Below are 115,343 nucleotides of genomic sequence, written 5' to 3'. Positions count from 1 at the left end.
CACAACCCATTGCTATTAGAAATGTCATTCAATACTTAATGGGTGTAATCCTACATGAAAAATGCTACGACAAATCTTTTGATATTGCTGGTCCAAATGTATTGACTTACAAACAAATGCTCCAATTGTATGCCAAAACAAGAGGTTTTAAAAATTGGATTTTTACGGTTCCTGTAATGACACCTAAACTTTCCTCTTATTGGTTGTATTTTGTCACTTCTACTTCCTATAAACTAGCAATGAATCTAGTAGACAGTATGAAAATTGAAGTCATAGCCAAAGACAATAATTTACAAAAAACACTAAACATCACACCTATTTCTTATGAAGAAGCAATACAACTAGCTTTTTTAAAAATCGAGCAAAACTTAGTCATTTCTAGTTGGAAAGACAGTCTGGTAAGTGGTCGTTTTCGTAAAAACCTAAACGAATTCATTCAAATTCCAAAATTTGGATGTTTAACAGATAGTAAAACAATACCTGTAACTGACGTAAAAAAAACTTTAGACAACATTTGGTCTATAGGAGGAGAAAAAGGTTGGTATTACGGTAATTGGATGTGGAAAATTAGAGGTTTTATGGATAAACTTTTTGGCGGTGTTGGTTTACGCAGAGGAAGAACTCATCCTACTCATATCGATAACGGTGATGCGCTCGATTTTTGGAGAGTTTTATTAGCAGATAGAGACAAGAAGCGTTTATTACTCTTTGCCGAAATGCGATTACCTGGAGAAGCTTGGCTAGAATTCAGAATAGATGAAAACAATGTCTTACATCAAATTGCTACTTTTAGACCCAGAGGTTTATGGGGCCGATTGTATTGGTATTCCCTAGTACCTTTTCACTTTTTTATATTTGGAGGCATGATTCGAAATATTGCCAAAACCGACTGATTTTATCTTAAAATTTCGGAGCGTTTAAAAAAAAAAATTACTTATTTATGGTAATGTAAAATATTTTTGTTCTCTTTTACTCTCCTGCTTTTTGCAACTATTCTTTTGTAATTTGCCAAATCTTTACTGTCTTATCTTTACTAGGTGTTGCAATAAATTTTCCATCTGAACTTATATCCATACCTAAACCAATATCATCTGTATGTTCAGTTATTGTCTGTAAAATTGTTTCATTATTAATATCCCAAAGTGTTGCTATAATAGGTGTTGTAAAGCCTGTGAAATCAAAATGATATTCTAATAACTCTCCCACCATTTTTTTGTCAGTTCCTCCAGCTAAGACTTTATCATTCCCAATAAACACAACAGAGTGAATGGCTTCATTTTCTCCTTCCAATGTATGCAATAATTCCCATTTACTTGTATCCCAAATTTTAATGGTTTTATCATCTCCTGCACTTGCTAATAATTTTCCGTTTGGACTAAAATCCATTGCTAATGGAACCATTGAATGGCCTAGAATTGTTTTTGTCAACTTACCCGTTTTCACATCATAAATTCTTATGGCATTATCACTGCCTGATGCCGCTAAACAATCCCCTGCTGGATTAAAAACAATCTCCCAAATATTATGAGACGCTTCTTTAAATTCATATTTAATCATCCCTGTATTTACATCCCAAACAGTTACTTTGTCAGCATCACCTCCTGCTGCAATTAAATCGCCTTTCGGACTAAAATCCACAGACCAAACCACATCGTTATTCCCTTCCAAAACTTTCAAAAGTTTTCCAGAATTCAAATCCCAAAGTCTTACCTTACCATCATAAGCTCCTGTCGCAACAAGTTTTCCGTTTGGATTAAAATCTACTGCTGGTGATCCTATTTCATGAGGTAAATTATATAAGATTTCACCCGTAAATCTATTCCAAATTTTAGTGTTTTGGTCTATACCACCACTTATCATTAATGTATCATTTGGTGCAAACTTTACCTCCCAAACATCCCCAGAATGAAGATTAAATGTTTCTTTTAATTTTATATAATTGCCTTCAACTAACTTTGATTGTTTAAATAATTGTGAATACAAAAAATATACAATTACTAATAGAAGTAAGAATAATATACTAGTTCTTTTCCTCATTCTATTGGAAGTTTTCTAATTTCTGAATCATTTTTTTTGCAGATTCTAAATTAGGATCTAACTCTAATGCTTTTTGATATGCTTTTAAGGCATTTCCTTTATCACGCAGATGAAAGTAAGCTTCTCCCAGACTATCCCAAGAATTGACCTCTTCTGGAAATAATTTAGCATTTTCTTTAAATACAATAATAGCTTCATCAATCGATTTTTTTTGTAAGAATTCATAACCAATAGTATTCAATACATGGTTCCTTTTTCTAGTAACGGTTTTATTAATGGCATCTATGTAAGCTACTACAAAAGCCTCATTTTCATTGGTCTCAATGTCTGGCTGCACACCTTTACCTTCCCAGTTTGATAGGGTTACTGGATGTATTGCTTTAATATATGGAACAGATATTGAGAAGTTTCTATTTAAATTTATTGTTTTCGTTCTATTCGCTCCTCCTTTAGTAACTTCACCCACAACAACTGCTTTATCTAAATGTTTTAATGTATAGGTAAAAGCTTCTGCTGCCGAAAAAGTGTTTTTGCTTGTTAAAATATATAAAGGTTTATTCTTCATTCTTTTTCCATCAACACTTTCAAAAGCAACTAGTTGAGTTGTTTCATTTGTTTTGCGTTCATAAAAATTACTTAACAATATAGGTGCTGCTTCTGTAAAATAACTAGACAATAATTGCATCATACTTGGCACACCTCCACTATTTTTCCTTAAATCTATAATAATAGCATTGGTATTGTATAGAAAGTTCATTGCTGCTGTTGCTGCTTCTTTTGCATAATCAATATCCGCAAACATACGTAAATTTAAATAGCCAATATTTCCATGTAAAACCTTAACTTCTGTAAAACCATAGTTGATTTCTGCCATTTTCATTTCCATCAATTCTTTTCTTTTGATTTTCAATTCTTCTGACATAACTTGACTGTTTTGTGCTATTTTATGGGGTTCATAATTTAACTTTAAATGCAAATCATTACTTATTTTTTGTAAATCCTCAGTAATTATTTTAGAAAACACATCAGGATTTGTGATCGCATCATACTTATTTGACTTTGTATTTAATGTTATAGCCAAAGTCATTTCTTTAGCAACAGCTAAATCAATATAATTTTCTAATAAATTTTTAGAAATCATTGCTACAATTTCTCCTTTTTCATCTTTAGTAATTTTTTCATTTTGAGCAGTTAAGCTTGCTAATAAAAAAAATACTAATACTAACGTCATAATTTGTTTTTTCATTTCGGTTGATTTTTTAATTGGATACAAACCTATGCTAAAGGATTAATCCTTAAAATATAATTTCTTAATCAAGTTCCTTTTACTCACACAGATATCTATTTTAATCATCAATTGAAGTTATGTCTAAAAGCCATACGTTTGTGTCATTTATTAGTAAGTTGACGCAAATCATTCTAAGAATAACACTAATAGTAGTAGCTTTGTACTATGATTACATTCTTAAAAAAATATAAAGCTTTTATATATGGATTACTACTCTTTAGAATAGTAGTTCTAGTATTAACCTATTTTGATTTAATACATATTGATAATTCAGAATACTTGTCTAATACATTAAGTTTTATGTTTTATTGGTTACTATTCTCATTGCCCATACATTTCTTTTCTTTTTTAAAGAAGTATAAAACAAAAACAATCAGACATTTAGTCCTTATAATCCTTTTTATTCTTGTAATAATTAATGATGCCAATTCTAAGGTAATTGACAACCCAATTACTATCATTGGAATCATTAGCATTGGTTTGCTTTTTTTTTCAAGTATTGCTCCAAAATTTTTTAAAAAACATGTTCTATTTATTCTTGTGTTTTACACCTTTAGTTTAGGATATTTCATCTACATAAGGATTTATATTGGTAATATAAATCTCTATTTACAACAAGAAAAAGAAATCAAGATTATTTTGACAACTCCATTTCTTATCCTTCTTTTTGGTTGGCTTTTTCAGCAATGGAAATGGTTAAAAACATTAGAGTCTCAAAAAACAAAAGCAGAATTAGCTCTTTTAAAAAGCCAAATAAACCCACACTTCTTTTTCAATACTTTAAATAATTTATATGGATTAACAGTAGAGAAATCTGACGATGCTCCAAATGTTGTTTTAAAATTATCAGACATGATGCGTTATACCATTCATATGGGAAAAAAAGATTTAGTTCCATTAAAAGATGAAATTGAATATTTAAATAATTATATTGAATTGCATAAAATTAGATATCAAAAAAAAGTAAATATTCAATTTACGCATTCTAATGTCTTAAATTATCAAATTGCACCACTATTATATATTATTGCAGTTGAAAATGCATTTAAACATGGAGTTGAAAAATTAACAGAAAATGCATATATTCATATTAAAATTTATACCGATAATAGAAACGTTTTTTTTGAGATAGAAAATAATTTTGAAAAACCAAATACAGAAAAAAAATCAGGAATTGGATTAGATAATTTAAAACAACGATTACAATTAGTATATCCAAAAAAGCATCAACTTACTATTGAAAGTCACGATTCTGTATTTAAATTAGCTCTTAAACTAGATACTATATGATACATTATTTAATTGTTGATGATGAACCAATTGCACATCGCATTATTGAAAAATATTGTGCTCATTTACCTTATTTAGAAAAAAAAGGAAACTGTTACAATGCCTTTGAAGCTATGCAGTTTTTAAATGAAAATGAGATTAATTTATTGTTTTTAGATATAAACATGCCTAAATTATCTGGTTTTGATTTTTTAAAGACAATCTCAAATCCACCAAAAATAATTGTAACTACTGCATACCAAGAGTTTGCTTTAGAAGGTTATGAACTTAACATTTCTGATTATTTATTAAAACCTTTTAATTTTGAACGCTTTGTAAAAGCTATTAACAAAACAATTCTTCCTATAAAAGAAAAAGGTAATTCATTGGTACTAACAAAATCTGAAACAGAATTAGTAGCTTCGAGTTTTTTTCTTAAAGGAGATAAAAAACATTCTCAAGTTCATTTTAAAGATCTTTTATTTATTGAAGCTTACGGTCATTATACCAAAGTCTATTTAAAAAATGAGATTATTATTAGTCATGAAAAAATCTCTTCTTTTGAAAAACTTCTTCCAGAATCACAATTTATTAGAACACATAAATCGTTTATCGTTGCCAAAAATGAAATCAATCATATTGAAGGCAATCGAATTAGTATTCAAAATCATAAAATACCAATTGGACAAACCTACAAAGGAAACGTAAACAAACTACTCTTATAATAAATGTTCTATAGATTTGTTTTTTAGATAAAATAGTTTAGATTTTAATACTCCAAAGAAGTTTTCAATAATGGTATTATCTAAACAATTTCCCTTTCAAGACCTACTTTGTGTAATCCTTTTTTGAGTCCTAATAAATATTAAATGTACCCTATTTTAATAATATTGAATTATAAATTTAGAAACAAAAAAAGCAATAACCAAAATAGTTTTGATTATTGCTTTTTAATTATAATTAAAAAACAGATATTTTGAACATCTATTTTATAAAGTTAAATGTATTCCTTTTTCAAACTTTAGAAGACATACTACTATTAGAGTAACATACAACTAAATTAATTAGCAAATTAAAATACTTTTTAACTATAAAAAGACTTATCATTACCATTTTGTATTCATAAGTCTTACTTCATTTATATTAATAAGGATGCTTTACCCAACGTCCGTTCTCACAAATATAAATACAAGTGGGCTGCTGAGTAGAATTATCAGGCGGTTGCACTGCACACCCTTCAATAAGTGCACTATAATTATTATAAGCGCAATGTTGAACTTGAAAAATGGGATCACCCCCTACTATATTTATTTGTTTATTTTTATCTAGGATTTTTACTCCCGATAACTCAGAAATTTTTTTTAACATGATATTTATTTTTTTATTATTATTCTCAAAATAGTAAAGTCTGTTGAGATTCAGACTGCTCCTGTACAGGGATTTTACAGTACTAAAAATAATAAAATTAAATCAATATTATCATTAACTTTATGACATTTAACACAATAGGAACTTTTACTATCAAAAATGTTAACACCTCTAGTAATCACTATTTTTAAAAGTCATCATACCCTTCTGACTTTGCAGAACAACTGCTTTTAGTTACACGTTTCTAAGAACTGGTTTTCTTACTAAATTAGTTGAGAACAAATAATTAATTGAAACATTGTTGTATCAAATTAATTGCAATTTGGATTTCCAAAACCAATCCATGCTACAAAAAATCTACATTTTCCTTTTTCGTTGTATCCTCTTCCAAAGAATCTACGTCCGTGCCATTTTCTAGGTTTTCTATCTGCCATAGTGTTTACATTATAAAATATACCTACTCTATTCAGTTTTCGGTTTCCCTGTTTACTATGAAGTAAAATTAAGGGAAACTTAGTTTTTGAGTCGCAGTTATATAACCTTTATTGATAGGGTGATTCTCTCCTTTATTTTGGGGGTTATACTTTAGGATAGAGAAAATCGAATAATAGTTGCAAAGCTATTGCGAACCTCTTACTAGTGACCGTTTCTATTTGTAATAGTACAAAAAACTATAGCTTTACAAAATGACTTATAAACCTATAGTAGCATTAAGTATAAATAGGTAAACTTATTAGGACGAGAAACTTGTAAAATTACTAAATTTAAGATTTTGGAGATTTATGGCAAGAAACTCCCGTTAGCGAGAATAAATAAATCACATATGAAAAAAATAATTACAAACAGAATAAAAAAAGTTGCTCCGTATTCAATATTTTTTTTAGGATTCAGTATCTTTTTTTACTTTAAGAAAGAATATGATTTAGCCTTTTATTTGTTCCTCGCTGGAATAACTCTAGCAATATCTTATTTACTAATCAAAAAAAATAACACCTAACCACAAAATCTCAATTAATGTTTGATTTACAAATTAGATTATGTAAACTTATTAAATGCTTCAATTAAAACCATCACTGAGCAAAGTCCGAAATGCCGTACTTTACGGGACAACCACTTTCATTAGCGTTCTTTGTAAATCTTATTTTTTTAATTTTTTTTTAACCATTTAGCTTTGTTTTACATAAAAATAATTAAGCTATTTACACAATAAAGAAAAAAATTATTTGTTTGTAATTTTAAGTGCACGTAGAGTTCGTTCAAATAATACATTAGTAACAATTTAATTTACAAATTATGAAACTAGAAAGTTAAAAAAAAAACAAGTTTGAATCTTTTAAACAAAATGAAATTCAAGATGCTATGAAAATTGTAGGAGGTGTTCCACAAGATACTTCATATAGAAATGCTAGATATGAAGGCTCCGATGTTCTAGATATGGAAACTGGAGGAGATAATAATCCTCATACACCGCATTTTACTGTTGAAGGTCACTTAGGTGAAGTTGATTATAAACATACTTCTCAAACACCAAGAAAATTAACTGTAAATCCATCTTAATCAATTTTTTTGGTCTTTATTGATAAAATCCTTTAAAAATAAAGGATTTTATCAATTTATCTACAAAACTATATAATGATTTATGCAGAAAATAATAATAATAATAATAATAAGTAATTTTTTGTTTTCTTATTCTCAAAAGAATAATAATTATTTTGAATATCACAAATTAATTAATAAAGCTGAATATTGTTTTTTAGTAAGTAAAAATAAAGATTCTTCTTTATTTTATTATGACAAATGTTTTAATGAGTTTGATTTTATTTTTGTTAAAGACGCTGTTAACGCTGCTCAAATAGCTTATTTTACAAAAAAAGATTACAAAAAATATTTGATTAAAGGATTTGAACATGGATTAAAAATAGAGCATCTTAAATTAATTAAACTCTTTGATAAAGAAATAAAAAAAATCTCTGACGACAGTTTTTTAAATGAAGAATATCTAAATAAAAGAAAAATCTATTTAAAAACGATTGATCTAGATTATTTAAATATTATTTATGAGTATGGAGTTCAGGATCAAATTGATAAAAGTTTGTATGAAAGAAAAGAGTATGAAAGAAAGAGAAAAATTGCTTTTTCTAAAATTGAAAAAACGATAAGAAAAAGAGGTTTTCCTGGTGATAAATTATTAGGCATTGCTGATTCAACAGTTTATAAAGATTCAAAATCTAAATTAAAAGATTTTTATAAAAGAATAGAAGATTATGATTTTTTAAAAAAATATTTTGTTTGTGGAGATGAACTACTATCACAAAAAATGATTTATTTATTATTAATTCATAATTTTTGTAGTTATAACAATTTAGATAATATTTGGTTAAGCGAGATTAAAAATGGGAATATTCACCCAAGAGATGTAGCACTTATATATGATAATTTATATCGTTCATATTCTTGCGAAAAACCAACTATTCCATTTAAAAATAATCTTTATGTTAACTATGATAAGTATTCTACTATTAGTGATAAAATTAATAAAAAGAGAAAAGAACTATTTATGAATAGTTTAGAAATAGATGATTTAAAAAAAACATTTGAAAAAGAGTATGGGTTTAAATTTTTCTGGGGATTTTGGGGCTGTAGATGATAAAAAAATTGTAATACAATCTGAAAGTAATGATAGAAGTACCGATGAAGTAATTCAATGGATTAAATATTTAAAGCCTAAAATTTTAATTGAGCAGATATTTGATTTCTATGAAATTAATGAAGTTAAAATTGAATTATCAAATACAAAATTTAACTTGAAATTAAATGATAAGTGTTTCAATTCTACTGATAGTTTTTGGTACAGAAGAGGTGTTTTTGAATATACCAAACACCAATTCTTTTATATCAGAAAGCATTGATGAAAACAACTCTAAACCTATTGTTGATTTCTTAAATTTAAAATTAAACAAACCACAAATTAATAAATTTAGTGATAATAATATTGGTAAATTACATCAATTAGAGCTTTGCAAATTAATTAATTTGAAATTCCCTGAAACATTAATAACGACAAGTCTTGCTGATTTAAAAAAATTCGTAACCGTTCATAAAATAGTTATTACAAAACCTATTGAGAATCCTTTTTCAAAACATATTGTTAATGGTAAAGATTTACATTTTTTTACTTCAAGTAAACTTATTACTTCAAATATTTTAAAAAAGTATACTTCTGATAGATTCCAAGCTTCCTTATTTCAAAAATATACAGAAAAAAAATTTGAAATTAGAAGTTTCTATTTAAATGAAACTTTTAAATCAATGGCAATTTTCAGTCAACAAAATGAAAAAACTAAAATTGATTACAGAAACTATGACCGAGAAAGACCTAATAGAATAGTTCCTTTTTTGTTGCCAAAAAGTATTGAAAAAAAATTAATAAAATTAATGAAGTTGTTAGGTTTGAATTGTGGGTCTTTTGATTTAATATATTCTGTAAATGATGAATATGTTTTTTTAGAAGTTAATCCTATAGGACAATTTCAATGGTTAAGTAGAAATTGTAATCATAATATTGAAAGATTAATAGCAGAAACACTTACAAATGGAGAATAATGAGATATTAAAAAAAAAGATCAGTGAAATTTTAAAAAAAGACTCGGATAAATTTCCTTTTATTGCTCAACTATGGGAAATGGAAATTTATGAAAAAAACTTAAATCATGAGAAAATTGAAAAAGATTTAAATTATGGTCATTTCAATACTAAATCATATAAGTCGACATATTTTTACAAACCAATTTCTAAGATAATAGATTTTTCAAAGCTAAATGAATAAAACGTATTTTAAACTTTTTGCTAATTGTATTATAGTAAAAGGAGCCAGTAGAGCTACAATTTGTGATTTACAACGCAACAAATTTCAATTAATTCCTTTAAGTTTAATAGATTTCTTTGATGACAAAAACTTAATAGATTTAGAAAAAATAAAAAAACAAATTACTGAAGATAGTATTCATATCCTTAACGAATATATGGATTTACTTATTGAAAATGAATTTATTTTTGAATGTAATTTAAAAGAATCAAAATTATTTCCTAGCCTATCTATGGATTTTGATTATCCATCAACTATTTCTAATGCAATCATAGATTATGATAAAAATTCAAATCATAATTTTCAAAAAATTATAGATGAATATCTTATACCAACAAATTGTAGACATATTCAATTTCGTTTTTATGACGGAATTGAACTAAATTACCTAAATGATATAATTAAAATTGTTAATGAATCTTTTATTAAATCTATTGAAATAATTGTCAAATACAACAAAACTATTCCATTAGAGAGATTAAAAGAATGGGTTTCTGAAAATAAAAAAATAAAAAGTGTTACCCTACATTCTTATTCTAAAAATCAAATAGTTCAAGAAGAAAATTTTGGTTTCGGAATAATTGTAGCTGTAAAACAAGAAATAAATGACGAGTCTCATTGTGGCATTGTACATCATAATTATTTTAATGTTTTAATTGAATCTTTTACAGAATCACAAAATCACAATACTTGTTTAAATCGTAAACTTTCTATAGATAAAAACGGTAATATTAAAAATTGCCCATCTATGTCTCAAAGCTTTGGTAATATAAAAGACACAACATTAGAGGTAGCTTTAAATCATAAAGAATTTAAAAAGTATTGGAACATTACGAAAGACCAAATTGAAGTTTGTAAAGATTGTGAGTTTAGACACATTTGCACAGATTGTCGCGCTTACATTGAAGAACCTGAAAATCAATATTCTAAACCTTTAAAATGCGGGTACAATCCTTATACAAATAAATGGGAAGAATGGAGCGTAAATCCACTAAAACAAAAAGCTATAAAACACTATGTTATGCAGGATTTGGTTAAAAAATAATTCTGAAAAAGTTTATTTTAGTTTCCCTCACTGGAATAGCTCTAGCAATATCTTATTTACTAATCAAAAAAATAACACCTAACCACAAAATCTCAATTAATGTTTGATTTACAAAGATAAATGGGAAAGTAGTTATTAGTTTATGTAAACTTATTTTAGGACGAGATACCGTTTCTATTTGTAAATATAAAACTATAGCTTTACAAAATGAGTTGTAAAGCTATAGTAGGATTAAGGATAAATAGGTAAACTTATTAGGACGAGACATATAAGAGTTACACATTGATAATCACATTTCATATTATTGAAAGTATAAACAATAACCTTCCATTTTTATTACAAACAGCCTTTCTCCTTTCACAATAGTTAAAGTAAAATCTAGTAGTCCCATCAGTCTTTTGAATGTCTATTAATTCTTTTAATGCAATAGTTAATTTGCCAAAATTTCCTTTTGTTATTGCTCCTGGTTCTTTACGTTTAAAGTCGGCAGAAACAACCAATGCATAATAACAATCTGAGCAAGGATGGTCCGTTCCATATCTCACAATGATGCTATCAGTACTTTTAATTTTCGATTTTTTAATCTTAATTATCAAGTCCTGTGAACCTTCATTAAATTTTGCAATAAGTTTATGATTGACATATACATGCCAATAGTCAAGCGTATCGCAAAATCCACTTAAAGAAATCATTAAAAACACTAATAATAAGAATAACTTATTCATTGATTTGTATTTTTTAAAATGTAAAATCACCTGTTTTCCAATTAATTATAACCTTTAGAAAGCAATCTAATTCAAAAACAAGTATACTAAAAATAACTAAAACAACTTTATTTTTAATACCGTAACCACAAAAAACGAGTCCGAAGCTTCAGATAGGTGACTTTACACTAAAATAGAAAGAATCTTTAATTTAAATAGTACAGTAGAAATTTATTTTTTAGAGCAACCTTTCCAATAATACTTTACAAAACAATAAAAAAACACCATCATTTAAAAAGGGCTTTAAAAGCCCTCTTCTTTAATTCTATTCCTTATCTTTTGTTCTATTCCCTTTACTTCTTCGCATTCTAGAAGTTATTTTGGTAACAGTGTACTCATCTTTTTTACTCAAACCATTATACATGATTTTACCCGCTTTGGCAATTACACTTATAAAAGTATAAAGCGCATCATACTCCTCTTTGTTATCCTTATGCAATTGCTTTTTATCATTCATCACCTCATTTTGTAATTCATTTTTCAATTTCAAATCTGCTTGTACTGCGTTCAGCTCATCTGGAAAAGTAGCACTCATTCCTTTTTCTTCTAACAAGGCTTTTTTACTTATCACATATTGAATTATGCCTTTCATTTTTAAGATGGCTCCTTCAATATTTTTTACATTTAAATCTCTTTTTACTGCCGAAATAATTGTTGGATCTAAAGTCGCACGTTCAAAATAAAAAGACAAGAAATTCAACTCTTTGTTCAAAGCATCCGAGGCACGATACAAACTGGCTGTAATACCTTTTTGCTCTTCTGTTAAAACTAAGGTTTGTTCTAAATCAGAAACTTTAGTCAACTGTAGTTCAAAAGCATTCAAATACTCAGTTGAAAATTCACTAAAACGCGTAGCAAGTTCTACTCTATCGCGTACAAAACTTGCTTTTAAAAAAGTACCTGCTGGCACGTACTCTTCCATTCTTAAGTTGATTCCTTTACTCATTTGTTTAAATATTTAACGTTATAGTTCAGGAAAAACAACAATCAAGCCAAAAAGAAAAAATATTCGCACCTAAAATCACAAAATAATCATAATTTTTTATTACAAAAGGATATGCAAATAAGAATGAGTTGTAAATCTATATTAGGATTAAGTAGTAATAGGTAAACTTATTTTAGGAAGAGACAGTTTTGACTTTGTTTGTGAGCACGAGCAAGATGCTTGCGTAGCGGGGATGAAATTTTATTCAGTTAACCATTCCGCTTTATCAGTGTTTAAATCCATTTTTAATAGTCCATTTCTCATTCCAAAAAAAACAACATCATTTAGTATGATACTCGAATTTGGATAAAGACTAGACCAAAAACCATCAGAAATTAACTCTGTCATTTTTTTATCGAGTCCTATTTTTAATAATTGTTTTGAAGTCAACACTATTAGTTCATTTTTTGAATTTAATTTTGCAGCATAAGGAACTTGTTTTAAATTCAAAAATTCTTTTGAAACCCATTTCCCATTATTTAATTCCAACTCTAATATTTTTCCATTATTTGAACCTAAATGAGACAAACCTTCCATTACAAAAATGGTATCCTCATTTAAAATAATGTCTTTTATTCTTCCATTACAAATTTTGTAATTATCAATTCCATTATTACCAAACCAATAAAGTGACCCTCCAAATTCTCCTCCATCAAAACCTGCTAGATATCCATTTTCTAATTTAACATTTTGTTGTCTTCCTGGAAAGTCTCTATAATTGTCAGTATTAATAGCAATCTTTAATTTTATTTTAGGTCCTTTAGTCATTTTATGATTAAAACTTCTATAATAACCTTTCCCTTTTTTCTCATAAACTTCGTATTCTGTTTTACTACCAAACTTAAACTTCATAGCTTCTTCATAGGTTGGAAGTTTATTTGAAACCATGTCGTTTATTCTATTCGATGACTGAAATAAAAAGCTTACAATTATGACAAAAAACAGGTATTTCATGATTTTTAATTTTTATATAAATAAGTTTACAAGTCACCGCTATCGCAAGCATCTTCCTCCTACCCATTTCTACTTGTAAAGATTACATAAAAATAATTGATTTACAAAAGAAGCATAAAAACTCCAATAGGATTATGAATAAATAAGTAAACTTATTTTAGAAAGAGACAGTTTTGATTTTGTTTGTGGGCACGAGCAAGATGCTTGCGTAGCGGGTTTTTTAGTAAGAATTACCCGCTGTTGCCAGTAGTATTTTTTTTATTTACACACATTCTTTCTTCCGATTTTTACAATTTCCTCTATTCCAAATTTATCGAAGCGTTCAAGTAAGGCACTCGCCCCATTCTCTTTCTTAAATTCTAGTTCTTCTTTGTATAGTGGAATTAGCGTGTAAATGTCAACCTTTTTTTCATTTTCTAATTCTATTTGAGTAAAATCGTCGGACAATTCCATTGAATAGGCCAACATAATTGAATTAAATCCAATTCCTTCTGCAAATTCCTCGCCTTCTTCGTGTCCGAAAGTGTGTCCATATCCAAACCAAGTATTATTCTCGTGAGGCGACATCATTATTTCTTTCATAATTCTAATTGGCCAATAATTTTTTTCATCGCTGAAAGATTCATATTCCAAGTTCCACTCTTTTGGAAGTAAAATCATAATCTCAACATATTCTGATGATTCAATATCTTCTGGAATTGTCATCGGTAAAGCACTCATTCCACAACTCAATAATATATGATATGGTCTGTCGTCTGTAGCTTTTATGAAGTAAATATCTCGATGAATTGTTTCAGATTCTATTTCGTCAAACACTTTGATGTCGGCATCTTTATCAAAAAATTGGTCTAAATGATTATCAATTATATCAACACTATTTGGGACATTTTTATTCATTTTTTTTTCGATATTTTGGGAATTAGCGAAAGTTGAAATTAAAATCAGAAATATTGTTTTACAGTTGATAATTTTCATTCGAATACGGTTTTTCAATATTACTGGCAACTTATTTATATATGACAAAATCATACAAATCCGATAGCGCGGATTTGCAATCCGTGCTCATTATATAAATCAAAACAAATTTAATTATTAAAATAATAAATCATTTACTAGAGAAACAAAAAAATCCTTGTATCTATAAATAAAACTTCTCATTTCCTGATGCCTTTGTTGTTCATTATAAACAATTAAAAAACACTCATTGGAGTGCTTTTATTTTTGACTTTGTTTGTGAGCACGGATTACAAATCCGCGCTATCGGGTGTTTTTATATTTTACTTAACCATTCAATCCACTTATTTTGTAATTCAGTCAGTTCTTTTTGAGATGTATTCATCATTACATTTCCGAAATCTTCTCCAGTGATGTTTTTCAATAAATGATTTGCTCTTCCAGAAATCTTAAATAAATCATCAAAAGCAACTCCACCGTGACCATAAAATTTCAAATCTCCACTTTCAATTCGTTCCCAAATAATTAAATCCGCTGTGTTTATTAATCCGATTTCTCTATTATTTGTTATCCGCTTTATTAATTCGGGAATCATTTTTTTGTAATTAAAAGCAAGCCAATATTCAGATTCAAAAATATATTGATACTCTTTGCTGTTATCAATTTTGTCTAAAATAAATTCGGTAGAATAACTTTTAATTCTCGTTGTATCTTTTCTAAATATTCTATAAAACTCGTTTTTCTGTTCTTTAATTTGCTCAGAGAAAGTGCCGGATAGAACTATGTTTTCAGGGAAAACCAAATTATTATTTTCAGTTTCAGATTGACTTTTGCAACTTAAACTCAAAAATAAAATTGAAATTATTATTCGGTTTCTCATAGGTTTCTCAAATTACTGGCAACGGTAGGTGGTGGATAGAGCAGTGCCTTTAGCTATTAGTTCACTAAAATAGTAATTATTTTCAGATAATTACTGCCGATTAAAAAATAAACTAAAGCAGGCATTGCTACTAATCAAATAGCGAGAATTTGCAATCCGTGCTCATTATATAATGCAAAACAAATTTAATTCTTAAAATCGTAAATCTGTAATAAGAGAATTAAAAAAATCGTTGCATTTATAAATAAGTTTCTCCGTTTTTAATCTTCTTATGTTTCATTAAAAAAAATTCATTAAAGTGGTTGATTTTTGACTACGTTTGTGGGCACGGATTACAAATCCGCTCTATCGGTTTTTTTTTATTTTAGTTTCAAAAACTTCCAAAGATTAAACTTTGCTTTTTTTTCAACTTCTAGTTTTTTTTCTAGTTTTTCTAATGGATCTGTAAATAGAATCACTTCAACTTTGTCAGGCCTATTTTTTACTACAATTCCATAATGATTTGGCCAGTTTGAATTAATTTTCTCATACTTTCCAAGTGAAAGCATTTTCTCAATTATTGTTACACCGTCTTCGTAGAAGTTATTTATTTCTACTGGAAGTGGTGAATATGCAGAACTTGATTTTATATACTGTGTGAAGAAATAGGGATCTAAATCCCCAAACTCTAATCCAAATACAATTGGAACTTCTATATATTGATCTGTTTCAACATTTTCAAAGCAACAATGAAAACCATGGAAAAAGAACTTCCAAGCACGCATTTTTCCACTTTGTCCGTTTTTTTGCCAATATTTGACAAATGCTAAATAAGGTAATTCATTTGTAATATCAATCTTCAAAAAATCAACTAATTCTAGGATTAATTTTGTTGCAAGTTCCCGATGTTCTAAAGCACATTTTTCAAAGAAAATTTGATTCGTTTCAACTTCCTCAGGTGTTAATAACTTTTTACTTGAATTGTTCAATTTATTTCTTGGTAAGTAATTTTGTATAAATATTGCCTAAAAATGTGAGATTTACAAAAGGAATATACTTTCCTAAGTCTTTTTATTCTTTTGAGATTGTTTGCGGGCACGGATTACAAATCTTCGCTATCGGGAATTGGTTCTACTGCCAATTTATTTCTCTCTTTGTCGAGATAAGTAACTGTCATTTCAATCATATGAGTAGTCCATTTTTCAACTCCTGCGTCTGCCGCTTGTTGACAAAACGTTGGATAGTCCGTTTGTCCTTGTTGATGGATTGTAATTGCTTGTTTCAGTTTATCTGACGAACTTTTGTTATTTACATCCATTTTCGGATATTTTGATTCTCCGTCAAGAGAAAAGTCATTTATTCCATAATATTTTGTTCTTCCGTCTGATACAAAGTTGTCATATTGAGTTACTCCAACTACTTTCAAATCTTGGATAAATTGTGGAAAGTCCGCTCCACTTTTAACTTTTCCAAATGCTTGGTGTATTTGTTCTATTGTAAACATATTTAATAATCTCTTTTATTTCAAATTGCGATTTTCACACTTGCCACTAACGGCAGTTTGTCTAATAACCTCCGTTTATATTTTTTCTATTTGTACCCACGTCTATAAAAAAACTCAAATATGCAATTCTCAGCGACTTGAATTAAGTTTTTAGACAGTTTGACGGTGAGCAGCTTGCCGAAGGCGGGGCTTTCGGAGCACCAACCTGTCAAGCTACCACTAATTTTTATTCGGATCCGAAAAGTTTCTTTAACCACGACTGCCCCGCTTTTGGCAAGGTGCTGTTATGGAGCGTAATTTTCAGCTCTACGTTTTTCCTTTTTGCAAAGTCCTCAAGTCTACCAAGCCATTCTTTATTTACAGTCGGCTCAGATTCTGTTCTAATTATTTCGCCATTCTTGGTATGAATCTCGCTTACGTTTGGCTTTGGTGTCAATGCTTTATTATATAGTTTATTCCAAAATATTTCCGCTTTGTCACGTTGTCCATATCGTTCTAAAATTAAAAACTTTCCTATGGGACTTGTAAGCGGTTCAAACTTCCATTCAAAAAATTCAAGCCACTTCTTAGGGTCTGAATACTTTTCATAAAAAGGAACTGCAAAAGTTTTAAGGTCTTTATAAATTTGTTCTTTGAGTTTAGAAAAGTCAGTTCGTTGGTTCAAGTCATACCATTTGTCGCCTTTGTTCATTAAGTGTCCAAGTCGTAACCTGATTTCACAGTCGTATTCTTTCGGAAACTTTGGAAGTTCTTTTTTGTAGATTTCAGAATATGTTTCTTTGTCAATAAGGCCAAGATTAAAAACAAAAGTCTTGTCGTCTTTAGAGTTCCACTGGCTTTGCTGAACATTGAAAGCTTGTCCGATACCGTTTATTTCTCTGTAAAAATTATTTCCGTTTTTCTTAAAGTCAAGTCCTTGGAAAATAGGTGCGACTACTTCCTTTACTAAAGTTTCAAATTCTATTTTAAAGTCTCTGTCTGTCATTCCTTATTATGCCCCATAACGTTTATGTATAAGGAAAGTTGCGTGTTTGTGTGCGAGGATTTTCCGAAGGAAAATCAGAAGCTAGCAAACAAGCAACTAACTTTGGTTTAGCTAAAACTAGCAATTTTTTTTATACGGTGTTGTACACCGTTTTTATTTTATTTACAGTTCTTTATTATATTCCAATCAACTACAATGGTTTTAGTGGTTGGATTATATTCAAATTCCGTGATTTTTTCTTCACAATTTAAAGTCAGATATTTATTCTCAAGTTTATCAGTGCGTAAATATCCTAATAGTTGCCCCCAACAGTATGTTGGTTGACAGTTTTTCTTTTCTAATTCCGAAAGTTGCTCAAATTCCGTTATTGAAATATCTTTAAAATATGGCATTTCAAATTCTCCAATATTCAATTTTCCGTTACTCAATTCAACATTTTTAATTTCTATCGATAACTCAGCATATGATATTATTAAATTGTCATTTCCAGTTTTAGATTCAATAGGTAAAGAGAAATTTCCATCAAAGTCTGCTGAAACAACTTTGTCAGATTGTTTAAATTTAATTTCAGCTCCAGGTAAGGATAAAGAATCCATTAATATCGTTCCGCTAACTTGACTAAATGCAATATCTGTCAAGGCAAAAAACACAATTGGCAATATGTAATTAAGTTTTCTCAAATGGTGTACAACTTATTTATATGTATGACAAAATCATACAAAGCCAACCTGTTTTGGGTAGATAGGTATAATAAAGCCTACATTAATTTTATTTCTTCCTCACAAATCTAATCCAATAGCGCGGATTTGCAATCCGTGCTCATTATATAATGCAAAACAAATTTAATTCTTAAAATAATAAATCATTTACTAGAGAAACAAAAAAATCGTTGCATCTATAAATAAAACTTCTCATTTCCTGATGCCTTTGTTGTTCATTATAAACAATTAAAAAAACACTCATTGGAGAGGTTGATTTTTAACTTTGTTTGTGGGCATGGATTACAAATCCGCGCTATCGGGTTTTGGTAACTATTTTTACATTTCGATTGTTCCATATTGTATGCCGCACTCTTTAAAAAATGCTTTTAATAATTCAAACTTTTGTGTGCATGTTTCTCCCAGATTCATTTTATTATCATTTGTTCTATAGTTAGAACATTGGAAACATATTTCAATAAATCCAATTATTTTATTGTCATTATCGTAAAACAAAATAGCATTTCTTGGCATATAACAAGCTTCGGCAACTTCAATAGTTGGCTCACTTTCATATCCATAATTAAAGATTATATCTGTAAGTTTCTCAATTTGTTCCAAATTGAGTACTTTCATTTCATCAAATTTATTTTCAATTATTGTGTCTTTTTTTGTCACAAGTAAGTCTAGATATTTTTGAAAATCATCACCAACTCCTCCTTCCTCTTTATTTTTATAGGAAACAATTTTAATTTGAGCAGTTAAATTGTATGGAAAGTTAACAAGTCTTTCTTCTAATCTTATGTTTGAGTTTTTTGTGCAATTTAGTTTTTCAATTTCTTTCTCAGAGTTCTTTTGCTTGACTTGTGAAAAAGAAGTATTACATGATAAAAAAACAAATACTATTACTACTATTCTGCTCCAATATTTCATATTCTTCAATTTCATTTTTTCTAAAATTCCTCACCGCTAACGAGACTTATTACACCCAAGGCTTTAGCCAAACAGTCATTGTAAATGCGAACTATCGGGTTTCTTTTATTTTCAATATGGTTAACGGCTTAAATTTATTGTTATTCGACACTATTAACTTTTCGTTATTTACAATATAATAGTTCTGTGTAAAAAGACTATCTGTTAATTCAACAATAGCATCTTCTTTTAAAAATATTTCATTGCCTTTTCTCTCATAATTCCCTTTTTTGTAATCCGCTCCGTGTTGGTATTGCACTTTTATTTCAAAAGTATTATTATCAAATAGCGTTAGTAAAGAACCTTTTGATTCTTCCATAATTGCATGTAAATAAATATTTTTATGAAAATTTTGTTGCCATAAATAGGATACAATGGTAAAAATCAAAGGAAGTAATAAAAAGGGAAAGTACTTCTTTTTAAATTGTTCTTTTGTCCAATTAATAAAAATTAAAGAAAAAATGAAGTAAATTATAAACAAAAAAGGATTTAAAAGCAGATCATAAGCACTATCAGAATAATTCCCAAAAGTTGAATTAAGAAGAATTATTAAAATTCCAATAAAACTTATACAGATAAAAAGTACTGCTTTTATTATATTTATAAATGTCTTCAAAGTTTACTTTTCTTTTAGAGTTATGATTGCCCCATCGCAATCGCAAGCATCTTCCTCCTGCCCATTTCTATTTGTAAAGATTACATAAAATAATAGATTTACAAAATGAGTTGTACATCTATTTTAAGATTACAAATATGCACTTATTGAGTAAATACTATTAAATTTCTTTTTTTACTATTTGTAATTCTTTTCGCGTTTGACATTTCCACATAGAAACCATATAAAAATCATCTCCTTCTAATCCGTTTTCATTTAATGAATCAAGGTTACCATAACAAATTCTGACACGATAAATACCGTTTTCAAGAGGTATTCTTAATGCATCAGGAAAATAATCTGTACAACCAGCGATTACAATAATGCCTGAACTTACTACTAAATCACATTCATTCACTTTGTCATATTTTTTAAAATCATTATCTGTATTTTCTGATTCTAAAATTCGCAAAGTAACTGCAACATCCATATTTCTTACTGTTCCGATTCCTACAATTCCATCATTTATTGCAATCATATTATCTACTGCAAAATCAGTCCATGAATCAACTAGATTACTTTCTGATTTTTCATCTTGAATGTAAAACTGGTAGTAATCTGCAAAAAGTTCTAAATTAAATTCTTTCATTTATATCTAGTTTGATTTCCGCATCGCTATCGCAAGCATCTTCCTCCTGCCCATTTCTACTTGTAAAGATTACATAAAAATAATAGATTTACAAAATGAGTAGGGAAACTCCAGTAGGATTAGTGGTAATAAGTAAACTTATTTTAGAAAGAGACAGTTTTGACTTTGTTTGTGGGCACGAGCAAGATGCTCGCGCTAGTGGCGTTTCATTCTAGAACAATTTTCGTCAACAACTACCTGCTTTCTTCTTTTATTTGGAAAAAACACTCTATAGAAATAAACAATTTCTACAACCAACTTATAGAATTTATTGTATCGGTGATCGTTATTCTCATAAATTTTCAAATATTGAGCTCCTAATTTATTAAATTCAAGGTAATAATTACAAAAAAAATCAATTTCAGGCTTTAAGTCTATAGAGCTAAAATACAAATTTTTAAACACACCCTTAGATTCAAATATATCTTTAATCTCTGAAACATTAAAATCGCAATTTACAATAACTACTTCATACAAATATTCTCTCCCACAACGAGTATTTGTAAAATGCAATTCAGCTATTCTTTTGTCTTCAAAAAAAACTTCCCAACCATAATAAACTCCATTGTAAGAATCAATTAATTGTATAAAATAAAAAATATTTTTTATAATTTTCATCATAATATATAATTAATTTTCATCCATTTGATCTGTAATAAAATCCAATAGCGCGGATTTGCAATCCGTGCTCATTATATAAATCAAAACAAATTTAATTATTAAAATAATAAATCATTTACTAGAGAAACAAAAAAATCCTTGCATCTATAAATAAAACTTCTCATTTCCTGATGACTTTGTAGTCCATTATAAACAATTAAAAAAACACTCATTGGAGTGCTTTTATTTTTGACTTCGTTTGTGGGCACGGATTACAAATCCGCGCTATCGGGTTATTCTGTTTTTTCGAATATTAGCATTTCATCAAAACCACTTCTCAATGCTAAGTCTTTCAATGTAACTATAAACCTTTCAAGTTCTCTACTCAAAATAGATTCATAATCTTCGCTCATTGCGTTAAAATCATTTGGTAATAGGTTTTGGATTGCATAGTTCACTCCTGCTAAAATTGTTGGAAAATCTATAAAAATAAGTTTGTCGTCTTTAATTTCAGTCTCGAGATTTATAAAACGTGGGCGACCTGCATAATGAAATGAGACACTTTTGGTTGGTCTTCCATTTTTTATTTTTTCAAACTGTAAATTTAAATCTGTATTTAATTTCTTGGGAATAATAATTTTGATTAAACAGTTTTGGTACTTAGTTCCTTCATCCTCAAAACCACCTTGTTCTATAAGATACCTACAAGTTGGTGATATGAGATTTTCGAAATATACAGATGCAAGAGTAGAAGAAGGGAAAAAGTTCACAGAAGAATCTCTTTGATTTCTGAATAAGTGTGCAACTGTTGAAATAGCATCTACAAAACTTCCATCTTCTTTTTTAGAAAATCTAGCAAGAGATATACCTTTTATATCAGATAAAATTTTTAATTCTTTCTCAACCACAAACGCACACTTTGACAAACCAAGTCTTCCCATAAATAAACCTAATTCAAAAAGAACATTATCACGAGATTGTAGCATTTCTTGTTCTCGAACTACTACTTTGTCATCAGTTGTGCCTAATAAAATACCAAAATCAAATTGCAAAGTTGCTTTTAATAAATCGTGTAAGAAGTTGTTATTTATTTTAAATACAGCAGTATCCCAAACTGTATCATTCCAAATCGTAACTTCAAATTCAGGTTCTAAAATCTTTTTTGCACTTTCAGCTAACCTCAATTCCTCTGAAGATGAACCGATAAAAATTCTTTTTTTTCTCATATTACAACTGCTTTTTTTAGGTCAATTAGTATCGAATCAATTTCAGTCATTAAATTTTTTAAGCTGTTTAGTTTTGTACTATCATTTCTGAAAATGTATTCGTTCCCATCCACAGAATTTAAATTATTGGAATGCTCATAATTGTCTGCTAAACTTTTTAATTGTAAATACAGAATTGGTACTAACTCGTAGAAATTTTTGTTGATGTATTTATAAGTTTCAATATCATAACAAATTGCGTTGAAGTCGAAACTCGAAAGTTTAATTTCTAAATCTGAATCAGCCTTTAGGTTTTTTAAAAAACGAATCATTTTTTTTAGTCTTCCATTTGTTTCAGAACTTCTTTCGTTAATTCGTTTTATGCTTAAAAAAGGGTAATCAGCATTACCTTTTGAATTTGTTTCTTTATTATAAACTTGAATTCCACGATAGTCAGAATCTTTATCTCTTAAAACTGACGTTACGCCATCATACCAATTAGCAATAACAATATCTACATCTCTATTTAGACTTTTATTTGTTATTTTAATTGCTTTAGGGTGTGTTATATCACATATATCATAAATTGGAATTAAGGTGTTTTCAGAGTCAATTCTGTTTTTTCTCAAGTCGCTTAGTGCATTAGAATATCCACCACCTTTCAGTTCATTCTGAAGTTTTGATAATTGAATTGAGTTAAGTTGAGATTTCAAGCTTTCTGTTGTAATTACAGTATTTATAGATTTACGGTCAAAAGTGTAAAAAGTGTCTGTGATTACTAATAAGTCAATATCACTGGTTCCTTTTATGTGAGTGTTAGTCATTACTGAACCTTGATACTTATAAACTACTTCTGTTAGATTTTCTTTTAGATGGTTTTGAACTCTTTCGCCTGCTAATCTACTTTTTTGAGTGTATTCAGGTTCTACACCTTTCATTGCGTAACGAACATACTTCAATATGTTGCTATAAGAAATAGAAGATAATTCGTCAGAAAAGGCTTTGTTGATTGCAATATTTTCTGGATTTGTTCTTGCTTGTATATTTTCAATTAGTCTTCTATAATCTTTCATTTCTTTTTCTGTTCATTGGTTGGTTTACCTTGTAGCTAACGTCTCGTATATGAAAAGTAGCACTGAAAATAAGCGTTTACTTTTCGGATTATACACAAGCCGAATTTTTAAATTTTACTATTTGTTTTATTTTTGGGAAATCGTCAAATTTAAAATTTGGCGACTTCCTAAAAATGCCCAAACCTTTGTGATAGCAATGACTTGCGCTATTTTTTATATACATTGTTATGTACAGTGCTTATCTATCCTTTGATTAGTGGCTTACTTGGTTTTTCTGTTGGCAAAAGTGGTTTCTTTGGTTCAGTTATGATTGGTTTTTTTGGCTCCGTTATTAAAGGTTTTTTTGGTTTGATTTGTGATTTCATAAATTTATTTCCAATTAAGTTTAACTTCTATTTGCTTCCGTAAAGTAGTGTTGATTTGTTCAGGCGTATTTTTAATGTATTCGCGTGCAAGTTCTTTTCTTTCCTTATCTAACGATTCTAAATATTCAAGTCTATTTTGCGTTTTGTCTTTCCAATTTTCATTTAGATTAGTCCAAATAACTGCATCAATATCATTTTCGCTAATCCAATCTAAAACATTCTGCTTAAACTCAAAATCTGATGGAAAAAACTGCTCACTACTTTTAATATAATAACCAATATTCTTGAGCGTAGTACCTTCTCTTTTTTTTAAGTTTTTTAATGCGCTATCTATGTTTTTTTCAGCTGAAAAAGAATATAAAGTTTGAACGTCACTTCCATCTTTACAGATTACTAAAGTCAATCTACCATTTCTTGATATTCTCGAAAATTCAATCGGCAAAATAGGTCCTGTTCCTATCCAACCTAGTTCTCTGTCAAAATTTAATATTTCAGGATTCCATATTAACGAACCCCAACCTAAAATTGCAATTTTCATAAGTTCTTAATTATTTGGCTTGCTCGATGGTTTTTCCGCATTGCCCATAACGTCTCGGCTATGAGTAGTTACGTGGTTTAGCACTTAACTTTGCAAGTACACACCAAACTGAAAATCCGCGAGGATTTTCATAAGTACGCGAGAACAAGCAATTACTTATAGCCATTGTTAGAGCCAGTTTTTTCTAATTCATTTTTTAATATCTCAACTATTTTTGTTCTACTATCTTCGTAAACAAAAGGTGATATTTTTCCTTTTTTATATGATAAATCAAAAAATAAGAGTCTACCAAAAATCTTTTCAATTCTATCTCTTTTATCAAACTTGATATTGGATTGGATATTCATTATTAATTGAGAAATAAAGTAATCGTTATACAGAGATTCTGGATTTAATTCAAGTTTTTCCAGTATTTGATTATGATTCAAAATTGTACTCAGTTCTTTTTCAAGCCTTTTTTCGTCATCTCTTAATTTGGCCGCTTCTTCATATCGTTGCTTTTTAATAATCTCATTTTTTAATTTTCTAACTTCTATAGTTTCTTCATACTTTTCTATATATTCTTGTGGTAGAGGACTGTCTCCAATTTTTGTTTTTTGAGCAACATTTACTCTTTGAACTTCTAATTCTTTAACTAGTTCTTTGTTTAATAGATTGTTTAGGCTTTCTTTTTCTTTATTGAGTCTTCTTATTGTACCTGTTTTATTTTCATTCTCTGCTTCTTCTATCTTATCTTCTAATTCATAATTGGATTCTATAAGTTTTATTAATTCTAAACTTTCTGAATTATCTTTTTCTTTTTTAGCTTTATTCTTTTTAGTTCCTGTTCTACGAGTAAAAATAAATTCACCACCTTTATGTCCATAAGATTGTAAAGGTTCACCACGAGGGATTTGTTCAACATTTTCGGCAACGTCAGATACTATTTTATTCGATAATTCAGATATACTTAGTGAACTTGTATTTTTATCAAGTATATTTATCAATGCTTCAGCAAAAGGACTGTTTTTTCCAGGTTCCCCGTCAGATACAGGCTCAAGTCTTCCAGAAGTGATTGCCCATTTAGATGGTATTTTATCTAGTTTTTCTTTTGAAGTTTCCATTTTTCTGTAAGGTGTAAAAATACTTCCTGAAAAACAAGAATCAGATATTAACAATATATGGTGCGATTTTAGTGCTTTTATATAGCTAAATAGCGTAGAATAAGCAAAATAAGTTGATTTAGAATACGGTAATGCTTCTTGAGGGATTAAATATCCCATTTGTAACAAATCATCAAACTCACCGTGTCCTGAAAACAGTATTATTAGATTTTGGCTTTCGTCTTGTGAAGTTAAGTAATTTTCAAGTTCATTTATAATGTTCTCAAGTGTAGCTTCCTCGTTTAATAGTTTAGTTACGTTTGATTTGTCAAAATCATATTTATCCGTCAAAATATCAACAATGTTTTCAATGTCTCTAACTGCATTATTCAATTTAGTACAGCTTTTATAATTATCGATTCCTATTGCAAATATGTGATTACTCATTGTTGTTTTAAATTGGCTCTAACGTGATTGTATATGGTTTGTTGCGTCGGTTAGCACGTAATTTAGCAAATAAAAACCGAATAGAAAATCCGCGAGGATTTTCGTAAGTAGGCTAGAACTAGCAATAAATTATATACGGTGTTAGGCAACGTTTTTTTTTATTGTTTTTTCAAATTGTTCGGATGAAAATCAATTCTGGAATTTTCTAAATTTTCGTATTTGAATTTTGCGTAGCTATTTAAGAATACATATCCATCCTTTGTAGTTGGAAAACCAGATGATTTATCTTTAAATAAGACCTTTCTTTCATTATCAACTATGATGTTTAAAGTCTCAAATTTTTCGCCCACTTTTGTTCTGAAAATATATTGTCCCCAAGAAGTGTTATCTCCTTGATAAAACAACATTATACAGTGTTCATTTTTGATTGTTGGTATTGTAATAATATTTGTTTTGTTGCTTCCATTTATTAATCTGTCAATTTTAAGGTTAGGTTTCGGATTAATGGCATTTAAAGTAAAAGGCCTAACATCAATTGGATATTTAGATTCCGAGTAATTTTCAATCATTTCTCCCCAAACCTCAATATTTAATAATGGATTCGCGCCAAGTAATTGAATATTCAAATTGGTCTTTTCCATATCTTTAGAATAATTCCAAACTCTTGCCAAGGGAAAACTACCTTGGCCAGTTAGAACACCCAGCTTGTCGTTATTCAATTCAGAAACTTTGATGTTTCTATCTAATTTCTGTTCAACTTTTCTACCCGAAAATTCGGACGCTTTAAAGGAAAAAAATGCTCCCAATGTCATACATAAGATTGATAGCCATAACCAATAATTAAATTCCTCCATCTTTAGTGTTTTTATTTTATCCTAATTTTGTCAAATGTTGCCTAACTTATTTATATATATGACAAAATCATACAAAGCCAACCTATTTTGGATAGATAGGTATGATAAAGCCTACATTAATTTAATTTCTTCCTCACAAATCTAACCCATCCCATCCACACCCACAATACGTATTTATACGTATATTTCACTGTTTTTTGTACGTATAAATACGTACATGAGGGTATTTTAGTAAGAAACGTACTCCAATTTAAAAAAATAAAACGCTCGTAAAATAAAAAAGCAGTTGTTTTCGATAACAACCACATAAAATCGTTCACTAACCTACTTGAGTAGTTTAAATAAGTACTTGAATGGCATTTTTCATACTTGAATGACGTAGCTTACTACTTGAATGGCATTTTTCATACTTGAATGGTGTAGCTTACTACTTGGATTGCGTTTTTCATACTTGAACGGCTTAGCTTACTACTTGAATTGTGTTTTTCATACTTGAATGGCGTAGCTAATACTTGAATTGTATTTTTCATACTTGAATGGCGTAGCTTACTACTTGAATTGCATTTTTCATACTTGAATAGCTTAGCTAACTACTTGAATTGTGTTTTTTATACTTGAATGACTTACTTTGGTACTTGTATGTAGCAATTAGTAGTCTTTTTGCCATAAAAAAATCCCTAAAACGCTACTCACGTCTTAGGGACTTCCATTATAAAGGTATTTTTCTTGTAGTTATTCCACAAAACCAACCGCTACGGTGTTGTTACTCTGACTGTCAATCAATATAAAAGCACCATTGGATTTATTAGTAGCAAAAGCATCTAAATAAATAGGGTTTGCCAATTTTAATTGTACCAAAGCAATATCATTTAAAGCCAATTCCTGAGAAGGGATGTTCTCCAATGGGTTTTCTGGTCGTATCAAATGCTGTATTTCTTGAATCTTACAAATAGCAGTGCGTGAACCTGATTGTATGTGGTATTTGGTGGCCAAATTCGCTTGTTTTTCATCCAACCAAACGATTTTTGCTCGCACTTCTTTGTCAAAAAGTGACGCTTTCGTTTCTTTTACAAACAACATCCCACGACTAATGTCAATATCATCTTGCAAACGCAGTTGTATCGAATCACCAGAATGGGCTTCTGCTAAAGTATCGGTAAATTTTCTTATTTCTACTACCTCAGCAGCTTTACCAGAAGGCAAAATTGTCAACACCTCACCCACTTTCACACTACCCGATTGCACACGACCGGCATACGCTCTATAATCGACAAAAGCTTCATTCTGTACATGATACACTTGTTGCACATCCATTCTAAAAGGCTTCGTGTCTTCTATTTTCTTGGCAAAACCATGTAAAACAGTAGACAAGGTTTGTCCGTTGTACCAAGGCATATTGGAAGAAACATGCACTACATTATCACCTTTTAAAGAACTAATAGGAATAATGGCAATATCTTGTTCCAAAAGATCCAATTGCTTGATCATCTTATCAATATCCGCTGCAATGTTTAAAAATACATCTTCACTATAGTCAACCAAATCCATTTTGTTAATACAAAACACCACTTGTTGCAAGCGTAACATACGACTGATAAAATAATGACGATGGGTTTGTTCCAATAAGCCTTTACGAGCATCAATTAAGATAATCGACAAATCCGAATTGGAAGCACCCGTCACCATGTTACGAGTATATTCCACATGTCCTGGACTATCAGCAATGATAAACTTTCTTGTATCAGACGAAAAATAGATATGTGCCACATCAATGGTAATCCCTTGTTCGCGTTCTGCAATTAACCCATCGGTAATCACAGAAAAATCTAAATCTCCTAATCCTTTTTCTTTGGTTTTTTTACGAACTAATTCCTCTTGTTCGATAGTCAGCGCGTTGTTATCATATAGAAAACGACCTATTAAGGTACTTTTTCCGTCATCCACACTTCCTGCTGTATTTATTTTAAGTAATTCCATTTTTTTATTCATTTAAGGATTGAAAGATTTAAGGATTGAAGGATTTAAGAATTATAACTACCCTAAAACTAATCTTTCAATTTTTTAAATCTTTTAATCTTGCAATTTAGAAGTATCCTCCCTTTTTTCTTTGTTCCAAAGCCGCTTCGGAACGTTTATCGTCAATTCGTGCTCCTCTTTCTGACGATTTAGACGCTTTGTTTTCATACATGACATCTTCAATTGTAGCTGCGTTTGAAAGTAAAGCGGCTGTACAAGTCATATCTCCTACAGTACGAAAACGAACAATATCCGTAACAATCTCATCGGTTTCTACCAAGTTCAAATACTCGGAATGAGCCAAAACCGCACCGTCTCTTTTTACCAACTTTCTTTCGTGAGCGAAATAAATAGAAGGCAATTCTAATTCTTCTTGTTTGATATAACTCCACACATCTTCTTCCGTCCAGTTACTAATAGGAAAAGCCCTTACGTTTTCACCAAAGTTAATTTTCCCATTCAAAATGGTAAACATTTCCGGACGTTGTTTTTTAGCATCCCATTGTCCAAAATCATCTCGTACCGAAAAAATGCGTTCTTTAGCTCTTGATTTTTCTTCATCTCTTCTGGCACCACCAATACACGCATCAAAACCAAATTCTTCAATGGCATCTAAAAGCGTTACGGTTTGCAGCGAGTTTCTACTAGCATATTTACCCGTTTCTTCTTGCGCCTTATTAGAATTAATACTATCCTGTACATAACGAACGATTAATTCCACTCCTAATTCTGCTATTAATTTATCACGAAAAGCAATCGTTTCTGGAAAATTATGTCCGGTGTCAATATGCATAAACGTAAAAGGAATCTTAGCAGGATAAAAGGCTTTTTGAGCCAATCGTGCTACAGTAATGGAATCCTTTCCACCAGAAAACAACAACACGGGTTTTTGAAACTGTGCCGCTACTTCTCTTAAGATATATATACTTTCGTTTTCTAATTCTTCTAAATAATTTGGCATTATAAGTAACTTTAAATTAATTATTCTTTTCCATGTGAATGTGTAAACCACACTCTTTTTTTCCATTTTCCCACCACCATCTTCCAGCTCTGAAGTCTTCTCCTTCAGCTAAAGCCCTTGTACAAGGAGCACAACCAATACTCAAATACCCTTTTTTATACAAACTATTAATAGGAATGTTGTTCTCATTAACTACAGCTTCTAACTCCGAAAGCGAATACTGCATCAATGGATTAAACTTGACTAATTGGTTATCCTCGTCCCATTCTAAAAAAGCCATAGTCTCTCTATTTTGCGATTGTTCGGCTCTTAAACCGGTTACCCAAACAGAAACCCCTTCTAAAGCTCTTTTTAAAGGCACTACCTTTCGTACAAAGCAACATCGTTTTCTACTTTCTACACTGTCATAAAAACCATTTATCCCATCCGAGTCAATGTAATTTTGTATTTCTTTTTCTTCAGGCAAATACGTTTTAATTTGCAATCCTTTGTATTTGGTTTGCGTCTTTTGAAACACTTCATAGGTTTCAGAAAACAATCTTCCTGTATCTAAAGTGAAAAAGTAAAAATCATTGGCTTCAGGATATAAATAGTGTGTTAAAACTTGATCCTCTATTCCAAAAGAAGTTGAAAATACTTTCTTACCTTCAAAGTTTTCCTTTACGAATGCGATGCTTTCCTCTAAACTTAATCCTTCTAATTGTTGATTAAATCCTGCTAGTTTGTCTTTTATTTTGTCCATTTTGCCCAAGCTCTTTCATGAAAGAAATACAATACCATCTTCGTAAACACTTCAAAACCACCTATAGAAAAAGCCATTTTAAAACTGCCTGTCATAAAATAAGAAACCACCATAGTATCAATTGTACCCACAATTCGCCATGTAATCGCCTTATAAGCAGACACTTTTACTTCTTTTCCTAATTCGTAAGATTTTTTTTGTCTAATTAAATCCAATATCATACCCTCATTTTTATTTCATTTGTCAAATATACTATTAGTCTATCGAATTACTAGACTAATTTTGAAAAAAATTTTTATTTTTTTTTTAAAAGCTAGCTAAATCGTGTAAAGTTTTCTTCTCTAACACGCTTAAAGCATTGTCTCTCACCTGAATCATTAGCTTATTCAAACCGCAGGTTTCTTCGCTAGGACAATCGACACATTTTTCATAAAAATTAAGACTTACACAAGGTAATAAAGCAATGGGTCCATCTAAAAAACGAATAATTGTGGCTACAGAAATCTCTTTTGGGTTCTTTAATAAATAATAACCACCACCTTTTCCTTTTTTAGAACCTACTAAACCTATTTTTTTAAGATCTAACAATATAGCTTCTAAAAATTTCTTTGATATGTTCTCTTTTTCTGAAATCTCAGAGATAAGAACTGGCATTAAATTATCTTGCTTAGCAATATAAATTAATGCCTTTATTCCATATTTTGTTTTTCTTGATAACATCTATATTATGTTTTTGGTAAAAAAACTTCTGCCATCATACAGCGTGCACTTCCACCACCACAAGCTTCAATAATATCCAAACTAGCATGTACAATTTTACAATGCTTTTGAATTTTATCAATTTGTGATTGTGTTAAGGCTTCGTAAGCAGCATTACTCATAATAATAAAACGCTCATCATTAGCACCTCTTACTTGAAGCATATTTCCAGCAAAGTTATTTACTTGTTCTTCCGTAATTAAAATAATTTCTTTTCCAGATTCTTTCAATTTATACAATACGGACTTTCGTTCTGCTTTATCATCGATACAATCGGCACAAATAACAGCAAAGGTTTCAGCTACGCACATAATAACATTCGTATGATAGATTGCTTTACGTTGCCCATTAACGGTTTGAAATGCTTCAAAAATAACTGGAGTGTATTCGAAATCCTCGCAAAATTCGATAAACAATTCTTCATCTGCTCTTGGAGACAAAGCGCAATAAGCGATTTCGTTTTCTCTATCTAAAACGATACTTCCTGTACCTTCTAAATAAAAACCATCTTCTTCTGCTGAAGTATAATCCATGATTTCGTTAATCACGAAACCATTTTCTTCAATAGTATCTAAAATATCATCTCTTCTTTCTTTTCTTCTGTTTTCTGCAAACATGGGATACAAAGCCACGTCTCCATTCTCATGAAAAGATACCCAATTGTTTGGAAAAATACTATCTGGTGTATCTGGTTTTAGGGTATCATCAATGACAATTACATTAATTCCTACTGCTCTTAGTTTTTCAACGTAAGCATCAAACTCAGCTTGCGCTTTTGCATTAACCGTTGCAGGCAATAAATCATCAATTACTTTTTGATAATAATTGTTAACGGCTGTTTGTTCGTTCATTCGGAAAGCTACCGGACGAATCATTACTATTGTATTTGTGGTTTGGTTCATTCTTTTTTGTTATTATTTGTTGTAGGTTATATGTTGTGGGTTGTAAGTTAAATGCTGTGTGTTGAGATTATGTTTTCCAATTTTCTTCTACGTATTTAATAAAATTATAAATTTTTGAGCTTAATTCATTATACCTGTTGATTAATTCTAAGTCATTTGGCATTACATCTGGATATAGTCTATTTATCTTTTCAATGTGAAATACCGTTTCTAAACAACTCGACCATGAGTAAGTTAAGAATTTTATAAAATCGGCTTTGTATCGTTTTCTCCCATAACCTTCTACAATATTTGTTGGTACTGAATCAGCAGACCTTCTTAATTGACTACCTAATTCATACATTTCATATTTCGGTAACTTTAACGAGCATGAATGAGACAAATAAAAAAGTTCTAATCCTAAATTATATACATCTAAATCTTTGTAACTCTTCATAAACCTCAAACTTAAAACCTACTACGCAAAACAATTAACTTACAACTTATAACCTACAACATAGAACAAGCTTACTCTCTAATCAAAGGCAGTGTCGAACATCTTAAAAGTCCTTCTTGTTTTGAAATTTCTGCGTATGGTATTTCTTCAACAGTAATTCCTTTGTTTCTCATCCAAGCATTTAATCTTGTGAAATTTTGTTCAGAAACTACTACATCTGGTGCTATTGAAAAAATATTGGAATTCATATGGTACATTTCTTCCCTTTCAATATGAAATAAATTTTCTTTACCAAAAAGATTCACAAGATACATATAGTCTGCTTCTTCTCTAAAACCACTTTTATAAATAATTCCTAAGTTTGTTCCTAATGGTTGGAAGCAACAATCTAAATGCAAAGCGTTATCTCTTGGTTCTATTTTAGATTTTACCAAATCAAATTCTTTTACAATTTTGTGAGGAAATAATTCTTTGATATAATTTACACCATGCATATTGGTTCGTGCAGTAATGTAATCTTTGTAATCAGAACCTTTATATGTTCCAATGAAAATGTAATCATTCCAAAGCATCACATCTCCACCTTCAATATGTACTTCTTCCGGTGGACGTACAATTTTATTAGGATCTATTTGATCTAAAACATATTGAATGGCATCTAATTCTCTTTCTCTATCTGGAAGGATATTGGCCTTTATAAAAATATCATCAATAACAAAACCAATATCTCTTGAAAAAATCTGATTATAATCTGGAATAATTTCTGGACGAAAAACTTGTACATCATATTTTTGAAATACCTTGTTAAAAGCTTCCATTTCTTTGACCATATCGTCTTCAACAGGATAAGTACCCGCTAAAAGATGTTCGAGAGATTTTGGATCGTAGGCTTCTTCGATTTTTGGATTTGGTCCATTACTTATTGCTGTTCCTAAAACAACAGCCCTTAATCTTGAAGATTCATTCTTTACATTTAATTGTAACATATAGTTTTGCATTGCTTATGTGGGCAAAGATAGAAAAAGGAATGCAATTGTATAATTCTAAAAATATAAAAAATTTATTAGCAGATAATTTATACATTTGATAAAAACTAAAACATTATGGGACTTTCAAATTTTTTAAATTCGTTATTTGGCAAAGCCAAAGTAACTGCAGACGAAACAATTGATAAAGCTGCTGAATTTGCTGCAGAAGCTAAAGTATCCTTAGAAGATTTAGCAGAATCCGCTTCTAAAAAAATTGATGAATTACATCTTTCAGAAAAAACAGAAGATTTTATTAAATCCGCTAAAGAAAAATTAGATGAAGCCAGTGAGTGGGCAGATGAAAAATCGCAACAAGCAAGAGAAGCTTTTGAAGATATTATAGAGAAGGTTGAAGAAAAAATAGAAGAATTAAAAAAAGATAAAAAGAATACTTCTTCTGATGCAACTTCAAGTGAGGAAAATCAAAATCCAGTATAGATTTTGATTTTATAACAATAAAAAATCCGAGCGTTGCTCGGATTTTTAGTTTTTATCTTTGGTTCACCTCTTTAAAAGGTCTTAAAGTACTACCAGTGTACACTTGTCTAGGACGACCGATAGGTTCTTTATTCAAACGCATTTCTTTCCATTGTGCAATCCAACCTGGCAAACGTCCAATAGCGAATAACACTGTAAACATTTCTACAGGTATTCCCATCGCACGATAAATAATACCAGAATAGAAATCTACATTTGGATATAAATTTCTAGATTTGAAATACTCATCTTCTAAAGCTACTTTTTCCAATTGTTTTGCGATATCTAATAAAGGATCATCAACACCTAAAGCTTCTAACACATCATCAGCTGCTTTCTTAATGATTGTTGCTCTAGGATCAAAGTTTTTATATACTCTATGACCGAAGCCCATTAAGCGGAAAGGATCTTCTTTGTCTTTTGCTTTTAAAACAAACTTAGCTACATCACCTCCATTGTTATGAATCTCTTCTAACATTTCCAATACAGCTTGATTTGCACCTCCGTGTAAAGGTCCCCATAAAGCAGAAACACCCGCAGAGATTGAAGCAAATAAACCAGCGTGAGAAGAACCAACAATTCTTACTGTTGAAGTAGAACAATTTTGTTCGTGATCTGCATGTAGAATAAATAATTTATCTAAAGCATCCACAATTCTTTTGTCCATTTTGTATGGTTCCGTTGGAATTTCAAACATCAAACGCATAAAATTCTCCACATATCCTTTTGTATTATCGTAATAATTTAAAGGGAAGCCCATTCTTCTTCTGTATGTCCAAGTTGCGATTACAAGGAATTTACCCATTGTTTTACAAATGGCTTCATACAATTCTTTTTCATTTTCAACATTAACCGATTTTGGGTTAAAAGCTGTCAATGCACTAGTAAGAGAAGACAAAACACCCATTGGATGAGCAGTTTTTGGAAACCCTTCCAAAATCGTTTTCATCTCTTCATTTACTAAAGTGTGTTTTCTAATATCAGTCTCAAATTTATCTAATTGAGCTTTATTTGGTAATTCACCAAAAATTAAAAGGTAAGCCACTTCAAGAAAATCAGCTTTATCCGCTAAATCTTCTATTGAATAACCTCTGTAACGTAAAATTCCTTCTTCACCATCTAAAAAAGTAATTTCACTTTTGCAAGAACCAGAATTTTTATAACCTGGATCTAAAGTAATAGCACCAGTTGCACCACGCAACTTCTCTATATCGATAGCAACCTCATTTTCTGTTCCTACTATAATAGGAAACTCATACTTTTTGCCATCAATTTCTAATATTGCAGTTTTCGACATATATATTATGTGTTTTTTGAAAATTTGTAAAGTATTCTGCGAATTTAACGAATTCCAATGAAATTTTAAAGTAATTAACAATAATATATCGTTATAATTCAATAGACAAATCTTCACTTAATAAGTTTATTGAATAACAAAACCCTTTTAAGATACAAAACACCAAAACAATTAAAATCAGCACTAATTCCATTGATCAAAAATTATTAGGAGTACAATTTTTTAAAAAAACATAATTTATTTTACAGTAAAAACATTCTTAATTTAAAAAAGCACCTATTAGTTCTTAAACTTAATAGATGCTCACTTAACAAATTATAAATCAAATATTATTTCTTTATAATTTTCTCTATATTTTCTCCTTTTTCACTTTTAATTTTCATAAAGTAAATCCCATTTGAAAAACTAGAAATATCAACAAAAGTACTTTTTTCATTACTCTTTTTTGTTTGAACTATTCTACCTTGTACATCATATATCTCAATAGATTCAATTGTACTATTTGTATTTATAGTAAACAATCCTTTTGATGGGTTTGGATAAACACTTACTGAACTATCTATTGTGACAATTGAATTACTCAACGTTTCAAAAGTTGTATTTGCAAGATTAGTGGTTACAGGTGCATTATAATCAAAATAAATATCTGCTTTATTAGTGACTATATCACTTGGAATCAAATTATCTTTGGTTTTCATTTTTAACAATATATTTCCATGTCCGCCTGTATCTAAATAAATGGCTTGAAAAATAAACTCTATGATATTATTGTTTACTCTAATTCCTACATTATGTGAAGCGTTAAGAAGTTGCATGGTATTAATATCATAATCTGCTGGATTTACTTCTACTCGAATAACAATATTTTCTGCTTGATCCGTTCCTGTATTTTCAAAATTAACTACATAGTGTAAATAATCCCCAATGGATGCAGGTGAAACCACATCTCCTTCTATACAAGTGATATCATTTGGATCAAAAGAACCAATAACATCTTGATTAAAAACAAAAATATTATCTCCAGCCATACCATCACCAACAATTGGATTAATCGTTGCAGTAAAATCTAATACATCTCCTAAATTAACAGCTGGTATTTCAGTTGGGCTATTTACATTTAAAGTTACGTAAAGACTCCTATTCTCAAAAGGTTGCAAATTTGCATAATTAAATGTTAATAAACCAGTAGCTATTGCATCTGGAGTAACAGATGAAGAGACAAAATCTAGCAAAGTATCATCAAAGGCAAATGTTACCTCACCAGAAAGCATTTGATTTCCTTTATTCTTATATACTATTTGATAAACTGCATCAAAACCAGGTCTTGCAGGAATAATTGGAGCAATAACCACTTCTAAATCTGGAAATATTCCATTTGCTGAAATACAAAAATTTTGAGTTGTTACACTATTATCTATTACAGGAATTGTAAATACTCCAGGCAAAGGCGTAATAGTATAAATTGATGAGTTTTCAAAATTTGGAGCTAATGTATATGTTCCTATTTGACTAGCAAACAAACTATAATTTCCTATAGTATTTGAATACACATATGAATTTGTTGAAACTGCATCATAACTTACCTCAAATCCTAGATATGGAACAACAGGATCACTTACATCACAACCATTATTATCCATATCAAACTGTACTACACCATTAACCGTATTAAAATCTCCATTTGGATCGAAAGAACAATACGTATTCATAATGGGATTAAGTGTTGTACTAAAATAAGTAAATGTATCATTATCATCTACACATATATATTGTTGAGTATCGTCTAGATTATCCGACATTAAATCAACACTTGAATTAGTAAATCCATTTTTAAGGTTAATAAAATTCAAATTGACATTATTATTAACTGAGACATCCAATATATTTGTAGAAGGTAAATTATTAGGTTCTATTTGAAAGGCAACTGTTGAAAAATCAACTTCCGTTAAATCATTGTTTTGTGCTTGGATTCTATATAATATTGGCAAGTTAACTAGCTGTAAATCTGCCAATTGATTAAAACCGATTCTCAAGGTTCTCATAAAAATTTTATTCTGTAGTGTAAAACTGGTCAAATTATTATAAAAAGCATCAATAGAAGTTATTTTTTCATTAGTACTTAAATCCAAACTAACAAATGAATTATTTCTAACAACTAAATCTGTTAAATTAGGACATTGACTTAAATCTAAAGTAGTTAACAGATTGTATCCAACATTTAAAACTTCTAATTTATCACAATTTGTTAAGTCTAAACTTGTAATAAGACCATTTGTACTATGGAAGTACTTCAAATTAGGATAAACACTTAAGTCTATTGCTGTTAATTGATTATAGTTACAATTAAAATAGCTTAAATTATAAAAATATTCCAAACCTTGTAAATCTTGTATTTCAGTATTAGTAATAGAACCACCTGAAACATTTAGATGGATAATTGCTGCTGCTTCTGAAAATTGAATTTCTCCGTCATTATTAGTATCAATCTTCGTATAGATATTCCATGTAGCACTACTGTTTGGATTTACATTAGAAGCAATTGAATTAGTTGCATCTGCTTCTAATAATTTTGCTTTTAAATTTGCATCAGTAATATTTACTATTCCTTCAAGGCTAACAATTAATTCAAAATTTGCAACATCAAAACAACCTGTATCAGGACTTTCTAATCTGGCATAAATTACTTGATGATTGGTTGTATTAGTGTAAGAAGTTGTGTTGGTTATTGGATTTGTATTCGTATTTGCTTCGATTTCAGACAAATGAAAAGTTACATTCAATGTAGTTTGATTTCCAACTAATAATGGAATTTGTTGGCTTAAGTCAAAATCAGCTATATAATCTATAGGGTACTCAAAAACAGTCATATTGGATGACTGAAAAATGGTTGGAGCATAATGAGTTATTAACTGTAAATAAGTTATGGCAAAATTTGAAGTATTTGCATTTTCGAAGACCCTCACACTTACTGTTTTATATACATTAGTAGCAATATATTGAGTAGGATTTGTTATTGGATTCACTCCGTTTTGCGCATCTGTGGAATATTCATAATAAGTAACAGTATAAAGACTAGGATCAAGTGAACCTAATATTTCTGTAGTTTTAGAAGTAAGATCAAATAGTCCAAATCCAGAAGTATCATATTCACAAATCACATAACTTGAAGGAGTTGTAATAGGTGGTTGTGCATATAAAGTTCCAGTTATAAAAAGTAATAAGAGTATAATTTTTTTCATGACTTATATATTTTATATAAATTTAGTTGTATTGTTTTATTTCTGTTTTAGCAATTGAGTAAATGATTGTTTTAAATTAGAATTCGCTAAATGGTTTTTAAAATTTCTTGCAAACGCTCTTTTTTTCTTTGTGAAATAGGAAGATTACTATTATCTGCCATAACTACGTAGCCTCCATCTTTTTTAATATATGACTTCAAATATGCCAAGTTAATTAAATGAGATTGATGAATTCTTTCAAATCCATGTTCTGTTAACAACTCTTCATATTCTTTTAACGTTTTTGATATTAAAACAGTTTTATTATTTTTAATATAAAACTTAGTATAATTATCTTCACTTTCACATCTAATAATGTCGTTTATTTCAAAAAGATGTATTCCATCAGAAGTAGAAAGAGCAATTCTTTTAAAATTATCTACTTTTTTACGAATATTTTCTAAAAGCAAATCAATATGTGCATAATCATTTGTCTTTTCTAAAACAGTTTCAATTTTTTTGATAACTTTTTGTAATTCATCTGGGTCAACAGGTTTTAACAAAAAATCCAAAGCACTAAATCTAAAAGCTTTAATTGCATATTGCTCATGAGCAGTTATGAAAACAATATTTGATTTAATAGTTCCATTTTTTAACGCTAATTGCTCCAAAATATCAAAACCAGTTCCATCATTTAATTGAATATCTAAAAAAACCACCTGTGGATTTAACTTATCTATTGCATCGATTCCTGTTTGCAAGCTATCTGCTTCACCTATAATTTTTATATTTGGTGCAAAACGGTCTAACAAACCTTTCATTCCGTCTCTTAAATTCTTATCGTCATCTATAAGTATCGCTGTAATCATAATTCAGTCTTTAATAAAATCTTTTAAATTTAATTTTATTATTTTGCTATTTAACATATTGTAAAGGTAAATTCAAAATTACTTTTGTTCCTTTAACATTATCATTATTACTAACCTCTTCTACTAACATAGTTGCTTTTTTACCAGTTGAAGAGGTTATCATTTCTAAACGTTTCTTTATAATATCCAAAGCCATTGATTTATGAGCTAAAACTAAATTTACTTTATTTTGTTTAGACTTATTTATTCCTACTCCATTATCTAGAATAGTACAAATTAAAGATTCATTTTCAACAGAAAAATCAATCTCTATAATTCCTATTTCTTTTTTGGGAATAACTCCATGTATGATTGCATTTTCTATAAAAGGCTGAATCAATAAAGGTGGTAACGCTACATCATCTTCAATATCAAAACTTTTATTTATTTTGAAATTAAATTTATGATTAAAACGAAGCTGTTCTAGTTCTAGATAATTTTGCAGACTTTCAATTTCTTTATCAATAGGAATCAATGATTCTTTTGAATATTCGAGGGTTAATCGCATTAATTTTGAAAACTTTGATAAATATTTTATGGCTGAATCTGTTCCGTTTTGAACAATAAAGCTAGAAATTGACCCTAAACAATTAAAAACAAAATGAGGATTCATTTGTAAATGAAGCGCTTTTTGTTCATATTCAGCCAATTCTTTTTGTAATGTTAGTGTTTTCTTTAATTGCATTCTGTTGTAAATTAGAAAACCAATTCCAAATAGTAATAAAACAATCAATCCTACATATACCAACTTCATTTTAAATTGTTTTGCCTCTTCTTTTAGCAACAATTCTCTTTTCTCATTTTCTTCTTTTTGAAACAATTCTCTTTTCTCAAACTCATAGTTCATAGAAGCTTCAACAGATTTTCTTATATTTTCTTCATTCGTCAAACTATCTTTAATTATACTATATTTTTTATAATGACTTAATGCTAAAACCGAACTATTTCTCTTTTGATAAATATCACTCAATAATTTTTCAGAAATAGCTTGCTGTTCTAGTACATTGATTTCATTTGCTAAATCCAATGCTCTATTTGCATTTAATAGTGCTTTATCTAAATCATTCTTTTTTAAAAAAAATTGTCCTAAAAAAATATAAGTATCTATCAAACCAAACTTATCATTTATACTTTGAAATGTTACAATTGAATTTTCCCAATTTTCAATTGCTTTATCTGATTGATTATTGACACTATGAAACAATCCCATGTTGTTGTACCATTCACCTAAAGCTCTTAAATTTTGGTTTTTATCTAAACTTTGCTTAGCTAGATTATAGTACTCTGATGCTTTATCAAAATTTTTCTGATTTAAATAAATATTAGCTATATTAGTTAATGTAATTCCAGCATTTGGATCTTTGAATTTTGTTTGTATTTTATTAGCTTTTATAAAATACTCCAACGCTTTAAAATCAGAATGTTGTGATTTATAAACAACTCCTATATTATTGTATAATTTCCCACAATAAACTTCGTCTTTTAAGTTTTCATAAATTTTTACTGACTTTAAATAGTACTGTAATGCTTTTGCATAATTACTTTGCTCAGAAAAAACAATCCCCAAACTACCATAAGCCTTTGCTAAACCTAATTCTATTCCTTTTTGATTTACAGATTGAATTTCATCTTCATAAATTTCTTTTGCCTGTGTAAAATATTCAAATGCTTTTTTATAATTACCCAATATAATATTAGAAGTACCTATGTTTAGTAACGCATTACCTTCTTCTTCTCTATATTTAATTTTTTGAGCTAACTTCAATGCATCATTAGCATATAGAGCCATCTCATTTGGATCTGAGTATTTAAAATGGTTTGCAATAGCATTTAAAGTCTTTGCTTTATCAATATCATTTTTGGCATTTTTTAAATTATTCTTCAAGCTATCTATGGTATTGTCTTGGGCCTGAACAAAAACTGAAACCAATAAAAAAAGATATAAGATTATTTTTTTCTTCATTCTATACTTCTTGATAAACAAATTTAACATTTAGATTTTAGGAAATAACTACAAATGAGAATTTGATTACTTTGAATGAGAATTTAACTATATAAGAAAACCCTATTAGATTTTAAAATCTAACAGGGTTTATTAAAGATGTTTTTAAATTCTATTTTTGTTTAAAAGCTCTTTCACCAGGAAAATAAGCTACATCAGCTAATTCTTCTTCAATACGTAATAATTGATTATACTTTGCCATTCTATCTGAACGAGAAGCTGAACCTGTTTTTATTTGCCCGCAATTTAAAGCAACTGCTAGATCAGCAATCGTATTGTCTTCGGTTTCTCCAGAACGATGAGACATTACTGAAGTATAACCCGCATTATGAGCCATATTAACTGCAGCAATTGTTTCAGAAAGTGTTCCTATTTGGTTTACTTTGATTAAAATTGAATTGGCAATACCCTGAGAAATACCTCTTGATAATCTTTCCACATTGGTAACAAATAAATCATCACCAACTAATTGTACCTTATCACCAATTTTTTCGGTTAGTAATTTCCAACCATCCCAATCATTTTCATCCATACCATCTTCAATTGAAACGATAGGGTATTTAGCTGCTAATTCAGCTAAATAATCTACTTGTTCAGCGGAAGTTCTTACTTTTCCAGTAGCTCCTTCAAATTTTGAATAATCGTATTTTCCATCTACATAAAACTCAGCTGAAGCACAATCTAAAGCAACCATTACATCACCTCCAAAAGTATAGCCTGCATTTTCTACAGCCAATTTAATAGAATCCAAAGCATCTTCAGTTCCACCAGCTAAATTTGGTGCAAAACCTCCTTCATCACCTACTGCGGTAGAAAGGTTTCTATCGTGTAACACCTTTTTTAGGTTATGAAAAATTTCTGTTCCCATTTGCATTGCATGAGTAAAAGAAGTTGCTTTTACTGGCATAATCATAAATTCTTGAAACGCAATCGGAGCATCTGAATGCGAACCTCCATTTATAATATTCATCATTGGAACTGGCAGAGTATTCGCTGAAACACCACCAATATATCTGTATAAAGGTAATCCTAACTCATTTGCAGCTGCTTTGGCTACAGCTAAAGAAACACCAAGTATTGCATTAGCACCTAATTTTGATTTATTAGCTGTTCCATCAAGTTCTATCATTGTTTTATCGATAGCATTTTGTTCAAAAACAGACATCCCTACGATTTCTGCAGCAATTGTAGTATTTACATTTTCAACTGCCTTTAAAACACCTTTACCCATAAAAGCTTTACCACCATCACGTAATTCAACTGCTTCATGTTCTCCTGTAGAGGCTCCACTTGGTACAGCTGCTCTTCCTAAAATTCCATTTTCTGTAATTACATCTACTTCAACTGTTGGATTTCCCCGAGAATCTAATATTTGTCTTGCGTGAACCTTAATAATTATGCTCATTTTTAATGTTTTTTTTAAATTATTATAACAAATTTAAACATTCTATATTTTAAACGCCAAAAAACTTATAAACGATAACGTTTTAGTACTTCATCTATTTTTTTGAAATTTTAAAGAAGCGAAAGACTTTGCATTTATTAATTCTTAACTGAATTTATAAACTGCTGCTCACTCTCTTTCAAAGGATATATATTATTCATGTTCCAGAAATTCTCCGTAAAGTTTGTTCCTGCCTCAAAAATAGTTTTTCCTTTATAGCCTTCTTTAGGTATATCTACATCATTTTTGTAATCATAAACAAATAAATCACAAGTTGAACTAACATTATCATGTACTTTCTTACCCATTTGAATATAAATATCAAAACTATTTTTATAGTAAACTAACTCATACTGATCGTTAGTATATTTAAGTTTACACCAAACGGAATGATCAATAATTTTAAATTTAGCAATTATTATATTTTTAAGTTTAGAATTCTTCTTGTGAGACTTAGCAAGCTCAACTTTAAATTCAATTATTTTATTGGTTTTACTATCTACAATAACATATCCCTCATACAAAAGCTTATCACTATCTGGATTAGGAATTACTTTTATATATTCATATTCAAAACCTGATTCATCCCTTCTCAAATACCTATCAAAAGTATAGTCATTACTTTTAACCAATCTTTCAATACCATCAAAGTTATAAGCATTTTTAACATAATCTCTTACATCATAGGCTGAATCCATAGAATTTAAGACTGAACTCGTTGAATCTATTAAATCTGCTTTAAAGGCTCTACTTTGTTTTATCTGTAAAACTGACTTCCCATTGCCTTTTTTTATAAAATAATCAATTTTTGCATCTGCAAACTTAGTGTATTGATTATTTATTTTGACAATTTCTCTACCGTAAGTACTTAATTTTGTATTCTTAACAGCTCTAATTTTTGCATCTTTAATCAACGATTTTAGATGGTCTTTTCCAGAAATATTAGACATGATTATTTCATCCAAAATATAAACCTTAGGCATCAAGTAAATTTCATTCAATGATTCCTTTAATTCAACGTTTTGGCTCTCATAATTTAAATGACTAAACTCAACTATTTTTGTTTTATCTATTGAAAACTCACCATTTTCGTTAGACATTGAACCTGATGAAAAATCGTCTTTACTGTCTTTGAAAATAATATTTACAAAAGGAATTACTTCATTAGTTTCAGCATCTTTAATAATTCCTTTTATAGTGTTCTCTTGTGAAAAACCAATACAACAGAACAATAAAAAGAATAATATTTTCTTTTTCATAAATATTATGCTTCTTGTATTTTTTGCTTCTTCATGTTTTCTATAAATTGGTCGAACAAATAAGTTGAATCGTGTGGTCCAGGGCTTGCTTCAGGATGATATTGCACAGAAAAACAATTTTTATTTTTCATTTTCATGCCTGCAACAGTACCATCATTTAAATGTTCGTGAGTCAACTCAAATTCTGGGTGATTTTCTAATTCTTCTTTAACTACTGCAAAACCATGATTTTGCGAAGTAATCTCACCTTTTCCAGTAACTAAATTTTTAACTGGATGATTAATTCCCCTATGACCATTAAACATTTTATAAGTAGAAATTCCATTTGCTAAAGCTATTACCTGATGCCCAAGACATATTCCAAACAATGGTCTATCTTCTAACAGAATATCTTTTGCAACTTGCTGTGCATTGAGTAAAGGTTCAGGATCACCAGGTCCATTTGAAAGAAAATAACCATCAGGATTAAATGATTTTAGTTCCTCAAAACTAGCATTAAAAGGAAAAACTTTTATATAACAATTTCTATTCGCTAAATTCCTCAAAATATTAGTTTTAATTCCTAAATCTAAAGCTGCTATTTTATATATAGCTGTATCATTACCAAAAAAATAAGGCTCTTTTGTTGAAACTTTTGAAGCTAACTCCAAACCATTCATTTCAGGTGCATTTTTAAGCTTCTCTTTTAAAACTTCTACTGACGTACCATCTGTAGAAATTATTGCATTCATTGCTCCATTATCTCTTATATAACTAACAAGAGCTCTTGTATCAACATCTGAAATAACTATTAGCTTTTGCTTTTCCAAATATTCGAAAAGACTTTCTGAGGCATTATCTCTAGAGTAGTTAAAACTAAAGTTTTTACATACCAAACCAGAAATTTTAACACTATTAGATTCTACATCTTCATTATTAACCCCATAATTACCAATATGTGCATTTGTGGTAACCATTATTTGTCCAAAATAAGAAGGATCAGTAAAGATTTCCTGATAACCAGTTGTACCAGTATTAAAAGCAACCTCTCCAAAAGTTGTTCCCTCTATACCTATAGATTTACCATAAAAAATTGTACCATCTTTAAGTAGCAAGATAGCTTGTGGTCTATTATTATATTTCATTTGTTGTGTTGTTTTTGCAAATTTAGTGTAAAAAAATGGTTTCAAAAAAGATATAAAAAAAGGATAAACTATTGAAAGTTTATCCTTTTTAATATTATTAATCATTTCTCCATGATTATTCAGTAGCTTCAGTGTTTTCAGAAGAATCTGTGGCAGGTGCTTCAGTAGCAGGTACCTCAGTTTTTTTAGCTCTACTACGACGAGTTGTAGCTTTTTTCTCTTCTTTCTTACCTCCGTTGTATAATTCATTAAAATCTACAAGTTCGATCATTGCCATATCAGCATTATCTCCTAAACGATTACCCATTTTAATGATACGAGTATACCCTCCTGGACGATCTCCAACTTTAGCTGAAACTTCTCTGAACAATTCAGTTACTGCATATTTATTTCTCAAATAAGAAAATACAATACGTCTATTATGAGTAGTATCTTCCTTAGATTTTGTAACTAAAGGCTCAACAAATTGTTTTAAAGCTTTTGCTTTTGCAACAGTTGTATTAATACGCTTATGTTCAATTAAAGAACATGCCATATTAGCCAACATAGCAGCTCTATGACCTTTTTGTCTGCTTAAGTGATTGAATTTTTTTCCGTGTCTCATGACCTTACTATTTAACCTTCATCTTGCTACAATCCGCTATGGAGAGCAAAATATGAAGTAATTTATTCTTTATCTAATTTATATTTACCTAAATCCATACCGAAATTAAGACCTTTAGCAGCAACTAATTCATCAAGTTCTGTCAAAGATTTTTTACCAAAATTACGGAATTTCATCAAATCATTTTTGTTGAAAGAAACTAAGTCTCCAAGTGTATCTACTTCAGCCGCTTTTAAACAATTTAAAGCTCTAACAGATAAATCCATATCTACAAGTTTAGTTTTTAATAACTGTCTCATATGTAAAGATTCTTCATCATAAGATTCTGTTTGAGCGATTTCATCAGCCTCAAGTGTAATTCTCTCATCTGAAAACAACATAAAGTGGTGAATCAACGTTTTTGCTGCTTCAGTTAATGCATCTTTTGGATTGATAGAACCATCTGTAATGATTTCAAAAACTAATTTTTCATAATCAGTTTTTTGCTCAACACGAAAATTCTCAATACTATATTTTACATTTTTTACAGGTGTATAAATAGAATCTGTAAAAATAGTTCCAATTGGTGCGTTTGCTTTTTTGTTTTCTTCAGCAGGAACATAACCTCTACCTTTTTCAATAGATAGCTCCATATTGATAGTGGTTTTACTATCAAGATTACAAATTACAAAATCAGGGTTTAAAACTTGAAAACCTGAAATGAATTTTTGGAAATCACCTGCAGTTATTTGTTCTTTCCCAGAGATAGAAATAGAAACAGATTCATTATCTACATCTTCAATTTGACGTTTAAAACGTACTTGTTTTAAGTTTAAGATAATTTCTGTAACATCTTCCACTACACCTGAAATAGTTGAAAACTCATGTTCAACACCTTCAATTCTTACAGATGTAATAGCGTATCCTTCTAGAGAAGAAAGTAAAACTCTTCTTAATGCATTACCAACAGTCAATCCATAACCAGGTTCTAAAGGTCTAAATTCAAATTTACCTTCAAAATCGGTTGAATCGATCATGATAACTTTATCGGGCTTTTGAAAATTAAATAATGCCATATTTCGACTAAAGTCAGTTTTTATTTGTTATACAACTCAACGATTAGTTGCTCTTTAATATTTTCTGGAATCTGAAGTCTTTGAGGAACAGAAACAAAAGTACCTTCTTTTGTATCATTATTCCAAGTAATCCACTCATAAACTTGAGAAGAATTAGATAAAGATCTTTCAATAGCTTCAAGAGATTTAGACTTTTCACGTACTGCTACTTTGTCTCCAGCTTTTAAATGGTAAGATGGTACGTTTACCAATTCACCATTAACAGTAACGTGTCTGTGTGATACAATTTGACGAGCTGCTCTACGAGAAGGAGCGATACCCATTCTATAAACAACATTATCTAAACGAGCTTCACATAATTGTAATAAGATTTCACCTGTTACACCAGAAGCAGCAGAAGCTTTTTCGAATAAATTTCTGAATTGACGCTCTAAAATACCATAAGTATATTTAGCTTTTTGTTTTTCCATTAATTGAACAGCGTATTCAGATTTTTTACCTCTTTTCTTTGCTAAACCATGTTGCCCTGGAGGGTAATTTCTTTTTTCGAAGGCTTTATCTTCTCCGAATATTGCTTCGCCAAATTTACGAGCAATTTTAGTTTTTGGACCAGTATATCTTGCCATTTTTAAAATTAATTAAGATAGTGATTATGAATTCAGGTCAAATAATCCTTCGATAATCGTTATTCTATCTTGGTTATACACTTATAAATATTATACTCTTCTTCTCTTTGGAGGTCTACATCCATTGTGAGGCATTGGAGTAACGTCGATAATTTCAGATACTTCAATTCCACCATTGTGTATTGAGCGTATAGCAGATTCTCTACCGTTTCCAGGACCTTTAACATAAACTTTCACTTTCTTAAGACCAGCTTCAAGTGCTACTTTAGCACAATCTTCTGCTGCCATTTGAGCTGCGTATGGAGTATTCTTTTTAGAACCTCTAAAGCCCATTTTACCAGCTGAAGACCAAGAAATAACTTCACCTTTCTTATTAGTTAAAGAAATAATGATATTATTAAAAGTAGCATTAATATGCGCTTCTCCTGTAGATTCAACGATAACTTTACGTTTTTTTGTTGTTGCCTTAGCCATATTACTTACTTATTATTTAGTTGCTTTTTTCTTGTTAGCAACAGTTTTTCTTTTACCTTTTCTAGTTCTAGAGTTATTTTTAGTTCTTTGACCTCTTAATGGAAGTCCAGCTCTATGACGAATACCTCTTTGACATCCAATATCCATTAAACGCTTAATGTTTAATTGAATTTCTGAACGTAATTCACCTTCAATTTTGAAATAAGATACAGCATCACGAATAGCACTGATTTCATCATCATTCCATTCTTGAACTTTTTTATCTTCACTAACTTGAGCTTTGGCTAAAATATCTTTAGCTCTGCTACTGCCAATACCAAATATGTATGTTAAAGCAATAACTCCTCTTTTCTGTTTAGGTATATCTACCCCTGCAATTCTTGCCATAATTATCCTTGTCTTTGTTTAAATCTAGGATTCTTTTTGTTAATCACGTATAATCTTCCTTTTCTACGTACTATAATGCACTCGGCACTTCTCTTTTTTACTGATGCTCTTACTTTCATTTTACTAGCTTTAGTATCTATATGTAATTCTTGCTTTTGTTAAATCGTAAGGACTCATTTCAAGTTTTACCTTATCTCCTGGTAACAATTTAATGTAATGCATACGCATCTTACCAGAAATATGAGCAATTACAACATGTCCATTTTCTAATTCTACACGAAACATAGCATTAGATAATGCCTCTACTATTGTTCCGTCTTGTTCTATTGCTGATTGTTTTGCCATAAAAAATAATTTAAGCTACTGCTTTTCTATTTTTACCTGTTTTCATCAATCCATCATAGTGTTTATTCAATAAATAAGAATTTATTTGTTGAATAGTATCAATTGCAACTCCTACCATAATTAATAAAGAAGTACCTCCATAAAAATAACCCCAAGCACCTTGCACTTTCAATAAACTAACTGCAATAGCTGGAAATACAGCTATTAGAGCTAAGAATAAAGATCCTGGAAAAGTAATTAAAGACATAATTTTATCAAGATAGTCTCCAGTTTCAACACCTGGTCTAATACCCGGTATAAAACCTCCACTTCTTTTTAAATCATCAGCCATTTTATTAGTTGGGACAGTAATTGCGGTGTAAAAATACGTAAAAATTATAATTAACAAAGCAAATACTATATTATATACTAATCCAAAAGGATTATTAAACATTCCAGCTAACGATTGTGCTGCATCAGATTTAGATAAACCAGAAACCGCAGCAGGAATAAACATTATCGCTTGAGCAAAAATAATTGGCATTACACCAGATGCATTAAGCTTAAGTGGAATAAACTGTCTAGACCCCATCATATCTTGTTCAAAATCTCCAGAAACTGTTCTTCTAGCATATTGAACAGGGATTTTTCTTACAGCCATTACTAGTAATATACAAGCTATAATAATAACAAACCAAAGAACAACCTCTAGTACTATCATCATGATACCTCCATTAGCCTGAACTGTTCGAGAACTAATTTCTTGTATAAATGCTTGTGGCATTCTTGCAATAATACCAACCATAATTAATAGCGATATTCCGTTTCCAATACCTTTATCTGTAATTTTCTCTCCCAACCACATGGCAAAAATTGTACCCGTAACTAAAATTAATACAGAAGAAAACAAAAATGAAAACGACGAAAACCCTAATAAAAAAGCATCTGGAGGTAAGGTTGAATATAAATTATATATGTAGCCTGGTCCTTGTACTAATGTTATTAAGATTGTCAACCATCTAGTGATTTGATTGATTTTCTTTCTTCCACTTTCACCATCTTTTTGTAGTTTTTGTAAATAAGGTATAGCAATACCCATTAACTGAACCACAATAGACGCTGAAATATAAGGCATGATACCTAATGCAAATACAGAGGCTTGTGAAAACGCGCCTCCTGTAAATACATTGATTAACCATCCAATACCTTGCTCTGTTTGATTAGTAAGATTTCCTAATTTAGTAGCGTCAATACCAGGAAGAGTCACTTGAGCACCAAAACGGTACACTAATAACAATCCAAGAGTCAATAAAATTCTATTTTTTAACTCTTCTATTTTCCAAGCATTAACTAATGAATCTATAAATTTCTTCATTTTACTAAAAGGATTATAAAGTTACAGCTTCTCCACCAGCAGCTTCTATAGCAGCCTTTGCAGTAGCAGTAAATTTGTGAGCACTTACTTTAAGTTTAGCCTTTAGCTCACCTCTTCCTAAAATCTTTACTAAGCTATTTTTTGTAGCCAAACGACTATCGATGATTACTGATAAATCTAAAACATCAGTAATAACACCATTATCAACTAGAGCTTGAATAGTATCAAGGTTAATTCCTTGATATTCTACTCTATTAATATTTTTAAAACCAAACTTAGGTACACGTCTTTGAAGTGGCATTTGACCACCTTCAAAACCAATTTTCTTTGAATAACCAGAACGAGATTTAGCTCCTTTGTGTCCTCTAGCAGCAGTACCACCTTTACCAGAACCTTCTCCTCTACCTAATCTTTTATTTTGGTTGTGAACTGAACCTTCAGCTGGTTGTAAGTTACTTAAATTCATAACGAATATTATTATTTAGCTTCTTCAACAGAAACTAAGTGTTTAACTTTATTTACCATTCCAAGGACAGCAGGACTTGCGTCATGCTCAACAACTTGTCCCAATTTTCTTAACCCTAAAGATTCCAATGTTCTCTTTTGAGTTTCAGGACAATTGATTTTACTTCTAACTTGCTTTACTAAAATTTTTGTCATCTTCCTTGAATTTTAACTTTTAAATACTTTATCTAGAGAAACTCCTCTTTGCTTAGCAACAGTTAAAGCACTTCTCATTTGTAATAAAGCATCAAAAGTAGCTTTAACAACGTTATGAGGATTTGATGAACCCTGAGATTTTGATAATACATCATGCACTCCAACCGATTCTAATACCGCACGCACAGCACCACCAGCAATAACTCCAGTACCATGAGAAGCAGGCATTAAAAACACTCTTGCTCCACCAAACTTACCTTTTTGCTCATGAGGAACAGTAGCACTATTCAAAGGAATTCTTACAAGATTTTTCTTAGCATCTTCAACTGCTTTTGCAATTGCTTCAGAAACATCTTTAGACTTTCCTAACCCATGACCAACTACACCATTCTCGTCTCCTACTACAACAATAGCAGAAAATCCGAATGCTCTACCTCCTTTAGTAACTTTCGTTACACGGTTCACACTTACCAAACGATCTTTTAACTCAAGACCACTTGGCTTTACTAGCTCTACATTTTTATATTTTTGATACATACTTTCTTAGAATTTAAGTCCAGCTTCTCTCGCTCCTTCAGCTAATGATTTTACACGACCATGATATAAATACCCACCTCTATCAAAAGTGATATTAGTTATACCTGCTTTAAGAGCTCTTTCAGCCACTAATTTTCCAACTGCATTAGCAGTTTCAATATTTGTACCTTTAGTTACTTCTTTATCACGAGAAGATGCAGCAACCATTGTAACACCGTTAACGTCATCTATGACTTGTGCATAGATTTCTTTATTAGATCTAAAAACAGCTAATCTAGGTTGAGCAGTAGTACCGCTAACAACCTTTCTTATTCTGAATTTTATTCTTTGTCTTCTTTCAGTTTTTGTTAATGACATAGTCTTAATTTTTAAGCTGATTTACCTGCTTTTCTTCTTAATACTTCACCTACAAACTTAATTCCTTTTCCTTTATAAGGTTCTGGCTTACGGAAAGCTCTGATTTTAGCAGATACTTGACCTAATAATTGTTTGTCAAATGATGATAATTTTACTATTGGATTTTTACCTTTTTCAGAAATAGTTTCTACTGTAACTTCTGGTACAACTTCTAAAACAATGTTATGAGAAAAACCAACAGCTAAATCAAGTTTTTGACCTTGATTAGAAGCTCTGTATCCAACTCCAACTAGTTCTAATTGTTTTGTAAAACCTTCTGAAACCCCTATAATCATATTGTTTATAAGAGAACGATAAAGTCCATGTTTCGCTCTTTCATTCTTATGATCTGATGAACGCTCAACGACAACTTGGTTGTCTTCAACTTTCACTGTAACATCAGAAAATTCCTGAGAAAGCTCGCCTAATTTTCCTTTTACTGTAATAACTGCATCTTTCACCTCTACGGTTACTCCTGCAGGTATTGCAACTGGATTTTTACCTATTCTTGACATTCTTTCGTCTTTATTATTAATATACGTAACAAATTACTTCCCCACCAACATTAAGCTGTTTAGCTTGTTTACCAGTCATAACACCCTTAGAAGTTGACACAATAGCAACACCTAAACCGTTTAAAATTCTAGGTAATTTAGTAGAGCCAGCATATTTACGCAAACCTGGTTTACTAATTCTTTGGATATCTTTAATAACAGACTCTTTAGTCTCTTTATCATACTTAAGAGCAATTTTGATTGTTCCTTGTACAGAACTGTCATCAAATTTGTAACTTAAAATATATCCTTGATCAAATAAAATTTTTGTGATTTCTTTTTTCAAGTTAGAAGCAGGAATCTCAACAATTTTATGATTCGCTCTAACAGCGTTTCTAACTCTCGTAAGAAAATCTGCAATTGGATCTGTATACATATGTATAAATTTGCGATTACGGTTTTCAAAGGGTACTCACCAAATGAACCTTTAATCAATTAAAATTATTTTTTGGTTTGCAAAAATATAAAAAATTTGCGTAATTACCAAGATGCTTTTTTAACACCTGGAATTAAACCTTGATTAGCCATTTCACGGAAAGTTACACGAGAAAGTCCAAACTGACGCATATATCCTCTTGGTCTTCCAGTTAACTTACAACGATTATGTAAACGAACCGGAGAAGCATTTTTAGGCAATTTTTGCAATGCTTCGTAATCTCCAGCTTCCTTCAAAGCTTTTCTTTTATCAGCATATTTAGCCACTAATGCTTCTCTTTTCGCCTCACGGGCTTTCATTGATTCTTTAGCCATGTCTTAATTCTTTTTAAAAGGTAAACCTAATTCTGACAATAATGATTTTGCTTCTTTGTCTGTATCAGCAGAAGTAACAAAAGTAATATCAAAACCAGAAATTTTATTTACTTTATCAATATCAATTTCAGGGAAAATAATTTGTTCCAAAACCCCTAAGTTATAATTACCTCTTCCGTCAAAACCAGTTGATTTAATACCACCAAAATCTCTTACACGAGGTAAAGAAGATGTAATCAGTCTATCTAAGAATTCATACATTCTTTCTCCACGTAAAGTTACTTTAGCACCAATTGGCATACCTTTTCTCAATTTAAAAGACGCAACGTCTTTCTTAGAAATGGTAGCAACTGCTTTTTGCCCAGTAATTTTTGTTATTTCTTCGACAGCATAATCAACTAATTTTTTATCAGATACTGCTGCACCAACTCCACGGCTTACAATGATTTTTTCCAATTTTGGAACTTGCATCACATTTTTGTAACCGAACTCTTCAGTAAGAGCAGAGATTACTCTACTCTTATATTCTTCTTTTAATCTAGGTATATAAGCCATTACTATAATACTTGATTAGATTTTTTTGAAATCCTTACTTTCTTATCTCCTTCAACTTTGTAACCTACTTTAGTAATTGATTTCGATTTTGGATCAATTAAAGATAAGTTAGAAATATGTATTGGAGCTTCTTTCTTAACGATACCTCCTTGAGGGCTTTTTGCACTTGGTTTTGTATGTTTTGAAACCATGTTCACACCTTCAACTATCGCTTTGTTTTTTTCACGGATAACTCGCAAAACAGTACCTTCTGAACCTTTATGATCACCAGCAATTACTTTTACTACGTCTCCTGATTTAATTTTTAGCTTTGTCATCATTTTTAGAATTAAAGCACCTCTGGTGCTAATGATACAATTTTCATGAATTGTTTTTCACGAAGTTCTCTTGCAACTGGACCAAAAACACGAGTACCTCTCATTTCACCTGCAGCGTTTAACAATACGCATGCGTTATCGTCAAAACGAATATAAGATCCATCAGCTCTTCTCACTTCTTTTTTAGTACGTACAACAACTGCAGTTGATACAGCACCCTTCTTAACGTTTCCGTTAGGTGTTGCATCTTTAATTGAAACTACAATCTTATCTCCAACAGAGGCATAACGACGTTTCGTTCCTCCTAAAACACGAATAGTTAAAACTTCTTTAGCTCCCGTGTTATCTGCTACTTTTAATCTTGATTCTTGTTGTACCATGGTTACTTAGCTCTTTCAATGATTTCAACTAATCTCCAACATTTAGATTTACTTAAAGGTCTTGTTTCCATGATCTTTACAGTATCACCAATGTTACAGTCATTTGTTTCGTCGTGTGCAACATATTTTTTTGTTTTTAACACGAACTTACCGTATAAAGGGTGCTTTACTCTTCTTGTTTCAGAAACAACAATAGATTTCTCCATTTTGTTGCTAGTAACTACACCAACTCTCTCTTTTCTTAAATTTCTTTTTTCCATCTTTCAGCAGAATACAATTATTGTAACTCTCTTTTAGTTATTTCTGTTGCAACTCTAGCAACAGCTCTTCTAATAGTTCTTATTTGAAGAGGATTCTCTATTGGAGAAATAGTATGAGCTGTTTTTAATTCAGCATACGTTCTCTTTAACTCACTAAGTTTTTGTTGTAACTCAGCTGCAGATAGATTATTTATTTCTGATTGTTTCATAATATTTTTTGATTATGCTTCGAAATCTCTAGCAACGACAAACTTAGTTTTTACTGGAAGTTTTTGTGCAGCAAGACGCAAAGCTTCTTTCGCTACTGATAGAGGAACTCCACCAACTTCAAACATGATTCTTCCAGGTTTCACGACTGCAGCCCAATACTCAACTGCACCTTTACCTTTACCCATACGTACTTCAAGAGGCTTCTTTGTTATAGGCTTGTCTGGAAATATCTTAATCCATAACTGCCCCTCTCTTTTCATAAAACGAGTTGCAGCAATACGAGCTGCTTCAATTTGACGAGAAGTTATAAAGGTTGATTCTAAAGATTTTATTCCAAACATACCATTAGAAAGCTCGTGTCCTCTTTGAGAAACACCTTTCATTCTACCTTTCTGTACCTTTCGGTATTTTGTTCTTTTAGGCTGTAACATTTTTTCTTAAGTTTAAAAAATTACTTTCTTTTGCTTCTGTTTGGCTTACCATCTCTTTTTTGAGATCCTGATGATTTAGACTTTTGTTTGTCCATACCAACTAACGGAGAAAGATCTCTTTTACCATAAACCTCACCTTTCATTATCCATACTTTAATCCCCATTCTACCATAAGTAGTATGAGCTTCAGCTAATGCATAATCAATATCAGCTCTGAAAGTTGACAAAGGAATTCTACCATCTTTAAAGCCTTCAGATCGTGCCATTTCTGCACCATTTAAACGACCAGAAATCAAAACCTTAATACCTTCAGCATTCATTCTCATTGCAGCCGCAATAGCCATTTTAATAGCTCTTCTGTATGAAATTCTGCTTTCAATTTGACGTGCTATACTATTTGCAACTAAGTAAGCATCAATCTCTGGTCTTTTGATTTCAAATATATTGATTTGAATTTCTTTGTCGGTAATTTTCTTAAGTTCCTCTTTCAACTTGTCTACCTCTTGACCACCTTTACCGATAATAATACCAGGTCTAGCAGTAGTGATAGTAACGGTTACAAGCTTTAAAGTTCTTTCGATAATTACTTTTGATACACTAGCTTTTGATAAACGCGCATGGATGTACTTTCTGATTTTAAAATCTTCTGCGATTTTATCACCATAATCATTTCCTCCATACCAGTTTGAGTCCCATCCTCTGATGATACCAAGTCTATTTCCAATTGGATTTGTCTTTTGTCCCATACTGTTTATTAATTACTTTGTGTGTTATTATTTGATCCTAATACGATTGTAACGTGATTAGAACGTTTTCTAATTCTATGAGCACGACCTTGAGGAGCTGGACGAAGTCTTTTCAACATCATACCTCCATCTACTCTAATCTCTTTTACAAATAAGCCTGCTTCTTCAACACTAGAATCTGCATTTTTCTGTTGATAATTATTTATCGCAGAAAGCAACAATTTTTCTAATTTTCTAGAAGCTTCTTTACTATTAAACCTTAATATATTAAGAGCTAACTCTACTTTCTTACCTCTAACTAAATCTGCCACTAAGCGCATTTTTCTAGGTGAAGTAGGGCAATTATTTAGTTTAGCAAAAGCAATTTGCGTTTTTGCTTCTTTAATTTGCTCTGCTCTTTCTCTTTTACGAACTCCCATAGCTTCTTATTATTTTTTACCTTTATTTTTTGCACCAGCGTGACCTCTAAATGATCTTGTTGGTGAAAATTCCCCTAATTTATGTCCTACCATGTTTTCTGTTACGTAAACTGGTACAAATTGACGACCATTATGCACTGCAATAGTTTGACCAACAAAATCTGGAGTAATCATAGAAGCTCTTGACCAAGTCTTAATAACAGCTTTATTATCTTTCTCTATATTTTCTTGAACTTTTTTCTCTAATTTATAGTGAACATAAGGTCCTTTTTTTAATGAACGTGCCATGTTTATCTAATTATTTCTTTCTACGTTCTACAATATACTTATTACTTGGGTTAACCTTAGAACGAGTTCTATAACCCTTAGCAGGTAAACCTTTTCTTGAACGTGGATGACCTCCAGAAGAACGTCCTTCTCCACCACCCATTGGGTGATCAACAGGATTCATTGCAACAGGTCTTGTTCTAGGTCTTCTTCCTAACCATCTTGATCTACCAGCTTTACCAGAAACAACTAATTGGTGATCAGAGTTTGATACCGCCCCAATAGTAGCCGAACAAGTTAACAAAATCAATCTTGTTTCACCAGAAGGCATTTTAATAGTTGCATACTTACCATCTCTTGCCATTAATTGAGCAAAAGTACCTGCAGAACGAGCAATAACAGCCCCTTGACCAGGTCTTAATTCGATACAAGAAATAACTGTACCTAAAGGAATTTTACTTAAAGGCAATGTATTTCCAATTTCTGGAGACGCATCTTCACCAGAAACTACGGTTTGTCCAACTTGCAAACCATTTTGAGCAATGATATACGTTTTTTCACCATCAGCATAAGCTAATAAAGAGATAAAAGCTGAACGATTTGGATCATATTCGATAGTCTTAACTGTAGCAGGAACACCCACTTTAGTTCTTTTAAAATCTACAATACGATACTTTTGTTTATGACCACCACCAATATAACGCATGGTCATTTTTCCTTGACTATTTCTACCTCCAGAGTTTTTTTTCGGTGCAATCAAAGAACGCTCCGGCTTATCAGTTGTAATAGTGTCAAAGCTATTTACAACTCTAAAACGCTGACCTGGGGTAATAGGTTTTAATTTTCTAACTGACATTTTCTATTAGATATTATTATAAAAATCAATTGTCTCTCCTTCTTGAACTTGAACAATTGCTTTCTTATATGCATTTGTTTTCCCACTGATTAAACCACTTTTAGTGTACTTAACCGATCTATCAGCTCTGTAATTCATTGTATTTACACTAACAACACTCACACCATAAACAGCTTCAACAGCATTTTTGATTTGAATTTTATTTGCTTTTTTATCAACTACAAAACCAAAACGGTTAAAAATCTCACCATCTTTAGTTATTTTTTCAGTTATAATAGGCTTAATAATGATACTCATAACCTTATTTATTTACTTAAATTATCTTCTATTCCGCTTAAAGCACCTTCCAAAACCACTAAACTATTAGCGTTTAATATTCCATAAGTACTTAATTCTGAAGAAGTTACCACTGAAGACGCCTTTAAATTTCGTGACGACAAATATACATTTTTATTTGAATCACCCAATACAAATAAAGATTTTTTATTATCTAAACCTAAAGCATTCAATACATTAATGAAATTTTTAGTGTTTGGTGTTTCAAATGTAAAGTCTTCTAAAACTATCAAACTTGACTCTTTTACTTTTAAAGAAAGAGCAGATTTTCTAGCCAATCTCTTTAAATTTTTATTTAATTTAAAAGAATAACTTCTAGGTCTAGGTCCAAAAACTGTACCTCCACCTTTAAACAAAGGGTTTTTCGCACTACCTGCACGGGCAGTACCTGTTCCTTTTTGTTTTTTAATCTTACGTGTACTTCCTGCAACTTCAGCTCTTTCCTTAGCTTTGTGGGTACCTTGTCTTTGATTTGCTAAATATTGTTTAACATCAAGATATACAGCGTGATTATTTGGCTCTATTGCGAATACTGAATCAGAAAGTTGAACTTTTCTCCCAGTATCTTTTCCGTTGAAATCTAATACTTTTACTTCCATTATTTCTGAATGATTACATAAGAGTTTTTATGTCCTGGAACACATCCTTTAACAACTAAAAGATTTTTATCAGCAACAACTTTTAAAACTTTAAGGTTTTGAATAGTTACATTCTCTCCACCCATTCTTCCGGCCATTCTCATACCTTTGAATACTCTTGATGGATATGAAGACGCACCAACAGAACCAGGAGCTCTTAATCGGTTGTGCTGACCATGAGTTGCTTGACCCACACCACCGAAACCGTGACGCTTAACAACCCCTTGAAAACCTTTACCTTTAGAAACACCTTGAACATCTACAAATTCTCCTTCAGCAAATAAATCCACTGTAAGAACTTCACCTAATTTGTGTTCTTCTTCAAAATACTTGAATTCAATAACTTTCTTCTTAGCAACTGCTCCAGCCTTCTTGAAGTGTCCTTCTTCTGCTTTTACTGTATGCTTTTCAGTTTTGTCATCGAAACCAAGCTGAAGAGCACTATACCCGTCAACCTCTTTGGTTCTGACTTGGGTAATAACACATGGACCTGCTTCAATAACAGTACAAGGAATATTTTTCCCGTTCTCGTCAAAGATACTAGTCATGCCAATTTTTCTTCCGATTAACCCAGACATATAAAACTAATTAATTAATTAAACTATTTTTAATACTATACATATATACATGTACACAATCCTCATTTTGAGGGTGCAAATATATAATTATTTTTTAATTCTCGCAAAAATAATTAGTTACCTCATTTTTTATTTAAAAAAAGGCTATTTTCACTTCATTAAAAAAACCGTAGCGCTTTCACACTAACGGTTTTATATTTATACTGCTTTAGCAGTGATTACCTAAACTTTTATTTCAACTTCAACTCCACTAGGTAATTCTAACTTCATTAAAGCATCAATTGTTTTAGAAGACGAACTATAAATATCCAATAATCTCTTATATGAACTTAGCTCAAACTGCTCTCTTGACTTTTTATTCACGTGAGGTGAACGTAAAACAGTAAAGATTTTTTTATTTGTAGGCAATGGAATAGGTCCAGTAACTACAGCACCTGTACTTTTTACAGTCTTTACGATTTTTTCAGCTGATTTATCAACTAAATTGTGATCGTATGATTTTAATTTTATTCTGATTTTTTGACTCATTTTCTTAAAAATTAAGCGTTACCTTTTGCTTTTTTGATTACCTCTTCCGAAATATTAGATGGTGTTTCAGCATAATGAGAAAACTCCATTGTAGAGGTAGCTCTACCAGAAGATAATGTTCTCAATGTTGTGACATAACCAAACATCTCAGATAATGGAACATCTGCTTTAATGGTTTTAGCACCACTTCTATCACCCATATCATTAACTTGACCTCTACGACGATTTAAATCACCTACAATATCACCCATATTTTCCTCAGGAGTAATAACTTCGATTTTCATGATTGGCTCAAGAATAACAGCTCCAGCAGCCTTTGCTACTTCTTTGTATCCTAATTTTGCTGCTAATTCAAAAGAAAGAGCATCAGAATCCACAGGATGAAAAGACCCATCAGTAAGGGTAACTTTCAAACTATCTACTGCATATCCAGCTAAAGGACCAGTTTTCATAGCTTCACGGAAACCTTTTTCAACAGCAGGAATATATTCCTTAGGTACATTTCCTCCTTTTACAGCATTAACAAATTGCAATCCAAAAGCTGGCTTACCATCTACATCATCAGCTGGCTCTAAAGTAAATACAATATCTCCAAATTTACCACGACCTCCAGATTGTTTTTTATAAACCTCTCTATGAGTTGCTGTTTTAGTAAACGCTTCTTTATACTCTACTTGAGGCTCACCTTGATTCACCTCTACTTTAAACTCACGCTTCATACGATCCACAAGTATATCTAAGTGAAGCTCACCCATTCCAGATATGATTGTTTGACCAGAAGCCTCATCAGTTCTAACTGTAAATGTAGGATCTTCTTCAGCTAATTTAGCCAAAGCCATACCCATCTTATCAACATCAGCCTTTGTTTTAGGCTCAATAGCTATACCAATTACAGGATCAGGGAATTTCATTGACTCAAGAATAATAGGATGTTTTTCATCACACATAGTATCTCCTGTCTTGATATCTTTAAATCCTACAGCAGCACCAATATCTCCTGCTTCAATATATTCAATTGGATTTTGTTTATTAGCATGCATTTGATAAATACGAGAGATACGCTCCTTATTTCCTGAACGAGTGTTCAAAATATAAGATCCAGCATCTAAACGCCCTGAATAAGCACGAAAGAAAGCTAAACGACCCACATAAGGATCAGTAGCAATTTTAAATGCAAGAGCAGCAAATGGCTCTTTTGGATCAGGACGACGTAATATTTTCTTTTGATCTTCTTCTAATAAATCAATATCATCAGGATGAATTCCCTCAATACCTTCTTTATCCATAGGTGAAGGCAAATACTTACAAACCGCATCTAACATAAACTGTACTCCCTTATTTTTGAATGCAGAACCTGCAATCATAGGAATAATAGCCATATCAATAGTAGCTGCACGTAAAGCTGCATTTATTTCATCTTCGGTAATAGAATTCTCATCTTCCATATACTTATCTAAAAGATTCTCGTCATAAGTAGCGATTTCTTCAATAAGAATTGAACGATATTCTTTTACATCATCAACCATATCAGCAGGAATATCAATAATATCAAAAGTAGCACCTTGTGTTTCATCATGCCATACTATAGCTTGATTTTTAACCAAATCCACCACTCCTCTGAAATCATTCTCTTCTCCAATTGGCAAAGTAATAGCTACTGCATTTGATTTCAACATATCTTTCACTTGTTGACATACTGCTAAAAAATTAGACCCTTGACGATCCATTTTATTAACAAATCCCATACGTGGCACTCTATATTGATCAGCAAGTCTCCAGTTAGTTTCTGATTGTGGCTCAACACCATCAACAGCACTAAACAAGAAAACCAACCCATCAAGTACACGCAATGAACGATTCACCTCTACTGTAAAATCAACGTGACCTGGTGTATCGATAATATTAAAATGATAAGGTATAGATTCCGGTAAAATTTTTCCTTGTTGAGTTGGAAAATTCCATTCACAAGTTGTAGCAGCAGAAGTAATAGTAATACCTCTTTCCTGTTCTTGCGCCATCCAGTCCATTGTTGCAGCACCATCATGCACTTCTCCAATTTTGTGTGATTTTCCAGTGTAGAACAATACACGCTCAGTAGTTGTTGTTTTACCAGCATCAATATGAGCTGCAATTCCTATATTTCTTGTATATTTTAAATCTCTAGCCATTTCTAATATTTTATGAATTAAAATCTAAAGTGAGAGAAAGCTTTGTTTGCTTCTGCCATTTTATGAGTATCCATTCTTTTCTTAACAGCAGCACCTTCTTCTTTAGCAGCAGCTAAAATTTCAGAAGCCAACTTGTTAGCCATTGATTTTTCATTTCTTCTTCTTGCATAAAGAATCATCCATTTCATTGAATAAGAAATTTTTCTATCTGGACGAATTTGCATTGGAATTTGAAAAGTAGCTCCACCTACTCTACGCGAACGAACTTCTACGTGAGGCATCACATTAGTCAATGCATCTTTCCAAATTTCTAAAGCAGTCTTTTCTGCATCTTGCTTTTTCGTTTCTACAATGTCTAATGCATCATAAAAAACTTTAAAAGCTGTTGATTTTTTACCATCCCACATTAAGTTGTTTACAAAACGTGTTACTAACTGATCGTTAAATTTTGGATCTGGTAAAAGAGGTCTTTTTTTGGCCTGTCTTTTTCTCATGTCTTTACTTTAAAAAGATTTTAAATTACTTTTTCTTTCCAGCTGCAGCTGCTTGTCCTGGTTTTGGACGTTTTGCACCATACTTAGATCTACGTTGTGTTCTTCCTGCAACACCTGCTGTATCTAATGCACCACGAACGATGTGGTAACGTACACCTGGTAAATCTTTTACTCTCCCACCTCTAACTAATACTATCGAGTGCTCTTGTAGATTATGTCCTTCTCCAGGGATGTAAGCATTTACTTCATTACCATTTGTTAAACGAACACGTGCAACTTTACGCATTGCCGAGTTTGGTTTTTTTGGCGTTGTAGTATAAACACGCGTACAAACCCCTCTTCTTTGAGGACAAGAATCTAAAGCAGCCGATTTACTCTTCTTAGTTATTTTGGCTCTTCCAGTTCTTACTAATTGTTGAATTGTTGGCATAATTGTTTATAATAATTACTTATAAATTAACTCCCTAACACTATTTAGGGGGTGCAAATGTAATTATTATTTTTTACAAAACAAATCTAATTTATTTATTTTCAAGTTGATTAGAATTTTATTAACACCACTCCAAACTCAAAAAAAACAACAAAACACATTATACCCCTAATAAGAACTACATCTCAGTATAGCAGGAAGCTGGAATATAGATCACAAAAAAACAACTAATGAATCGTTCTAACTTAAAATTTATTTTACAATTTTACGTTACTTTACAACAATGAAAAAAAACTACATTATATTATGTCTAATAAGTTGTCTTTTCTCACAAGGCCAACAATTCAATCTTATTATAGATGGAATTTCAGCAAAAGACAAAGAAACAATTGACAGTATTACTTATATCAAAAAACATAAGAATGTTGCTTCTATAATAAATCAGATTAAAAAATTTGACTCCATTTTAAATAAAGCTGGCTTTTTAGAATCAATTCTAAAAGACCAAAAAAAGACAAACGACAGCTCTTTTAACTACACCTATAACATAGGAAATAAAACAACAAAGACCAGAATAATCACTAATAATCTCACCGCAGAAAAGAAAACAATATTAGCCATAAACACAGACACCCTAACAATTCCTTTTGAAGAAACTGAAAAATGGATATTAAACAAATTACAGACACTGGAAAAAAAAGGCTACTCGTTAGCAAAATTAAAATTAACAAATCAAGAGAAAAAGAAAAATACACTCTACTCTAACTTAGACATACAATTAAATTCTCAAAGAAAAACAGATGCCCTTATATTACTAGGCTACGATAAATTTCCAAAAAACATAAAACATCAACTTGAACAGAAAATTAAAAATAGAGTTTTTAATCAAAATTTTGTTTCAAAAATCTATAATGACCTAAACAGTCTAACATTTATAACACAATTAAAATATCCAGAAATATTATTCACAGAAAATAAAACAAATATTTTTGCATACATAAACAAGTCTAAACCCAATAAATTTGATGGATACATTGGCTTTTCAAATGATAAAAATCAAAAACTAGTTTTTAATGGATACCTTGACTTATTATTAATCAACATCTTTAACTCTGGGGAAAAATTCAAAATCTTCTGGAAGAATGACGGAAATCAACAAACCCTATTCAATTTAAACACAGAACAACCCTATATCTTCAAAACACCGTTAGGTATAAAATCTGAATTAAATATTTTCAAACAAGACAGCACTTTTCAAAACACACAAATAAGTTTAAATCTAGGTTATTATTTTTCTTTTAACCAAAAAACTTACATAGGCTTTCAAAACACAACCTCAGTTGATATCCAAAACACAAATAACCAGAACCTAACAAATTTCAAAAATCAATTTTACACAATTACTCACGAGTATAAAAAAAACAACAACACAAACTACCTATTTCCAGACAAAACAAATTTACAAATCACTATTGGAGCCGGAACAAGAAACAGCAACCTAAAAAAAAACAACCAGTTTTTCAGTAAACTAGAATTAAGTCATTTGATTACTTTAAACAACAAAAACAACATCTTATTAAAAAATCAAACTTTTTATCTTAATAGTAAAAATTACCTAACAAACGAATTATATAGATTTGGCGGCATAAACTCAATAAGAGGTTTCAGAGAAAACTCACTACAAACAAATTTACTTACATCATTAATAACAGAATATCGATATATTATTACACCAAACCTTTCCATACACTCTATATTAGATTATGCATATTATGAAGACAAAACTACAGAGTCAAAAAACAAATTACTAGGTTTAGGAATAGGGTTTGAATTATTAACCAACAATGGCCTTTTACACTTTGTCTACTCAAATGGATCAACTGAAAAACAAAACATTAAATTATCAAACTCAATTATACAAATTAGTTTTAAAACAAAGTTTTAAGACTTTCAGTGTTAAATGTTAAAAAAATATTAAATAATATTAGGATAACAAACTTTTTTTTGTGAATTTTGGTCAACTAATTCAAACAAACAAATATGAGATCTAAATTTAACCTACTACTAACGGTGTTAGTGGTAATGTTAGGGCAAATGACTTTTGCTCAAGTAAAAACTGTTTCTGGAACAGTTGTAGATCAAAACGGACTTCCGTTACCAAGTGTAGCTATTCAAGAGAAAAGCACAAGTAACGGCACACAAACCGATTTTGATGGTAATTTTAAAATTGAAGTAAAACAAGGCTCAATACTTGTTTTCAGTTATGTCAGCATGAAGACTCAAGAAGTTATTGTTAATTCAACAACTTTAAAAGTTACAATGCAAGAAGATGTAACTACTCTAGAAGGAGTAGTTGTAACCGCACAAGGCATTAAAAGAGAAAAAAAATCTCTTGGATATGCAACTCAACAAATAAATGGTGATGATTTAAATGGAGGATCAGCAACAGGAAACGTAACCAATCTATTATCTGGAAAAGCCGCAGGTGTAGAAATCAGGAGAAACAACAACATGGGAGGTTCTACAAATGTTGTTATTCGTGGAAACAAATCCCTAACAGGAAACAATCAAGCGCTTTGGGTTATAGATGGTGTTCCAGTAGACAATTCTAATTCAAACACAACTGGTCAACAACAAGCTGGTAGCGGATATGACTACGGAAATACTGCTTCTGACATTAATCAAGAAGACATTGAATCCATTAATATATTGAAAGGAGCTGCCGCGACTGCTTTATATGGTTCTAGAGCTGCAAATGGAGTAGTAATGGTTACTACAAAAAAAGGGAAATCAGGAAAAGGATTTGGAGTAACAGTTTCTTCAAGTCTAAATGTAGGAACTGTTGACAAATCAACATTCCCAACATACCAGGATAAATATGGAGCTGGGTATGGCCCATATTACGGAGATCCAACTGGGTATTTTGATTATTTTGATGTAAATGGAGACTCCACAGATGATTTAGTCGTGCCAACTTATGAAGATGCTTCATATGGAGCTGCATTTGACAATCAGTTAGTTTATCAATGGAATGCTTTCACTCCATACTCTGATAATTTCAACCAAGCTACTCCATGGCAAAGTGCAAAAAATGGTCCAGTATCTTTTTTTAATAAATCTGTAACTACAAATAACAGTATAAGTATTCAAAATTCGACAGATAAATCAAATTTATTGTTTTCATTAACAAATTTTGACCAAACTGGGATTTTACCTAATAGTAAGTTGAAAAAAAATCAATTAAGTACTAAATTCAGTCAAAAAATCACAGACAAGCTAACTTTCAATTCATATGCTGCTGTCACATTACAAAACACTACTGGTAGAAACTCTACAGGTTACAATGACAACGTCATGACAAATTTCAGACAATGGTGGCAAACTAATGTTGACGTTAAAGAACTAGAACAAGTTTATAACAATTCTGGTGGTCAAAACATAACTTGGAATTGGTCAGATGTATCAGACCCAAGTGGTCTAAAACCAATCTTTTGGGACAATCCATACTTTACAAGATACAAAAACTACTCTTCTGATAGCAGAAACAGATTATTAGGATATGCTTCATTGAATTATGAGATTAATAGTTGGTTATCAGCTATGGGTAGAATCTCCATGGACACATACAAAGAATTACAAGAAGAAAGAAGAGCTATTGGCTCTATAGCCTCGACGTTTGGTTTATCCCCAGTAGACGAAGGTTCAGGGTACCAAAGATACGATAGAAGTTTCAAAGAGTTAAATTATGACATGATGTTAAATTTTAACAAAAAATTTGATTCAGAAATAAGTTTAACTGGAGTTATAGGATCAAATGTAAGAAGACAATATGTAGACAATGTTTTAGCTTCTACAATTGGTGGTCTTGTTGTACCAGAACTTTATGCTCTTTCTAATTCACGATTTGAATTACCTTTCCCTGTACAAACAAAATATACATGGGGAGTAAATGGCCTTTATGCACAAGGATCTATAGGATTTAAAGACACCTACTTCGTTGATGCCTCAATCAGAAGAGATGCTTCATCAACACTACCTAAAGGTGACAATTCATACTATTACCCTGCTGTATCTGGATCTTTAGTATTCTCAAATTTAGCAAACCAAGAATGGCTTAACTTTGGAAAGATAAGAGCTAATTATGCTGAAGTAGGAAATGATGCACCTCCATTAAGCTTAATCAACACATTCCAAAGAAACACAAACTTTCATGGACAACCGTCATTCACTCTACCAAATGTTAACAAAAACCCTAACTTAAAACCCGAAAGAACAAAATCTTTCGAAATAGGTATTGAAGCGAGTATGTTTAATAGACGTTTTGGAATTGATGCAAGTTATTATGTAACAAACTCGATTGATCAAATTGTTTCTGGTGCAGTTTCATCTGCTTCTAGCGTTACTAATGCAGTTGTAAATGGTGGAGAAATTCAAAACAAAGGTATTGAATTACAGTTAACCGGAACACCTATAAAGACTGAAGATTTTCAATGGGATATAATTGTAAACTGGTCAAAAAACAAAAGTGAAGTTATTTCTTTACCTGGTGGCTTAGAAAACCTACAATTAGGTTCTTTCCAGCAAGGTATTACAATAAATGCAACTCCTGGTGAACCATATGGGACCATAAAAGGTACAGATTATATTTATGTTAATGGACAACCAGTTATTGACCAAAGTACAGGAAGGTATTTAGCGACAACTACATCTGATAATACAATTGGAAATATAACTCCAGATTGGATAGGTGGATTAAGAAACAAAATCACCTATAAAAACATTTCTCTTGGATTTTTGATTGATATGCAAAAAGGTGGAGATATTTTCTCTTTAGACATGGCATATGGTTTAGCTACAGGATTGTATGCAGAAACAGCTGAAGGAGACATAAGAACTACTGGAGTTATTCATCAAGGTGTTGCACCTGACGGAAGCCCAAACACAGTTGCTACAATTTCTCCTGAGTTCTATGGGAATAATTATGGATACAGAAGAGAACCTAATAAATCATTCATTTATGATGCATCATTTGTAAAATTACGTGAAGCTTCAATTTCATATAGTTTTCCAAAAAAATATTTTGAAAACACATTCATTAAAGATTTGAAATGTAGTTTAGTAGGTACTAATCTATGGATTATTCACAAAAACCTACCGTATGCGGATCCAGAAAGTGGCTTATCATCTGGTAATTTATCAAGAGGTTACTCAGTAGGTTCATTACCTACAACAAGAGATATAGGCCTAAACATAACTTTTAAATTCTAATCAACTATGAAAAAAATATTTTATATAATAGGAATTTCATTGGTTTTATTTTCATGCTCAGATGATTTATCATCCCTTAACATAGATGAAAAAAACCCGTCAATAGTTCCTGCTAGCTCCCTTTTTACAACGGCAGAAAGAAGCTTAACAGATCAAATGACCAATACAAATGTAAATCGAAATGTATTTAGATTGATAACTCAATATTGGACAGAAACAACCTATACTGATGAATCTAACTATGATTTTGTAACTAGAAAAATTTCAGACAATCACTGGAATGCTTTATATGCAGGAGCTTTAGCTGACTTAAATAAGGCTAAAATTTATACAGAGTCAGAAATTATAGCAAATGGAGATTTATCTTTTACAGAAAAAACTGCAATTAAAAAAAATAAATTAGCCCAAATAGATATACTAATGTCATATATCTATCAAGTATTAGTTGATACTTATGGAAATATCCCATACACAGAAGCTTTAAAAGGTGATGCTAATTATTTACCAAAATATGATAGCGGTGTAGAGGTCTACCGTAGCTTAATTACAAAAATAAATGATGCTATAGCAAATATTGATTCAAATTACGAATCATTTGGTGATGCAGATGTATTATTCCCACAAGCAGATGGTGATTCTGCAGCAAAATTAGAGTTATGGAAAAAATTTGCCAATAGTATAAAACTTAAAATAGGCATCAACTTATTGGCCTCGAATTTAGACAATACTTTAGCTACACAAACAATTGATTCAGCAATCATTGATGGTGTTATAAGTTCTAATTCTGAAAACTGTAAATTACCTTATCAAGCTAATCTACCTAACACAAATCAATTATATGTTGATTTAATTAATTCAGGAAGACATGATTTTGTCGTTACTAAACCTTTTGTGGATAAATTAATAGCCCTGAATGACCCTAGAAGACCAATTTACACAGATAACAATGTAAATGGTGGTATTGTAGGAAACTCAAATAGTTTTTCATCAAAAACCCATATAGGAGATGTTATTCAAGAACCAGACTTTAGTGGTACGTTATTAGACTATGCTGAGATTGAATTTTTATTAGCCGAAGCTGCAGAAAGTGGAATTGCATCTGCAGGTACAGCATCTGTGCACTATACAAACGCCATAACTGCCTCTATGGAAGATTGGGGTGTTGATTCTGCAGATATAGCAACGTATTTAGCTCAACCATCAGTTGATTATGCAACTGCAACTGGAACTTGGCAACAAAAAATTGGAGAACAAGCATGGATTGGACTTTACAATAGAGGCTTTGAAGCATGGACTTCATACAGAAGACTTGATTATCCAACACTTACAGCACCTGCTAATGCTGCTGCTGCTGCAAATGGGTTAGTTCCTGTTAGAATGGCTTTCCCTATTAGAGAACAAACTTTAAATCCAACAAACTATAATGCAGCTTCTGCCGCAATAGGTGGTGATTTATTGACAACTAAACTTTTTTGGGATGTCAACTAATTAATTTTTGAAAGTTATAATATAACCATCTCAAACTGGAAATGCCCCAAAAAGTTATACACTATTTGGGGCATTTTTTTAAGAAAAAAATTAAATAGAATTATATATTTAAGTATAATATACAATTAATATTAAAAGAAACCTTTTTTAATTAAATCTATTCTAAGTTAAAGAGATTAAACAAATCTGACATTCCCTATCTTTATTAGCTTAATTAAAAAGCTTCTTTTGAAAAATTATAATAAATTCAAAAATAGATACATTAAATAATTATTATAAAAAAAACAAAAGGAATTATCCTCATAAATATAAGAACTATTTTATAAATATCACCTTATTTATCATAAATAAATAAACATAAACTAATCAAAAGTCATAAAATATTGTTTTTTATTAGGAAAAATCTATTTTTATTACCATTTTTGAAAAACTAATTCAAATTAAGAAATATGAGATGTAAATTTAAATGGATTTTAACACTAATTGTTGCGTTATTATTTCAATTATCATTCGCCCAAGAAAAAACTATAACTGGTGTAGTTACTGATATCATAGGACCTTTATCTGGAGCTAATGTAATTATAAAAGGTACTAATAGAGGTGTCACTACAAATTTTGATGGTGGATATTCTATTAAAGCTAACGTAGGAGATGTTTTAGTTTTCTCTTATGTAGGCACAAAAGATACTAGTATCGTTATAGGTGAAGCTAACACTTACAATGTAACACTTAAAGCTGAAGAATTATCAGAAGTTGTAGTAACTGGTGCACTTGGTATTCAAAGAAAACCTGACGAACTTACAACTTCAAGCCAAGTAATAAAATCAGATGAAATTAATCAAGCAAAAAACCCTAATGCAATTCAATCTTTAACGGGAAAAGTAACAGGTTTACAAATCAATACAATTTCAACAGGTGTTAATCCTGCTACTGAAATTGTTTTAAGAGGTAATAAATCAATAACAGGGTCCAATCAGGCATTAATTGTTATTGACAACGTTATCACAAATGCTAACGCTTTATCAAATTTAGACCCAAATTTAATTGAATCTATCAATGTACTTAAAGGAGCTTCTGGATCAGCACTTTACGGATCCGTAGGTGGAAATGGAGCTATAATTGTTACTACAAAAAAAGGAAATAAACAAAAAGGAAAAGTAACAGTAGACATTACCTCTTCTGTAACTTTCGAAGAAATAGCTTTTTTACCACAAAAACAAGATCGATATGGTAAAGGTTATTGGGGAGAAATAGATGCCTTTGATCAAGGATCTTGGGGGCCAGAATATGATGGATCTATTCAACCTGTTGGTTTACCTTATCCTACATTTAACGACTTTAGATATAATACTTATGATTTTAGAAAAGATAATGTCAAAGACTTTTTTCAAACTGGAACAACTTTACAAAACTCATTAATTATTTCTGGAGGCGACAATGAAGGTTATTTTACTCTTGGCTACAACAAACGTAATACTGAAGGCATTATACCAAATGATGAATTCACTAGAGACGTAGTTAGTCTTAATACTGGTAAAACTTTTGGAAAATTAAAATTAAGTGGTATAGCTAGGTATAGTATTGACAAATCCAACGTTGTTTCATCATATGATAGTGATGCTAACAACACCAATGATAGGAATCTTTATCAACAACTAACACAAGTGCCAAGTGATGTTGATGTCACACAATTTAATTCTGGAAGTAATCAAGATCACTGGACAGCATTTGGAGATAGTCCATATTGGATTATGAATAATTCTCGAGCTGCAACTAGAGGTAAAAGGTTTGAAATAAATCTAGAGGGTCAATACAAATTCAATAAAAATATTAATTTGACTTATAGAACATCTATTAATGATCGTACTTATAGATTTGTTGACTATTTAAATGATTTTAACGCAACTTATACTATCACAGGCGACTCAAGGGATATTTCATCCACATTACAGGTTCAAACAGGAAATTCAAGAATTTACACTAATGATTTATTGGCCAATTTTATTTATGACTTAACAGAAGACATAAATTTAAATGCAATAGTTGGTGCTAGTACATGGGAAAATAATACTTATTTCCATGATTCTTTTGGTAGAGATTTAACGATACCTGGTTTTTATGACCTTAGCAACATTTCTAGCAGTATTGCAATTGATGAAGACAAATTCACTAGTAGAAACCTAGGTGTATTTGCAAACTTAGATCTAGGCTATAAAGATTACTTGTTCTTAAACTTAACCGCTAGAAAAGACTATAATTCAGCTTTAAATTTAGAAGGAAAAAAAGTAAAAGATTTAGGTTTTTTCTATCCTTCAGCTGGTGTTTCTTTTATACCTACAAAAGCATTTCCTGAATTAAAAGGTAAAATTTTACATAAAGCAAAAGTTTCTGCTTCATATGTTAAAGTTGGAAATGTAACAGGTTTAGCTCCTCACTCAATTATTGATACTGGTATTCAACCAGCTGCCTTCCCATATACTTCTTCTGGTTTAAATTCATTTATTTTACCTAATAGAACTACTGATAAAGAAATTGAGCCTGAATTCGTAACTTCGTTAGAAGGAAATATTAATTTAGAATTGCTAAACATTAGAGGTACACCAAGATTGACTTTTGACGCATCTTATTCTGAAACAAAAAACTCAAACCAAATCTTAACTACATCTGTATCATCATCAACAGGAGTATCTGCAGCAACAATTAATGTAGGTCAAACAACATCATCCGCTTTAGAACTAGATTTAGGATTCACTCCAATTAAAAATGAAAATTTTGAATGGTCAGCTAATATTGGTTACTTTACATTTGAAACAAATGTTGATAAAGTAACAAATGAATCTACGAGCGTGGCAACATCAAATGGGACTCCTGCTACTTATGCAATTGTAGGTAATCAATTTCCTGTAATTCAAGGAACATATTACGAGAGAGACGAATTAGGGAGAGTAGTCTTAGATAGTAATGGCGCACCAAAATTAGGATCAGGTATTAAAGTTCTAGGCAAAACTACTCCTGATTATATACTGAATTTTGGCACACAAATAAGATACAAAGGTTTTACTCTAAAGGCTACTGCTGATTATAGGACAGGACATCAATTTTATTCAGGAATATATCAAGATTTAACTACACAAGGTAGATCATATGTTACTGCTGAAAATGGACGCGGTTACTTTATATTTCCAAACTCAACTATTGAAGGGTCAGGAGTAACAAATACTACTGTATTAACTGGTCCAAGCTTCTCAGGTCCTTCACCATATGCAAAATATCAAGACTATATCCAATCTAACTATACAACAGTTGACGAAAATTTTATAGTAGACGCAACTGCATTTAAAGTAAGAGAAGTTTCATTAAGCTACTCTCTACCTTCTAAATTTCTAAAAGACGGTTTCATTAATGCTTGTACATTTGGCATAAGTGGTAGAAACTTATTAGTTATATTACCAAAAGAGAACAGAGGATACAATGACCCAGAGTTAGCTGGAGCAATAGGAGGTTATGGACAAACACCACCTACAAAATTCTATACCATGAGTATTAATTTAATATTCTAAAAGCAAAGTAAAATGAAAAAAATTAATTTAAAAAATATAAGCTTTACATTACTAGCAACTTTTGTCTTAGTATCATGTGATAATTATTTAGATATAAATGAAAGTCCAAATGGACCTAGTGGGCAAAAATTAGTGCCAGAAATTGTGATGCCAGGTGCTCAAACAACAACGAGTGCTACATTATTAACTACAATGAATATTTTAGGGAACACAATGGTTTCCACATGGTCTGGTAATGCTCAACAAATTCAAACTCCATATTCAAACGAATTTCAATACTTAGTGACCCCAGAATTTTATGGCAATATTTGGGAAAATCTTTATGAAAGAACTAGTAACTTTACTCATATAATCGAATTTGAAGATGAAAAAAATTATGACTATCATAAAGCTTCTTCTTTAATATTAAGAGCTTATTACTTTCAATACTTAGTTGATTTATATGGTGATATTCCTTACAGTGAAGCACATGGGAGAGGTAATAAATTATTCCCATCATATGATGATGCAGAAACTGTTTACTTTTCTTTAATTTCTGACATAAACAAAGCTATTTTACTAATTGACAACACAAATGTTGCTACGGTTGTCTCCATGGGCGCAAGTGATCCAATGTTAGGTGGAGATATGGATATGTGGAAAAAATTTGGAAACACTGTAAAGCTTCGTTTGTTAGTTAGAATGATGGATAAAGCCCAAACTGATTCTTCACTAGATACTTTTATAACAAATGAAATAGCAGATATAAATACAACGGGGATGTTATTAACATCAGGTGAAAATATAACTATTAATCCTGGCTATTCTGATGAAGCTAATAGAATGAATCCTTTCGCTGCAACATTTGGTTACACACCTGGTAACTTTGGCACAACAAGTCAACAAACAACTAGTAATACTGCTACAGGACCAACTACTTTTTTAGTAGATTTCTTAAATGGAACAACAACAGGAGTGATTGATCCTAGATTAGATGAATTGTATACTTTACGAGGTTCACAATCAGTAATAACTGGTAACATTCAAGGCGGAAACGATAATTTACCATCAAGACTTGGACCAGGTTTATTAAATTCCGCAACTCAAGATGGGTATATTATGACTGCATCAGAAGCACTTTTCTTACAAGCAGAAGCTAATCATAGAGGTTATTTAACAATAGGAAATGCAAAATCATATTATGATGCTGCAGTTCAAGCTTCATTTGACATGCTTAATTCTGGGAATGCAAATAATATAATTAATTCTGGTATAAATCTACTAGATTGGAATGCAAGTACTGGAAATGAAATAGAAACTATTATTACTCAAAAGTGGATTGCATTAGGAGGTACAAATGGAATTGAAACATGGATTGAATTTAATCGAACTGGATTCCCAAGTAATATGCCTTTACCCGTATCAACTTCAAGAACTCAAAGACCATATAGATTATTATATCCAAGTTCAGAATATGTTGGCAACTCATCAAATGTCACTCCTTATAATCAAACGACACAAACTGCGTTTACTGAAAAAATCTTTTGGGATGTAAACTAAAATTAAAAAATATGAAAAATATAAAAATTTTATTAATTACTCTAGTAGCTTCAGCATTATCAATTTCTTGCTTAGTTGACGATGAAATACCTTTATTAGAAAGTACAAACGCGACAACACTCTATACCGTAGGGTTTCAACAAACAAATAAAACGGCTAATGTTTTAATCGATGGTACTGGAAGCGTAGAATCTTACAGTCTTCCTGTAGACCTACTTAGTGGTCAAGAATTTACTCAAACACCTTCCATTACTGTTACATATGAAGTTGATCCTTCAAGTACTGCTGTTTTAGGAACACATTATAATATAACTAGTGGTAATTCAGTGAATATACCGGCTGATAGAGATTTTGGCACTATCGATTTTAGTTTTGATACCAATAATTTAGATGTCAATGACCCTCGAACTGTAGTTATCAATTTATTAACTAGTAGTAACGGCTCTGTTGCTGAACAATTCAAAAAAGTTACCCTCACAATTCAAGGTGTATGTCCTTCTGATTATGCTGGTGTATATACTTGCCCTCAAAACATATCAAGTACAGCTCCTATAGTAAATATAACTGAAATTGCACCTAATGTTTATAATATGGATGCAATGCCATACATAGCTCTTGGTGGATCTGGTGGATCTCCTGCTTTTATTGAGTTCTCTGAAGTTTGTGGAGTTGTTCAATGGGGAAGTTGGCAAGGAGACACTCTTGCTGAAGGAGATGGTACCATTGACCCTATTACTGGAGTAATTACATTTAACTACTTAAGAATTTATAATGGTAATGTTGCAGATCCTAATGATATTTGGTTCGATTTAGGACCATCTACATTTACACCTAATTAAGTCTAATTGAAATATTAAAAAAAATGAAATATTTATCTAAAAATATAAAAGCTATCCTAGTATCTGTTATAGTACTATCTTTTCTTGCCTCTTGTCAAGAAGATGACAGTTTAACTAGAAGAGGAAAACCAGGAATTAGTATTACAGAAAAGACTATTACTGTTATAGAAGGAGAAACAGCAACTTTTAATTTAAGCTTAGATTATGCTGTACAGAATAAACTAGATATTAGAATTGAACCATTAGATGAAAATGACAATCCAATACCCGTAACTGAACCTGATGGTGACCCAAATTCTGGAAATGGTTATATAAGATTAGATTTTGAAGATTTTAATGTCCCTTATGGAACTTGGTTTGAAGGAGGATATTTTAACTATGGCTATCAAGGAGGAACTGGTTATATAGTTACTTATCCAGCATATACAAAGGATTTTCAAATTGATATTGAAACAATTAGAGATATATTTCCAGAAAACACTAAAACATTTAAGTTTAGATTATCAGCAACTTCACTAATTGAAGCTGTTCTAGATGAAGTTATTACTTTGAATATCGAAAACTATGTAGGTACTGAATTAATAACAACTTTCTCTTGGGATGGTGACTATGTTAATGATGCTTGTGGTGATTTAGATTTAGATTTGGAACTATATTTAAACGGTGTTTTTACCAACTTTAGTTATTCTAATTGTCCTGAATCGTTAACTATTTCAGGTTCAGATACTGATGGAACATACACTCTTGATGCAAGTCTTTGGACTACTAATGGTGTTACTAACCCTGATAACATTAATATTCCTGCAACTATAAACTTTGCTAAACCAGGTGTTTTTAATGAGACTGTAGATTTATCCTCATTATTTCCTTTAAATGATGGTGGATTGGATGATGGCAATCCAAATGCAATTACAACTTTTACTATTGTTAAATCTGGAACTACATATTTAATAACAAACAGTAGTAATTCAACAATAGCTACAGGTAGAGAATCAAATTACAGAATTTCTTTAAATGAGAAAAGAGAATTGAAAAAATAAGCAAATTATAATTAAATTAAAACCACCTCATTAAAGGTGGTTTTTTTATACATTTGCATCATGGAAAAAGAGAATCAAATATTTGGAATTAGAGCTATAATTGAGGCCATCCAAGCAGGAAAAGAAATTGATAAAGTTTTTATTCAAAAAGAAAATCAAGGAGAGCTAATGCAGGAATTGATGAAAGCTATGAAAAAAAACAATATTAATTTTTCATATGTACCTGTTGAAAAATTAAATCGATTGACTTCAAAAAATCATCAAGGAGCCGTTGCTACAATTTCACCAGTTTCTTTTCATGATTTGGAAACTATGATTACAAATGTAGTAGAATCTGGAAAGAATCCTCTTTTTCTAATACTCGATCAACTATCTGATGCTCGTAATTTTGGAGCAATCATTAGAACTGCAGAATGTACAGGTGTAAATGGAATCATAGTTCAAAAACAAGGTTCTGCACCTGTAAATGGCGACACTGTTAAAACTAGTGCTGGTGCTGTTTTCAATGTTCCGATTTGTAAAGTAGAACATATTAAAGATGCTATTTACTATTTACAAGCTAGTGGAATACAAACCATTGCCGCAACAGAAAAAACAGAAAACACTATTTATGACATTAACTTTACTGAACCGATCGCAATTATAATGGGTAGTGAAGATCGTGGTGTTAATCCTTCTGTTTTAAAAATTGTAGATCAAAAAGCAAAACTACCAATGTTTGGAACTATTGAATCATTAAATGTTTCTGTAGCATGCGGTGCTTTTCTATATGAAGTAGTAAGACAAAGACTTTAAAATTTAAAAAAGTAATTTTTTACTTAATATATTAAGAACAATTCATTCTTTTTTAATTCCAATAAAATCATAGATTACTTTCAATGAAGAGGAAAAATATTCTTTTATTATTTCTTCTGGCTTTGGAGGTGGATTAAAATTCCCTTTTTCATCAAAATTCTTTATAAAAACATCGTTTTCAGGATTAAAATCTGGTTTTTCCCATTCGTAAACAGCTGGCTTTGCAAATTGTGATGTTTTCATAACTAAAGCCATAGCCAAACCTGTTAGAAAACCACTCAAGTGGCCTTCCCATGAAATCCCCTTTTCTACATCTGGAAACATATACCAAACCATTCCTCCATATAAAAGAATTATCAAAAAAGAAACAGCCATTAGTCTATAGTATTTTGTAAAAATTCCTTTAAAAAAAATAAAACTCACTAATACGTATATTAAACCGCTAGCACCTATATGATAACTTGGCCTTCCTAACAACCAAGTTCCCAAACCTGAAAACAAAATTCCAAATATAACAACCCTACCTGCTTGTTCTCTATAAAAAAAACGAAGTATTCCTAATAATACAAAAAGAGCTAAAGAATTATTAATTAAATGTTGTAAACTTCCATGCAAAAAAGCACTAAAAAAAATTCCTTTTAAACCGAAAGTCTCTCTTGGATAAATACCATAATGTGAAAAACTTATTTTAAAGTGTACTTCTACCCAAAAAACCATCCATAAAAACAGTATAAAAAGCATAGGTAAAAGAACAACTGAATAGCTGAAGTAAAAAGGATTATCTAAAGTAGCTTTTTTCATTCCATATAAATGTCAAAGATAAGACCAAAAAAACAAACATGCTTTTTTGTCATAGAATTAACTAATTTTGTCATAATAAAAACATTTCCTTAATTATACATTTTTGTACCATAAACAAAAAAGAATTATATTTAGCGAGTGGAAAGATTAAGAAAAACATTAAGTGAAAAAGTCAATATTTCTGATAGTGATTGGCAGTTCATCTTGTCTAAACTACATGTAAAAGAACACAAAAAAAAAGACTTACTTATCTCTACAAATACAGTTGAAAACAAGATTTACTTCATTTTAGAAGGAATCTTTAGATTATTCATAGAACTTCCTGAAAAAGACGTAACCATTGATTTTGGATTTCCAAGTAAATTTTTAAGTAGTTATTCTTCTTTTTTAACTCAAACACCTAGTGTCGCTTGCATTCAAAGTTTAACTAAATCAAAAGTAATTTATATTACTCGTGAAGATTTACATGAAATTTACAAATACACAAATGCTGGTGAGTCTATAGGAAGAGTATTCGCAGAAGATTTTTTTCTATATAAATCCAAAAGAGAATTGAGCTTTATGAAAGACTCATCTACAGATCGTTATTTAAATTTAGTAAAAGAACAGCAACAATTAATTCAAGAAATTCCACAAAAATATCTTGCCTCCTATATAGGAATTACTCCACAAGCATTAAGTAGAATACGAGCAAAAATTTAATTAAACTCAATTTATTAACCCAAGTTCATTGTTTCCAATACTCCAAGTCGTTTACTTTGCTTTAGAAATTTAAATCAAAAAAACATGGAAGCAAGTAATTTTAGTAACTCTGAAAACATGAGTCACAAAGTAAAAAACAATCACTTTGAAACAATCACTTCAAATAAACCTACAAGTGCGTTCATTGGAGCATCATGGATTGCTCTTTTAACTGGCATGGTCTCTTATTGTATTGGTCTTTGGAATGCAGAAATGGAGCTTAATGAAAAAGGGTATTATTTTTCCATCTTATTATTTGGACTCTTTTCTGTAATCTCTGTACAAAAATCAGTAAGAGATAGACTTGAAGGAATACCAGTTACAGATATGTATTATGGAATTAGCTGGTTTACAACATTAATCTCAATTCTACTATTAATAATTGGTCTTTGGAATGCTAATTTGCAGTTAAGTGAAAAAGGATTTTATGGTATGGCATTTTTATTAAGTCTATTTTCAGCCATAACTGTTCAAAAAAACACCCGCGATTTACTACTATCCAATCAATCAGAAAAAAGTAGCGAATAAAATCATCTAATTTGAAAGTAAAAAGGTTTGAAACGTAAATTTTCAAACCTTTTTACTTTAGTTCAAAATAAAAAAAAATGTACTTTTACATCATGGAAGCACCATTAGCAGAACGTATTCGTCCGCAACATTTATCAGAATATATTAGTCAATTACATTTAGTAGGAGAACAAGGTTCGTTAACACATCAAATTAGCAAAGGAATTATTCCAAGTCTAATTCTGTGGGGACCACCTGGAACAGGTAAAACAACTCTTGCGCAAATTATGGCTCAAGAAAGCAAACGCCCTTTTTATCAATTAAGCGCCATACATTCAGGTGTTAAAGATATTAGAGAAGTAATTGAAAAAGCAAAACAAAGTGGAGGTTTATTTACAGCAAAAAATCCAATTTTATTTATTGATGAAATTCATCGTTTTAGCAAATCACAACAAGATTCTTTACTAGCAGCTGTTGAGAAAGGTTGGGTTACATTAATTGGTGCTACAACCGAAAATCCAAGTTTTGAAGTAATCCCTGCATTATTGTCTAGATGTCAAGTTTATGTTTTGAATGCGTTTACCAGAGATGACTTAGAAGCGCTTTTAAAAAGAGCAATTACTACAGATGAAATTTTAAAAACAAAAAATATTGATTTAAAAGAAAGTGAAGCACTGTTAAGACTTTCTGGAGGTGATGGCCGAAAATTATTGAATATTTTTGAACTTATAGTAAATGCATCTGATGACGATTTTATTGAAATAACAAATGATAGAGTTACACATTTAGTCCAAAAAAGCACAGTTCTTTACGATAAAACAGGCGAGCAACATTACGATATTGTTTCAGCTTTTATAAAATCAATTCGTGGTAGTGATCCAAATGGTGCTGTTTATTGGTTGGCCCGAATGATTGAAGGTGGAGAAGATGTGAAATTTATTGCGAGACGCATGCTCATTTTAGCTAGTGAGGATATTGGAAATGCTAATCCTACCGCTTTAATAATGGCGAATAATACTTTTCAAGCCGTTACAACTATTGGTTATCCAGAAAGCAGAATCCTTTTAAGTCAATGTGCAATCTATTTGGCATCGTCTGCAAAAAGTAATGCTAGTTATATGGCAATTAACAAAGCTCAACAATTGGTAAAACAAACTGGTGATTTATCGGTTCCAATTCACTTACGAAATGCTCCAACTAAACTAATGAAAGAATTAGGTTATGGTGAAGACTATAAATATTCACATGATTTTCCCAATAATTTTGCAGAACAAGAATTTTTACCAAAAGAGCTAAGTAAAACTAAGCTTTTTGATCCTGGAGATAATGCTCGAGAAAGAGAATTAAGAACTTTCTTAAAAAATAGATGGAAAGATAAATATGGGTATTAAAGTTAGAAGTTACAACACAAAAACAGTAGACTACCTAAATAATTCACTATCATCTTATTAGTTATTCTAATTTTTATTAAAACTTAACATCTACTTTTTCTATAATTAGTTTGTCTTTTTTATAATATTCATAAAACCAAGACTCATCTTTTTTATAAAATATACCATTATCCATCATCCCTCTCTCTCCAAGAAACAAATTATCAATAGATGTTTTTTGCAATTCGAAAATGACATTTGGAATAGCATTTACAAGTTTAAAACCCGTCTCAGTAGGCAGAGCATATAATGCACTTTTATTACCTATCTCTTTACTAACAGGTATTAAATCTTCTAACGCTCCTTTTTTTTCTGGGACAATCTGTTGATCAACTAATCCTGTAAGATTTTCAGAAGTTTTAAAATTTAATTTCCCTTTAAGAGAAGTTAATGCAGTTCTTAAAGTTTGATTATAAGCCTTATCATAATCTTTCTCTCTACTTGATCCTTCTTCACTAATTACTAAAACTTCATTCTTACAATCTTTCACATTAACAGTTATCTTTGTCATGAACATTGAGTTATTCTCTAACACATTAACGTACAAAGCCAAACATCTATTTTTCAACAACTCATTTGGTAAATTTTCAGTATCATAAAAAACAACAAAACCTTCTGTCTCGAAAAAAGATTTGGTTAAACTATTTAAATTATATTTATTCGGCTCTTTAAAAAAAGAAAATTGCCCAGGAACAACAACATATTTATATTTCTCCTGTGCTTGTGAAAATAAAGAAAATACAATTATTAAAATAAGTACTATTTTTCTCATATTATAAAAAGTTTTTAAGTTCTATTAGTTGATTAATTTGATTTATTTCTTTTTCAATTTTGATTTTCTTCTCATTAAAAAAAATAGCATCAATTCCAAAACCTAACGCTCCCTCAATATCTGCTTCAAGGCTATCTCCTATCATTATACTATCTTCTTTCTTAGCTTTCGCCAAAGATAGTGCAAATTCAAATATGCTTGGATGTGGTTTTTTTACTCCTGCTAATTCTGAATTAGTTATTGTACTAAAGTAATGAAAAATGTTCGCATTTTTCATTTTTTTATCTTGTACTTGATTAAAACCGTTTGTAACAATATGTAAATTATATTTTGGTTGCAAATATTCCAAAATTTCTATAGTTCCTTCAAACAAATGATTGCTATTAGGCAAATGTTCAATATAATCGTCTGAAATTTGATCAACCAATTCTCTTGAAACAGAAACATCTAAAATCTCAAAAACATCATTTAAACGCCTAAAACGTAGCTCTTCCTGCGAAATTTCATTTACTTGATAAAGCGACCAATAATATTGGTTTTTAGGAATATAATGTTCTAAAAAATCGGCAATAGAAAAGTTAAAATCATATTGTTTGAAAATAATACCAAATGCTACTTCTGAATTCTTATCAAAATCCCAAAGCGTGTGATCTAAATCGAAAAAAAGGTGCTTTTTGTTTTTAAAAATCATTTATAAAATTCCTATAGTTTTAAAAATATATCTAAGGTTCTGAAAGCAGAACAATATTTAAAAAAAGCCCAAAAAATGGGCTTCAAATTAATTTCCTGCTGTAATAACTGCATTTTCTATATGATAAATCCAATCTTCCACATCATTATCATTATACCTAAATTTCCCTTTTAATGTAACAAATTGATCTGTTTTTAATTTAGGTAAATCTCCTTTAAATTTAATTCCCATTAAGGTTTCTGGCCCTGATTTTCCACAAAAAAAACAAGCTGCAAATACATTTTTACTTACTGCATAATTTTTATTATCAATAGGAATAATAAAACCACTTATAGTCACTTCTTTACTTTGTAAAGACTTTAATTTTGGATTAATAACAGGAAACATTATTTCACCATAAACTTTATCTGGCTTTTTTAAATATTCTATTTTACCTAACAAACTCCATGTCAGAGTATCTGTTAAAATGATTTCTTTATCCTTTTTAAATGTACTATTTTGTTCTTTTTTATTAAAACTAAATAGAGAAACTAGAACTAATAGTGCTATTGAAAATTTAATATAATTACGCATTGGCTAATGTTTTTGAAATATTTAATTGGTATGCTTTTATCGCTGGGAGTAAGGCTGCAAAAAAACCTACAAAGAGCGTTAATAAAAATAACACTCCTTCTTTTTTCCAAATAAATTCATACGGATTGAAACTAAACTTAAAATCTTTTTCTGCTGATGACGAAATGAGCATTAATGCTATTCTTCCCAAAATCGTACCAAAAATAAAACCTACCACACAGAGCAATAGACTTTCTATCATAACTAAAATCAAAAGTTGGTGTCTTTTAGCTCCATTTACTCTCAATAATGCAAATTCATTTTTACGTTCTTTCAATGTATTGAACAAAGCAATAAAAATTGAAATTCCAGAAATCAACATGATACCATAAGCTAAATATCGCAATGCATCAATCCCTATTCCAAACATAGAAACCAAACGATTAACTTCAATTGCTGGAGAAGCTACTTGCATTTTAGTGTTTTGAGCTATAATTCTTGGCCAAGTTACAATGCCCATCTTATTTCTAAACTGCAATAAAACAGCCGTTATTTCCATTCCTTTTTCATCAAGTGTCATTTCTTTATCATCATGATGTGAATGTTCGTCATGATCATGTTCGTGTTGCAAATGTTCATCACCTTCTTCATGTCTATGACCTTCTTCTCCATGTATTGGATTATGCAATTCTTCTTCTTCATGACTACCATGCATCTCCCAAACACTTGGTATTGTACATAAAATAAGATTATCAACTACTCTTCCAGTCATTTCTGCAATTCCAACTACTTTATAAGAAAAATGATCATGAACTTCTCCTTCTGCTGCGTCACCATGAGAACCAAAAAACTCGTCACCTATTTTTAAATTTAGTTTTTTGGCTATTTCTCCACCAATTACTACCTCAAAATTCTTTTCAAATACTTTTCCTTTTGAAATTTTAGCTTCATATTTTTCCAAATAATCTGTTGTAGTTCCCAAAATTTTATAGCCTCTATAATTATCTCCAAAAGCCAAAGGAATAGCTTTTTTAACAAAAGGATGTTGCATCCAAACTTTTGCTGAATCGTAACTAATATTTCCTGTAGGAGCATCTACTTGGTAAACAGAAGATAGTATTAATTGCAATGGACTTCCTTGCGCTCCAAGAACCAAGTCTACTCCATCAATATTACTATTAAACTTTTCTTCAAATTGTTTTTCCAATAATACTAAAACCGTAATTATAGCAACACTTGACGTTAACAAGATAATACTTAAAATAGTATTTAAAGGTTTAAACCAAATATTTCTCCAAGCTAGTTTTGCTATCATTTTACACTAAAGTTATTCGGTTACTAAATTTTTCTTTTATTCTACTGTCGTGAGTGACTATAATTAAAGCGGCTTTATTTTCTTTAGATAAAGAAGTTAGTAACTCAATTACTTTTTCAGCATTTTTATCATCCAAACTAGAAGTAGGCTCATCTGCTAATAATACTTTTGGCTCATTCATTAAAGCACGAGCGATTGAGACACGTTGTTGCTGTCCAATACTTAATTGATTAGGCAACTTATCACTTTGATTAGTTATACTTAATTGTTCCAAAAGTTTTTTAGCTCTATTTGAATTTTTCTTACCACTTGCTAACCAACTTGCCATTTCTAAATTTTCCAAAACTGTTAAGGCACTAACAAAATGTGATTTTTGAAATACAATTCCAATATTTTGACCTCTAAATTTATCATTTTTACTTTCTGACAAGGTAACAATATCTGTATCATCAATTGTTATTGCACCTGTTGTAGGGTGAAGTAAACCAGCTAATATATGCAAATATGTCGTTTTCCCTTTCCCAGAATCACCTGTTATAAGAATAGTACTTCCTGCATCGCAATGCAAATCGGGTAAAATAAAAGATTGTTCTTTATTATAAGAAAACGTAATGTTTTTTGTGCTTATCATTTTTGATATGCTTAATTTTTAATGAGCTGCAATATAACAAATTGAAAAGAAAAAAATCTTAATGTTTATTTAAAAATTCTCTTATCGAAAGGGAAATCTTCTTGTTGTATAATTTTAATTTTCTTAAAATCGTCATGAAAAGGATTTAATAGATAATTATAATCTCCTTGAACCACAGCAGAAGGCACTTTTAACACAGCACTTTTCTTACTTCTAAGAAACTCATCTCCAATTTTTTGCGTATCAACTAACTCTGGAAAACTATTCCAACCTAATGGTATTTTTTTTACATCTAGCATTTCTACAACCACATCATCTGGTATAAAAATAGTTAACATAACATAACCACTAGGTAAAGTTGCTAAAGTAACATGCACTACAACCTCAGCCATGGCTAAAGCCCTACTTTGCGCAGTATAAACCACTTCAATACCTTTAGAATTCCATCTTGCACCAGTTATAGATGCACCAACACCAGAAAGTTCAATCGGATATTTTTTATTAGCTAACCGAAATACTTCCATTACACAAATATTCCGTATTGAATTTTATTCAATTCATTCATAACCATTTCTTTTCCATAAGAATCTTTTAACAGTTCAAAGGGCTGCAGGTTTCCCAAAGCAAAATTTGGAGTATTTAACCAAAGATAAAATTGTTCTTTTGAATCAAACACTTCTTTCCCTAACGATGTCACTTCTGCTAATTCTAAGATTTTTTCTGTAGGAATAGGATCGAAAACAAAATCTTTTTTGGATTTATTACGTTGTAATGTTCGTAAAGAAACACCTAAAAATTGCGCCCAGTCTTCCTCATTAAAAGGAGTACGTTCTTTTATTAAATCATATATCTCGTATGGCAACCCTCTTCTAATGGAATGCACAATCAACATCCGGTTTGACAAGAATTTTTTATAAGTAATATTTTTATCAACCACTGTTAAATCTGACTCTTTCCCTACCTTAGAGACATACATTCTAACAGCTTTATCTATTTTTAGATCTGAATTAGCAACTAACTTTGTCATAATGGCGTCATTTGTCTGTAAATTTACGACAATTGTCTCTTAAAAACAAATTATTTATATCATTTAATCCAGTTTACCTGTTTCTAACCAGTTTACAGTATCTCTAAAAACGGTATCCCAATTATAACTATCTTCTACTAGATTTCCGTCTTCATCAAACTCTTTTTTAAAGAAATTATGGTCATAATCAGGATAGGCTTTTACAAAAAAATCTCTTTTATCTTTTAATAAAAACAGAAGCAAATCATTATGAAAAGCAGTTAAGTCATTAGTTCCATAAATCACCAATATTGGATTATTAAATTTTTTGAAGCTATTAAAAGTTAACTCAGAATTATAACTTGACCAATTATACAAATCAGCATCTTTTTTATATTCTTCAATTTTTCCAATACTAAGAAAATTTTTAGTAATATCATTGATGGCGTTTTGAGAAATCGAATCATTACTTTGAGTGTAACTATCTAATCTGTATTTTAATATTTCTTCTGTGGATCTATTAAATGGATCAGCAGACATACAAACAAGCTTAGTGATTTTTTTATTATTTTCCGATAATTTAGCCGCAACACGATATCCTTCAGAATGACCTACAACATAAATAGCTTTTTTATCAACCCATTTTTGTTTATATAAGAAATTCAGTACTTCTCTTGTTTGTAGCACTCTATAAGTAAGGTTATCATATTTAATATACTCTAAAGGAACGTATCCATTTGCATCTTTATAACCATTTGCGTCTCTTTGAAATTCACCTAATAATGGTATGCCTTTTCTAGCGATTAATATTAAATTATATTTATCTAAATATTCTGCTGTTTTGAAAGGAAATAAAGTAAAAAATTCTTCTTTATCTTTAAAGACAATTGGCAAAGGCAACGAACCCTGTAGAAAGATTATTGTAGGTTTTGTTGTATTATCTCTATTAATTGACCTTATAAAAACAATTGTATCTGATTTTGTTTTTAATTCAACTTTATCAAAACCTATCTCTTTTAATTCATTAATTTGTCCAAAAGATTTAAGAAAGAATAAGAAAAAAATTAAAAACAGCATTTTGACATTCAAACTTACCTTACATAATTTTATCATAACTACCACTTATTTATTAAAAGTTCATCTCTACCCTACATCATTCCTTCATCTGCAAAACTAAAATACCCTTTTTCAGTGATAATAATATGATCTAATACATGTATTTCTAAAGTTTTTCCAGCTTGTTGTAAATTTTTCGTTAATTGAATATCTGCTTGACTAGCTGTTAATTTACCCGACGGATGATTATGAGATAGAATAACAGCTGTAGCATTATGTTCAAAGGCTAATTTAAAAACCACTCTAGAATCAACAATTGTTCCAGTTATTCCTCCTTTACTTATTTGAGTTTTATAAATCACTTTATTAGCATTATTCAAATATAACACCCAGAATTCCTCATGAGCCAATTCACCTATTAAAGGTTGCATAATTTCAAAAACAGCTTTACTTGATGAGACTTTTGATAGCTCAATTGTTTCTTCTGCCCTTCTTCTTCTACCAAGTTCTAAAGCTGCTACTATTGAGATAGCTTTAGCCTCACCTATGCCTTTAAATTGAATTAATTGTTGAACGGATAGCTTACCTAATAAATTGAGGTTGTTATTGGCTGAAGCTAAAATGCGCTGACAAAGCTGAACAGCACTTTCATTTCTAGAACCTGAACCTATGAGTATGGCTAAAAGTTCTGAATCTGATAAAGTGGATTTCCCTTTAAGAAGAAATTTTTCACGAGGACGATCGTCTTCTGCCCATTGATTAATTGGCGTGTACATATAATATTTATTTTGGCATTTATAAGAAACAAATTAAATTCATTTTTTATTACTTTCAAAATATTTAATTTACAATTTACTGATTACTTTAGCGTTATTTTAAAAACAGAAAATGAAATTTATTCTACTTTTGGCTTTATTTATTAATTTATCAGGTTGCCAAGAAAAAAAAGAAACATTAAAACCTATAGTTTCAGTTAAAGAAAAAAAGAAAAATAGTACTCCTGAACTAATTCAAGCCAAAACTTTCGCGGAAAAACTTTCAAATGCTGCCATCTCAATTATTGATCCCGAAGTTATTTATACACCAACTTATGTTGGTATAAAATATCCAAATGGAGACGTTCCGAAAAAAACTGGTGTTTGTACTGATGTTGTGATTCGTACTTATCGCAAATTGAACATTGATTTACAAAAAGAAGTTCATGAAGACATGAAGTCTAATTTTTCTAAATATCCCAAAACTTGGGGATTAAAATCTACCGATAAAAATATTGATCATCGAAGAGTACCTAATTTGGAAGTTTTTTTTGAAAGGAAGGGAGAAAAATTGATTGTTAGCCAAAATCCAAATGATTACAAAACAGGTCATTTAGTAACTTGGATGATTGGCAACAAATTACCACATATAGGAATTATCACACATTTAAAATCAAAAGATGGAAAACGACCTATGATTGTTCATAATGTTGGTGGTGGACAAGTTTTACAAGATTGTTTGTTTAACTATAGTATTGTGGGACATTTTAGGTATGGAAAATAATGTATTAATTTGTTAATTAAACAATTTGTCACATTAACTAATCAAGCCCTTTACCTCATCAAAATTCAAACCTCCATAATTACCTGAACTCATTAGTAACAAAGTGCTATCAGTAAAGTTTTGAGTAAAAATAAACTCTTTAAATTCTTTAGGATTTGTATAAATAATCAAATCATTCCTTTTAAAAGATTGAGCAATTTGATTATAAGTAACCTCTTCTAGTTGTTTAATTTTTATAGCATCAGGAGAATAAAAAACTACTGCTACATCTGCACTATCTAAAGCTCCTTCATATTCTTTTAAGAATTCTGCATTTAAACTACTGTATGTATGTAATTCTAAACAAGCTACTAATTTTCTATCTGGATATTGATTTTTAACTGCTTTAGTTGTGGCAGATACTTTACTTGGTGAATGTGCAAAATCTTTATAGGCAACTTTATTGCTGCTTTCTGCAATTTTTTCTAATCGCTTGCTTGCTCCTTTAAAACTCCCAATCGCTTCGTAAAATTCAGCTTCATCCACACCCATACATTGACAAACCCATTTAGCTCCAGCTAAATTATTTAGATTATGAGATCCAAAAACTTCAATTGGCATTGGTCCTTCTGGTGTATCTAATAAAGTTACTCCGTTTTCTACAACATGATTAGGTGTATAATAGGCAATTTTACGGATTGGGTTTTCCGTTTCTTCTGCTACTTGCTTAACAGTTTTATCTTCTTCATTATAAACTAAAATACCACCTTTAGTAATTTGATTAGTAAAAATCCTAAATTGGTCTATGTAATTATCAAATGTTGGAAACACATTAATATGATCCCATGCAATTCCTGACAGTAAAGCTATATTAGGTTGGTACAAATGGAATTTTGGACGTAAGTCTATCGGTGAAGACAAATATTCATCTCCTTCTAATACAATAAAATCATTTTCTTCAGTAAGGTGAACCATCGTATCAAAACCCTCTAACTGTGCTCCTACCATATAATCTACTTCGATAGCATGAAAATGCATTACATGAAGTATCATAGAAGTAATAGTAGTTTTACCATGAGAACCACCAATTACAACTCTCGTTTTATTTTTAGATTGTTCATAAAGAAATTCTGGATAGGAATAAATCTTCAATCCCAATTCCTTCGCTTTTAACAATTCAGGATTATCTCCTTTCGCATGCATACCAAGAATAATCGCATCTAAATCAGAAGTGATTTTTTCAGGAAACCAACCTAACTCTTTTGGTAACAATCCTTTCTTATCTAATCTAGATTTTGAAGGCTCAAAAATGGCATCATCACTACCTGTTACTTTATATCCTTTATTATGAAGGGCTAGTGCCAAATTATGCATAGCAGCACCACCAATAGCTATAAAATGTGTATTCATTTAAAATTTGAAATTTGAAGTTGGAAATTCTAAGGAAAACCTTGAAACTTCTAACATAAATTATTTATTGTATTTTTCAGATTCATCTACAAGAACTTCTGCTTTTTGCGGAAGTTTCATTTTTCTATATAAACTAATCAAACGTTGATAAGCCATTTTTGAATGTGTTAAAGCTACGCCTTTCATAAAATATTTTTCAGCTGAATTGTAACGTTCAAAATATTCATCTATATGACCTTTTGCTAGTAAACCATCGATTTTAGAAATACTCATTAGTTCATCAGCATATCTTTGAGACTTTTTCTCACTACCTCCTATTATTGCTGGTAATTCTAAATATAAAATCACCAAAGCCCAGCGGGTATCTGTATGTTTAGAATCTAACTTAGCAGCAGTTTTGAACGATTCTTCAATTTCATCAATCATTCCTAATGCTTTAAATTTATTACATTCTTTCGCTTTCATTCCCATAGCACCACCATATTTATAATGGTAATTTGCATTCTGTGGAAATTTATCTTTTAAGATTTTATATTTCTCAATCACTTCATCCCATTTCTCATAGTAACCTGCAATATCACCAATGTATTCTATTGCTTTATAATCATTAGGATTTATTTTCAAATGAGCTTCAAAATAAACTTTAGCTTCATCATATTTTTTTTGATTATACAATTTCTCTCCTTTGTCAAAATTATTCTGTGAGAAAACAAAAAATGGTAAAAAAAACAAAATGAATTTGTACATAGCAGCAAATTTTTATTCAAAATTAAGAAAATACAATGATTTATCCTTAAGTAAAAAAACATTTATCTTAGTTGAAGATTTTTTTTACAAAACAATCCAACCTTTTCACTCTTTTTATACTCTATACTAGAAAACATATTCCATGAAAAATTATACCATCCTCTTATTCTCCCTAATTTGTGCTTCATTATTTTCTCAATCAAATTATGATAAAGAATGGCAAGAAGTTTACCAACACGAACTCGATGGAAAAACTCGTTCTGCATTTGAAGTTGTGGAAAATATCTATAAAAAAGCAAAACGTAAAAAAGATAAAATTCAAATTATAAAAACATTTTTCTATACTTCAAAATTCACACAAGCACTTGAAGAAGACGCCCAATCTAAAATAATAGTAAATCTAAATAATGAAATTAGAGAAGCTGATGAAACCACAAAGGCTATCTTAAATTGTATCTACGCCTCAATATTGGAGAATTATTATAAGCAAAATAGTTACACTAAAATTAGAAACAGAACCAAAATAGAAAATGAAAACGAAACTAATTTTCTTCTTTGGACTTCAACGAAATTTGAAAGCGAAATTGAAAAAGCCTATGAAAACACTCTACAAAACAGAATCATTTTACAACAACAAAATATAATACAATTTAAAGACATTTTTACTATTTCTCCAGACATTAATGCCAAAAATTATACTTTATATGACTATTTATGGAACGAATTATTTACTTACAGAAAAAACAATAAAAACAACTGGGAAATAAGTAGAACAAATAAAAACAATACTTTTATTGAAAAGCTATACGCTAATCCTTCAACATTCATAAGTACTTCAACTGACATCATTTATAATATAAACTTCAAAAAAACTATTACTTTACTTCAACAATACGAAGCTTATTATAGTAAAAAAGATACAGACAAATTAGACAAAGCCTATTCAAACAGACTTAATTATATACATTCTATTTTCAAAAACAATACACTTTACATAAAAGAATTAAAATCGCTCGAAGAAACTACAAAAAACAAACATCTACAACAACAATTAAAAGTTGATAAAGCCAAATATTTTAATTCTATTACCAATAAAAATTCAGAAAAAAATTACTATAATGAAGTATTAGTAATTTGTGATTCCGTTTTAAATTCTAGAGTAAATAATAATGCTTTGGCTGAAGCCGAAATCTTAAAAAACAACATATTAAGAAAAGTATTAAATATTCAAATAAAAAATACACTTTACGAAAATGAAAATACTAGAGCTCATATTACATATAAAAACATAGACACATTAACCATTCATTATTTTAAAATTCCGAAAAACTTTAATGCATTCAAGAATACAAAAAAACCAGATTCAATTTTTCGAGATTTTGTTGATAAAAATAAAGCTGTAAAAACTTACACACGAATACTTTCAAATAAAAAAGATTACTTTACATATACTACCGAAATACTTTTGGAACAAATTCCATTAGGTGATTATATATTAGTCTTCCAACCTAACAGTCAAAAACTAGTTAAAGACAATTATGAATACCAAACTATAACGGTTTCAAATATTGCTTATATAAAAGACAGTGATGACAAATACGATTATTTCTATGTTTCGGATAGAAAAACAGGAAAACCACTTCAAAACATAATCGTTAGAAATAACGAAGAAACTAAACTAACTGATGCTCTAGGAAAAGTAGACTTTAAGAAAAAGAAATATGTAAAAAAAACCTCTAAAAATCCTAATTCTGATATTTACTTTATTCATAAAAAAGATACATTAGTTAGCAATTACAACAAAGGTTGGTTTTATAAAAAAGATAAAGAAGATTTTAAATACGAAGATTTTGAAGCTAAAGCCAAAGTCTATTTTGACAGAGCTATATATCGACCAGGTCAAAAAGTCTATTACAAAGGAATTATCATTCAAAATATAAATGGAGAAAAAAGTATTGTTCCCCATTTAACTGTCTCAGTACTGATTGAAGATGCCAATTCAAACACCTTGAAAGAATATGAAGTACAAACCAACGATTTTGGCTCTTTCGCTGGAGAATTTGATCTTCCAAAAAATATTTTAACAGGTCAATTTTCAGTTACAATTGATGAACCCGATAACTATGACAATGATAAAAAATATTATGATGAAAAAGAAGACGAACATCAATTTTGGGATAATGTAGATTTTGATTATGACAATGAATTCAATTTCCAAGTAGAAGAATATAAACGTCCAACATTTGAAGTCTCTTTTGAAAGTATAAAGGAAAATTACACTTTAAGTGACACTTTAAAAATAGTTGGAAATACCAAAACTTTAGCTGGAAGTAATCTTACCAATGCTACAGTAAATTATACAATTTCTAAAAGGATTTATACCAATAAATACATCGAAAACCTAGAAAGAGAAGACATAACAAATACCATTGAAACGGATTCAAAAGGAAATTTCACTATTAGTATAACCGCAAATGATAGTTTAGTTGAAAATAAAGATATTAGAGAAATTAATTACACTATTGAAGCAGAAGTTATCGATTTAAATGGAGAAACTAGAACCGCTTCTAAATATGTAAAAGTTGAAAATCGAACTCTAAAATTAAGTATTTCTACAAACCCAACCTTATATAAAGAAGAAGAAAACCATCTTACTATCACAGCTACTACATTAAATGATTATCCTATTGATGCAAAAGGTAAAATAGAAATTTATTATATAGAGAAAAAACAATTTCTAAAACCAAGATTATTTTCAATTCCAGAAATTCAAAGCATAGTTGAAAAAGATTTTAGAAAGTTATTTCCAAATGAGCCTTTTGATGTAAACGACACTAAAATAAATGAAATACTCATAAAAACAATTTCTTTCGACACAAAAAACAAAAAAACAGTTCTGTTAGATTCTTTAAAAAAATTAAAAAAGGGAAATTATAAATTAATTGCCAAAGCATTCGACAGTAAAAACAATCAAATTGAAGGTACACATTCATTTGAGCTAAAATCAAGAAAAGAAATTTTTAACGAATCAGTTTTATTTACTTTCAAAGATGTTACAGAGGCAAAAAGTGATTATTTTGAATTCGAATTTCAATCAGTTATTCCAGATTTAAATATTTTTTCAAGGTTTTACATTGGTAAAGAACTGGATAAAGAATTTGTTGTACAACTTACAAATGGAATTGGAAAGCTTAAAATTAAAAAACAAGCTTCATCAAAAGAGAACTTATTCTTTCATTTTTCAACTCGTTACGACAATGAAACTTTTAATAAAACTTATAGCGTTTCAAAAGAAGAAATAGCCAAAAAATTAGAATTTGAAATTATTAGTCTTCGCAACAAAATAGAACCAGGAAGTAAAGAAAATTGGTCTTTTAAAATACTCAATCAAAAATTAGAAACAGAAGTTTTAGCTAGTATGTATGATAGTTCGCTAGACCAATTTACTCAAAAAGAATGGGATACAAAATTGAATTTTAACGAGAATTATTCCAGTCCAGATTATCCACGTTTTTATGAAGATAAATCCAAATACGTTTATTTTAATAAATTTGACCAAAGCATAAAATATTATCAGTATTACATAAAAAACCCACAACTCAATTGGTTTGGATTCAACTTTAATGGGTCCTACAGCAAATATGCGCAAGAAAAATACCTGGAAACGATTGAATCATTAACAGAAATTCCGAAAGACGCAAAAATAATAACAGGAACAATTTTAGATAAGTTTGGTCCTTTAGCTGGTGCCAATATAACTGTTCAAGGAACAAAAAGAGGAACTACTAGTGATTTTGATGGCAATTTTAGTATTCAAGCAGAGGCAAATGAAATTTTGACAATTTCTTATATAGGAACGATTGACACTTATTACACAGTAAAAGGTAAAAACAACACTATCTATATTACATTACAAGAAGATACAAATGCTTTACAAGAAGTTGTTGTTGTTGGTTATGGTATGGAAACAAAAAGGAATCTGACCGGTAATGTTTCTAAAATAAAAGATACAGTTGCAGATGATACTCTTTTGTTTAGCATATTAAATGGAGCCGTTGATGGCGTATATGTTTCCTCTGGATCCGGACAAGTTGGAAATGCAAGTTCTGTTAGAATACGAGGCACAAGTTCTGTTAATAAAGAAATTAACCCATTGTATATTGTAGATGGCATTCCTGTAGACTCTTCATATTTTGCAAAATTAAAAGTTGAAAATATTGAAAGTGTTTCCGTCTTAAAAGACGCTTCCGCTGTTGCTTTATATGGTTCTAGAGCCTCAAATGGAGTAATCATTATCACTACAAAACAAGCTTTAAAAGAAATCACCCAAGTAAAAACAAGAACTAACTTTAACGAAACTGCTTTCTTTTTTCCGCAATTACAAACAGATAAAGAAGGTAAAATAATCCTTTCTTTCACTTCTCCTGAATCTTTAACAAGATGGAAATTGCGTTTGTTAGGTCATAATAAAAACTTTGAAACGGGTTATTTTCAAAACGAGATTATTTCGCAAAAAAACATTATGGTCATGCCAAATTTACCTCGTTTTGTAAGAGAAAAAGATACACTTACTATTACTACAAAAGTGGTAAATATGACTAATGAAACCAAAGCTGGTCTTGCCATGCTTCTTTTATTTGATGCTACCAACGGAAAAGCAATTGATAGTATCTCTTTAAATTTAAACAATAGAAAAGATTTTATTTGTAAACCAAAAGAAAGTATTTCTGTTTCATGGACGATTACCATTCCTGAAAACTTACAAGGATTACAATATAAAATTGTAGCAAAATCGGGTACTTTTTCAGATGGTGAAGAAAATATTTTACCTGTCTTAAGTAATAAAATTTTGGTAACTGAAAGCATTCCGCTTTGGGTAAGGGAAAACAGTAAGAAAGAATATGTATTCGAAAATCTAAAAAACAACACTTCAACTACTTTACAAAATCATAATTTCACGTTAGAATACACTACAAACCCTATTTGGTTTGCAATTCAGTCTTTACCTTATTTAATGGAATTTGAACATGAATGTGCAGAACAAACTTTTGCACGTTATTATGCAAATACAATTGCTAGTGAAATTGTTACCAAAAATCCAAAAATTGCGAGTTTATTTGAATCCTATAGAAACAAAAAAAGTCCAAAAAGTAAACTTATAATCAATGAAGAATTAAAATCTATTCTTTTAGCAGAAACACCCTGGTTTTTCGATTCTGAAGACAAAACTGAAAAGAACAAGCAACTGGCTTATTTATTTGATTTGGCAACGTTAAAAAACAAAGAAGAGCAAACTTTAGAAAAACTAGAAGCCAAATTATTACCTTCTGGAGGATTTCCTTGGTTTGATGGTGGCAATGAAAATCCATTTATTACCCAACATATTTTAGCAGGAATTGGTCATTTAAATGTTTTATTTCCAAATGATAAAGCTAAATATAAAAAAATAGTTACCAAAGGTATTCCATTTTTAGACCAAAAATTCATTTCGCAATATGAAGATAACAAAACAATATTCAGAAACTATTCTTACAATAACATCCACTATTTATACATGAGAAGTTTCTTTGTAAAAGAATACCCAATTGCTACAAAATTAGATTCACTTCTTCAAATGCAATTAAAAGAAGTCAAAAAAAATTGGCTAAACTATTCTTTGTACCAAAAAGGACAATTAGCTTTAATTCTCAATCGTTTTGGTGAAGTTGAAATGGCAAAAAAAATGATAACCCATTTAAAAGAAACAGCTTCTTTGAATGAAGATTTAGGCATGTATTGGATTGAAAATACTAAAAGTTGGTATTGGTACCAATCTCCGATAGAAACACAAGCTGTATTGATTGAAGCATTTAACGAAGTTATCCAAGACACAAAATCAGTTGATTTAATGAAGGTTTGGTTGCTAAAAAACAAACAAAATAAAAATTGGTCAACTACAAAAGCAACTACTGAAGCTATTTATGCAATTTTATTACACGGAAACGATTGGACTTCAGTAAAAGATAAAACCAAATTTAAAATTGGGAATGAAAAAATATTGAGTGATAAATTGGCTACCAACGAAAAAGAAGTAGAAACAGGTTACATCAAAATCAATTGGAAAACTGATGAAATTTCACAAGAAATGGCAACTATTAGTATTGAAAATAAATCAGATGTTCCTAGTTATGGAGGAGTTTATTGGCAATATTTTGAGAATTTGGAAAACATAAAAGAAAGTACAAACTCCATTTTAAACATTAAAAAAGAGTTATATAAAAAAGAAAAAACTGGAAATGGAACTATTTTAAAAGAAATTCAAAAAGAAAACTTAAAAATAGGTGATATTATAACTATTCGTTTAATTTTAAAAGCAATCGAAGACATCGAGTTTGCTCATTTAAAAGATCTAAGAGCTTCTTGTTTTGAACCACTTGATGTTATTTCAAAACATGAAAGAAAGGATAATTTATATTATTACAAAAGTACAAAAGATATTGCTACTCATTTTTTCTTTGATAAAATAAATAAAGGTACCTATATTTTAGAATATGATGTTCGCGCCAATAACTCAGGAAGCTTCAACGATGGTATTTCTACTTTACAAAGTATGTACGCTCCTGAATTTTCAGCAAATTCTAAGAATAGTACTATAAAGGTTACAAAATAATAATTTTAGAAATCAAAAATTAGTCTAAATTTTCTTATATTTGAGTATTAACATATAAACTACTAGAATTATGGGATTATTTTCATTTGTAAAAAATGCAGGTGCTAAACTATTTGGCAAAAAAGAAGAAGAAGCTCCAGTGGAAGAAAAAGCAGTTTTAAAAGCGAGCGCTCTGTTAGAACATGTGAAAGCATTGGGTTTAAAATACAAAACCATTAAAATTAGTCTTAAAGGTGACGATGTAGTAGTGGAAGGTGATGTGGACGAACAAGAAGATGCAGAAAGAATTGTATTAGCAATTGGTAATGTTGAAGGTGTTGATACAGTTGATAATCAAATGATTGTTATTGCTCCTGAACCAAAACCAGAAGCACAATTTCATACGGTGGAAAAAGGAGAATGGTTATCTAAAATTGCTAAAAAATATTATGGAGATGCTAATAAATTCAATATTATATTTGAAGCCAATCAGCCTATGCTAGACCATCCTGATAAAATTTATCCAGGACAAGTTTTAAGAATCCCTAATATTGACTAAGTGTCTTAATAAAAAAGAACGACTTAATAAGTCGTTCTTTTTTTTATCTTCTTCTTCTACCAAAGTAGCTAGTTCCTAAATTAGATATATTCATTGCTGATTTTCGTTCTGATGAATTTCTACTTTCCACTTTTAATTCTTCTACATTTTCATCAACTAAAACCAATTCTTTTTCTAAGTCATCTACTACCTCTTTTTCATCATTAATCACAGGATAATCTTCAGAGGCTTTATTAACATCTTTAAAGTTGAATTCTTCTTTTACAGTATCATATCCATATCTAATTTTATTAAACAACTCTAATTTTAAAGCTAAAGATGACTTTAAAATTTCAATATCTTTTTGATTTTCCATTCACAAATAAATTTAATACAAAACTACATAAACTTTAGCATAAATTACAGAAAAACTATAATTCTTTTAACATTTTTAAAAAAAACAATCTATCTTTGCCGTAATAATTCTATGAAATATAATATGTTACAAAAATTAATTGAAGAAACAGCAATAGAATCAGCTTTAATCTTTGACAAAAACGGAAATCTTATTGACTCTATAAATATTGACAAACCACAAACAATAAGTGCAATGTCAAGTACTATTTTAGAAATGTGTGAAGGGCTAGTTGATGAGCTAAATGAAACAAAATTGAATCAAATTATCCTAAAAGGAGAATCTCTTTTATTAATTGGAAGTAAATTGAAACAAGACCAATATTTAATTTCAATAAGTAATGATATTGCAAAACTAGGACTTTTACTTAAAGTCATTGATAACTTAGAAAAATAATTTAATACAAATAATTGATTATGTCAGATTTTTTAAACAAGTTCGGAGAGGATTTACAAACTAACGTTTCTGGTTTTATTGCTGTTAGTGTAACAGAAGTAAAATCAGGTATTTCTTATTACTCTTTGTCTGTTGACCCCTCTTTTGATCCTGAATTAGCTTCAGCTTATAACTTAGAAGTAGTGAAAGCAAAGTTAAGCGCTATCAAAGCTTTAAATTTAACTCAAAAGATTGAAAATATTATGATTAACCTAACTTCACAAATACATATTATTGATATTTCTGAAGATGGTGATTATTTTATCTACTTAGCTGTCGATGCAAATAAAGCAAATTTAGGAATGACTAAAGCTGTTTTGAATAAATACAAAAAAGATATTGTAGGTAAAATATAATTATTTTATTTACCATAAAAAAGGAACGCAAATGCGTTCCTTTTTTATATTTAACTTTTAACTTCTGCATCTGTATTCAACATTTTCCACAACTTATCTTTAAGTTCTTGCAAACCTTGTTGCGCAACAGAAGAAATAAACATATAGTCTATTCCTTTAAACTCTTTATCTAGTTGCGCTTTCATTTCGGTTTGTAATTCCTCATCTAACATGTCTGATTTAGATACAACAATTAGTCTATCTTTGTCTAACATTTCAGGATTGTAACGTCTTAACTCATCTAATAATATTTCATATTCCTTTTTAATATCTTCTGCATCAGCTGGAACAAGAAATAACAAAGTAGAATTGCGTTCTATATGTCGAAGAAAATAATGACCTAAACCTTTACCTTCAGCAGCTCCTTCAATAATTCCTGGAATATCTGCAATTACAAACGATTGAAAATCTCTGTAAGCTACGATTCCTAAATTAGGCTTTAAAGTGGTGAACGCATAATCGGCAATTTTAGGTTTTGCAGAAGTTAAAACCGATAAAAGTGTTGATTTTCCTGCATTAGGAAAACCTACTAGACCTACATCTGCCAATACTTTTAATTCTAAAATAATATCCAATTCTTCACTAGGCATTCCTGGTTGAGAATAGCGTGGTGTTTGATTAGTAGAACTTCTAAAATGCCAGTTTCCTAATCCTCCTTTTCCTCCTTTTGCGATTACTTTAGTTTCTCCATCTTCAGTTATTTCAAAAAGTACATCTCCGGTTTCCTTATCTTTTACAACAGTACCTAATGGTACTTCTATAATTTTATCCTCTCCATCTGCACCTGTGCTTCTAGAACTTCCTCCATCACCTCCATGACCTGCTTTTACATGTCTTAAAAATTTTAGATGATACAAGGTCCAAAGACCTTTATTTCCTCTTAATATAACGTGTCCTCCACGACCTCCATCTCCTCCATCTGGCCCTCCTTTTTCAATAAATTTTTCTCTATGTAAATGTGTAGAACCTTTACCTCCTTTTCCAGAAGCTAAATATATTTTTACGTAATCTACAAAATTCCCTTCAGTCATAACAAAGTTAGAAGTTAGAAGTTAGAAGTCAGAAAGTTGATTTTAAAAATCTATTTTCCTAAAACTTTTAACTTATGATTTAATTTTTGCAAAGGTATAATTTATAATTGAATTTAGCGATTCTTTTAATTATAGCCCAGATGGTAATGAAAAGCGTATGACAAAAGAAAAATAGTGATGCCCATAAAAAAAGAGCGACTATTAAGAAGCTCCTTTTTTTATGTTAGGCACACTTTTTTATTTTGTTATACCTTGTAGTGAACAGCTGGATCAGCTACTACAACAAACCATCAATTACTTTTGACAATCGTTCAGTAACTTCTGCAATTTGCCCTATTCCATCCACTGGTTTAAATTTACCTTGTGCTTTATAATAATCCGTCAATGGAGCTGTTTTTTGGTTATACTCGTCATAACGGTTTCTGATTTTTTCTTCATCTTGATCGTCTGGTCTTCCTGATGTTTTTCCTCTTTCCAACAAACGTTGCACTAAAATTTCATCATCAGCTTCTAAAGCAACAGTAGCAGTAATTTCTTGGTTTTTCGATTTTAGAAAAGCATCTAAAGCCTCTGCTTGTGCAATTGTTCTAGGAAAACCATCAAATAAAAATCCTTTAGCTTGTGGATTTTTATTAACTTCATCTTCCAACATTTTAATAGTAATTTCATCTGGAACTAGATCCCCTTTATCCATATAAGATTTAGCAAGTGTTCCTAATTCTGTTTCATTTTTAATATTAAATCTAAAAATATCTCCTGTTGAAAGATGTACTAAATTGTATTTTTCTTTTAAAAAATCGGCTTGAGTTCCTTTTCCAGCTCCTGGCTTTCCGAATAAAACTATATTAATCATTTGTGTGTTTGTGTTTTCTATTGCTAATTGATGAACGTCTGGTAAATTTCTTCCTAAACCATCATAGTCTAACCCAAAACCTACGATGAATTTATTAGGAATACGAATTCCCACGTAATCTAATTTAATCTCTTTTTTATAGGCTTCTGGTTTAAAAAACAAAGTAGCTATTTTTAAATGTTTTACCTTCTTTTCTTTAAAAATAGCTTTTAATTCTTCTACCGTATTTCCAGTATCAACTATATCTTCGACAATTACCACCGTTTTCCCTTCTAAATCTTCATTTAGACCAATTAATTGTTTTACTTGATTTGTAGATTGTGTACCTTCGTAAGATGCCAGTTTAACAAAACTTACTTCGCACATTCCTCTATAATACTTCATTAAGTCGGAAATAACTTTGAACGAACCATTCAAAACTCCAATAAAAACTGGAACTTCATCAAAAAAATCGGCATCCATTTGCTTGGCCATGTTTTGAATCGCAAAATCTATTTCATCTGCTGAAATAAAGGGTTCAAAATGTTTATCGTGTAATTGAATCACAAGGTTTGATTTTAAAAATAAGCAACAAATTTAAGAAAGTAATAAGTATTAAGCAGTAAGTATCAAGACTTTTTTTATTTTTTTTACTATTTTTATCCAATGGAATCTTCTTTTTATACACAAATAGAAAACAGCACTGCTCATAGAAAATCTAGAGACAATATTTGTGAATTAGCAATGTCAAATTCTGATAATTTAAAAGAATTATTTGCTTTTGCTTTTAACCTTACTAATAAAAATCATTTTAAAGCTTGTTGGGCATTAGAACTTGTTCTTGAAAAAAACTTAGAATTTATAATTCCATATCTAGATGTTTTTACTAATACTGTTTCTGTCTACAAAAATGATTCTGCTGTAAGACCCATTTCTAAAATTTGCTTTTTTATTTCTAAATCTAAATCAATCAATTTATCTAAAAAACAAGAACAACAACTTATAGAAACTTGTTTAGATTGGCTAATCCAAAATGAAAAAGTTGCCACTAAAGCTTATGCAATAAGAGCATTACATAATTTTAGTAAAAAACAACCTTGGATTAAAGAAGAGTTAAAAGTTATTTTAGAACAGGATTACAGTTCGCATTCGGCTGCTTACAAAGCTGTTGCTAGAGAAATTTTAAAGAAATTAAATAAATAAGCAATTGTTAATTAGTATTTGTCTAAGTATCTTTGCATCACTAACTACAAACAACTAAAAAAGCAATCCAATGAATTGGGTTCATATATCGCAATGAATTATTTCTCATCTGATTTTAAACTAGGTATATTAGGAGGTGGCCAACTGGGCAAAATGCTTCTAGCAGATACTCGAAAATTTGACATTCAAACCTTTGTATTAGACCCAAATGATGAAGCACCTTCTCGTTTTGGTTGTAATAACTTTTACAAAGGTAGTTTAATGGATTTTGATATTGTTTACCAATTTGGAAAACTAGTCGATTTGTTAACTATTGAAATTGAAAATGTGAATCTGGACGCATTGGATAAATTAGAAGAAGAAGGATTACCAATATTTCCCTCTCCAAAAACACTTCGTTTAATTCAAAACAAAGGCAAACAAAAAGATTTGTATGTCCAAAATGATATACCAACATCAAAACATTTACGATTTGTAGGACTTGATGATTTAAGAAACAGTCTAGCCAAAGATGAATTAGAGTTCCCTTTTGTATGGAAAAGTGCCCAATTTGGTTACGACGGAAATGGTGTAAAAATATGTCGTTCTGCTTTAGATTTAGTAAAATTACCAGATGTAGAATGTATTGCAGAAGATTTGGTTCCGTTTAAAAACGAATTGGCTGTTATTGTAGCAAGAAGCTTTTCTGGAGAAATAAAAACCTATCCAGTAGTTGAAATGGAATTTCATCCAGAAGCCAATCAAGTAGAATATGTAATTTGTCCAGCTCGTATTGATGAAAAAGTGACTCAAAAGGCCCAAGAAGTTGCCTTAAAAGTATCAGAAACATTTAACCACGTAGGCTTATTAGCAGTTGAAATGTTTCATTCCGAAGACTCGGAAGGAAACGATATCATTTTGGTAAACGAAGTTGCTCCAAGACCTCATAATTCTGGTCATTACAGTATTGAAGCCAGTTATACTTCACAATTTGAAAATCATTTGCGAGCAATTTTAAACCTTCCACTAGGAAATACTGACAGCAAAGTAGCAGGAATCATGGTAAATTTAGTTGGTGAAGAAGGTTTTGAAGGACAAGTTGTTTATGAAAACATAAAAAAAATAATGGCAATTGATGGTGTAACTCCTCATATTTACGGAAAAAGAGAAACTAGACCTTTCAGAAAAATGGGCCATGTTACTATTGTAAATGAAAACATGAATGAAGCTCGAAGAATTGCTGAAGAAGTAAAGAACAGTATTAGAGTGGTTAGTGTTTAGTAGAGAGTGGTCAGTTTGAGTTGTTTTTTGTCATGCTGAACTTGTTTCAGCATCTTTAATTGGAGTTATACTTTTTTACTTAAATTTGTAAAAATTCAGTACATGAAAATTTCAAAGTTACATATAGAGCAATTTAGACATTTAGAAAACCTAGCATTTGATTTTACGTATCCAGAGGACTTTCATATAGTTGAAAAACGTGGAAAAGCCCTTGATAAAATATGTTTTATTGGTCAAAGTGCTACTGGAAAAACTGGGTTGTTGGAGTTGATAGAGCAATATCATTCAAATCTAAATAATTTAATAATTACTTCAGATTTAGAAAATAATCTCTACTTTTCCAATTCTGATTTTAATATAATAAAAGGAAATGTAAATTTTGTTTCAGAAAAAAAACAAATTTTCATTAGTAAAGATAAGCTTACATGTAAAAACGATATTGACACATATAATTATTCTTACATTGAAACTGGAAATTTTGATAGTTTTCTAAAAGATGAAGAAAAGAAGTTTTTATTTTATCTTAAATCTAATCTAATTTCTGATAGAAACATTGAAATATTTACTAAAAACCCTGTTGATTTATTTGAGAAATATCCTGGAATAGAAAATTTACGTGGATTAAAACATATTTATTCAAAATCTAATTCAATTATATTTGACGAAAATGTAAGTGCTGATTTGTGGTTATTAATATTGAATGAGATTTTAATATATCGTAAAAAATTCACTCAAAAGATGGCAGAACTTCTACATGAAGGATTACTTTCAAATCCAGATAAACTAAGTATAGAATTTAAAAAATGGCAAAAAGAAAATCCAAATAAAATAGAAAAATTTGCTAAGAAATTTAATCCAATATTAGAAAGATTAAATTTAGAAGTAGATTTAGTAAATACAGAATATGTTATTCCTATTGCAAATAAAAGAAATGAAGAAATAATTCCTATCCAAAACACTAGTACCGGAACAAAAGGATTATTACTTTCTTTTTTACCTTTATTCAAACTTGACTCCAAAGATTCGATTATCTTAATTGACGAACCCGAGCGTTCCTTATATCCAGATATGCAAATGGATTTGATGGACTATTATCAAAATTTAGCTCCAGAAGCACAATTTATAGTTGCCACACATTCTCCATTCGTGGCTGCTTCTTTTGAACCAGATGAACGTTTTATTTTATATTTTGATAACGAAGGAAAAGTAGCTGTAAGAAGAGGAAGCTCTCCTATAGGTGATGATCCAAATGATATGCTGAAAAATGATTTTGATATTAATTATTATAATAAATTTGGAGAAGAAGCTTATAAAAAGTATCTAAAACTAAAAGAAGATTTAGCAAATGAAAAAGACCCAACGAAGAAAAAAGAACTTTTATTAGAAACCGTTAAACTTGGTGATACTTATAATTTTTAAACATGAGAAGGATAATCAAAGATGAAAATTCAGAAATTGTCGCTCAAAATCTAAAATACACAGAAGGCAACTCTAATAATAATCAAACTATTTCAAAAATTCTATTCAATGAACAAAAAGGATTTTGTGCTTACACAGAAGAATATATTGGACGAGCTGATGCAAAAGATATTGAACATTTTAATCCTAATTTAAAAGGGACAGAGAATGATAATTATTCAAATTGGTTCTTAGTCAAACATCAATGGAATAAAGAAAAATCTTCAAAATGGGATAATTTTCAACCTATTTTATACCCAACTAATGAAAACTTCAATGGTAGAATTCTATATGACAATGGAGATTATAGAGTAGCCGATTCAAATGACATTGAAGCTTGTAATTTAATAAACCTCCTGAAATTAGATGATATTATTCTTGCAGATGAAAGAAAGAAGTATATTAGAAGAAAAAGAGATGAAATATCAAAATATGGTCTTTCAGAAACTGATTTTTTTGAAATATTAATTCAAGATGACTTAAAACAAATAGCTTATTTAAGAGCCATTCAAGCAGAATTCAATATTAACATCTGGGAAATGATTCCAAATCTTTAAATCAGGATGAAAACTGTAAAACATTTTTTTAAAATAAGTTTTTATGCGCTTGTAGTTTTATGTACAATTTCATTCATAATTATTTTATTGGAAATATTATTTTATTCTCAAATTAAAGAATTACCACAAATTAATATTGGAATACCTAAGGTTTTTTACATTTTCTCACCAAATGAAGAAATGAAGTATAGAACATTTTTAGAATGGAAGTATTTATTATTTGATTATTTAATCTTTTGGATAGTAGTATTTTTATATTTCCAACTCAAAAACAACTTTAAACTCTTAAACAATTTTAAACAACGTTAAACTAAATACAAAATGAGTAAAGTAGCCATAGTAATGGGGAGCATATCAGACATGCCAGTTATGCAAGGAGCCATAGACATTCTAAAAGAATTCAATATTGAAACCGAAGTGGATATTGTTTCTGCACATAGAACACCAGAAAAATTATTTGATTTTAGTAAAAATGCGCATAATCGTGGAATTTCTGTAATTATTGCTGGTGCTGGTGGTGCCGCTCATTTACCAGGAATGGTCGCTTCCATGTCTCCTCTACCTGTAATAGGTGTTCCTGTAAAATCTAGTAATTCAATTGACGGTTGGGATTCTGTTTTATCCATTTTACAAATGCCTGGTGGTGTTCCTGTTGCAACTGTTGCTTTAAATGGTGCAAAAAACGCTGGAATTTTAGCCGCACAGATTATTGGTAGTAGCGACAAAAAAGTTTTAGAAACAATTATCTCTTATAAAGAAAGCTTAAAACAAGCCGTTTTAAAAGCCTCAGAAAATTTGAAATAAAAAAAATCCCGATGCAAACAATAACATCGGGATAAAAATCTATTCACAATTAAGTGACAACTATAAAAAAAATTCAGTTTCAGGGACAAAAAGGTTTTATTTCAACATTTTTGCTGATACAAATATAATCACTTAATCGAATAAAGCAAACATTTTATCGGCAAATATTAATTATTTTTGAAAAAAAAGATTAACTCCTTGTTCTTGAGGTAAAAATCTCACAATTTGACGGTGTTTTTTTTAACATGTAACTATAAAAAAGGGATAAATTAGAAGTCTAAAGTTTACGCTATTTTTTAATTCTATAGTAGAAATCGTTATTTTTGAAAAAAAAATCCCGATGCAAACAATAACATCGGGACAAAAATCTATTTCACAATTAAGTGACAACTATAAAAAAAATTCAGTTTTGGTGGCAAAAAGAGTATCTATTCTGATAACTTTCCAACACAAATATATACACTTTATCGCAATAAACATACGTTTTACCGATGAAAAACTAATTCAAACGCGGGGATTAATTACAAAACACTAATAATCAGTATTTTAAAAATTTTATAAAAATAAAAAAATGACTATTCTAACAGAAAAATTCAATACAAAATACGCAACAGCTCCATTCTCAAAAATTCAAAATAAAGATTTTAAAGATGCTTTTATTCAATTAATTAAATCTTCTAAAGAAGAAATTAATCAAATTATAATTAATACCGAGAATCCTACTTTTAAAAATACTATTGAAGCTTTGGATTTTTCTGGAAACCAGTTAGATCGTGTGTCAAGTCTTTTTTTTAATTTAAATTCAGCTGAAACTTCAGATGAAATACAAAAAATAGCACAAGAAATTTCTCCATTATTAACAGAATTTAGTAATGATATAACTTTAAATGAAGACTTATTTAAGAAAGTAAAAAAAGTCTATGACATTAAAGACACTCTAAACTTATCAATTGAAGAACAAACCTTATTAGACAAGAAATACAAAAGTTTTGTAAGAAATGGTGCTTTATTAAATGAAGAACAAAAAAAGAAAGTAAGAGAAATTGACACTCAGTTAGCCAAATTAAAACTAACCTTTGGCGAAAATGTGTTAGCTGAAACCAATAATTACCAACTTCACATTACAAATGAAGATGACTTAAAAGGCTTACCAGAAGGAGCTAAAGAAGCTGCTGCTACATTAGCAAAATCAAAGAAAATAGACGGTTGGGTTTTTACACTAGATTATCCAAGCTATTTACCTTTTGTTACTTATGTTGAAAACCGTGCTTTAAGAAGAGAAATAAGTATAGCAGCAGGAAAAAAAGCTTTCCAAAATAATCAATTTGACAACCAAAATAACGTAAAAAAAATTGTGCGTTTACGTCACGAAAGAGCTAATCTTCTTGGATATCCAACACATGCTCATTTTGTTTTAGAAGAACGAATGGCTCAAAACCCTGATAAAGTGGTTTCCTTTTTAAATGATTTGTTAGCTAAAGCTAAACCCGCAGCTGAAAAAGAATTTTCAGAATTAACTTTTTTCGCTAAAGAATTAGATGGTATTGACCAATTAGAAAAATGGGACGGAGCCTATTATTCAGAAAAATTGAAACAAAAATTATTCAATTTAGATGATGAAAAATTAAAACCTTATTTTAAATTAGAAAATGTATTAAAAGGAGCATTTACCATTGCTGAAAAATTATATGGAATTACCTTTAAAGAAGTTTTTGATATAGATAAATACCATGAAGATGTGCAAACTTTTGAAGTTCTTGATTTTGAAGGAAATTTAGTTGCTCTTTTTTATACCGATTTTTTTCCTAGAAAAGGAAAACGAAATGGAGCTTGGATGACTTCTTATAAGTCACAATGGATAAAAGATGGAATAAATGAAAGACCACACATTTCAAACGTTTGTAACTTCACACCTCCTACTCCAACAAAACCTTCTCTACTTACTTTTAATGAAGTAACAACACTTTTTCATGAATTTGGTCATGGTTTACACGGTATGTTAGCAAACACTACTTACCCTAGTTTATCAGGAACATCTGTTTATTGGGATTTTGTGGAATTACCAAGTCAAGTTATGGAAAACTGGTGTTACGAACCAGAAGCCTTAGCTTTATTTGCTAAACATTATGAAACAGGAGAAATCATTCCACAAGAATATGTTGAAAAGATAAAAGAAAGTGCAAGTTTCTTAGAAGGTATAGCTACAATGAGGCAAATAAGTTTTGGACTATTAGATATGGCTTATCATGGAAAAGTACAATCTATTAAAGATATAAAATCATTTGAAGAACATGCATTTGAAAACACAAAATTATATCCAGATGTATCTGAAAATTGCATGAGTACTTCATTTTCTCATATTTTTCAAGGGGGTTATTCTTCAGGTTATTACAGTTATAAATGGGCAGAAGTTTTAGATGCTGATGCTTTTGCATATTTCCAAGAAAAAGGAATTTTCGACAAAGAAGTAGCTACAAAATTTAAAGAAAATGTATTATCAAAAGGAGGAACAGAGCATCCAATGACTTTGTACAAAAAATTTAGAGGACAAGAACCAAAACCAGATGCTTTGTTAAAAAGAGCAGGACTTATTGAATAAAAAATAGTAAAGAAGTATATTTACAAAAAATTAAGAAAAATGCAACACATTATAGATCGTTTTATAAGCTATGTAACTATCGATACAGAATCAGATCCAAATTCTAACACTACTCCAAGTACTGAAAAGCAATGGGATTTAGCCAATAAATTAGTAGATGAATTAAAAGCAATAGGGATGCAAGAAGTTACTATTGATGAAAACGCCTACATAATGGCAACTTTACCAAGTAATGTAGCACATGATGTTCCAACTATTGGATTTGTTTCTCATTTTGATACAACTCCAGATTTTACAGGTGCCAATGTAAAACCACAAATCATAGAAAATTATGATGGAAAAGACATTGTATTAAATGCGGACCAAAATATTGTTTTATCTCCAAGTTATTTTGAAGATTTACTACAATATAAAGGACAAACTATCATTACAACTGATGGAACAACGCTTTTAGGTGCAGATGATAAAGCTGGAATTACTGAAATTGTAAGTGCTATGGAGTATTTAATACAACATCCAGAAATTAAACATGGAAAAATTAGAGTTGGTTTTACACCTGATGAAGAAATCGGTCGTGGAGCACATAAATTTGATGTAGAAAAGTTTGGTTGTGCATATGCCTATACAATGGATGGTAGTCAAATAGGCGAATTAGAATATGAAAATTTTAATGCGGCTGGAGCCAAAATTACTTTCAAAGGAAAAAGCGTTCATCCAGGTTATGCTAAAGGAAAAATGATTAATTCTATGCTTCTTGCAAATGAATTTATTTCGGCTTTACCTGAAAATGAAGTTCCAGAAAGAACTACTGATTATGAAGGATTTTTTCACGTACATCATTTAAATGGAAGTATTGAAGAAACGGTTCTACAACTCATCATTCGTGACCATGACAAAGATCTTTTTGAAGCAAGAAAAGAATTAATTCATACCATTGCTTTAAAAATGAACAATCAATATGCAAAACAATTTGGTGAAGACATTTGCATCGCAGAAGTCAATGATCAATATTATAACATGCGTGAAAAAGTAGAGCCTGTTTTCCACATAGTAGAAATTGCAGAACAAGCTATGAAAGAACTAGGCATTACACCTATTATAAAACCAATTAGAGGTGGAACAGATGGTTCGCAATTATCGTATAAAGGATTGCCTTGCCCTAATATTTTCGCAGGCGGACACAATTTTCATGGAAAATATGAATATGTGCCAGTAGAAAGTATGGTGAAAGCCACTGAAGTTATTGTAAAAATTGCTGAATTAACAGCAGTACAATAAAACATTCTTTTTTTTAACATTCGTAATCAAAATTATATGAGAATAGTTATATTCTATTTATTTGTTTTTTTTACGCTATTAACCTACTCCCAAGAGGAAAAACATAATCTTACAAAAGACGATTATTTAATTCTTCAAGATAAAGCTAGGAGCTATCAATACACAAATATTGATAGCTCCTTTTTCTATTTAAACAAAATAGAAAAGTCTTCTAATTACACACATAAAGCCTTTGCTAACGCAATGAGAGGTTATTTATACCAATTAACAAATGACAGTATAAAATCTAAAAAAAGCACTTTAATTTCATACCAATATTTAAATAAGGTTTCAAACTCTGAAGAAAAAACTAGATTAAAAGCCTATTTATTGAACTTTGAAGGCTTATGTTATTGGGAAAGATTTCAAATTAAAAAGGCATTAGAAAAATACAATCAAGGAAAAAAACTTGCTAAAAAAATTAATGATGTCCCTCAAATAATCAAATTCAATTCTAACATTGCATTAGTTATTGGAGAAATGGGAAATCTAAACTCTGAAATAAAAACCTTAAAATCTTCTTTAGATTTTATCAAAAACAACGAATATTTATTTCCTCAAAATGAATATTTACCAATGATTAGCAACACCTATTTGACAATTTGCAATAGTTATGTCAGAAAATTCAAAGAAACGAATGAAGACAAAAAGGTATTAGATTCTGCGATAGTTTTTTGTAAAAAAGCGATACATCATGCTGAAGAAAAAAGCTATTTAAAACTAAATACCCTATTAACATTAGGTGATATCTATGTATTAAAAAATGATTTAGAAAAGGCAAAAAAAATATATTTAAGCGCAAACGTCATTGCAAAAGAATCTAATTTTTTGGTAACTTCCATTTTAATTTCAAATAAAATTGGCAAACTGTTCTATACTGAAGAAAAACTTAAAGAAGCACTCCTCTTTTTCAATAAAGCAGATTCTATATATAAAATAAATCGCCCTAAAAATGAGTATTTTAATGAATATCTAGAAGCAAATTATTATTTAACTAAACTATATTACAAACTAGGAGATAGAAATAAAGTCATTTTACATTCTGAAATTTATTTGAAAAACTACCTCACTAAAAATAAAGAAAACAAGTTTTTATCAGATGATGAAACGTTGAAAAATGAGGTTGAAAATTTAAAAAAAGAAACTGTTTTTGAAAAAAGAATACAAATAGTATCTTATATTGCTCTAGTAGTATTACTTTTAGTATTGGTTTTCTTTGTCATCAAAAACAGAAAAGAAAGTGTCCAACAAAACCAAGAAATAAAAGCTATAGTTTCCGAAAACAAGACAACTATTCAAGAAATTCAAAAACTGGAACAACTTAGCGTAAACAAAAAAGAAAAGACTAAAACACTTTTAAAAATTGATACTAAAAAAGAAGAAACGTTACTAAAAAAACTCAAACAATTAGAAAAGGAACAATTATTCTTAAGTAAGGATTTTACGCAACGATTAGCAGCAAAAATAATAAAAACAAATACTACCTATTTATCCTTTATTGTTAACAAACATTTTCAAAAGACATTTGGAGAATATACAAACGATCTAAAAATTGATTATGTAGTAAAGGAAATGAAAAGCAATGCTACCTATAGAAAATATACTACACAAGCTATTGCTGAAAGTGCTGGTTTTAAAAGTGCTATCTCATTTAGAAAATCATTTAAAAACAAAATTGGAAAAACACCTATTGAATTTATAAAAGATTTAAATAATTTATAAAAACCATAATGACAAAATAATATCTATATGAAATTTTATCACCTTCTAGCTATACTATTTGTATTCAATTATGGATTTTCACAAAGTGAAACATATTTATCTAAAGAAGCATATGAAGAACTACAAGTTTTAGCAAAAACGAGTATTTATGTAAATATGGATAGTTGTTTCTATTATGTAAACAAAATTGAGCAATCAAAAAACCCTATCCATAAAGCATTTGCAAATGGAACAAAAGGCTATTTATATCAATTAGAAAATGATAGTATTAAATCCAAAGAGGCACTACAAAAATCTTATTTATATCTAAACAAAGTCTCACAATCTAAAGAAAAACTACAATTAAAAGCTTATTTATTAAATTGTGAAGGTCTATCCAACTCAGATAGATATAACTTAAAAATAGCATTAGATAAATTTCAACAGGGTAAAAAAATAGCAGAAGAAATTGGAGATTTAGTTCAAGTATTAAAGTTCAATTCTAATATTGCTTCAATTAATATAGATATTGGCAACTATAATGCTGCTATTTCCATTCATCAAGAATCAGCAAATTTTCTAATCAAAAATCCAGATTTATTCCCAAAAAAAGAATATGAATTTTTACTAGCGAATACCTTTGTAAGTATCAGTAATTGCTATCAATCTAAATATGAGTTAGTAGAAAAAGAAGCAAAGTTAATTGACTCAGCTGTTATTTATTCTGAAAAAGCATTAGAAAAGATAGCAAACAATAGTGTTTTAAGAGTTAAAACATTATCAAATTTAGGAAATATTCAGTTTCTAAAGAAAAATTATGACAAAGCAAGTAAAGCTTATTTGGAAGCGTTAGCAATCTCTAAAAAAAATGCTATAACAACACAAAACTTACTACTAACGTATAATTTAGGCTATCTAAATTTTGAAATTGGTCAGTATAAAAAATCATTGCTTTATTTCAAGAAAGTTGATTCTATATGGAATGCAAATAAAAACAAGAAAATAACTAATGAATATTTATCTTCTAATTATTATCAAACAAAAATCTATAAATATTTGAAGGATGATACCAACTTTTTAAAACACTCCAAAATATATTTACAAAACGTAGATCAATTTGAAACCTTTGAATCTAAGCTATTAGAAGAGACTTTAGATGTAAATAATAATTTAAAAAATAAAAACTTAAAGAAGGAAATTTTACAATTAAACGAAAAATATAGAACGAACTCACTGATTGAAAAAGTAATTTATTTGTCCAGTATTTGTACTATTCTAATTCTATTGTTTTTATTAATAAAGAAAAGAAAAGAAAAGGAAAAAAATAAAATAAAATCCGCTAATCTTATTCAAGAATACAAAATCAATATTGAAAACAAAAAGAAATTAAATCAAAAAATAGAAAAAGAAAATACAAATAAAGAGACTAAAAAAATAAGTATTGATGATGAAAAGGAAAACGAAATAGTAGATTTATTAGAAAAACTAGAAAGTAAGAATAAGTTCCTTAATCATGACTTTACTCAGGAATATGTTGCAAAAAAAATAAAAACAAATACTACCTATTTATCTTTTGTTGTAAACAAAAGATTTGGAAAATCATTTAATGACTACATCACCGATTTGAAAATAAATTACGCATTGAACGAAATGATTACAAATGAAACCTATAGAAAATTAAGCTTACAAAAAATAGCGGATAGCGTAGGTTATAAAAGCACCACTTCCTTTAGAAAATCCTTCATTAAAAAAACAGGTATTCCTCCAACTGAATTTCTAAAAAACCTTAATTAATCCGAAGTGCTATTTTTATATTCTCTTCCTTTTTTTTCACCAATTTATTTTTAAAGTAGATGATACTTTTATATGAAAAGCTATAAAAACCAAAGAATAAATAGCTGTATTTAAAATACATTAAACACTTTAACGTATTTAAAAAACACCGAAACAATTTGTAAATTTTCTTTTTTGAATTTACAAATTGTTTCGGTGTTTTCTTTTATCCCTATCAACACGTCAATATCTTTAACAAAGTTTTAAGAAACCAAATTATTTTTTAATTCCTTTCAAACACAAACAAAAAACAAATTATTATGAACACAAAAAAATTATTTATTTCATCCATTTTGATGTTGTTTTTGACAAATCTAAAAGCACAAGAGCTTATGATTTCAAGTCAAAAAGGCATAATGAGTTATGACACTAAAGAAAAAAAAATAAAGAAAAAAACAGAGCGTAAATTCAATTTAGACTACAACAATCAAAAAGTTATTTATGTTGACCAATTAGCCTATCATGTTGATCAAATTTCACCAGAATTAAAAGAAAAAAAAGGATACGACTTCTTTCAAGGATTACAAAGTCCGTTTGATTCAAAAATTTGGATTTATATGGAACGAGAAGAAATTGGCGGAAGTTTCATAATTAACAAACTAAATATTTCTTCCTTAACTAGCAAATCTTTGGTAAACATTAAAAATGAAGACCGAAAAAAACTAGCTTATAAACCAATTGCTTGGAGTAACAATCCAAGTGAGATATACGTTGAAGGACTTTACCTAGACAGCGCTGAAGAGCACGAAGGCATTTGGTTGTTAAATATCGAAAATGGCACTCTAAAACCTGTTAACCTTCCATTTAAATTAATGAGAACACCTATCTTATCACATGATAGAAACGTATTTTATGGTGTAGGCACTTTAGATACTGAATTCAATATTTTACATGGAAATACAGACATTCTATTTGCTTATAACCTAACAACCCAAAAAGAAGTTATTCTTATTCAAGATAAAGGAGAATCATTTATTTTAAATGGATGGGAAGACGATTTAAATAACAAATCCGCAAACCACAACCAAGCTAGAGCTTCATCAATCGATTATTATTTACCTTGGGATTTTAATAAAGAATTATGTGTTTCAAGACATGGAACACCTGCACCAAGCGGATTAAATAATAATGTTGGTGTTTGTAATATCTTTAGACCTGGAGGTCAACATGGATATGCTGCTATAGATTTTGCGACTTCACAAAACAGTAATGATAATGTAAGAGCTGCTGCAAGTGGAACTATTTCTTTTGCTGGAATAAGCGGCAGTCTATCTTCTGGTTATGGAAGATTAGTAATAATTACTCATAGTGATGGTACAAGAACGTATTATGCTCATAATTCATCTATACTGGTAAGTCAAGGACAATCCGTTACTCAAGGTCAGGTTATTGCAAGAGAAGGAACAACTGGAGGATCTACTGGAGACCATATTCATTTCGAATGGAGAGCTGCTGGAGGAAATGCATCTACAATTGGTAGTTTTAAAGATATTGGACAACCACGTGTTGATAATAGGTATCGTTCAAACAATACCACAACTCCTGCAAACACACCTGTTCCGGTTTCACCTGCAAATGGAGCAACTAACTTATTATTACCTATCAACTTTACCTATACTTCTCCTGTTAACGCAGGTGCTTTTAGAATACAAGTTTCAACTTCAAATTCCGGATGGACAGCTGCTAATGGTTTTACATCAAATACAGCT

121 protein-coding genes (1 of these 121 running past the window's edge) are annotated in these 115,343 nt (G+C 30.0%); 36 read left to right on the top strand and 85 right to left on the bottom strand.

Going from position 1 to position 115,343, the window contains the following annotated elements; translation table 11 throughout:
• Window positions 1–893, top strand: the 3' portion of a protein-coding gene (locus FIA58_RS10645; protein ID WP_140962463.1) for an SDR family oxidoreductase. It extends 535 nt beyond the left edge of the window; the window shows 893 of its 1,428 coding nt (coding positions 536–1,428); its start codon lies off the left edge, out of view; the stop codon is at window positions 891–893.
• 97 nt (window positions 894–990) lie between these two features.
• Here the strand turns inward: FIA58_RS10645 and FIA58_RS10640 are convergent, their stop codons facing one another.
• On the bottom strand, window positions 991–2,037 hold the full coding sequence (locus tag FIA58_RS10640; protein ID WP_140962462.1) for a WD40 repeat domain-containing protein: 1,047 nt from the start codon (window positions 2,035–2,037) through the stop codon (window positions 991–993).
• A 1-nt stretch (window position 2,038) separates the two neighbouring features.
• Window positions 2,039–3,283 carry a S41 family peptidase gene (locus tag FIA58_RS10635; RefSeq protein ID WP_140962461.1) on the bottom strand — a complete coding sequence of 415 codons (1,245 nt, stop codon included), beginning with the start codon at window positions 3,281–3,283 and terminating at the stop codon, window positions 2,039–2,041.
• A 207-nt stretch (window positions 3,284–3,490) separates the two neighbouring features.
• On the opposite strand from FIA58_RS10635, the gene FIA58_RS10630 reads away from it, so the two are divergent.
• Entirely contained in the window at window positions 3,491–4,615 is a 1,125-nt protein-coding gene (locus tag FIA58_RS10630) for a sensor histidine kinase (RefSeq protein WP_140962460.1), read from the top strand.
• Window positions 4,612–5,319 (top strand): LytR/AlgR family response regulator transcription factor, encoded by a 708-nt coding sequence (locus tag FIA58_RS10625; protein ID WP_140962459.1) that lies wholly within the window; start codon window positions 4,612–4,614, stop codon window positions 5,317–5,319. Before FIA58_RS10630 ends, FIA58_RS10625 begins: the two co-directional genes overlap by 4 nt.
• 418 nt (window positions 5,320–5,737) lie before the next feature.
• On the opposite strand, the gene FIA58_RS10615 is transcribed toward FIA58_RS10625, so the two are convergent.
• Complete coding sequence (locus tag FIA58_RS10615) at window positions 5,738–5,962, bottom strand: hypothetical protein (RefSeq protein ID WP_140962458.1); 225 nt, start codon at window positions 5,960–5,962, stop codon at window positions 5,738–5,740.
• Window positions 5,963–6,273: 311 nt separating this feature from the next.
• Window positions 6,274–6,396: a hypothetical protein gene (locus FIA58_RS21650; protein ID WP_262887678.1), complete on the bottom strand. Its 123-nt coding sequence runs from the start codon at window positions 6,394–6,396 to the stop codon at window positions 6,274–6,276.
• Between the two features lie 925 nt (window positions 6,397–7,321).
• On the opposite strand from FIA58_RS21650, the gene FIA58_RS10610 reads away from it, so the two are divergent.
• The 6 genes from FIA58_RS10610 (at window position 7,322) to gwsS (ending at window position 10,872) form a co-directional block, all read left to right on the top strand.
• Window positions 7,322–7,519: a hypothetical protein gene (locus FIA58_RS10610; RefSeq protein ID WP_140962457.1), complete on the top strand. Its 198-nt coding sequence runs from the start codon at window positions 7,322–7,324 to the stop codon at window positions 7,517–7,519.
• Between the two features lie 82 nt (window positions 7,520–7,601).
• Window positions 7,602–8,609: a hypothetical protein gene (locus tag FIA58_RS10605; protein ID WP_140962456.1), complete on the top strand. Its 1,008-nt coding sequence runs from the start codon at window positions 7,602–7,604 to the stop codon at window positions 8,607–8,609.
• Complete coding sequence (locus FIA58_RS10600) at window positions 8,569–8,871, top strand: hypothetical protein (protein ID WP_165928900.1); 303 nt, start codon at window positions 8,569–8,571, stop codon at window positions 8,869–8,871. Before FIA58_RS10605 ends, FIA58_RS10600 begins: the two co-directional genes overlap by 41 nt.
• Entirely contained in the window at window positions 8,828–9,565 is a 738-nt protein-coding gene (locus FIA58_RS10595) for an ATP-grasp domain-containing protein (protein ID WP_140962454.1), read from the top strand. The genes FIA58_RS10600 and FIA58_RS10595 overlap by 44 nt, the downstream gene beginning before the upstream one ends.
• Window positions 9,555–9,788, top strand: a complete 234-nt coding sequence (locus FIA58_RS10590) for a hypothetical protein (protein WP_140962453.1) — start codon at window positions 9,555–9,557, stop codon at window positions 9,786–9,788. Before FIA58_RS10595 ends, FIA58_RS10590 begins: the two co-directional genes overlap by 11 nt.
• Window positions 9,781–10,872 (top strand): grasp-with-spasm system SPASM domain peptide maturase, encoded by a 1,092-nt coding sequence (gwsS, locus tag FIA58_RS10585; protein WP_140962452.1) that lies wholly within the window; start codon window positions 9,781–9,783, stop codon window positions 10,870–10,872. Before FIA58_RS10590 ends, gwsS begins: the two co-directional genes overlap by 8 nt.
• Window positions 10,873–11,168: 296 nt before the next feature.
• On the opposite strand, the gene FIA58_RS10580 is transcribed toward gwsS, so the two are convergent.
• From FIA58_RS10580 to FIA58_RS10455, 27 genes are all read right to left on the bottom strand, one after another.
• Window positions 11,169–11,597 carry a hypothetical protein gene (locus FIA58_RS10580; RefSeq protein ID WP_140962451.1) on the bottom strand — a complete coding sequence of 143 codons (429 nt, stop codon included), beginning with the start codon at window positions 11,595–11,597 and terminating at the stop codon, window positions 11,169–11,171.
• Between the two features lie 304 nt (window positions 11,598–11,901).
• Window positions 11,902–12,582: a hypothetical protein gene (locus FIA58_RS10575; protein ID WP_140962450.1), complete on the bottom strand. Its 681-nt coding sequence runs from the start codon at window positions 12,580–12,582 to the stop codon at window positions 11,902–11,904.
• Window positions 12,583–12,822: 240 nt separating this feature from the next.
• On the bottom strand, window positions 12,823–13,575 hold the full coding sequence (locus FIA58_RS10570; RefSeq protein ID WP_140962449.1) for a hypothetical protein: 753 nt from the start codon (window positions 13,573–13,575) through the stop codon (window positions 12,823–12,825).
• A 258-nt stretch (window positions 13,576–13,833) separates the two neighbouring features.
• On the bottom strand, window positions 13,834–14,472 hold the full coding sequence (locus FIA58_RS10565) for a suppressor of fused domain protein (protein ID WP_165928899.1): 639 nt from the start codon (window positions 14,470–14,472) through the stop codon (window positions 13,834–13,836).
• A 373-nt stretch (window positions 14,473–14,845) separates the two neighbouring features.
• Entirely contained in the window at window positions 14,846–15,409 is a 564-nt protein-coding gene (locus FIA58_RS10560) for a hypothetical protein (protein ID WP_140962447.1), read from the bottom strand.
• 359 nt (window positions 15,410–15,768) lie between these two features.
• Window positions 15,769–16,377 carry a DUF6896 domain-containing protein gene (locus FIA58_RS10555; RefSeq protein ID WP_140962446.1) on the bottom strand — a complete coding sequence of 203 codons (609 nt, stop codon included), beginning with the start codon at window positions 16,375–16,377 and terminating at the stop codon, window positions 15,769–15,771.
• Window positions 16,378–16,490: 113 nt separating this feature from the next.
• Window positions 16,491–16,892, bottom strand: a complete 402-nt coding sequence (locus FIA58_RS10550) for a DUF1398 domain-containing protein (RefSeq protein WP_140962445.1) — start codon at window positions 16,890–16,892, stop codon at window positions 16,491–16,493.
• Between the two features lie 226 nt (window positions 16,893–17,118).
• Window positions 17,119–17,877 (bottom strand): DUF4304 domain-containing protein, encoded by a 759-nt coding sequence (locus tag FIA58_RS10545; protein WP_140962444.1) that lies wholly within the window; start codon window positions 17,875–17,877, stop codon window positions 17,119–17,121.
• Window positions 17,878–18,035: 158 nt separating this feature from the next.
• On the bottom strand, window positions 18,036–18,557 hold the full coding sequence (locus tag FIA58_RS10540; RefSeq protein WP_140962443.1) for a carboxypeptidase-like regulatory domain-containing protein: 522 nt from the start codon (window positions 18,555–18,557) through the stop codon (window positions 18,036–18,038).
• Between the two features lie 357 nt (window positions 18,558–18,914).
• On the bottom strand, window positions 18,915–19,523 hold the full coding sequence (locus FIA58_RS10535; protein ID WP_140962442.1) for a hypothetical protein: 609 nt from the start codon (window positions 19,521–19,523) through the stop codon (window positions 18,915–18,917).
• Window positions 19,524–19,599: 76 nt separating this feature from the next.
• Window positions 19,600–20,163 (bottom strand): copper resistance protein NlpE, encoded by a 564-nt coding sequence (locus FIA58_RS10530; RefSeq protein WP_140962441.1) that lies wholly within the window; start codon window positions 20,161–20,163, stop codon window positions 19,600–19,602.
• A gap of 160 nt (window positions 20,164–20,323) precedes the next feature.
• Window positions 20,324–20,791, bottom strand: coding sequence for a hypothetical protein (locus FIA58_RS10525; protein WP_140962440.1), 468 nt, complete (start codon window positions 20,789–20,791; stop codon window positions 20,324–20,326).
• Window positions 20,792–20,986: 195 nt separating this feature from the next.
• A complete protein-coding gene (locus FIA58_RS10520; RefSeq protein WP_140962439.1) occupies window positions 20,987–21,451 on the bottom strand; it encodes a hypothetical protein in 465 nt (154 codons plus the stop codon).
• Between the two features lie 272 nt (window positions 21,452–21,723).
• The gene (cap12, locus tag FIA58_RS10515) at window positions 21,724–22,656 is read right to left on the bottom strand and encodes a CBASS system CD-NTase-associated NAD(+) hydrolase Cap12 (protein WP_140962438.1); all 933 of its coding nucleotides are present in this window, start codon (window positions 22,654–22,656) and stop codon (window positions 21,724–21,726) included.
• Window positions 22,653–23,708, bottom strand: a complete 1,056-nt coding sequence (locus FIA58_RS10510) for a hypothetical protein (protein ID WP_243754664.1) — start codon at window positions 23,706–23,708, stop codon at window positions 22,653–22,655. The genes cap12 and FIA58_RS10510 overlap by 4 nt, the downstream gene beginning before the upstream one ends.
• A gap of 242 nt (window positions 23,709–23,950) precedes the next feature.
• Window positions 23,951–24,073, bottom strand: coding sequence for a hypothetical protein (locus tag FIA58_RS21645; RefSeq protein ID WP_262887676.1), 123 nt, complete (start codon window positions 24,071–24,073; stop codon window positions 23,951–23,953).
• A gap of 4 nt (window positions 24,074–24,077) precedes the next feature.
• Complete coding sequence (locus FIA58_RS10505; protein WP_140962437.1) at window positions 24,078–24,611, bottom strand: hypothetical protein; 534 nt, start codon at window positions 24,609–24,611, stop codon at window positions 24,078–24,080.
• Window positions 24,612–24,763: 152 nt separating this feature from the next.
• The gene (locus FIA58_RS21475; protein ID WP_140962436.1) at window positions 24,764–26,140 is read right to left on the bottom strand and encodes a caspase family protein; all 1,377 of its coding nucleotides are present in this window, start codon (window positions 26,138–26,140) and stop codon (window positions 24,764–24,766) included.
• Between the two features lie 158 nt (window positions 26,141–26,298).
• Window positions 26,299–26,994: a hypothetical protein gene (locus tag FIA58_RS10495; RefSeq protein ID WP_140962435.1), complete on the bottom strand. Its 696-nt coding sequence runs from the start codon at window positions 26,992–26,994 to the stop codon at window positions 26,299–26,301.
• A gap of 732 nt (window positions 26,995–27,726) precedes the next feature.
• The gene (locus FIA58_RS10490; protein WP_140962434.1) at window positions 27,727–28,971 is read right to left on the bottom strand and encodes a sulfate adenylyltransferase subunit 1; all 1,245 of its coding nucleotides are present in this window, start codon (window positions 28,969–28,971) and stop codon (window positions 27,727–27,729) included.
• Between the two features lie 106 nt (window positions 28,972–29,077).
• The gene (cysD, locus tag FIA58_RS10485) at window positions 29,078–29,971 is read right to left on the bottom strand and encodes a sulfate adenylyltransferase subunit CysD (RefSeq protein WP_140962433.1); all 894 of its coding nucleotides are present in this window, start codon (window positions 29,969–29,971) and stop codon (window positions 29,078–29,080) included.
• 16 nt (window positions 29,972–29,987) lie between these two features.
• Complete coding sequence (locus FIA58_RS10480; protein ID WP_140962432.1) at window positions 29,988–30,713, bottom strand: phosphoadenylyl-sulfate reductase; 726 nt, start codon at window positions 30,711–30,713, stop codon at window positions 29,988–29,990.
• Complete coding sequence (locus tag FIA58_RS10475; RefSeq protein ID WP_140962431.1) at window positions 30,701–30,934, bottom strand: DUF2061 domain-containing protein; 234 nt, start codon at window positions 30,932–30,934, stop codon at window positions 30,701–30,703. The genes FIA58_RS10480 and FIA58_RS10475 overlap by 13 nt, the downstream gene beginning before the upstream one ends.
• An 85-nt stretch (window positions 30,935–31,019) precedes the next feature.
• Window positions 31,020–31,433, bottom strand: coding sequence for an RrF2 family transcriptional regulator (locus tag FIA58_RS10470; protein WP_140962430.1), 414 nt, complete (start codon window positions 31,431–31,433; stop codon window positions 31,020–31,022).
• 5 nt (window positions 31,434–31,438) lie between these two features.
• On the bottom strand, window positions 31,439–32,374 hold the full coding sequence (gene ctlX, locus FIA58_RS10465) for a citrulline utilization hydrolase CtlX (RefSeq protein ID WP_140962429.1): 936 nt from the start codon (window positions 32,372–32,374) through the stop codon (window positions 31,439–31,441).
• A gap of 67 nt (window positions 32,375–32,441) precedes the next feature.
• On the bottom strand, window positions 32,442–32,810 hold the full coding sequence (locus FIA58_RS10460; RefSeq protein WP_140962428.1) for a four helix bundle protein: 369 nt from the start codon (window positions 32,808–32,810) through the stop codon (window positions 32,442–32,444).
• A gap of 71 nt (window positions 32,811–32,881) precedes the next feature.
• The gene (locus FIA58_RS10455; protein ID WP_140962427.1) at window positions 32,882–33,796 is read right to left on the bottom strand and encodes a dimethylarginine dimethylaminohydrolase family protein; all 915 of its coding nucleotides are present in this window, start codon (window positions 33,794–33,796) and stop codon (window positions 32,882–32,884) included.
• Window positions 33,797–33,913: 117 nt separating this feature from the next.
• On the opposite strand from FIA58_RS10455, the gene FIA58_RS10450 reads away from it, so the two are divergent.
• Window positions 33,914–34,276: a hypothetical protein gene (locus tag FIA58_RS10450; RefSeq protein ID WP_140962426.1), complete on the top strand. Its 363-nt coding sequence runs from the start codon at window positions 33,914–33,916 to the stop codon at window positions 34,274–34,276.
• A 52-nt stretch (window positions 34,277–34,328) separates the two neighbouring features.
• Here the strand turns inward: FIA58_RS10450 and FIA58_RS10445 are convergent, their stop codons facing one another.
• The 39 genes from FIA58_RS10445 to rpsL form a co-directional block, all read right to left on the bottom strand.
• Window positions 34,329–35,612 carry a citrate synthase gene (locus FIA58_RS10445; protein WP_140962425.1) on the bottom strand — a complete coding sequence of 428 codons (1,284 nt, stop codon included), beginning with the start codon at window positions 35,610–35,612 and terminating at the stop codon, window positions 34,329–34,331.
• Between the two features lie 329 nt (window positions 35,613–35,941).
• Window positions 35,942–38,851 carry a T9SS type A sorting domain-containing protein gene (locus tag FIA58_RS10440; protein ID WP_140962424.1) on the bottom strand — a complete coding sequence of 970 codons (2,910 nt, stop codon included), beginning with the start codon at window positions 38,849–38,851 and terminating at the stop codon, window positions 35,942–35,944.
• Between the two features lie 86 nt (window positions 38,852–38,937).
• The gene (locus tag FIA58_RS10435; protein ID WP_140962423.1) at window positions 38,938–39,699 is read right to left on the bottom strand and encodes a LytR/AlgR family response regulator transcription factor; all 762 of its coding nucleotides are present in this window, start codon (window positions 39,697–39,699) and stop codon (window positions 38,938–38,940) included.
• Between the two features lie 46 nt (window positions 39,700–39,745).
• Window positions 39,746–41,701: a tetratricopeptide repeat-containing sensor histidine kinase gene (locus FIA58_RS10430; protein ID WP_165928898.1), complete on the bottom strand. Its 1,956-nt coding sequence runs from the start codon at window positions 41,699–41,701 to the stop codon at window positions 39,746–39,748.
• Window positions 41,702–41,852: 151 nt separating this feature from the next.
• The gene (gene eno, locus FIA58_RS10425; protein ID WP_140962421.1) at window positions 41,853–43,145 is read right to left on the bottom strand and encodes a phosphopyruvate hydratase; all 1,293 of its coding nucleotides are present in this window, start codon (window positions 43,143–43,145) and stop codon (window positions 41,853–41,855) included.
• Window positions 43,146–43,282: 137 nt separating this feature from the next.
• Window positions 43,283–44,443: a carboxypeptidase-like regulatory domain-containing protein gene (locus tag FIA58_RS10420; protein WP_140962420.1), complete on the bottom strand. Its 1,161-nt coding sequence runs from the start codon at window positions 44,441–44,443 to the stop codon at window positions 43,283–43,285.
• Window positions 44,444–44,448: 5 nt separating this feature from the next.
• Window positions 44,449–45,567, bottom strand: coding sequence for a glutamine-hydrolyzing carbamoyl-phosphate synthase small subunit (gene carA / locus FIA58_RS10415; RefSeq protein WP_140962419.1), 1,119 nt, complete (start codon window positions 45,565–45,567; stop codon window positions 44,449–44,451).
• 115 nt (window positions 45,568–45,682) lie between these two features.
• Window positions 45,683–46,171, bottom strand: a complete 489-nt coding sequence (gene rplQ, locus FIA58_RS10410; RefSeq protein WP_140962418.1) for a 50S ribosomal protein L17 — start codon at window positions 46,169–46,171, stop codon at window positions 45,683–45,685.
• Window positions 46,172–46,233: 62 nt separating this feature from the next.
• A complete protein-coding gene (locus tag FIA58_RS10405; RefSeq protein ID WP_130734258.1) occupies window positions 46,234–47,226 on the bottom strand; it encodes a DNA-directed RNA polymerase subunit alpha in 993 nt (330 codons plus the stop codon).
• Window positions 47,227–47,246: 20 nt separating this feature from the next.
• Window positions 47,247–47,852, bottom strand: coding sequence for a 30S ribosomal protein S4 (gene rpsD / locus FIA58_RS10400; protein WP_140962417.1), 606 nt, complete (start codon window positions 47,850–47,852; stop codon window positions 47,247–47,249).
• 90 nt (window positions 47,853–47,942) lie between these two features.
• Window positions 47,943–48,326, bottom strand: coding sequence for a 30S ribosomal protein S11 (gene rpsK / locus FIA58_RS10395; RefSeq protein ID WP_140962416.1), 384 nt, complete (start codon window positions 48,324–48,326; stop codon window positions 47,943–47,945).
• Window positions 48,327–48,338: 12 nt separating this feature from the next.
• The gene (gene rpsM, locus FIA58_RS10390) at window positions 48,339–48,713 is read right to left on the bottom strand and encodes a 30S ribosomal protein S13 (RefSeq protein ID WP_140962415.1); all 375 of its coding nucleotides are present in this window, start codon (window positions 48,711–48,713) and stop codon (window positions 48,339–48,341) included.
• Between the two features lie 2 nt (window positions 48,714–48,715).
• On the bottom strand, window positions 48,716–48,832 hold the full coding sequence (gene ykgO / locus FIA58_RS10385) for a type B 50S ribosomal protein L36 (RefSeq protein WP_002987490.1): 117 nt from the start codon (window positions 48,830–48,832) through the stop codon (window positions 48,716–48,718).
• Window positions 48,833–48,842: 10 nt separating this feature from the next.
• Window positions 48,843–49,058 (bottom strand): translation initiation factor IF-1, encoded by a 216-nt coding sequence (gene infA, locus FIA58_RS10380; protein ID WP_045968400.1) that lies wholly within the window; start codon window positions 49,056–49,058, stop codon window positions 48,843–48,845.
• Window positions 49,059–49,068: 10 nt separating this feature from the next.
• A complete protein-coding gene (gene secY / locus FIA58_RS10375; RefSeq protein WP_140962414.1) occupies window positions 49,069–50,412 on the bottom strand; it encodes a preprotein translocase subunit SecY in 1,344 nt (447 codons plus the stop codon).
• Between the two features lie 13 nt (window positions 50,413–50,425).
• Entirely contained in the window at window positions 50,426–50,878 is a 453-nt protein-coding gene (rplO, locus tag FIA58_RS10370) for a 50S ribosomal protein L15 (protein WP_140962413.1), read from the bottom strand.
• Window positions 50,879–50,889: 11 nt separating this feature from the next.
• Window positions 50,890–51,072 carry a 50S ribosomal protein L30 gene (gene rpmD, locus FIA58_RS10365; protein ID WP_140962412.1) on the bottom strand — a complete coding sequence of 61 codons (183 nt, stop codon included), beginning with the start codon at window positions 51,070–51,072 and terminating at the stop codon, window positions 50,890–50,892.
• A gap of 12 nt (window positions 51,073–51,084) precedes the next feature.
• Complete coding sequence (rpsE, locus tag FIA58_RS10360; RefSeq protein WP_140962411.1) at window positions 51,085–51,609, bottom strand: 30S ribosomal protein S5; 525 nt, start codon at window positions 51,607–51,609, stop codon at window positions 51,085–51,087.
• A 6-nt stretch (window positions 51,610–51,615) separates the two neighbouring features.
• The gene (rplR, locus tag FIA58_RS10355) at window positions 51,616–51,966 is read right to left on the bottom strand and encodes a 50S ribosomal protein L18 (protein ID WP_140962410.1); all 351 of its coding nucleotides are present in this window, start codon (window positions 51,964–51,966) and stop codon (window positions 51,616–51,618) included.
• Window positions 51,967–51,977: 11 nt separating this feature from the next.
• Window positions 51,978–52,520, bottom strand: coding sequence for a 50S ribosomal protein L6 (gene rplF, locus FIA58_RS10350; protein ID WP_140962409.1), 543 nt, complete (start codon window positions 52,518–52,520; stop codon window positions 51,978–51,980).
• Window positions 52,521–52,536: 16 nt separating this feature from the next.
• Window positions 52,537–52,935 (bottom strand): 30S ribosomal protein S8, encoded by a 399-nt coding sequence (gene rpsH / locus FIA58_RS10345; protein ID WP_140962408.1) that lies wholly within the window; start codon window positions 52,933–52,935, stop codon window positions 52,537–52,539.
• A gap of 104 nt (window positions 52,936–53,039) precedes the next feature.
• A complete protein-coding gene (gene rpsN / locus FIA58_RS10340; RefSeq protein ID WP_140962407.1) occupies window positions 53,040–53,309 on the bottom strand; it encodes a 30S ribosomal protein S14 in 270 nt (89 codons plus the stop codon).
• Window positions 53,310–53,312: 3 nt separating this feature from the next.
• On the bottom strand, window positions 53,313–53,864 hold the full coding sequence (gene rplE / locus FIA58_RS10335; protein ID WP_140962406.1) for a 50S ribosomal protein L5: 552 nt from the start codon (window positions 53,862–53,864) through the stop codon (window positions 53,313–53,315).
• A gap of 2 nt (window positions 53,865–53,866) precedes the next feature.
• Window positions 53,867–54,181, bottom strand: a complete 315-nt coding sequence (gene rplX / locus FIA58_RS10330) for a 50S ribosomal protein L24 (protein WP_140962620.1) — start codon at window positions 54,179–54,181, stop codon at window positions 53,867–53,869.
• Between the two features lie 11 nt (window positions 54,182–54,192).
• The gene (gene rplN / locus FIA58_RS10325; RefSeq protein WP_007803649.1) at window positions 54,193–54,561 is read right to left on the bottom strand and encodes a 50S ribosomal protein L14; all 369 of its coding nucleotides are present in this window, start codon (window positions 54,559–54,561) and stop codon (window positions 54,193–54,195) included.
• Between the two features lie 2 nt (window positions 54,562–54,563).
• Window positions 54,564–54,821: a 30S ribosomal protein S17 gene (rpsQ, locus tag FIA58_RS10320; protein ID WP_045968420.1), complete on the bottom strand. Its 258-nt coding sequence runs from the start codon at window positions 54,819–54,821 to the stop codon at window positions 54,564–54,566.
• Window positions 54,822–54,838: 17 nt separating this feature from the next.
• A complete protein-coding gene (gene rpmC / locus FIA58_RS10315) occupies window positions 54,839–55,030 on the bottom strand; it encodes a 50S ribosomal protein L29 (protein WP_140962405.1) in 192 nt (63 codons plus the stop codon).
• 12 nt (window positions 55,031–55,042) lie between these two features.
• Window positions 55,043–55,462, bottom strand: coding sequence for a 50S ribosomal protein L16 (gene rplP, locus FIA58_RS10310; RefSeq protein ID WP_140962404.1), 420 nt, complete (start codon window positions 55,460–55,462; stop codon window positions 55,043–55,045).
• Between the two features lie 20 nt (window positions 55,463–55,482).
• The gene (gene rpsC, locus FIA58_RS10305) at window positions 55,483–56,208 is read right to left on the bottom strand and encodes a 30S ribosomal protein S3 (protein WP_140962403.1); all 726 of its coding nucleotides are present in this window, start codon (window positions 56,206–56,208) and stop codon (window positions 55,483–55,485) included.
• Window positions 56,209–56,216: 8 nt separating this feature from the next.
• Complete coding sequence (rplV, locus tag FIA58_RS10300) at window positions 56,217–56,627, bottom strand: 50S ribosomal protein L22 (RefSeq protein ID WP_140962402.1); 411 nt, start codon at window positions 56,625–56,627, stop codon at window positions 56,217–56,219.
• A 9-nt stretch (window positions 56,628–56,636) separates the two neighbouring features.
• Complete coding sequence (gene rpsS, locus FIA58_RS10295; RefSeq protein ID WP_045968430.1) at window positions 56,637–56,915, bottom strand: 30S ribosomal protein S19; 279 nt, start codon at window positions 56,913–56,915, stop codon at window positions 56,637–56,639.
• A gap of 10 nt (window positions 56,916–56,925) precedes the next feature.
• Window positions 56,926–57,750 carry a 50S ribosomal protein L2 gene (gene rplB / locus FIA58_RS10290; protein WP_140962401.1) on the bottom strand — a complete coding sequence of 275 codons (825 nt, stop codon included), beginning with the start codon at window positions 57,748–57,750 and terminating at the stop codon, window positions 56,926–56,928.
• A gap of 6 nt (window positions 57,751–57,756) precedes the next feature.
• A complete protein-coding gene (gene rplW, locus FIA58_RS10285; protein WP_140962400.1) occupies window positions 57,757–58,047 on the bottom strand; it encodes a 50S ribosomal protein L23 in 291 nt (96 codons plus the stop codon).
• A gap of 8 nt (window positions 58,048–58,055) precedes the next feature.
• Window positions 58,056–58,685: a 50S ribosomal protein L4 gene (gene rplD, locus FIA58_RS10280; RefSeq protein WP_140962399.1), complete on the bottom strand. Its 630-nt coding sequence runs from the start codon at window positions 58,683–58,685 to the stop codon at window positions 58,056–58,058.
• Complete coding sequence (rplC, locus tag FIA58_RS10275; RefSeq protein WP_140962398.1) at window positions 58,685–59,302, bottom strand: 50S ribosomal protein L3; 618 nt, start codon at window positions 59,300–59,302, stop codon at window positions 58,685–58,687. Before rplC ends, rplD begins: the two co-directional genes overlap by 1 nt.
• A gap of 222 nt (window positions 59,303–59,524) precedes the next feature.
• Entirely contained in the window at window positions 59,525–59,830 is a 306-nt protein-coding gene (gene rpsJ, locus FIA58_RS10270) for a 30S ribosomal protein S10 (protein WP_045968439.1), read from the bottom strand.
• 11 nt (window positions 59,831–59,841) lie between these two features.
• Window positions 59,842–61,998, bottom strand: coding sequence for an elongation factor G (gene fusA, locus FIA58_RS10265; protein ID WP_140962397.1), 2,157 nt, complete (start codon window positions 61,996–61,998; stop codon window positions 59,842–59,844).
• Window positions 61,999–62,015: 17 nt separating this feature from the next.
• Window positions 62,016–62,492 (bottom strand): 30S ribosomal protein S7, encoded by a 477-nt coding sequence (gene rpsG, locus FIA58_RS10260; protein WP_140962396.1) that lies wholly within the window; start codon window positions 62,490–62,492, stop codon window positions 62,016–62,018.
• 25 nt (window positions 62,493–62,517) lie between these two features.
• Window positions 62,518–62,922, bottom strand: coding sequence for a 30S ribosomal protein S12 (rpsL, locus tag FIA58_RS10255; protein WP_140962395.1), 405 nt, complete (start codon window positions 62,920–62,922; stop codon window positions 62,518–62,520).
• A gap of 283 nt (window positions 62,923–63,205) precedes the next feature.
• On the opposite strand from rpsL, the gene FIA58_RS10250 reads away from it, so the two are divergent.
• The 8 genes from FIA58_RS10250 (at window position 63,206) to rlmB (ending at window position 77,451) form a co-directional block, all read left to right on the top strand.
• Complete coding sequence (locus FIA58_RS10250) at window positions 63,206–64,867, top strand: BamA/TamA family outer membrane protein (protein WP_140962394.1); 1,662 nt, start codon at window positions 63,206–63,208, stop codon at window positions 64,865–64,867.
• A gap of 95 nt (window positions 64,868–64,962) precedes the next feature.
• Window positions 64,963–68,190 (top strand): SusC/RagA family TonB-linked outer membrane protein, encoded by a 3,228-nt coding sequence (locus FIA58_RS10245; protein ID WP_140962393.1) that lies wholly within the window; start codon window positions 64,963–64,965, stop codon window positions 68,188–68,190.
• Between the two features lie 6 nt (window positions 68,191–68,196).
• Window positions 68,197–69,678 carry a SusD/RagB family nutrient-binding outer membrane lipoprotein gene (locus FIA58_RS10240; RefSeq protein WP_140962392.1) on the top strand — a complete coding sequence of 494 codons (1,482 nt, stop codon included), beginning with the start codon at window positions 68,197–68,199 and terminating at the stop codon, window positions 69,676–69,678.
• 449 nt (window positions 69,679–70,127) lie between these two features.
• Window positions 70,128–73,238: a SusC/RagA family TonB-linked outer membrane protein gene (locus FIA58_RS10235; RefSeq protein WP_140962391.1), complete on the top strand. Its 3,111-nt coding sequence runs from the start codon at window positions 70,128–70,130 to the stop codon at window positions 73,236–73,238.
• Window positions 73,239–73,250: 12 nt separating this feature from the next.
• The gene (locus FIA58_RS10230) at window positions 73,251–74,777 is read left to right on the top strand and encodes a SusD/RagB family nutrient-binding outer membrane lipoprotein (protein ID WP_140962390.1); all 1,527 of its coding nucleotides are present in this window, start codon (window positions 73,251–73,253) and stop codon (window positions 74,775–74,777) included.
• Window positions 74,778–74,788: 11 nt separating this feature from the next.
• Window positions 74,789–75,616 (top strand): hypothetical protein, encoded by an 828-nt coding sequence (locus FIA58_RS10225; protein WP_140962389.1) that lies wholly within the window; start codon window positions 74,789–74,791, stop codon window positions 75,614–75,616.
• Window positions 75,617–75,639: 23 nt separating this feature from the next.
• Window positions 75,640–76,656: a hypothetical protein gene (locus FIA58_RS10220; protein WP_140962388.1), complete on the top strand. Its 1,017-nt coding sequence runs from the start codon at window positions 75,640–75,642 to the stop codon at window positions 76,654–76,656.
• 60 nt (window positions 76,657–76,716) lie between these two features.
• A complete protein-coding gene (gene rlmB / locus FIA58_RS10215; protein ID WP_140962387.1) occupies window positions 76,717–77,451 on the top strand; it encodes a 23S rRNA (guanosine(2251)-2'-O)-methyltransferase RlmB in 735 nt (244 codons plus the stop codon).
• 42 nt (window positions 77,452–77,493) lie between these two features.
• Here the strand turns inward: rlmB and FIA58_RS10210 are convergent, their stop codons facing one another.
• Entirely contained in the window at window positions 77,494–78,252 is a 759-nt protein-coding gene (locus tag FIA58_RS10210) for a rhomboid family intramembrane serine protease (RefSeq protein ID WP_140962386.1), read from the bottom strand.
• Window positions 78,253–78,390: 138 nt separating this feature from the next.
• Here FIA58_RS10210 and FIA58_RS10205 point away from each other — a divergent pair, with 138 nt between their 5' ends.
• The 3 genes from FIA58_RS10205 to FIA58_RS10195 all read left to right on the top strand — a co-directional run bounded on the left by FIA58_RS10205 (window position 78,391) and on the right by FIA58_RS10195 (window position 80,891).
• The gene (locus FIA58_RS10205) at window positions 78,391–78,954 is read left to right on the top strand and encodes a Crp/Fnr family transcriptional regulator (protein ID WP_140962385.1); all 564 of its coding nucleotides are present in this window, start codon (window positions 78,391–78,393) and stop codon (window positions 78,952–78,954) included.
• A 117-nt stretch (window positions 78,955–79,071) separates the two neighbouring features.
• Window positions 79,072–79,521, top strand: a complete 450-nt coding sequence (gene yiaA, locus FIA58_RS10200) for an inner membrane protein YiaA (RefSeq protein WP_243754667.1) — start codon at window positions 79,072–79,074, stop codon at window positions 79,519–79,521.
• A gap of 92 nt (window positions 79,522–79,613) precedes the next feature.
• On the top strand, window positions 79,614–80,891 hold the full coding sequence (locus FIA58_RS10195) for a replication-associated recombination protein A (RefSeq protein ID WP_140962619.1): 1,278 nt from the start codon (window positions 79,614–79,616) through the stop codon (window positions 80,889–80,891).
• 76 nt (window positions 80,892–80,967) lie between these two features.
• Here the strand turns inward: FIA58_RS10195 and FIA58_RS10190 are convergent, their stop codons facing one another.
• The 9 genes from FIA58_RS10190 to radC all read right to left on the bottom strand — a co-directional run bounded on the left by FIA58_RS10190 (window position 80,968) and on the right by radC (window position 87,729).
• Complete coding sequence (locus FIA58_RS10190) at window positions 80,968–81,702, bottom strand: hypothetical protein (protein WP_140962383.1); 735 nt, start codon at window positions 81,700–81,702, stop codon at window positions 80,968–80,970.
• Window position 81,703: 1 nt separating this feature from the next.
• A complete protein-coding gene (locus FIA58_RS10185) occupies window positions 81,704–82,393 on the bottom strand; it encodes a YjjG family noncanonical pyrimidine nucleotidase (protein ID WP_140962382.1) in 690 nt (229 codons plus the stop codon).
• Window positions 82,394–82,480: 87 nt separating this feature from the next.
• Entirely contained in the window at window positions 82,481–82,966 is a 486-nt protein-coding gene (locus FIA58_RS10180; RefSeq protein ID WP_140962381.1) for a hypothetical protein, read from the bottom strand.
• The gene (locus FIA58_RS10175) at window positions 82,959–84,260 is read right to left on the bottom strand and encodes an ABC transporter permease (protein ID WP_140962380.1); all 1,302 of its coding nucleotides are present in this window, start codon (window positions 84,258–84,260) and stop codon (window positions 82,959–82,961) included. Before FIA58_RS10175 ends, FIA58_RS10180 begins: the two co-directional genes overlap by 8 nt.
• Before the next feature lies 1 nt (window position 84,261).
• A complete protein-coding gene (locus tag FIA58_RS10170) occupies window positions 84,262–84,891 on the bottom strand; it encodes an ABC transporter ATP-binding protein (protein WP_140962379.1) in 630 nt (209 codons plus the stop codon).
• 65 nt (window positions 84,892–84,956) lie between these two features.
• Complete coding sequence (locus FIA58_RS10165) at window positions 84,957–85,415, bottom strand: RES family NAD+ phosphorylase (RefSeq protein WP_140962378.1); 459 nt, start codon at window positions 85,413–85,415, stop codon at window positions 84,957–84,959.
• Window positions 85,415–85,918 carry a type II RES/Xre toxin-antitoxin system antitoxin gene (gene parS, locus FIA58_RS10160; protein WP_140962377.1) on the bottom strand — a complete coding sequence of 168 codons (504 nt, stop codon included), beginning with the start codon at window positions 85,916–85,918 and terminating at the stop codon, window positions 85,415–85,417. Before parS ends, FIA58_RS10165 begins: the two co-directional genes overlap by 1 nt.
• Window positions 85,919–85,981: 63 nt before the next feature.
• Complete coding sequence (locus FIA58_RS10155; protein WP_140962376.1) at window positions 85,982–87,010, bottom strand: alpha/beta hydrolase; 1,029 nt, start codon at window positions 87,008–87,010, stop codon at window positions 85,982–85,984.
• A 35-nt stretch (window positions 87,011–87,045) separates the two neighbouring features.
• Window positions 87,046–87,729, bottom strand: coding sequence for a RadC family protein (gene radC / locus FIA58_RS10150; protein WP_140962375.1), 684 nt, complete (start codon window positions 87,727–87,729; stop codon window positions 87,046–87,048).
• 112 nt (window positions 87,730–87,841) lie between these two features.
• On the opposite strand from radC, the gene FIA58_RS10145 reads away from it, so the two are divergent.
• The gene (locus FIA58_RS10145) at window positions 87,842–88,492 is read left to right on the top strand and encodes a DUF1287 domain-containing protein (protein WP_140962374.1); all 651 of its coding nucleotides are present in this window, start codon (window positions 87,842–87,844) and stop codon (window positions 88,490–88,492) included.
• Window positions 88,493–88,525: 33 nt separating this feature from the next.
• Here FIA58_RS10145 and FIA58_RS10140 read toward each other — a convergent pair whose 3' ends face one another.
• Window positions 88,526–89,881, bottom strand: coding sequence for a UDP-N-acetylmuramate--L-alanine ligase (locus FIA58_RS10140; RefSeq protein WP_140962373.1), 1,356 nt, complete (start codon window positions 89,879–89,881; stop codon window positions 88,526–88,528).
• Between the two features lie 60 nt (window positions 89,882–89,941).
• Window positions 89,942–90,628, bottom strand: a complete 687-nt coding sequence (locus FIA58_RS10135; RefSeq protein ID WP_140962372.1) for a tetratricopeptide repeat protein — start codon at window positions 90,626–90,628, stop codon at window positions 89,942–89,944.
• A 142-nt stretch (window positions 90,629–90,770) separates the two neighbouring features.
• Between FIA58_RS10135 and FIA58_RS10130 the strand changes: the two genes are divergently transcribed.
• The gene (locus FIA58_RS10130; protein WP_140962371.1) at window positions 90,771–97,277 is read left to right on the top strand and encodes an alpha-2-macroglobulin family protein; all 6,507 of its coding nucleotides are present in this window, start codon (window positions 90,771–90,773) and stop codon (window positions 97,275–97,277) included.
• Window positions 97,278–97,347: 70 nt separating this feature from the next.
• Window positions 97,348–97,815: a peptidoglycan-binding protein LysM gene (gene lysM / locus FIA58_RS10125; RefSeq protein WP_140962370.1), complete on the top strand. Its 468-nt coding sequence runs from the start codon at window positions 97,348–97,350 to the stop codon at window positions 97,813–97,815.
• A 43-nt stretch (window positions 97,816–97,858) separates the two neighbouring features.
• On the opposite strand, the gene FIA58_RS10120 is transcribed toward lysM, so the two are convergent.
• Window positions 97,859–98,170 carry a hypothetical protein gene (locus FIA58_RS10120; protein ID WP_140962369.1) on the bottom strand — a complete coding sequence of 104 codons (312 nt, stop codon included), beginning with the start codon at window positions 98,168–98,170 and terminating at the stop codon, window positions 97,859–97,861.
• 123 nt (window positions 98,171–98,293) lie between these two features.
• On the opposite strand from FIA58_RS10120, the gene FIA58_RS10115 reads away from it, so the two are divergent.
• A complete protein-coding gene (locus FIA58_RS10115; RefSeq protein ID WP_165928897.1) occupies window positions 98,294–98,605 on the top strand; it encodes a roadblock/LC7 domain-containing protein in 312 nt (103 codons plus the stop codon).
• Between the two features lie 20 nt (window positions 98,606–98,625).
• On the top strand, window positions 98,626–99,000 hold the full coding sequence (locus tag FIA58_RS10110; protein WP_140962367.1) for a hypothetical protein: 375 nt from the start codon (window positions 98,626–98,628) through the stop codon (window positions 98,998–99,000).
• Between the two features lie 50 nt (window positions 99,001–99,050).
• Here FIA58_RS10110 and obgE read toward each other — a convergent pair whose 3' ends face one another.
• Together obgE and FIA58_RS10100 are read right to left on the bottom strand one after the other, a co-directional pair.
• On the bottom strand, window positions 99,051–100,070 hold the full coding sequence (gene obgE / locus FIA58_RS10105) for a GTPase ObgE (RefSeq protein ID WP_140962366.1): 1,020 nt from the start codon (window positions 100,068–100,070) through the stop codon (window positions 99,051–99,053).
• 277 nt (window positions 100,071–100,347) lie between these two features.
• Window positions 100,348–101,469: an adenylate kinase gene (locus tag FIA58_RS10100; protein ID WP_140962365.1), complete on the bottom strand. Its 1,122-nt coding sequence runs from the start codon at window positions 101,467–101,469 to the stop codon at window positions 100,348–100,350.
• Window positions 101,470–101,568: 99 nt separating this feature from the next.
• On the opposite strand from FIA58_RS10100, the gene FIA58_RS10095 reads away from it, so the two are divergent.
• The 10 genes from FIA58_RS10095 to FIA58_RS21330 all read left to right on the top strand — a co-directional run.
• Complete coding sequence (locus FIA58_RS10095; protein WP_140962364.1) at window positions 101,569–102,105, top strand: hypothetical protein; 537 nt, start codon at window positions 101,569–101,571, stop codon at window positions 102,103–102,105.
• Between the two features lie 93 nt (window positions 102,106–102,198).
• A complete protein-coding gene (locus FIA58_RS10090; RefSeq protein WP_140962618.1) occupies window positions 102,199–103,365 on the top strand; it encodes a 5-(carboxyamino)imidazole ribonucleotide synthase in 1,167 nt (388 codons plus the stop codon).
• 102 nt (window positions 103,366–103,467) lie between these two features.
• Window positions 103,468–104,784, top strand: a complete 1,317-nt coding sequence (locus tag FIA58_RS10085) for an AAA family ATPase (RefSeq protein WP_140962363.1) — start codon at window positions 103,468–103,470, stop codon at window positions 104,782–104,784.
• Window positions 104,785–104,786: 2 nt separating this feature from the next.
• Window positions 104,787–105,380 (top strand): HNH endonuclease domain-containing protein, encoded by a 594-nt coding sequence (locus FIA58_RS10080; protein ID WP_140962362.1) that lies wholly within the window; start codon window positions 104,787–104,789, stop codon window positions 105,378–105,380.
• A gap of 321 nt (window positions 105,381–105,701) precedes the next feature.
• Entirely contained in the window at window positions 105,702–106,184 is a 483-nt protein-coding gene (gene purE, locus FIA58_RS10075; RefSeq protein ID WP_140962361.1) for a 5-(carboxyamino)imidazole ribonucleotide mutase, read from the top strand.
• Between the two features lie 571 nt (window positions 106,185–106,755).
• Window positions 106,756–108,783: a M3 family metallopeptidase gene (locus FIA58_RS10070; RefSeq protein WP_140962360.1), complete on the top strand. Its 2,028-nt coding sequence runs from the start codon at window positions 106,756–106,758 to the stop codon at window positions 108,781–108,783.
• A gap of 39 nt (window positions 108,784–108,822) precedes the next feature.
• On the top strand, window positions 108,823–110,061 hold the full coding sequence (gene pepT / locus FIA58_RS10065; protein WP_140962359.1) for a peptidase T: 1,239 nt from the start codon (window positions 108,823–108,825) through the stop codon (window positions 110,059–110,061).
• Between the two features lie 36 nt (window positions 110,062–110,097).
• Window positions 110,098–111,822 carry a helix-turn-helix domain-containing protein gene (locus FIA58_RS10060; protein ID WP_140962358.1) on the top strand — a complete coding sequence of 575 codons (1,725 nt, stop codon included), beginning with the start codon at window positions 110,098–110,100 and terminating at the stop codon, window positions 111,820–111,822.
• 27 nt (window positions 111,823–111,849) lie between these two features.
• Complete coding sequence (locus tag FIA58_RS10055; protein ID WP_140962357.1) at window positions 111,850–113,595, top strand: AraC family transcriptional regulator; 1,746 nt, start codon at window positions 111,850–111,852, stop codon at window positions 113,593–113,595.
• 299 nt (window positions 113,596–113,894) lie between these two features.
• Window positions 113,895–115,343: M23 family metallopeptidase (locus tag FIA58_RS21330; RefSeq protein ID WP_208022794.1), on the top strand; the 1,449-nt coding region annotated here is incomplete at its 3' end.

It is taken from the genome of Flavobacterium jejuense, from assembly GCF_006491595.2.
Lineage (GTDB): Bacteria > Bacteroidota > Bacteroidia > Flavobacteriales > Flavobacteriaceae > Flavobacterium > Flavobacterium jejuense.
The sequence above is the reverse complement of the archived record's forward strand: the minus strand, read 5'-3'. Positions and strand labels throughout refer to the sequence as shown.

Bases quoted from the DNA above. Each gene is read 5' to 3' on its own strand.
- FIA58_RS10475 (WP_140962431.1), bottom strand. From the start codon at position 30,934: ATGATATTGGATTTAATTAGACAAAAAAAATCTTACGAATTAGGAAAA.
- FIA58_RS10070 (WP_140962360.1), top strand. From the start codon at position 106,756: ATGACTATTCTAACAGAAAAATTCAATACAAAATACGCAACAGCTCCA.
- FIA58_RS10155 (WP_140962376.1), bottom strand. From the start codon at position 87,010: ATGATAAAATTATGTAAGGTAAGTTTGAATGTCAAAATGCTGTTTTTA.
- FIA58_RS10445 (WP_140962425.1), bottom strand. From the start codon at position 35,612: ATGTCGAAAACTGCAATATTAGAAATTGATGGCAAAAAGTATGAGTTT.
- eno (WP_140962421.1), bottom strand. From the start codon at position 43,145: ATGAGCATAATTATTAAGGTTCACGCAAGACAAATATTAGATTCTCGG.
- FIA58_RS10135 (WP_140962372.1), bottom strand. From the start codon at position 90,628: ATGTACAAATTCATTTTGTTTTTTTTACCATTTTTTGTTTTCTCACAG.
- FIA58_RS10495 (WP_140962435.1), bottom strand. From the start codon at position 26,994: ATGGAGGAATTTAATTATTGGTTATGGCTATCAATCTTATGTATGACA.
- FIA58_RS21645 (WP_262887676.1), bottom strand. From the start codon at position 24,073: ATGAAATCACAAATCAAACCAAAAAAACCTTTAATAACGGAGCCAAAA.
- FIA58_RS10470 (WP_140962430.1), bottom strand. From the start codon at position 31,433: ATGTTATCAAGAAAAACAAAATATGGAATAAAGGCATTAATTTATATT.
- FIA58_RS10480 (WP_140962432.1), bottom strand. From the start codon at position 30,713: ATGGACAAAATAAAAGACAAACTAGCAGGATTTAATCAACAATTAGAA.
- radC (WP_140962375.1), bottom strand. From the start codon at position 87,729: ATGTACACGCCAATTAATCAATGGGCAGAAGACGATCGTCCTCGTGAA.
- ykgO (WP_002987490.1), bottom strand. From the start codon at position 48,832: ATGAAAGTAAGAGCATCAGTAAAAAAGAGAAGTGCCGAGTGCATTATA.
- FIA58_RS10535 (WP_140962442.1), bottom strand. From the start codon at position 19,523: ATGAAATTGAAGAATATGAAATATTGGAGCAGAATAGTAGTAATAGTA.
- rplC (WP_140962398.1), bottom strand. From the start codon at position 59,302: ATGTCTGGGTTAATCGGAAGAAAAATTGGCATGACTAGTATCTTTGAC.
- FIA58_RS10550 (WP_140962445.1), bottom strand. From the start codon at position 16,892: ATGTTTACAATAGAACAAATACACCAAGCATTTGGAAAAGTTAAAAGT.
- rpsL (WP_140962395.1), bottom strand. From the start codon at position 62,922: ATGCCAACAATTCAACAATTAGTAAGAACTGGAAGAGCCAAAATAACT.
- purE (WP_140962361.1), top strand. From the start codon at position 105,702: ATGAGTAAAGTAGCCATAGTAATGGGGAGCATATCAGACATGCCAGTT.
- rpsE (WP_140962411.1), bottom strand. From the start codon at position 51,609: ATGTATCAAAAATATAAAAATGTAGAGCTAGTAAAGCCAAGTGGTCTT.
- FIA58_RS10605 (WP_140962456.1), top strand. From the start codon at position 7,602: ATGCAGAAAATAATAATAATAATAATAATAAGTAATTTTTTGTTTTCT.
- FIA58_RS10630 (WP_140962460.1), top strand. From the start codon at position 3,491: ATGATTACATTCTTAAAAAAATATAAAGCTTTTATATATGGATTACTA.
- FIA58_RS10130 (WP_140962371.1), top strand. From the start codon at position 90,771: ATGAAAAATTATACCATCCTCTTATTCTCCCTAATTTGTGCTTCATTA.
- FIA58_RS10430 (WP_165928898.1), bottom strand. From the start codon at position 41,701: ATGAAGAAAAAAATAATCTTATATCTTTTTTTATTGGTTTCAGTTTTT.
- rpsQ (WP_045968420.1), bottom strand. From the start codon at position 54,821: ATGGAAAAAAGAAATTTAAGAAAAGAGAGAGTTGGTGTAGTTACTAGC.
- rplQ (WP_140962418.1), bottom strand. From the start codon at position 46,171: ATGAGACACGGAAAAAAATTCAATCACTTAAGCAGACAAAAAGGTCAT.
- FIA58_RS10600 (WP_165928900.1), top strand. From the start codon at position 8,569: ATGGGTTTAAATTTTTCTGGGGATTTTGGGGCTGTAGATGATAAAAAA.
- rplN (WP_007803649.1), bottom strand. From the start codon at position 54,561: ATGGTACAACAAGAATCAAGATTAAAAGTAGCAGATAACACGGGAGCT.
- rplV (WP_140962402.1), bottom strand. From the start codon at position 56,627: ATGGGAGTTCGTAAAAGAGAAAGAGCAGAGCAAATTAAAGAAGCAAAA.
- FIA58_RS10245 (WP_140962393.1), top strand. From the start codon at position 64,963: ATGAGATCTAAATTTAACCTACTACTAACGGTGTTAGTGGTAATGTTA.
- pepT (WP_140962359.1), top strand. From the start codon at position 108,823: ATGCAACACATTATAGATCGTTTTATAAGCTATGTAACTATCGATACA.
- FIA58_RS10175 (WP_140962380.1), bottom strand. From the start codon at position 84,260: ATGATAGCAAAACTAGCTTGGAGAAATATTTGGTTTAAACCTTTAAAT.
- rplP (WP_140962404.1), bottom strand. From the start codon at position 55,462: ATGTTACAGCCTAAAAGAACAAAATACCGAAAGGTACAGAAAGGTAGA.
- rplE (WP_140962406.1), bottom strand. From the start codon at position 53,864: ATGGCTTATATACCTAGATTAAAAGAAGAATATAAGAGTAGAGTAATC.
- FIA58_RS10140 (WP_140962373.1), bottom strand. From the start codon at position 89,881: ATGAATACACATTTTATAGCTATTGGTGGTGCTGCTATGCATAATTTG.
- obgE (WP_140962366.1), bottom strand. From the start codon at position 100,070: ATGACTGAAGGGAATTTTGTAGATTACGTAAAAATATATTTAGCTTCT.
- FIA58_RS10455 (WP_140962427.1), bottom strand. From the start codon at position 33,796: ATGTTACAATTAAATGTAAAGAATGAATCTTCAAGATTAAGGGCTGTT.
- rpsC (WP_140962403.1), bottom strand. From the start codon at position 56,208: ATGGGACAAAAGACAAATCCAATTGGAAATAGACTTGGTATCATCAGA.
- FIA58_RS10240 (WP_140962392.1), top strand. From the start codon at position 68,197: ATGAAAAAAATATTTTATATAATAGGAATTTCATTGGTTTTATTTTCA.
- rpsS (WP_045968430.1), bottom strand. From the start codon at position 56,915: ATGGCACGTTCATTAAAAAAAGGACCTTATGTTCACTATAAATTAGAG.
- FIA58_RS10210 (WP_140962386.1), bottom strand. From the start codon at position 78,252: ATGAAAAAAGCTACTTTAGATAATCCTTTTTACTTCAGCTATTCAGTT.
- FIA58_RS10565 (WP_165928899.1), bottom strand. From the start codon at position 14,472: ATGAATAAAAATGTCCCAAATAGTGTTGATATAATTGATAATCATTTA.
- rpmD (WP_140962412.1), bottom strand. From the start codon at position 51,072: ATGACAAAAATTTTAGTAAAGCAAGTTAGAAGTAAAATCAATTGTCCT.
- rpsK (WP_140962416.1), bottom strand. From the start codon at position 48,326: ATGGCTAAGGCAACAACAAAAAAACGTAAAGTTATCGTTGAATCTACA.
- rpsM (WP_140962415.1), bottom strand. From the start codon at position 48,713: ATGGCAAGAATTGCAGGGGTAGATATACCTAAACAGAAAAGAGGAGTT.
- FIA58_RS10170 (WP_140962379.1), bottom strand. From the start codon at position 84,891: ATGATAAGCACAAAAAACATTACGTTTTCTTATAATAAAGAACAATCT.
- FIA58_RS10095 (WP_140962364.1), top strand. From the start codon at position 101,569: ATGGAATCTTCTTTTTATACACAAATAGAAAACAGCACTGCTCATAGA.
- FIA58_RS10575 (WP_140962450.1), bottom strand. From the start codon at position 12,582: ATGAGTAAAGGAATCAACTTAAGAATGGAAGAGTACGTGCCAGCAGGT.
- FIA58_RS10460 (WP_140962428.1), bottom strand. From the start codon at position 32,810: ATGAAGAGTTACAAAGATTTAGATGTATATAATTTAGGATTAGAACTT.
- FIA58_RS10490 (WP_140962434.1), bottom strand. From the start codon at position 28,971: ATGGAATTACTTAAAATAAATACAGCAGGAAGTGTGGATGACGGAAAA.
- ctlX (WP_140962429.1), bottom strand. From the start codon at position 32,374: ATGAACCAAACCACAAATACAATAGTAATGATTCGTCCGGTAGCTTTC.
- FIA58_RS10195 (WP_140962619.1), top strand. From the start codon at position 79,614: ATGGAAGCACCATTAGCAGAACGTATTCGTCCGCAACATTTATCAGAA.
- gwsS (WP_140962452.1), top strand. From the start codon at position 9,781: ATGAATAAAACGTATTTTAAACTTTTTGCTAATTGTATTATAGTAAAA.
- FIA58_RS10185 (WP_140962382.1), bottom strand. From the start codon at position 82,393: ATGATTTTTAAAAACAAAAAGCACCTTTTTTTCGATTTAGATCACACG.
- FIA58_RS10090 (WP_140962618.1), top strand. From the start codon at position 102,199: ATGAATTATTTCTCATCTGATTTTAAACTAGGTATATTAGGAGGTGGC.
- rplX (WP_140962620.1), bottom strand. From the start codon at position 54,181: ATGACAAAGCTAAAAATTAAATCAGGAGACGTAGTAAAAGTAATTGCT.
- FIA58_RS10225 (WP_140962389.1), top strand. From the start codon at position 74,789: ATGAAAAATATAAAAATTTTATTAATTACTCTAGTAGCTTCAGCATTA.
- FIA58_RS10250 (WP_140962394.1), top strand. From the start codon at position 63,206: ATGAAAAAAAACTACATTATATTATGTCTAATAAGTTGTCTTTTCTCA.
- infA (WP_045968400.1), bottom strand. From the start codon at position 49,058: ATGGCAAAACAATCAGCAATAGAACAAGACGGAACAATAGTAGAGGCA.
- FIA58_RS10230 (WP_140962390.1), top strand. From the start codon at position 73,251: ATGAAAAAAATTAATTTAAAAAATATAAGCTTTACATTACTAGCAACT.
- FIA58_RS21650 (WP_262887678.1), bottom strand. From the start codon at position 6,396: ATGGCAGATAGAAAACCTAGAAAATGGCACGGACGTAGATTCTTTGGA.
- rplR (WP_140962410.1), bottom strand. From the start codon at position 51,966: ATGTCATTAACAAAAACTGAAAGAAGACAAAGAATAAAATTCAGAATA.
- FIA58_RS10570 (WP_140962449.1), bottom strand. From the start codon at position 13,575: ATGAAATACCTGTTTTTTGTCATAATTGTAAGCTTTTTATTTCAGTCA.
- FIA58_RS10115 (WP_165928897.1), top strand. From the start codon at position 98,294: ATGTTACAAAAATTAATTGAAGAAACAGCAATAGAATCAGCTTTAATC.
- carA (WP_140962419.1), bottom strand. From the start codon at position 45,567: ATGAAATATAATAATAGACCACAAGCTATCTTGCTACTTAAAGATGGT.
- FIA58_RS10610 (WP_140962457.1), top strand. From the start codon at position 7,322: ATGAAAATTGTAGGAGGTGTTCCACAAGATACTTCATATAGAAATGCT.
- rpsN (WP_140962407.1), bottom strand. From the start codon at position 53,309: ATGGCTAAAGAATCAATGAAAGCCCGTGAGGCGAAAAGAGAAGCATTA.
- FIA58_RS10450 (WP_140962426.1), top strand. From the start codon at position 33,914: ATGGGACTTTCAAATTTTTTAAATTCGTTATTTGGCAAAGCCAAAGTA.
- rplO (WP_140962413.1), bottom strand. From the start codon at position 50,878: ATGAATTTAAGTAACTTACAACCAGCTGAAGGTTCAGTTCACAACCAA.
- FIA58_RS10235 (WP_140962391.1), top strand. From the start codon at position 70,128: ATGAGATGTAAATTTAAATGGATTTTAACACTAATTGTTGCGTTATTA.
- FIA58_RS10180 (WP_140962381.1), bottom strand. From the start codon at position 82,966: ATGCGTAATTATATTAAATTTTCAATAGCACTATTAGTTCTAGTTTCT.
- FIA58_RS10510 (WP_243754664.1), bottom strand. From the start codon at position 23,708: ATGAAAGATTATAGAAGACTAATTGAAAATATACAAGCAAGAACAAAT.
- rlmB (WP_140962387.1), top strand. From the start codon at position 76,717: ATGGAAAAAGAGAATCAAATATTTGGAATTAGAGCTATAATTGAGGCC.
- rpsG (WP_140962396.1), bottom strand. From the start codon at position 62,492: ATGAGAAAAAGACAGGCCAAAAAAAGACCTCTTTTACCAGATCCAAAA.
- FIA58_RS21475 (WP_140962436.1), bottom strand. From the start codon at position 26,140: ATGAGTAATCACATATTTGCAATAGGAATCGATAATTATAAAAGCTGT.
- FIA58_RS10520 (WP_140962439.1), bottom strand. From the start codon at position 21,451: ATGATGAAAATTATAAAAAATATTTTTTATTTTATACAATTAATTGAT.
- yiaA (WP_243754667.1), top strand. From the start codon at position 79,072: ATGAGTCACAAAGTAAAAAACAATCACTTTGAAACAATCACTTCAAAT.
- FIA58_RS10120 (WP_140962369.1), bottom strand. From the start codon at position 98,170: ATGGAAAATCAAAAAGATATTGAAATTTTAAAGTCATCTTTAGCTTTA.
- FIA58_RS10440 (WP_140962424.1), bottom strand. From the start codon at position 38,851: ATGAAAAAAATTATACTCTTATTACTTTTTATAACTGGAACTTTATAT.
- FIA58_RS10405 (WP_130734258.1), bottom strand. From the start codon at position 47,226: ATGGCATTATTTAATTTTCAAAAGCCCGATAAAGTTATCATGATCGAT.
- FIA58_RS10435 (WP_140962423.1), bottom strand. From the start codon at position 39,699: ATGATTACAGCGATACTTATAGATGACGATAAGAATTTAAGAGACGGA.
- rplF (WP_140962409.1), bottom strand. From the start codon at position 52,520: ATGTCAAGAATAGGTAAAAATCCAGTTGCAATACCTGCAGGAGTAACC.
- FIA58_RS10145 (WP_140962374.1), top strand. From the start codon at position 87,842: ATGAAATTTATTCTACTTTTGGCTTTATTTATTAATTTATCAGGTTGC.
- rpsH (WP_140962408.1), bottom strand. From the start codon at position 52,935: ATGTATACAGATCCAATTGCAGATTTTCTTACGAGAGTTAGAAACGCT.
- rplW (WP_140962400.1), bottom strand. From the start codon at position 58,047: ATGAGTATCATTATTAAGCCTATTATAACTGAAAAAATAACTAAAGAT.
- lysM (WP_140962370.1), top strand. From the start codon at position 97,348: ATGGGATTATTTTCATTTGTAAAAAATGCAGGTGCTAAACTATTTGGC.
- secY (WP_140962414.1), bottom strand. From the start codon at position 50,412: ATGAAGAAATTTATAGATTCATTAGTTAATGCTTGGAAAATAGAAGAG.
- rpsJ (WP_045968439.1), bottom strand. From the start codon at position 59,830: ATGAGTCAAAAAATCAGAATAAAATTAAAATCATACGATCACAATTTA.
- rpsD (WP_140962417.1), bottom strand. From the start codon at position 47,852: ATGGCAAGATATACTGGTCCAAAAACTAAAATTGCTCGTAAATTTGGC.
- fusA (WP_140962397.1), bottom strand. From the start codon at position 61,998: ATGGCTAGAGATTTAAAATATACAAGAAATATAGGAATTGCAGCTCAT.
- rpmC (WP_140962405.1), bottom strand. From the start codon at position 55,030: ATGAAACAATCAGAAATAAATAATCTATCTGCAGCTGAGTTACAACAA.
- FIA58_RS10055 (WP_140962357.1), top strand. From the start codon at position 111,850: ATGAAATTTTATCACCTTCTAGCTATACTATTTGTATTCAATTATGGA.
- parS (WP_140962377.1), bottom strand. From the start codon at position 85,918: ATGACAAAGTTAGTTGCTAATTCAGATCTAAAAATAGATAAAGCTGTT.
- FIA58_RS10580 (WP_140962451.1), bottom strand. From the start codon at position 11,597: ATGAATAAGTTATTCTTATTATTAGTGTTTTTAATGATTTCTTTAAGT.
- FIA58_RS10190 (WP_140962383.1), bottom strand. From the start codon at position 81,702: ATGAGAAAAATAGTACTTATTTTAATAATTGTATTTTCTTTATTTTCA.
- cysD (WP_140962433.1), bottom strand. From the start codon at position 29,971: ATGCCAAATTATTTAGAAGAATTAGAAAACGAAAGTATATATATCTTA.
- FIA58_RS10420 (WP_140962420.1), bottom strand. From the start codon at position 44,443: ATGAAAAAGAAAATATTATTCTTTTTATTGTTCTGTTGTATTGGTTTT.
- FIA58_RS10220 (WP_140962388.1), top strand. From the start codon at position 75,640: ATGAAATATTTATCTAAAAATATAAAAGCTATCCTAGTATCTGTTATA.
- FIA58_RS10505 (WP_140962437.1), bottom strand. From the start codon at position 24,611: ATGAAAATTGCAATTTTAGGTTGGGGTTCGTTAATATGGAATCCTGAA.
- FIA58_RS10635 (WP_140962461.1), bottom strand. From the start codon at position 3,283: ATGAAAAAACAAATTATGACGTTAGTATTAGTATTTTTTTTATTAGCA.
- FIA58_RS10060 (WP_140962358.1), top strand. From the start codon at position 110,098: ATGAGAATAGTTATATTCTATTTATTTGTTTTTTTTACGCTATTAACC.
- FIA58_RS10625 (WP_140962459.1), top strand. From the start codon at position 4,612: ATGATACATTATTTAATTGTTGATGATGAACCAATTGCACATCGCATT.
- FIA58_RS10525 (WP_140962440.1), bottom strand. From the start codon at position 20,791: ATGAAAGAATTTAATTTAGAACTTTTTGCAGATTACTACCAGTTTTAC.
- FIA58_RS10165 (WP_140962378.1), bottom strand. From the start codon at position 85,415: ATGGAAGTATTTCGGTTAGCTAATAAAAAATATCCGATTGAACTTTCT.
- FIA58_RS10560 (WP_140962447.1), bottom strand. From the start codon at position 15,409: ATGAGAAACCGAATAATAATTTCAATTTTATTTTTGAGTTTAAGTTGC.
- FIA58_RS10615 (WP_140962458.1), bottom strand. From the start codon at position 5,962: ATGTTAAAAAAAATTTCTGAGTTATCGGGAGTAAAAATCCTAGATAAA.
- cap12 (WP_140962438.1), bottom strand. From the start codon at position 22,656: ATGAGAAAAAAAAGAATTTTTATCGGTTCATCTTCAGAGGAATTGAGG.
- rplB (WP_140962401.1), bottom strand. From the start codon at position 57,750: ATGTCAGTTAGAAAATTAAAACCTATTACCCCAGGTCAGCGTTTTAGA.
- FIA58_RS10110 (WP_140962367.1), top strand. From the start codon at position 98,626: ATGTCAGATTTTTTAAACAAGTTCGGAGAGGATTTACAAACTAACGTT.
- FIA58_RS10085 (WP_140962363.1), top strand. From the start codon at position 103,468: ATGAAAATTTCAAAGTTACATATAGAGCAATTTAGACATTTAGAAAAC.
- FIA58_RS10590 (WP_140962453.1), top strand. From the start codon at position 9,555: ATGGAGAATAATGAGATATTAAAAAAAAAGATCAGTGAAATTTTAAAA.
- FIA58_RS10545 (WP_140962444.1), bottom strand. From the start codon at position 17,877: ATGACAGACAGAGACTTTAAAATAGAATTTGAAACTTTAGTAAAGGAA.
- rplD (WP_140962399.1), bottom strand. From the start codon at position 58,685: ATGGAAGTAAAAGTATTAGATTTCAACGGAAAAGATACTGGGAGAAAA.
- FIA58_RS10640 (WP_140962462.1), bottom strand. From the start codon at position 2,037: ATGAGGAAAAGAACTAGTATATTATTCTTACTTCTATTAGTAATTGTA.
- FIA58_RS10080 (WP_140962362.1), top strand. From the start codon at position 104,787: ATGAGAAGGATAATCAAAGATGAAAATTCAGAAATTGTCGCTCAAAAT.